Genomic DNA, 114,412 nt, shown 5'->3' with positions numbered 1-114,412 from the left:
CGACATTTGTCGCGCTCGCCCCGCACGATCGAGCATCACGTCTCCTCGCTGCTCGGCAAGCTCAACGCCGCAAACCGCATGGAAATCCTCCTGCGGCTGCGCGGCGAGCCGTGGCTCCTGACCGGCACCCATCCGTTGGAACCGCACCAGACGGGACCATGATTCCAGCCGATTCTGTCGGGATGGAACAGGCTCTGGGTAGTTCCCGCCGCGAAATTTCCGCGAAAACTGGGAAATCGACCGCCTAAAAATGGGTGGCGGTACCGATTTGCATGCCCGCCGCTCCGCGTAGGCTTCTGCTCGCAGCGTGGATGGACCTCCCAACACCACGACGCCTTCACGATCCGGGGGCGAAGGCGGGCAACGGCGGCGGTGCGGGGAACCGCCGCCGGCGTCCGGCGGCTGGGGCGCGACGGGAATTCCTCGCCGCTCTGTGATCGACGCAACGAACGGGAGGCTGCAATGTCAAATTCGCTTCTGCCGTCGACGGCCATGCTGCAATTCCTGGCGGCATATACGGTGATCATGATCACACCAGGCCCGATCGGGCTCGCGACCGGCAGCCTTGCCTCCCTGCACGGCTTTGGCAGGACGATTCCGCTCGTGGCCGGGATCGGCGCCGGAACCGCCGTGCTGGCGGTCCTGGTGGCGTTTGGCGCCGTTCATCTTTCCGGGTCGCTGTCGGTGCCGGCGGTCAAGATCGCCGGTGCGGCGGTCCTTGGCTGGATGGCCCTGCGCATCGCCAGAACGGCGCCGCCGGCCGCCGGCGACGAGCCTCAGAGACGGCAGGCCGGATTGTTTGCCGGCGGGTTTCTCATCAGCATTCTCTCGCCTGAAACCGCCACTTTCTTTGCCGTCGCCTTCATGGGGCTGATGCTGCCGATCCGGAATTCGAACGAGATGCTGATGGTCGCGGCCATCGTCGCCATCATCGACATAGGCTGGTACGGATTTCTGGCCGTCGCCCTTTCGCGTCCGGTCGTGCGCGCTGCCGCGATGCGGCATCATCGGGTCATCTGCCGGGCGGCGGGGGTCGTGCTGGCAATGCTCGCGCTCGTCTCGGCGGCGTCGGCCTTTCCACTCGGCTGAGCGCTGGTTGAAGGAGGCGCGCGGGATAGGTCGTTTGGTGCCGCTTGCGTGACTCGAACACGCGACCCCATCATTACGAATGATGTGCTCTACCAACTGAGCTAAAGCGGCCCGGGAAGCCGAGCTTCCAGGATGGGCTGGGTGATAGACGCAACCAGCGTTTAATTCAAGATGGTAGCGTTGAATTCAAGATGGCAGCCGCGAATTCAAGGACGAGGCTTGGCAAATCGTATCGGTCCCGGGCCGGGCGCAAGGGCAGCAGCCGCGCCGATCCGCCATAGGCCGTGCGACGCCGTTTCGCACGGCCGCCCCGACCGCCACGTTGCCGCCGTGACCGGAAAAGCAGCGAAAAATGTTGATTCCTTTACCGAAAACCGCCGAAATGAGCTTTGCACCCCTCGGCAAGGCAGAATGCGGCCGCTCGCTTGTTGATTGATTGGTCGCCTGCGGCTAACGATCATGACAATGTGAGTGAAATTGCAGAGGGAATTTGCTTGGACGCGATCGAAAAAGCGATCCGCAATGCCTTCGAGAAAGGCAATGCCGACGACCGGGCGTTTCGCGAGCGGGTCTATCGATCGGCTTTCGCGGCACTCGACCGTGCCCTGCAGGCCAATCCAAACGTCACCGTGGAGGTCGCCATCAAGCGCCGCAAGGCGGTCCAGGCCAAGATCACCGAAATCGAATCGGAATTCCTGCCGGCGGTTCCCGACGTCGCCGCGCCGACCGACAGTTTAGAGACAGCACCGGCGGTGGAGCCTCCAGCTGAAACCGAAGCCGAGCCCGTGCCGTCGCCCGATGTCGTCGTTGACGGTCCGGCGCAGCCGCCCGAATCCGATGCGCCTCGGTCGCGCGTCCTGCCGGTCGTCCCCGACATCATGCCCGATGCACCTGTTGCCGAAGTGCCGGTGATCGACATGGGGGCCTCGGCTCCGACCGAAGCCGACGTCGAAACCGACGATGCGGAAGTGACGCCCGACCGCGACGACCGGCGGGCGAGGCGGCGGCGCCTGCCTTTGACCGCGATCTTCCTCGGTGTGACGCTGCTCGCAGCCGCCGGCATCGGCCTTTATTTCGCCAACCAGACCGGCGTCTTCAAATCGGCAACCGAACTCGACACGGCGCCGCCGGAAGTGCCGCCAACGGTCGACGGCGACGATTTCACGCCGGATGACACCGCTTCGCCGCCAAAGCAGGGCGAGGAGGACCAGGCGCGCGACTGGATCAACGTGTTTTCGCCGGGCGACCCAACGCAGGTCAATGCGCCGTCGGACGCCAAGGCCGACGTTGTCCAGGACGAAAGCGGTTCCTTCCTGCGCATCCGCTCGGGCGCATCCGGCTCGGCCATCAGCTTCGACGTCGGGCAAGGCGTGCTGGAGAGGATCGCCGGCAAGCATGCCACATTCGACATCATCGCACGCTCCGAGGAGGGGCAGGAGACGCAGATTTCCGTCGACTGCAATTTCGGCGAACTCGGCGACTGTGGCCGCAAGCGCTATGCGGTCGGTCGCGAGCGCAATGAATATCTGTTCGACGTGCGCCTTCCCGACAAGCGTCCGGGCGCTGCCGGCACCATCGCCATCAATTCCGACTTCGACAAGCAGGGCAAGTCGGTCGACATCTACGAGATCCGCGTTTCAGTCCTTCCTTAAGTTAACTGTCGAGCAGCGCCTGCAGCGTCTCGATGCGGTCGGCTTCGGCCGCCGGCTTGTCCCAGCGCAATCGTGAAATGCGGGGGAAGCGCATGGCGACGCCCGATTTGTGCCGCGTCGAGCGGTTGAGCCCTTCGAATGCCACCTCCAGTACGAGGCCTTGTCTGCGGTCGGCACGCACTGAGCGCACCGGGCCAAAGCGCTCGATCGTGTTGTCGCGGACATATTTGTCGATCTGCCTCAGTTCTTCGTCGGTGAAGCCGAAATAGGCTTTTCCCACCGGCACCAGCTCTTCCGATCCTTCCGGCCCGGACCAGACGCCGAATGTATAATCGGAATAGAAGCTCGAGCGCTTGCCGTGGCCGCGCTGGGCATACATCAGTACGGCGTCGACCGTGTGCGGATCGCGCTTCCATTTGAACCAGGGGCCCTTCGGCCGCCCGGCCACATAAGGCGAATCCCAGCGCTTCAGCATGACGCCTTCGATGACCGGATGCAGCGGCTTGCGGCGCAATTCCTCCAGCGCCTGCCAGTTGGTGAATTCGACCAGCGGCGACAGATCGAAGCGGCTCGGATCGAGTGTCCTCACAAAGGCCTCGAGCCGGCCGCGCCGTTCGCGGAAGGGAAGTCCGCGCACATCCTCGTCGCCGATCTGCAGCGCATCGTAGCAGCGCATGAAGGCCGGGTATTGCTGCTGGATCTTGGGTGACACGCTCTTGCGGTTCAGCCGCTGCTGCAGGTCCGAGAACGTGCCCGTCGCCTGCCTGGGGTCTCCGACCAAAAGCTCGCCGTCGAGGGCGCCGGAAAAATCCATCGCCTCAGCAAGATCGGGAAAGGCGCCGGAGACATCGTCACCGGTGCGCGAATAGAGCCGGCGAATGCCGCCTTCGCAAACCGCCTGGACGCGGATGCCGTCCCATTTCCATTCGGCCGCGTAGTCGGCCGGGTCGAGCTTTTCGAGGTCGCCGTCACCGACGGCATTCGACAGCATCACCGGCCTGAACAGCGCCAGCGCCGTCTTCCTGGGTTTTTCCGCTTTACCCTCCAGCCAGGCGAACAGCGCGATATAGGGCGGCGTCAGGCCGTGCCAGAGTTCCTCGATTTCGGCGATTTCGACCCTGCCGAAATCAGCGAGCGCCTGCTTGGCCAGCCGCGCCGAGACGCCGATGCGCAGGCCGCCGGTGACCAGCTTTATGATGGCAAAGCGCGCCGAAGTGCTGGCGCTGTCGAGCAGCCGGGCCAGCACCTGAGGCCCGTCCGAACGGCTCGCCGCCTGCAGCTTCGCCACCACCTCGGCCAGCGTCGGCTCGTGGTTCGCAATGTCGACCGGCGCTTGCGGCCAGACCAGCGACACGGTCTCGGCCAGGTCGCCGACATAGTCGTAGGAATAGCCGAACAGCACCGGATCCATGCGCTCGACGACCAGCGTGCGCAGCATCGCCGGCTTGACCGCGGCGATGGACAGATCGCCGGTGATGGCCGCCAGCGCCAGCCCGCGGTCAGGATCCTCGACGCTGCGGAAATAATCGGTCAAAAGCGTCAGCTTGCCGTTGCGCGACGGCGTCAGCACCAGCCGGTCGAGAAGCTCGGCGAAGCGGTTCATGGGAGGAGCGCCAAGGGGGGAAGCTTGCGATCCTTCGCGCGCCCCTCTGTCCTGCCGGACATCTCCCCCACGAGGGGGGAGATTGGATGTCGCCACTGGTTTCGCCAATCTCCAGCGTTGAGGGAACGAGCGCGGCGCCAAAGCTGCCGATCTCCCCCCTCGTGGGGGAGATGGCCGGCAGGCCAGAGGGGGGCGCGACAGAACGCCATACCGGCGATTTCCACCATCAATCGCCCTCGTCCTCATAGCCAACCAGATGCAGCGGCCTGGCGGCGATGCCTTCGAGTTCGCACCAGCGCACCAGCGCCTCCTCGCGGCCATGCGTCACCCAGATTTCCTCGGCGCCGGTCTCCTTGATCGTCGCTGTCAGCTCGTCCCAGTCGGAGTGATCGGAGATGATCAGCGGCAGCTCGACGCCGCCCTGTTTGGCGCGCTGGCGGATGCGCATCCAGCCTGAGGCGAAGCACGACATCGGATCGGGAAAACGCCGCGCCCAGCGATCGGCGAACGCGGATGGCGGGCCGACGACGATGGCGCCGGCAAAGTCGCTTTTCGCGCCGCTCTCGACGGTCGCCGGTTCCAGTGTGCCGAGATCGATGTCCTGGCTCTGGAAATACTCGCTGAGCTTGGCCAGCGCGCCATGGATGTAGATCGGCTTTTCGTAGCCGGCATCGCGCAGCAGGCGCATGACGCGCTGCGCCTTGCCAAGCGCATAGGCGCCGACCAGATGCGTGCGTTCGGGAAACTGCTCGGTCGATTTCAGCAACCGGGCGATCTCTTCGCTATCGGGCGGATGGCGGAACACCGGCAGGCCGAACGTCGCCTCGGTGATGAAGACGTCGCATTTGAGTGGCTCGAACGGCTCGCAGGTCGCGTCCTTCTGGCGCTTATAGTCGCCGGACGCGACGATGCATGTGCCCTGATGCGCGACCTTGATCTGCGCCGAGCCCAGCACATGGCCAGCCGGGTGAAAGCTGACGGTGACGCCGTCGAGCGTGATCGTCTCGCCGAGCACGGCGGCTTGCGTCGTTCCGGCAAAATCTTCGCCGTAGCGCAGCCCCATGATGTCGAGCGTCTGCTGCGTCGCCATCACCGAGCGGTGGCCGGAGCGGGCATGGTCGGAATGGCCATGTGTGATCAGCGCCCGGTTGACCGGCCGCACCGGGTCGATGAAGAAATCGCCGGGCGGGCAATACAGCCCTTCCGGCCGGGGATGAAGCAGGTCGCTGGCGCGCATGGCCCCAAGATAGGCGCTAATTCCGGCGCGGGAAGCCTGTTGTAAGTCACTGCTGACTCCAGCATAGAGCGCAGGCCGGCCGCAAAACACCGGCGGAACCTGATCGCCATGAAACCGCTCCAGACTTCGTCCGGCGATCCGACCGCCGACCGCCGCGCCGACTATGCCGAAATGCTCCATGCGTCCGGCGATCATGCGGCAGCGTCGGAATTGCTGCTCGGCGCGCTCGAACTGGCGCCGCAATGGCCGGCCGGCTGGTTCCGCCTCGGTGAGATGCAGGAGGCGGCGGGCGCGCCCGATCTCGCCGCGCAGGCCTGGACGACGGCACTGCGGCTGGACCCGGCGGACAGGCTCGGCGCGGTGCTCAAGCTGCAATTGATCGGTAGGGCAGCGGCCGCCCCGGCGCCGCCCAGCGCCTTTGTCGAGACGCTGTACGACCACTATGCCGGGAGCTTCGAGGGTGAGCTGGTCGACAGGCTCGGCTATCGTCTCCCCGAATGCCTCGACCGCGCCATCCGGGCAGCGCGGCCGGGCCGGTTTTCGCTGGCGCTCGATCTCGGCTGCGGCACCGGCCTCATGGGCCAGAGACTGCGGCCGATCGCCGATCGGCTGGAGGGTTACGACATCTCGGCCGGCATGCTCAGGCAAGCGCGCGCCAAAGGCGTCTACGATCTGCTCGTCAAGACGGACCTGCAGGATTTTTGCTATTCTGGCCCGAAAGCCGATCTGGTGATGGTGGCCGATGTGTTCATCTATCTCGGCGCACTCGACAGGGTGGTGAACAAGATTGCCGGAATGCTTGCCGGCGGCGGTCTGTTTGCGTTCTCCGTCGAGACGCTCTCCGGCGGCGACCTATCTGGCAGCGGCGATTTCGCCTTGCAGCCGTCGCGCCGCTATGCGCATTCGCAAAGCTATGTAGAGCGGGTTCTGGACGCCAACGGCTTTTCGGTCCTGTCGCTGCAGGCAACGATTATCCGGCAGGATCGCCGCGAACCGGTCGAAGGGTTGGCCGTGGTGGCAAGCTTGCTTTCCGGCAGCGTAAAATCTGGCTAAGATTTCTGCCGCTGTGCATGAGAGGCGGCAGCTGCGAAAGACAAGGAGCACGTTCATGCGCTGGAACATGATGGTCTTGGCATCTTGCCTGGCGATGGCCGGCTGCGTCGGCAATTCGATGTCCGAACGGCAGGACGAAAACGTCCAGTCCTCGCTGCTATATGACAAGGTGCCTTGCGACCAATTGCTGGCGCAACGAAACGGCCTGGCGCAGCAATATCATTTGCCGGTGGACGCCAAGCCGTCCTTCTCCAACCCGGCGACGGGCTTCGGCCCGTTCACGCCGGACATGCGCTCAAAAGCCAAACGTGACGCCGACCAGGCAAGCGGCAAGATCGACGCCATGAACCGGTCGATCAGCCGCCGCGAATGCGGCAAGCCGGCCAGGCAGAACAAGCTCGGCCTGACCTGACCGGATCCTAATCCGCCACCTTCCATTGCTCGCGTGAGGCGCTGGCGGGATAGACGCCGAGGATGCGCATTTCGCGCGAGAAAAACCGCAACTCGTCGAGTGCCAGCTTCACCAGCGGATCGTCGGGATGGCCCTCTATGTCGGCGTAGAACAGCGTCGCCGTAAACGCGCCGAGCTGGTAGCTTTCCAGCTTGGTCATGTTGATGCCGTTGGTGGCGAAGCCGCCCATCGCCTTGTAGAGCGCCGCCGGCACGTTGCGGACGCGGAAGATGAAGGTCGTCATCATCTTGGCGTCGGCCGAGGGGCGTTCGGCCCATTGCTTGTTCTTTGTCAGCACGACGAAGCGGGTGACGTTGCTGTCGGTGTCCTCGACATTCTCTTCGATGATGTCGAGCCCGTAGAGGGTCGAGGCCAGCGCCGGCGCCAGCGCGGCCATGGTGCGGTCCTTCATCGCGGCGACCATCTTGGCGGCGCCCGCCGTGTCGCCGGCAACCGTCGCCTTCCAGCCGTTCTTGCGGATGTATTTGCGGCATTGGCCGAGCGCGTGGATGTGGCTGTGCACGGTCCTGATCTCGTCGCGCCTGACGCCGGGCAGCACCATCAGCTGGAAGTGGATCGGCAGGAAATATTCGCCGATGATGTGCAGCTTCGATTCCGGCAAGAGGTGATGGATGTCGGCGACGCGGCCAGCAATGGTGTTCTCGATCGGGATCATCGCCAGATCGGCCTTGCCGGTCTCGACCGCGTTGAAGGCGTCCTCGAAGGTCGGGCACGGCAACGGCTCCATCGACGGGAACATGTTGCGGCAGGCGGTGTCGGAATTGGCGCCCGGCTCGCCCTGGAAGGATATTTTGTTGGTCTTTTCAGGCATGCGCAGAGTCTCGGGAATTGGGGGAAGAATTTCTTAGTTGGAAAGGAGTGCCCTAGCGCGTTCGAGATCGTCCGGCGTATCGACGCCAAGCGGCACCGACTGCACGATCTCCGCATCAATGCGCATGCCGGCCTCGAGCGCCCGCAACTGCTCCAGCCGCTCGCGGCGCTCCAGCGGCGACGGCCTCAACGCAACGAAGCGTTCGAGTGCGGCGCGGCGATAGGCATAGAGGCCGATATGATGGTAGAGCGGGCCTTCGCCCCAGGGGGCGGTGGCGCGGGTGAAATAGAGCGCCCTGAGCCGCGTCGCCGAGAGTGGCGAGCCGACCAGCTTGACGACGTTCGGATTGGTCTTTTCCTCGTCGCGGACGATCTCGACGCAGAGCGTGGCGATATCGACCGCGGCGTTTTCGAAAGGCTTCAGCGCGGCGCCGATAACAAGGGGGTCGATGGTTGGCAGATCTCCCTGCACATTGACGATGGTCTCGACGCTGTTGCCAGGGTCGAGAATGGTCAGCGCTTCGAAGATGCGGTCGGAGCCGGTTTCGTGGTCCGCCCGCGTCATCACCGCCTCGAAACCATGCGCGCGCACCGCCTCCGCGACGCCTTGCGTATCGGTGGCGACGACGACCCGGCCGAGCCCGGCCTCGGCAGCACGGCGGGCGACGTGGACGATCATCGGAGTGCCGGCGATGTTGGCCAGCGGCTTGCCCGGCAGGCGGGTCGAGGCCATGCGGGCCGGGATCAGGATGAGGGTGGACATGAGGCGGGCAGGGGCTCGAAAAAGAGGAGGACAAAAGTGGCAAAAGGTCTCACTGGCAGCGCCCTTATAGGTGTTGCAACGCCGGAGCAAAAGACCTAGTTTCCGCGCGATTTGACCGCCTCGCAGGGTGGTTCACGATACCGACGGACGGAGTGGACGGATCGGTCCGCCGGAAAAGGGAGCCTGGGGCGTATGGATTCCAACGAAGTCAACAAGCTGCTCGCCGCTTTCCTCGGCACGGTGTTCATTGTCTTTTCCGTTGGCATCGTGTCCGACGCGCTGTTTGCCTCGCCGGCGCCGGAAAAGCCCGGCTTTGCCATCGAGGCGACCGAGCCCGCCGAAGGCGGCCCGGCCGCTCCCGCCGCGGAGGCCAAGCCGATTGCCGAACTGCTGGCCACCGCCAACGCCGAAGCGGGCGCCGCCATCTTCAAGAAATGCCAGGCTTGCCACTCCGGTGAAAAGGGCGGCCCCAACAAGGTCGGCCCCGATCTCTGGGACATTATCGACCGTCCGGTCGCCGAGCATGAGGGCTTTGCCTATTCGGCCGGCATGAAGGAGTTTTCCAAGGGCGGCGCCGAGAAGTGGACCTACGACAACCTCAATCACTTCATCACCTCGCCGAAGAAGTTCGTGAAGGGCACCGCGATGGGTTTCGCCGGCCTGCCGAAAGATGAGGACCGCGCCAACGTCATCGCCTATCTGCGTACGCTGTCGGACAATCCGAAGCCGCTGCCGGCGCCCGGCGCCTCGGCCGAAAACGCGCCCGCCAAGCCGGCCGAAGGTGCAGCCCCTGCCAAGCCGGCAGAAGGCGCGGCGCCAGCCGCTCCGGCCGCACCCTCAAAATAACAAAACTGTAATGACATAATCCTTGAAAAAGCCGGGTTCAGCCCGGCTTTTTCGTTAGGAAAAATGCATATGCGACGACAAAGCCGCTCGGTTGCGGTTTTCAGTGGCGCCAAATGATCTAGATTGGGCCCAGACGCTTATGGTGACGGCGCTATATCGCGAAGAGGAGAACGCATGACGGTTGGCCGAGCGCGGACGCTTCTGAAATCGGTGCTGATGCTGGCTGCCTTTGCCGGCGGCCTGCAGGCGGCCTTAGCGGACGAATGGCGCACGACCTCGTCGCTGATCGGCGAATCCAAATATGGCGATAATTTCCAGCACTACGATTACGTCAATCCGGATGCACCCAAGGGCGGCACGCTGAATTCCGTGGTGCTTGGTACGTTCGACAGCTTCAATCCCTACATCGTGCAGGGGTCGCCGGCTGCCGGCTTCGCGCAGTTCGGCGGCGGCCTGCTCTACGACACGCTGATGGAGCAGGCGACCGACGAGGGCAGCACCAGCCATCCGCTGATCGCCGACGCCTACAAATATCCGGCCGACTATTCCTCAGCGACCTACCGGCTCGACCCGCGGGCGAAATGGCATGACGGCCAGCCGATCACCACCGACGACGTGATCTGGTCGTTCCAGGTGCTGAAGGCCAACAGCCCGCAATATAGCCGCTATTTCGAAAACGTCACCGACGCGGTCGCCATCTCCGACCGCGAGGTCGAGTTCCATTTCAACCAGAAGGGCAACCGCGAACTGCCCAAGATTCTCGGCGATCTCGTCGTATTGCCCAAGCACTGGTGGGAAGGTACCGACGCCAATGGCAAGAAGCGCGACGTCACCAAATCGACGTTGGAGCCGCCACTCGGCTCGGCCGCCTACAAGATCGCCAGCTTCAAGCCGGGCTCGGAAATCGTCTGGCAGCGCGTGCCCGACTACTGGGCGGCCAAGCTGCCGGTGAAGATCGGCCGCGAGAATTCCGACAGCCAGCGTTTCACCTATTTTCTCGACGACAATGCCGCCTGGCAGGCCTTCACCAAGGGCGGCTTGGACGACATCAAGCCGGAGAACAGTTCGAGGCGCTGGAACACGGCCTATAATTTCCCGGCAGTCCAGGCCGGCGACGTCATCAAGAAGGAATTCAAGACCGCGTCGCCCGAACCGATGCAGGCCTTCATGCTCAACACCAGGCGCCCGCTGTTCCAAGATCGCCTGGTGCGCGCCGCCTTGATGTACCCGTTCGACTTCGAGACGATGAACCGGACCCTGTTCTTCGGTTCCAATACCCGCACCAGCAGCTATTTCCAGGGCACGGAACTGGCGTCGAGCGGCCTGCCGCAAGGCAAGGAACTCGAAATCCTGGAGCAGTACCGTGACAAGCTGCCGCCCGAACTCTTCACCCAGGAATTCAAGCTGCCGGTCTACGACAGCCCGCAGGCGGAGCGCAAATACCTGAAGACCGCGGTCGATCTGTTCGCCAAGGCAGGCTGGGTGATCAAGGGCGGCAAGATGGTCAACGCCAAGACCGGCGAACCGTTCAAATTCGAAATCCTCGGCTGGAACGACACCGACCAGGTCATCGCCAGCCCGTACATCGCCAATCTGCGCAAAATCGGCGTCGACGCGACGCTGCGCCTGATCGATCAGACCCAGTATATCAACCGCGTCACCCATTTCGACTTTGACGTGGTCACTTCGATACTCGGCCAGTCGGACTCTCCCGGTAATGAACAGCGCGATTTCTGGAGCTCCAAGGCCGCCGATTCGCCGGGATCGCGCAATTACGCCGGCATCAAGAATCCGGTCGTCGATGCGCTGGTCGACCGGATCATCTATGCCACCGACCGCGACGATCTCGTTGCCGCCACCCATGCGCTCGACCGGGTGCTGTTGTGGAACTTCTACGTCGTGCCGCAATATTACCGCGCCGTGGTCTGGCTCGCCTATTGGAACAAGTTCGGTATGCCGGAAAAGCAGCCCGCCTATAGCGGCGTCGACCAGAATTCCTGGTGGATCGATCCGGTCAAGGAAAAGGCGCTGGCGGCCAAATACAAGAGTGGCAATTGATGACGGTGCTGCCCCGTCGCGACTTCCTCGCCCTGGGCGGTGCCGCCGCGGCCGCAGCGCTGCTGCCCGGGCGGGCTTTCGCCGCGATCCCAACCGGCGTGAAACTGCACGGCCTGTCGGCCTTCGGCGATCTCAAATACGGACCGGATTTCGCGCATTTCGACTATGTCAATCCGGACGCGCCCAAGGGCGGCCGGATGAATTTCGCCCCGCCGAACGCTACCCTCAATCAGAGCTTTCTTACTTTCAACACGTTGAACTCGCTGGTGCTGAAGGGGGATTCGCCGCCGCGCACCGAGCTCTGTTTCGATACGCTGATGGCGAGGGCAGTCGATGAGCCGGATGCGGTCTACGGTCTGCTTGCCGAATCCGTTACCTTGTCGCAGGACCGCAACGGCTACCGCTTCAGCATGCGGCCACAAGCGCGCTTCCACGATGGCTCGCCGCTGACCGCCGAAGACATTGCCTTCGCCTTGAATCTCTACAAGGACCGGGGGCATCCGAACCTTTCCCAAGCGCTGCGGCATATGACGGATGCGGTCGCAATCGATCCGCTTACGGTCAATCTCACCTTCAACGGCAAACAGTCCGCGCAGAATATCCTCGCGATCGCCGTTATGCCGATCGTGTCGAAGGCCTTCTACACCGCCAATGATTTCGACGCCTCGACGTTAACCCCACCGCTTAGCTCCGGACCATACAGGGTGGGACGGGTGGTGGCCGGGCAGACTGTCGAATATGAACGCGTCGCCGACTATTGGGGCCGCGATCTGGCCGTGAACCGCGGGCTTAATAATTTCGACCGCATCCGTATCGATTTTTATCTTGACCGCCAGGCAGCGTTTGAAGCGTTCAAGAAAGGGGACACGCATTTTCGCGAGGAAGGTACCGCGCGGGTATGGGCGACCGGTTACGACTTTCCTGCGCTGAAGGACGGCAGGGTCGTCAAACGGGAATTTCCCGGCGAGAAATCGCCATCCATGCAGGCTGTCGCGCTGAACCAGCGCCGGCCGCAATTCCGCGACATACGCGTGAGACGCGCAATCGCCTATTGCTTCGACTTCGAATGGACCAAACGGGTGCTGTTTTTCGGCTCCTACGATCGCTCGCAATCGAACTTCGAACGATCGGATTACAAGGCCGAGGGCCTGCCCTCGCCCCAGGAATTGAAACTGCTGGAGCCGTTTCGAGCCGAGTTGCCGCCGGAGACCTTCGGCGAACCGGTGATACAACCTGTCTCCGACGGTTCTGGCCATGACCGCAAGCTGCTGCGCGAGGCGTCGAGATTGCTTGCCGAAGCCAACTGGAAGCGAGCGGGCAAATTCGTCGTCAACGACAAAGGCGAGCGACTGCAGGTGGAAATGCTGGCCGAGGACGAGGGCCTCGTTCGCATCTTCGCCCCGTGGTCCGAGAATATGAAGGCGATCGGCATCGATGCTTCGATCCGGCAGGTCGATTCGACGCAATTCGAAGCGCGGCAAAGCAACTACGATTTCGATTTCAACCTTCTCCGATGGTCGATCGGGGCGACGCCCACCGCCGACGGCCTCGAGATACTCTACGATTCGCAGATGGCGAAGACGCCGGGGATGCGCAACTATCCGGGTACGGAAAGCAAAGCCATCGACGCGCTGATCGAGGCAGCCGGCAAGGCACAGAGCCGGATCGAGCTCGTCACCGCGCTCAAGGCGCTCGATCGGGCCTTGCGCGCACGGCTAGACTGGATTCCAACATATGACCTGGCGAATCACCGAGCGGCGTTCTGGGACATGTTCGGCATTCCCGCTCAAAAGCCGGATTACGACTTCCCGGTCGAGACGTTGTGGTGGTTCGACAAAGACAAGGCGGCAAAGATTGGCAAAGCCTGAGATTTTCGCACAAGCGAGGCAGAGAGCCTGATGGGCGCCTATATACTGCGCCGCATCCTGCTGATGATCCCGACGCTGTTCGGCATCATGGCGGTGTCCTTCGCCGTCATCCAGTTCGCGCCTGGCGGGCCGGTCGAGCAGGTCATTGCCAGGCTGACGAACCAGGGCGGCAGCGATCGCCTCGGCGGCGGCGGCGGCGATGCCGGCGGCGGCAATGTCGACGTCGCCGGCGACGTCGGCTCGAAATACCGCGGCGCGCAAGGGCTCGATCCGGAATTCATCAAGAAGCTGGAGAAGCAGTTCGGCTTCGACAAGCCGCCGCTCGAGCGCTTCGGCATGATGCTGTGGAACTATCTCCGCTTCGATTTCGGCGACAGCTATTTCCGTGACATATCGGTGCTCGACCTGATCCTGGAAAAGATGCCGGTGTCGATCTCGATCGGGCTGTGGATCACGCTTTTGTCCTACCTGATCTCGATCCCGCTCGGCATCCGCAAGGCGGTCAAGGACGGCTCCACCTTCGACGTCTGGACCAGCGGCGTCGTCATCGTCGGCTACGCCATTCCCGGCTTCCTGTTCGGCATCTTGCTGATGGTGCTGTTTGCCGGCGGCTCGTTCTGGGACTGGTTTCCGCTGCGCGGCATCACCTCCGACAATTGGGACCAGCTGTCGTGGCCGGCGCGGATCGTCGACTATTTCTGGCATATGACCTTGCCGCTGACCGCGCTGGTATTGTCGGCCTTCGCCACGACGACGCTTTTGACCAAGAATTCCTTCCTCGAGGAAATCCGCAAGCAATATGTCGTCACCGCCCGCGCCAAGGGCCTGTCGGAGCGGCAGGTGCTCTACGGCCACGTCTTCCGCAACGCCATGCTGATCGTCATCGCCGGTTTTCCCGGCGCCTTCATCTCGGCCTTCTTCACCGGCTCGCTGCTGATCGAGAACATCTTTTCGCTCGACGGCCTCGGTCTGCTCGGCTTCAACTCGGTGGTGCAGCGCGATTATCCGGTGGTCTTCGCCAATCTCTACATCTTCTCGCTGCTTGGCCTGTTCGTTGGGCTGCTGTCCGATCTGATCTATACCTGGGTCGATCCGCGCATCGACTTCGAGCGGAGAGACGTCTGATGGCGCAGGCCACAGCCGAAACGGCGCCGCCTCGGATCGCGCGGCCCTTTCTGTCGCCGCTCAACCAGCGGCGCCTGCAGAACTTCAAGTCCAACCGGCGCGGCTACTGGTCGTTGTGGATATTCCTGTTCCTGTTCGTGCTGTCGCTGGTTTCCGAACTGATCGCCAACGACAGGCCAATCATCGCCTCCTACAAGGGCGAGATCCTGTTTCCGGTCCTGGTCGCCTATCCCGAGGAGAAATTCGGCGGCTTCTATGCGGTCACCGACTACCGCGACCCGGTCATCCAGGACGAGATCGACGCCAATGGCTGGATGATCTGGCCACCGGTGCGCTACTCCTACCAGACCGTCAACAATGCCATTCCCGAAGCAGCACCGACCAAGCCATCCTGGCTCTACGACAAGAAGACGCGCTGCAACCAGTATCCGAAAGGCGAAGCGGACCCCAACTGCAACGTCGGCAACTGGAACTGGCTGGGCACCGACGACCAGGCCCGCGACGTGCTGGCGCGCGTCATCTACGGATTCAGGGTCTCGGTGCTGTTTGGCCTGGTCCTGACTGCCGGCTCGGCGCTGATCGGCGTGGCGGCCGGCGCCTTGCAGGGCTATTTCGGCGGCTGGACCGACCTTCTGTTCCAGCGCTTCATCGAGATCTGGTCGGCCATCCCGGTGCTGTATCTGCTCTTGATCGTCGCCGCCATCCTGCCGCCCGGCTTCTTCATCCTGCTCGGATTGATGCTGCTGTTTTCCTGGGTGGCACTGGTCGGCGTGGTAAGGGCCGAGTTCCTGCGCGCCCGCAATTTCGAATATGTCAACGCGGCGCGCGCGCTTGGCGTGTCCAACATCACCATCATGTTTCGGCATCTGCTGCCCAATGCCATGGTGGCGACGCTGACCTTCTTGCCCTTCCTGCTTAGCGGCTCGATTTCGACGCTGACCTCGCTCGACTATCTCGGCTTCGGCCTGCCGCCCGGCTCCGCCTCGCTCGGCGAGTTGTTGAAGCAGGCACAGCGCAATCTCAACGCGCCATGGCTCGGCATTTCCGGCTTCGTCGTCATCTCGCTGATGCTGTCGCTGCTGGTCTTCGTCGGCGAGGCCACCCGCGACGCTTTCGATCCGCGCAAGACGTTCAGATGAGAGCGATGCGGGCTGGCATTCGGCATGTTATATTCCGGCCGATATCGAGCGAACCCGGACCCATGACGGTGTTGGCGTCGGTTCAGTCCGTCAAGCCGCACGTCGGGGAAGGAAAGGGTTATGAATAGGGTCATCCTTGAACACTACCCGGCATCGAAGCTCCCGGATGAACTGCGAAGGGGCATAGCTCCGAGCGCCTCGGTCAAAGTGACAGTGGAAGAGGAGGCCAACAGGCCTCTTGGCCGCGAACAATTGCTTGAACTCATGCGGAATGCTCAGGCCAACGCGCCGGGAACAAGCCTCGACGAGGCTGTCGCGCGTGTTCGTGCCCTCCGCGATGAGTGGGAGGATTGATGGCTGCAGTCCGGCTTTATGTCGACACCAACATTTTCATCTATGCCTTTGAAAACAACGATGCGCTTGCAAAAAAACTGCTTCAGCTCATTTCACTGCACGACGGCAGAAAGCAGACCGCGGACACGAGATTGAAAGAGACCTATTCTATCGCACCAAATCGTCTCGTCCCCCCTCAAATGGCAGTCAAAATTTCGATCATGCGACAGGAAATTTCCGCCTTGGACAGGGTTGTCGCGGAAGTTGAGCCATGACCGCCCCTCTCCTTTCCATACAAGACCTCAGCGTCGCCTTCACGCAAGGCGGCAACCAGTCGATCGCCGTCGACCATATTTCCTTCGACCTCGCCAAGGGCGAGACGGTGGCGCTGGTCGGCGAATCCGGCTCCGGCAAGTCGGTCACCGCGCTGTCGGTGCTGAAGCTGCTGCCCTATCCGACCGCCAGCCACCCCTCGGGAAAGATCCTGTTCCTCGGCGCCGACCTGCTGGCCACGGACGAGAGAGACTTGCGCCGTGTGCGCGGCAACAAGATCACCATGATCTTCCAGGAGCCGATGACTTCGCTCAACCCGCTGCACACGATCGAGCAGCAGATCGTCGAGGTGCTGAAATTGCACCAGGGCCTGGGGGATCGCACCGCCAAGGCGCGCACGCTGGAACTTCTGCACGAGGTCGGCATCCGCGAACCGGAGAAACGGCTCGACGCCTATCCGCACCAGCTTTCCGGCGGCCAGCGCCAGCGCGTCATGATCGCCATGGCGCTGGCCAACGAGCCTGAACTGTTGATCGCCGACGAGCCGACGACGGCGCTCGACGTCACCGTCCAGGCGCAGATCCTCGAATTGCTCGCCGGCCTGAAAAGCCGCAAGAACATGTCGATGCTGTTCATCACCCACGATCTCGGCATCGTCAGGAAGATCGCCGACCGGGTCTGCGTGATGACCAAGGGCAAGATCGTCGAGACCGGCCCGACCAAGGAGATATTCGCCAATCCGCAGCACGCCTACACGCGGCATCTGCTTGCCGCCGAGCCGAAAGGCAAGCCGCCGGCGGCCAACCAGGCCGCCAAGCCGGTGATGGTCGGCAACGACGTCAAGGTCTGGTTTCCGATCAAGAAGGGTTTCTTCCGGCGCACCGTCGACAATGTGAAGGCGGTCGACGGCATCGACGTCACCGTGCGGGCCGGTCAGACGCTTGGCGTCGTCGGCGAATCCGGCTCAGGCAAGACGACGCTCGGCCTGGCGCTGGCCAGGATGATCTCGTCGACCGGGAATATCCAGTTCAACGGACGCGGCATCGATCAGCTATCCTTCAACGAAATGCGGCCGCTGCGGCGCGAACTGCAGATCGTCTTCCAGGATCCGTTCGGCTCGCTCAGCCCGCGCATGTCGGTCGCCGAGATCATCGAGGAAGGGTTGAAGATCCACGAGCCGAAACTGTCGCCCGATGCGCGCGACGAGCGTGTCGTCGACGTGCTGCAGGAAGTCGGCCTCGATCCGGCGACGCGCAACCGCTATCCGCACGAATTCTCCGGCGGCCAGCGCCAGCGCGTCGCCATCGCGCGCGCCATGGTGCTCAACCCGCGCTTCGTCATGCTGGACGAGCCGACCTCGGCGCTCGACATGAGCGTGCAGGCGCAGGTCGTCGACCTCTTGCGCAGCCTGCAGGCCAAGCACGACCTCGCCTATCTCTTCATCAGCCACGATCTGAGGGTCATCCGCGCGCTCGCCAATGAAGTCATCGTCATGCGCAATGGCAGGATCGTCGAAGCCGGACCTTCCGAACAGATTTTTGGCAACCCGCGGACCGACTATACAAAGGCGTTGATCTCGGCCGCCTTCAAGATCGAAACGGCGCCGGTCGGCATCGTTAGCGAGTAGATTTTCGCCAGAGATCATGCACAAAATCAAAACGCTGCCGCGCCCTTGCACGTCGGGACGCGAACGCTGTTGGTAAAAAGGAAAAACAATCCGCAATGGAAAAAGGCCGCATCCTGCTTGCCCTCACCGGTATTCATCCGCTGCGCTGGCGCGAACTGCTGTCGGCGGAGCGCGAAGTGGTGCTCGAGCCGAATGGCGCCGCCGATCCGTCGATCACCTATGCGGTGGTGTGGAAACAGCGGCCGAACCTGTTGTCGTCGCTGCCCAATCTGCGCGCCATCTTCTCGATCGGCGCCGGCGTCGACCACATCTTCGCCGATCCCACCTTGCCCGACGTTCCGGTCGTCAAGGTGGTGGCCGACAACCTGACCCAGTACATGACCGAATACGTCGTCTGGCGGGTGCTCGACCACCATCGCCAGGGCATGCTCTACCGCGCCCAGCAGCAGAAGAAGATCTGGCACGAACCGCAGCAGCGGCCGGCCAGCGACATCTCGGTCGGCATTATGGGGCTCGGCACGCTCGGCCGCGCGGCGGCGTCGGTGCTGTTGTCGCTCGGCTTTCCGGTCAATGGCTGGTCGCGCAGCGATCGGCCGATGCAAGGTGTCTCGACTTATGCGGGCGAGGCCGGCCTGATCCCGTTCCTCAACGCTACCGACATCCTGGTGGTGCTTCTGCCGCTGACGCCGCAGACGCACGGCATCGTCAACCACGGCGTGCTGAAGGAGCTACGCAAGCGCAACGGTCTCGGCGGCTCGGTGCTGATCAATGCCGGGCGCGGCAGGCTGCAGAAGGACGCCGACATTTTGCGCGCGCTGGACGACGGCACGCTGAAGGAAGCCAGCCTCGACGTGTTCGAGGTCGAGCCGCTGCCGAAGACCAGCCCACTATGGAACCATCCTAAAGTGTTCGTGACGCCGCATGCGGCGGCAACTTCCGATCCGGTCCACCTGGCGCCGATCATGCTGCGCCAGATGGACGCCTTCGAGCGCGGCGAAGCGCTGGAAAATGTGGTGGACCGCGACGCGGGGTATTGATTTTTTGGAGCGCCGCTTCCCCGTCTCAGCCCCAGCCGAGCGGCACGTAGTCGATCTCCATAAACGCCTCGACCTCGGGGATCCAGCGGTCGCGGACGAAGGCGACGTGGTCGGGATGATCGTTGTAGCCGGAGTAAGCCCGCTGATCGGCGAACTCCATCGAGAAGCCGAAGCGGTACTCGTTCTTGGGGCTGACCTGCCGCAACTGCTCGAAATGCGTGACGCCCTTTATCGCCGTGAGGATCCTCTTGGCATCGGCGAGGAACCTTTTTTCCTCAAGCGAGTGTGGCGGGTGTTTTAGCGTGAACACGACGGTGTGACGGATCATTTTTTGCTCCTGCGATGTCTTCGTGTCACGCGCTGTCGGCCCAGGCGCGGATCAGGTTATAGGCGATCGCCCCTTTCGGCGGCGTCACCAGGCCGCCCGGATGTTCCCTGGCCAGCATCGACAGCACCTCGTCGCGCAAGAACCAGCGGCAGTCTTCCAGCTCGTTGAGGTCGGGGTGGATGTCGTCGTTGAGCGGTTCGCCGAAGCAGCCGATCATCAGCGAATAGGGAAACGGCCAGGGCTGGCTGGCGTGGTAGACGACGCGGCCGAGCCGGATGCCGGCTTCCTCCAGCGTTTCGCGGCGCACCGCCGCCTCGATCGTCTCGCCCGGCTCGATGAAACCGGCGAGCGCCGAATACATGCCGGGCCCGAAATGCCGGCCGCGGCCGAGCAGGCATTTTTCGCGCGTCGCCGTCAGCATGATCGCCACCGGGTCGGTGCGCGGAAAGTGCTCCGTACCGCAGGCCGGGCAATGCCGCTTGTAGCCGCCGGCCCGCATCTCGGCTTCGGTGCCGCATTTGCTGCAGAAGCGATGGCTGGCATGCCAGGCGAGCAGCGCCGCCCCTTGCGCCAGCGCGCCGGCCGCCGCTTCGTCGATCAGCCCCTGCATATAGACCGAGCGATAGTCGATCGCCTTGATCGTCTCGGGAAGCTGCTCGGGCTCGACCGCGGCCGGCACCGCCAGCACCGGGCCACTTTCGGAAAAACCGAGCAGGACGCCGTTTTCGAGCGATGCCTCGAGCGGCCGGCTTTCGGCCACGCCGAACCAGGGATCGAATGCGTCTTGCGCAAGCTTCAGATAGAGCCGGCCGCCATGCATCAGCAAAAGCCGAGTCGTCGGATCGGCGAGCGCCTTTTCGACGGAATCGTCGGCGCGGTTTTCGGATTGCCGGTCGATGATGTTGCCGGCGAAGCCGACGAACTGGCTCGGCTCGCGCAAGGGCGCATCAAACAGGCTAAAGCTCATGCGGACTCGGGAGGTTCAAGATGGACACGGGAGAGGCTTATAGCGCTGCCTTGATCTTTTCCGCAAACTTGCGAAGGTCGGAGCGCTGGTAGGGCTCGCGCAGGCCGTGCCCCCACACCGGGCCGGGCCAGCCGGGATCGCCTTCCGAGCGCGCGATAACATGCACGTGCAACTGCCGCACGATGTTGCCGAGCGCGCCGGTGTTGATCTTGGTGCAGCCGGTCACCCGCTTCAGCGCCAGCGCCACCATGTTGGTCTCGAAGGTCAGCATCGCCTGGTCGAGCGGCGTCATGTCGTGGATTTCCTCGATGCCCGGCCGCTGCGGCACCAGCAGCAGCCACGGCCAGCGGCGGTCGTTCATGACGCGCAATTCGCACAGGCCGAGCCACATCAGCTGTTCGCTGTCGGCTTCCAGCTGAGCATCAAGCGTGAATCCGGCCTTGAGGCCCGGCAGCATCGGCGTTTCCCTCGCATTTTGACGTTTTTTGAACTTTATCGACGCTAGAGCGGCTACCGGGGGGCCGCAAGGGGCAGCAAGCAACATTGGCCGTCGTGGCGCTGATTGTGCGCGAAGAACCGAGGACCAAGGCATTGCATCAGGTTGGCGCTGCCCCGCCGAGGTCGACAATTTTGACCGCAGCCACATTTTGTTCTTGCTTTGTGCCGGCAGCTATGCTACTAATCTCGCTATGGTGACTATTCGCGCCAACGACCCGCCCGCCGAGGCGGGTTTTTGCTTTCAGCTTTCGCCGTCGCTCACGTCCTATCATCCGCACTTGCATTTCATCGCCGGATTGCCGATATGGAGGCTGGGAGGTTGGTGGTGGACGGTCCACTCGCCAACCGGGTCAGGTCCGGAAGGAAGCAGCCCTAACGAGCCCGGAACGGGTCATTGTTCCAGCCTCCCGCCTCTTCGCCTTTTGCCCCGACATTGACGGCGCCAAGCCGTGCGGGCGAAACTATGCGCAGGAATCGGCCGCCTCCAGTGGCAGCCCTTGGAGCTTAACGGGCGAATGAGCGAAGCCGGAAACGACGCCGGGAAATCGGACAAGCCTGCCGCCTATCGCGTGCTGGCGCGCAAATACCGACCGTCGAATTTCTCCGAGCTAATCGGCCAGGAGCCGATGGTCCGCACCTTGACCAATGCCTTTGCCACCGGCCGCATCGCCCAGGCGTGGATGCTGACCGGCGTGCGCGGCGTCGGCAAGACGACGACCGCGCGCATACTCGCGCGGGCCCTGAACTACAAAACATCGACCGTCGACCAGCCGTCCGTCGACCTTGCCGTGCTCGGCGAGCATTGCCAGGCGATCATGGAAGGCCGCCATGTCGACGTCATCGAGATGGACGCCGCCTCGCATACCGGCATCGACGACATCAGGGACATCATCGAACGCGTGCGCTACGCCCCGGTATCGGCGCGCTACAAGGTCTACATCATCGACGAAGTGCACATGCTTTCCAACCAGGCCTTCAACGGCCTGCTGAAGACGCTGGAAGAGCCGCCGCCGCACGTCAAGTTCATCTTCGCCACCACCGAAATCCGCAAGGTGCCGATCACCGTCCTGTCGCGCTGCCAGCGTTTCGACCTCAGGCGCATCGATGCGGCAATGATCAAGGCCGACCTTGCCAGGATAGCGGGTCTGGAGGGCATCGAAGTCGAAGACGATGCACTGGCGATGATCGCCCGCGCGGCCGAAGGCTCGATGCGTGACGCGCAGTCCATCCTCGACCAGGCGATCGCCCATGGCGGCGGCGCGGTCAGCGCCGAAGCGGTCCGCGCCATGCTGGGCCTGGCCGACCGTGCCCGCATCGTCGACCTGTTCGAACATGTCATGAAGGGCGACGTCGCCGCCGCGCTTGCCGAATTCCGTGCCCAGTACGATACCGGCGCCGATCCTGCCGCGGTGCTGACCGACCTTGCCGAGTTCAACCATCTGGTCACCCGTCTGCGCTTCGTGCCGGCTGCTGTCGACGACGCCTCGCTGTCGGAGGACGAGCGCCGGCGCGGCGCTGATTTCGCCAGGACGCTGTCGGTCAAGGTGCTGTCGCGGACATGGCAGATGCTTTTGAAAGGCATTCCCGAGGTGCAGACTTCCAACCGTCCAGTCAGCGCCGCCGAGATGGTGCTGATCCGGTTGGCGCATGCCGCCGACCTGCCGACGCTGGACGAGGCGCTGAGATCGCTGGAGAGCGGCGTTTCGCTGCCCGGCTCCGCGCCGCGCGCGAATGGCGCGCCGGCAAGCCCCGGCCCCGCAAGCCCCGGCCCCGCAAGCCATGGGCCTGCAAGCGGTGGTGCCGGTGCCGTGGCGCAGACGCGGATGCCGACGGCCAATGGCGGCGCGCAGTCGATGCGCCTGGTCGAGCCCGAGCCGGTGCCGACCAATTTCGTTGCTCCGCCGGAGCCGGTGGTCGAGGCGCCGCCGGTGGCGGTGAAATCGCTGGCCGACATTATTGCCCTTGCCGACGCCCAGCGCGACATGGCCTTCAAGGTGCTGGTCAAGCGTTGCGTGCGCCTGGTGCGCATCGAGCCCGGCCGTATCGACGTCAGCCTGACCGACGATGCGCCGAAGATGCTGCTCAACGATTTGACCGCCAAATTGCGCGCCTGGACCGGCCGCAACTGGCTGGTGTCGCTGTCGAAGGAAGAGGGCGGCCAGACCTTGGCCGAGATGGAATCGACAAAGCGCGAAAATGCCTTCCTCGATGCCAAGAGCGATCCGACGGTCGCCGCCATCCTGGCGCGCTTTCCCGGCGCCAAGATCATCGACGTGCGCATTCCCGACGCGCCGGAGGCCGATGCGGCCGAGGGCGAAGTGCCGGTCGAGCCGCCGGCAGACGACGACGAAACCTGAAACAACCGGCACCAACTGCAAAGGACCGTGCGATGAAAGATCTTCTCGGCCTGATGGGCAAGGCAAAGGAAATGCAGGCCAAGTTCCAGGCCATGCAGGATGAGATCGCCACGCTGGAAGCCACCGGACAGGCCGGCGGCGGCCTGGTCAGCGTGACGCTGACCGGCAAATTCGAGATGAAGTCGCTGAAGATCGACCCGTCGCTGTTCAAGGAGGACGAGGTCGAGATTCTCGAGGATCTGCTTCTCGCTGCCCACAACGACGCCAGGACCAAGGTCGAGCAAACCATGCAGGAAAAGACCAAGGCGCTGACCGCGGGACTGCCGATCCCGCCGGGAATGAAACTGCCCTTCTAAGGCTAGTCAATCGGTGCGCCGTTACAATGGCCGAAGAGTGCAGCAGCCAGTGCTTGCTCTTCCGCCAGCTGTGTCTATTAGGCAACTCCCCACACTTAATAACGCTTTAGCCATCTTTTTGCCTGAAAGTGTCTCATTCTTGCCGCAACCAGGGGCGGGCTGGCAGCAGAATGAGGGGACGCCTGTTGATCTCTACCCGATGGAAGACGCCGTTGCGGCTCGGCGTCGTTATCTCGCCGCTGTTTTTGGCCGCTTGCAGTCAGACCGCCTCGCACGGCATGTCCAGCCTGACCGATGCCATTACGCCGGGTTTCCTGAGCTCGCGCTCCTACAATTCCACGCCGAAGGAAAAGGAGTGCCTGGAGCGGGCAATGTTCTTCGAGTCCAACCGGTCGAGCCGTGACGGCATGATTGCGGTCGGCACGGTGGTGATGAACCGGCTGCGGTCCGGCAAGCATGGCAACACCATCTGCCAGGTCGTTGGCGAGCGCGGCCAATTCGCGCCGGGCGTCATGACGCGGCCGATGAATTCGAAGGCGATGCCCGATGTCGAGGAAGCCGCCGCGGCGGTGCTCAAGGGCGAGCGCAAAGCCAAGCTGAAGAACACGATGTTCTTCCACACCGCCGGCCTGCGCTTCCCCTACAAGAACATGCACTACACCATGGTTGCCGGCGGCAACGCCTTTTACGAAAAACGCGGTCGCAACTGGCAGCCGCTGCCGGACGAGCCGGTGGTCGCCGTGGCCCAGGCCAAGTCGCAAGCGCCTGCCGCTCAGGCCATACTTGTCGCCTCGGCCGAGCCGGCGCGCGACGCCAAGCCGACGTTCGCCAAGGCGACCTATGTGACCGCCGCCGCATCGCAGCCGGCAAAGCAGACAAGGGCGACTGCCGGGATGGCGACCCCGGAGGGGGCGGCCCAAGAGAAGTCGACCCAAGAGAAGCCGGTGCTGGTGGCACTGCAAGAACCAATGCAGGAGCCCGATGCGGCCCGTTTCGGTGGGACCGCGAGCGCACGGCCTGTCACCTCCTTCGAGGCAGCGCCGGCAGAGCCGACAATGTCGTTCGAGGCGACGCCCGAGAACACCGACGCCATCGGCGCGATGATCGCCGGCCAGACCCGGCCGCTGGAAGAAAACTGAGACGGTCAACGTCGCCGCCGCTCATCTGGCTGCCGCCATCTTCTCCCGCATAGTGACGGGGAGAAGGACGCTGTTGCCAAGGATTTCGCCAATTTCCGGCGTCGCAAAAAAGGGTGCCGAGGGTCACGGTCGGCCCTTTCTCCCCGTCACTATACGGGGAGAAATGCCCGGCAGGGCAATGAGGGGCGGCACAAACCTAAAGCGATTGCCTCTTTGCGCATCGAACATCCCGCGCCTCAGCAGTGTTCCAAAACCCGTTGAAAAATCCTAGAGCCTGATCCATTCCGATAGATCGGAATGGGGCTCTATCGTCTTGTTTGACCATGATCTTTTCCGAAAACCGGTTTCCACTTTTCGGGATCATGGTCTAAACCGGTGCGATGTCGAAGCGAATCGCCGGTCCCGAGATCGAACGCCTGATCCAGTTGCTGGCCAAGGTGCCGGGGCTTGGCCCGCGTTCGGCACGCCGCGCCGCGCTCCACCTCATCAAGAAGAAGGAACAGCTGCTGGCGCCGCTCGCCGCCGCCATGGGCGAGGCGGTCGACAAGGTGCGCATCTGCTCGACCTGCGGCAACGTCGACACCTCAGACCCATGCATGATCTGCACCGACGCGCGTCGCGACCCCACCACGCTCATCGTCGTCGAGGACGTGGCCGACCTATGGGCGCTGGAGCGGGCGACTGCCATGAACGTGCGCTACCATGTGCTCGGCGGTACGCTGTCGCCGCTCGACGGCATAGGTCCTGATGAGCTCAACATCCGTTCGCTGGTCGATCGCGTCGCCGGCGGCGAAGTCAAGGAAGTGATCCTCGCCGTCAACGCCACGGTCGAGGGCCAGACCACCGCGCACTACCTCACCGACCAGCTTTCCGGCTTCGACATCAAGGTGACGCGGCTGGCGCATGGCGTTCCGGTCGGCGGCGAGCTCGATTATCTCGACGAAGGCACGCTGGCCGCCGCGTTGCGCTCGCGAACCGCGTTTTGAGGCGAGTTGCGGGGAGGGTGCGGATGATGGCTGCTGCGCATTTTTTAAGGCGGGCACTCTGTCACACCCCCCTCTGTCCTGCCGGACATCTCCCCCGCAAGGGGGGAGATCGGCAGCGTCAATCTCGCCGCCAATCTTTCAACGTCGAAAATTGGCGGAAGCAGAGGCGACAGCCAATCTCCCCCCTTGCGGGGGAGATGTCCGGCAGGACAGAGGGGGGTGGGACGGATCGCTGCTTTCACAAAATAGCCGTCGCGTTTCTTCTCGCCGCACTTGCCGCCTTCCTCCTCGCCACCCCCGTCTCCGCGGCAAAAATCGACGATCAGTTCCGCGCCTGGCTTGGCAACGACCTCTGGCCCGAAGCCAAGGCCAAAGGCATCTCCAGGAAAACCTTCGATGCCGCCTTCGACGGCGTCAAGCCGAACCTCAAGCTGCCCGACCTGGTGCTGCCGGGCGAGAAGGCGACGACGCCGCGGAAGCAGCATCAGGCCGAGTTCGGTTCGCCGGGCGCCTATTTCGCCGAAAAGATAGTTCGCGCGGTCACCGCCGGCGGCCGCACCCGCGAGGCGGCCAACGCTAGGACCCTTGCCGCTATCGAGAAGCGCTATGGCGTGCCCGGCGAAGTGCTGCTGGCGATCTGGGGCCGCGAGAGCGGCTTCGGCGCGGCAAAGCTGCCCTACGATGCCTTCGAGGTGCTGGGCACCAAGGCGTTCATGTCGACGAAGAAGGCGTTCTTCCGCACCGAGCTGCTGGCGGCGCTCGGGATCGTCGAGCGCGGGCTTGCCCCGGTCGGCGCGATAAAATCGTCCTGGGCCGGTGCGCTCGGCCAGCCGCAGTTCATGCCGACGTCGTTCCTGAAGCATGCCGTCGATTTCGACGGCGACCGCCGCACGGACATCTGGAATTCGACGCCCGACATACTGGCATCGATCGCCAATTATCTCGTGCATTATGGCTGGGTGAGGGGCCGCGGCTGGGGCTTCGAGGTGACGGTGCCGGACAGCGTCTCGTGCTCGCTCGAAGGTCCGGACCAGGGCAAGAAGATTTCGCAATGGGCTGATATGGGTATCAGGCGTGTGTCGGGTAAACCGTTCCCGGCGAGCGAACTGAAAGCCGAGGGCTTTCTTTTGATGCCGGCCGGCCGCAGCGGCCCGGCCTTCATCGTTACGCCCAATTTCTACGTGCTGAAGCAGTATAACACCAGCGATCTCTATGCCTTGTTTATCGGCCATGGCGCCGATCGCATCGCCCATGGCGACAGCAATTTCTCGGGCAATTGGGGCGCGGTCGGCGGGCTCTACCGCTCCGACATCGCCGCCCTGCAGCGGGCGCTGGAAGCCAAGGGCTATGATGTCGGCAGCGCCGACGGCCTGCCCGGCTTCAAGACGCGCCGCTCGATCGGCAAATGGCAGGCCAGCAACGGCCGTTCCGCTACCTGCTTTCCCGACGCCGACCTGGTTACCGCGCTGAAATAGCCGGGTTTTCGCACCGCCGGTCTGGCCCAATCGACCGTTCTGCAAATGCTCGTTGCCGCGCTCGAAACCGCCGGATATGGTGAGCCGGAACTGCACAAAAAATTGCCGAGACAACGGTCCGGGGATCACCGTTCGACGCGGCAGGAAATGCCACAACCCTGAGCCGGGAACTCAGGTCAACAAAAACAGGGAACAGTTAAAATGATGATGGAAAAGTTTGCTCTACGCTCCCGCTTCTTGCTCGCGGGCGCGGCCATGTCCGCGCTGCTTCTGGCCGCTGCGCCTGCCTTCGCGGTCACGCCCGCCGACACGCTGGTCGAGGGTTTCGCCATCGACGACATCATCTCCATGGATCCGGGCGAGGCATTCGAATTGTCGACCGCCGAAATCACCGGCAACACCTATGATCTCCTGGTACGCCTCGACCTCAGCGACACCTCCAAGGTCAAAGGCGATCTCGCGGAAAGCTGGAGCGTCTCCGACGACGGCCTGACCTACACGTTCAAGCTCAAGCCCGGCCTCAAATTCGCCTCCGGCAATCCGATCACGGCAGCGGACGTCGCCTATTCGTTCGAGCGCGCCATCAAGCTCGACAAGAGCCCGGCCTTCATCATCGGCCAGTTCGGCATCGATGGCGGCAATGTCACCGAGAAGGCGAAGGCCGTTGATGATACGACGTTCCAGTTCACCGTCGACAAGGCCTATGCGCCGAGCTTCGTGCTGAACTGCCTGTCGGCGACGGTCGCCTCGGTGGTCGACGCCAAGCTGGTCAAGGAGCATGTCGCCGCGGTCACGCCGAGCGCCGACTACAAATGGGACAATGATTTCGGCAATGCCTGGCTGAAGACCGGCTATGCCGGCTCCGGCGCCTTCAAGCTGCGCGAATGGCGCGCCAACGAGGCCGTCGTGCTGGAACGCAACGACAATTACAACGGCGAGAAGGCCAAGCTTGCCCGTGTCATCTATCGCAACATGAAGGAAAGCTCGGGCCAGCGCCTGGCGCTGGAAGCCGGCGACATCGACGTCGCCCGCAATCTCGAGCCGAACGATCTCGACGCCATCGCCAAGAATGCCGACCTCACCACCACCAGCGCGCCGAAGGGCACGGTCTATTACATCAGCCTCAACCAGAAGAACGCGAACCTCGCCAAGCCCGAGGTTCGCCAGGCGTTCAAATATCTGGTCGACTACGATGCCTTGAGCACGACCATCCTCAAGGGCATCGGCGAGATCCATCAGACCTTCCTGCCCAAGGGCGTACTCGGCGAGCTGGACGAAAATCCGTTCAAGTTCGACGTCGCCAAGGCCAAGGAACTGCTCGCCAAGGCGGGTCTCGCCGACGGCTTCAGCGTCACCATGGACGTGCGCACCGGCCAGCCGACGACGGGCATGGCGGAATCGATCCAGCAGACGTTGGGACAGGCCGGCATCAAGCTGGAGATCATCCCCGGCGACGGCAAGCAGACGCTGACCAAATACCGCGCCCGCAACCACGACATCTATATCGGCCAGTGGGGCCAGGACTATTTCGACCCGAATTCCAATGCGCAGACCTTTGCCAGCAACCCGGACAATTCGGATGAAGGCAAGACCAAGACGCTGGCCTGGCGCAACGCCTGGGACATTCCGGACCTGACCAAGCAAACGGAGGCCGCCCTGCTCGAGAAGGACGCGGCCAAGCGCGCCGCAATGTACCAGGATCTCGAGAAGAAGATCCTCGACACCAGTCCTTTCGTCATCATCCACCAGCAGCTGGAAGTGGCCGGCCTGCGCAAGAACCTCAAGGGCTTTGCGCTCGGCCCGAGCTTCGACACCAACTTCGTCGGCCCCGTCTCGAAGGAGTGACGCCGGCGGACGCGCCGTATGAGTGTGGCTGAAAGCGAAGTGACGGCAGGGCGCGGCGGCGCCCGCGCCGTTGCCGTGGCCTCATCGATCGCCCGGTTCCTGGTCATCGCGATAACGACCTATCTCGGTCTGCTCGCGGTGACCTTCTTCATCGGCCGCGTGATCCCGATCGACCCGGTGCTGGCGGTGCTCGGCGACCGGGCGCCGGCCAATGTCGTCGAACGAACGCGCCGCGAGATGGGCCTCGACCTGCCGCTGGTCGAGCAGTTCTACATCTATGTCAAACATGCCCTGAACGGTGATTTCGGCACCTCGGTGCTGACCACCAATCCGGTGATGACCGATATCCGCCGCGCCTTTCCCGCGACGCTCGAACTGGCGACGCTGGGAACATTGATCGGTTCGGTGATCGGCGTGCCGCTTGGCGTGCTGGCCGCGGTGCGGCGCGGCAGCGTCATCGACCAGGTCGTGCGGATCATCGGCCTTGTCGGCTATTCCGTGCCGATCTTCTGGCTGGGGCTGCTGGCGCTGGTGCTGTTCTACGCCAAGCTGCAATGGGTCGCCTTTCCCGGCCGCCTCGATGTCGTCTACGAATACACCTTCACGCCGATTACCGGCTTTTACCTGCTGGATGCACTCTGGCAGCGGCAGTGGGACGTATTTGCCGATGCCTTCCGCCACATCATCCTGCCGGCCTCGCTGCTCGGTTATTTCTCGCTCGCCTATATCAGCCGCATGACGCGCTCCTTCATGCTGAACGAACTCACCCAGGAATATATCGTCGCGGCACGAGCCAAGGGCCTGTCCGAAACGCGCATCATCTGGGGTCACGCGCTGCGCAACGCCGCGGTGCCGATGGTTACGGTGATCGCTCTGTCGTATGCCGGGCTGCTCGAAGGCTCGGTGCTGACCGAGACGGTGTTTTCGTGGCCGGGCATCGGCCTCTACATCACCAACTCGCTGCAGAACGCCGACATGAATGCCGTGCTCGGCGGCACCATCATCATTGGCTCGGTCTTCATCGCCATCAATCTATTCTCCGACCTGCTCTACCGGGTGCTCGATCCCAGGACCAAGGCAGGATGAGGACGAAGGCAGGATGAGCACGGAAGCGATTCAAACCCGCCGCGACTGGCTGCTCAGCGAGCGGCCGGCGTCGCGCGTGCAGGCAAGGCTCGGCCGCGCCTACGTGGCCTGGCGGCGCTTCTCCGCCAACCGGCTGGCGTTTGCCGGCCTGCTCATCATCATCGCCCTACTGGTGGTCGCGGCCTTCGCCGATGTGCTGGCGCCCTATTCGCCGACATTCGGCGACCTCAAGGGCTCGCGGCTGCTGGCGCCGAGTGCCGCGCACTGGTTCGGCACCGACGATCTCGGCCGCGACATCTATTCGCGCATCATCTTCGGCTCGCGCTGGACACTGTACGTCGTCATTCTGGTTGCCATCATCGCCGCGCCCATCGGCTTGCTGGTCGGCACCGTCGCCGGCTATGCCGGCGGCTGGACCGATGCGATCCTGATGCGCATCACCGACATCTTTCTCGCCTTTCCGAAGCTGATCCTGGCGCTGGCCTTCGTCGCCGCGCTCGGCCCCGGCATCGAAAACGCCGTGCTCGCCATCGCCATCACCTCGTGGCCGCCCTATGCCCGCATCGCGCGCGCCGAAACGCTCACGGTGCGCAATTCCGATTACATCAAGGCGGTGCAGCTGATGGGCGCCTCGCCGTTCCGCATCGTGCTTCGCCACATAATGCCGCTCTGCATCTCCTCGCTGATCATCAGGGTGACGCTCGACATGGCCGGCATCATCCTGACCGCCGCCGGTCTCGGCTTCCTCGGTCTCGGCGCGCAGCCGCCGCTGCCGGAATGGGGCGCGATGATCGCATCGGGCCGCCGCTTCGTGCTCGACCAGTGGTGGGTGGCGGGCGCGCCGGGCTTTGCCATCCTCATCGTCAGCCTCGGCTTCAACCTGCTCGGCGACGGCCTGCGCGACGCGCTCGATCCCCGAAGCGGTGACCAATGAGCACGCTTCTCGAAGTCGACGACCTGCGCGTTACCTTCCCGACGCGCACCGGCCTGATCGAGGCGGTGCGCGGCGTTTCCTTCTCGCTCGGCCGCGAGCGGCTCGGCATCGTCGGAGAGAGCGGTTCGGGCAAGTCGCAGACCGGCCGCGCCATCATGGGCGTCACCCCGCCGCAGGCCGAGGTGACCGCGAAGACGCTCGCTTTCGACGGCATCGACCTGCTGGCCGCCTCGCCGCGCGAGCGCCGCGCGCTGCGCGGCAAGCGTATCGCCATGATCCTGCAGGATCCGAAATATTCGCTGGACCCGGTGATGAGCATCGGCCGCCAGATCGTCGAGACGCTGCGCACGCATGAGAAGGTCTCCAAGGCCGAAGCCCGCGAGCGCGCGCTTGCCATGCTGGAGGCTGTGCAGATCCGCGATCCGGCCCGTGTCTTCGACCTGCATCCGCATGAGGTTTCCGGCGGCATGGGCCAGCGCGCCATGATCGCCATGATGCTGATCGCCGGGCCGGAGATGATGATCGCCGACGAGCCGACCTCGGCACTCGACGTCACCGTGCAGCTCGACGTGCTCGGCATCCTCGACAGGCTGGTCAGCGAGCGCGGCATGGGGCTGATCTTCATCTCGCACGATCTGCGCCTGGTCTCGTCCTTCTGCGATCGTGTCATCGTCATGTATGCCGGCAAGGTCGTCGAACAGCTCAAGGCCTCGGAGCTCGGCCGCGCCCAGCATCCCTATACGCGCGGCCTGCTCAACTGCATGCCCAAGATCGGCGCCGACCGCCACCCGTTGCCGGTGCTCGACCGCAAGCCGGAGTGGGCGGCATGACGGCAGCCCTTTCCGTCGACAGGCTGGAGGTGATGTTCGACCGCTTCCGCGCGCTGAAAGGCGTCAGCCTCGAGGTGCAATCCGGTGAATCGTTCGGCCTCGTCGGCGAATCCGGCTCCGGCAAGTCGACCCTTCTCAGGGCAATCGCCGGCCTGGCGCCGGCCGCATCAGGCACCATTACCGTCAACGGCAAAACGCTCGGCGCGCGCCGCGACAAGGCGTTTTATCGCGAGGTGCAGATGGTGTTCCAGGACCCGTACGGCTCGCTGCACCCACGCCAGACCGTCGACCGCCTGCTGCAGGAGCCACTCGCCATTCACGGCTTCGCTGACGGTGAAAAGCGCATCCAGCGGGCGCTGGACGAGGTCGGCCTGGGCACTGGATTCCGCTTCCGTTATTCGCATCAATTGTCGGGCGGACAGCGCCAGCGCGTGGCGATCGCGCGCGCCCTGATCCTCGAACCCTCGATCCTGCTGCTCGACGAACCCACCTCGGCGCTCGACGCTTCGGTGCAGGCCGAAGTGCTGAACCTGTTGGAGGAGATCCGGCGGCGCCGCAAGCTGACCTTCCTGATGGTCAGCCACGACTTCGCTATCATCACTCACATGTGCGAGCGGCTGATGGTGATGCAGAACGGCGAAGCGATGGAGAATCTGACGGCGGACGATCTTGTTGAACGCCGTGTCACCAAGGATTATACGCGCAATTTGCTGAGGGCCAGCGAGGGGTTTGTCAGGACGGCATGAGCGACGGGCGTTCGGTTGCTGACGCCGACCGGCAGGCCCAATCGCCCGGCGGCGGTGCCAACTTGAGGAAAAACTGAAATAAGCCCAGAAGAGTCTCAACAGCCATCAAACGAGAGCGGGCGCCGGCCCGGCGAGGGGTACGATGACAAATTCAGCCATTTCCGAACGCAAGGACCAGTCGATTTCCCGCGGCGTCGGCATGACCACTCAGATCTATGCCGATCGCGCCGAAAATTCGGAGATCTGGGACGTCGAAGGCCGCCGCTATATCGATTTCTCGTCCGGCATCGCTGTCGTCAACACCGGCCACCGTCACCCTAGGGTGATCGAAGCGGTCAAGGCGCAGCTCGACCGTTTCACCCATACCTGCTACCAGGTCGTGCCTTATGAGAGCTATATCAGGCTGGCAGAACGGCTGAACGGCATGCTCCCCGGCAAGTTCGACAAGAAGACGATTTTCGTCACCACCGGCGCCGAGGCGGTCGAGAACGCGATCAAGATCGCCCGCAATGCCACCGGCCGGCCGGCGGTCATCGCCTTTTCCGGCGGCTTTCACGGCCGCACCTTCATGGGCATGGCGCTGACCGGCAAGGTCGTGCCTTACAAGGTCGGCTTCGGCGCCATGCCGGCGGATGTCTTCCATGCGCCGTTCCCGGTGGCGCTGCACGGCGTCTCGGTCGCCGATTCGCTGGCCGCGCTCGACCGGCTGTTCAAGGCCGATGTCGACCCGGCCCGCGTCGCCGCGATCATCGTCGAGCCGGTGCAGGGCGAGGGTGGCTTCTACGAGGCGCCGCGCGACTTCATGACCGCATTGCGCAAGATCTGCGACCAGCACGGCATGCTGCTGATCGCCGACGAAGTGCAGACCGGCTTTGCCCGCACCGGCAAGATGTTTGCCATGGACCACCACGAGGTGGCGGCCGACATCACCACCATGGCCAAGAGCCTGGCCGGCGGCTTCCCGCTGGCGGCCGTCACCGGGCGTGCCGAGATCATGGATGCGCCGAGCCCCGGCGGGCTCGGCGGCACCTATGGCGGCAGCCCGATCGGCGTCGCCGCGGCGCATGCGGTGCTCGACGTCATCGATGAGGAGAAGCTCTGCGACCGCGCCAACACGCTAGGCAACCGTCTGAAGCAGCGCCTGCAATCGATCCGCGACGAAGCGCCTGAGATTGTCGATATCCGAGGACCCGGCTTCATGAACGCGGTCGAGTTCAACGATGTGACGAAGGGGCTGCCGTCGTCGGAACTCGCCAATGCGGTGCGGCTGAAGGCGCTCGACAAGGGCCTGATCCTGCTGACCTGCGGCGTCTACGGCAACGTCATCCGCTTCCTCGCGCCGATCACCATCCAGGACGCCGTCATGAACGAAGCGCTCGACATCCTCGAAAGCTCGATCCGCGAAGTTCGCGCCGCCTGAGCTATCCGGCCGCTCTTGCAGGCTCTGCCTGCTGGAAGGCGGCGAGCGCCGCCTTCAGCCCGTCGGGCCCGGTCGCGACAATCTGCGGCGACGGCGAAAAGCCGGCGCCGAGCATCTTGCGGCCAAGCATATGGTCGCCGGGCCGGTTGACCGATTCGATGCCGAGCAGCCGGCTTGCGGCGTAGTGGTAGATCGAGAATTTGTTTTCGGCCACGTCGCCCAGCACGACATGGCTGTCGCCGCCCGCAATCAGGCCGACCATCTGCAGCTTCATGTCGCCGATATCGGACCAGAACCACGGTACTGCCGAGTAATTGTCGGCATGGCCGACGATGGTGCGCGCGGCGAGCCGCGCGTGGTCTGTGGCGTTCTGCACCGATTCCAGCCGCACGTCGCCGCCGGTGAACCAGTGCCGGTAGGAGGCGGCGTCGCCGATGGCGAGGATTTCCGGCACCGACGTGCGCATCTGCTGGTCGACGCGGATGCCGTTGGCGATGGCAATACCGGCGGCTTCGGCCAATTCGACATTCGGCACGACGCCAATGCCGATGACGACCATCTGTGCCGGCAATCTCTCGCCGGACGAGGTGATTGCAGCCGAAACACGGCCGTTCTCGCCCTCCAGCCGTTCGATGGTGGTGCCGGTAAGGATGCGCACACCGGTCGCTTCCAGCCGCTGGCGCACATGGCTGGCGATGACCGGTGCCACGGCGCGGCCGAGCAGCAGGTCGACCGCCTCGACCACCGTAACCTTGCGGCCTGCGGCGGTAAGTGTCGCGGCAATCTCCAGGCCGATGAAGCCGCCGCCCAGGATGACGACCTCCTCGCTTTGCACGCTCAATTCGCGGATCAGGCGGGCATCGCCGAGCGAGCGCAGCGACACAACGCCGGAAAGCTCCGAACCCGGCAGCGGCAGCAGGCGCGGCCGCGCGCCGGTGGCGAGGACCAGCCGCTCGAACGGCAGCACGCCGCCGCCCGATATCTCCAGCCGGCGGCCGCCTACATCGATGCGCTCGATCCGGAGGCCTGGCCGGTAGTCTATGGCGCTGCCGGTATAAAAAGCCTCGCCGCGCAACGGCTGCGGCTTTGCTTGCTGATCCTTGATGAAGGTCTTCGACAGCGGCGGCTTGTGGTAGGGCAATTCGTTTTCGTCGCCGATCAGGATCACCGGCCCGTCATAGCCCTCTTCGCGCAGGCTGGCAGCCGCTTGCACGCCCGCATGACCCGCACCGACAATGACAACCCCGTTCTTCATAACAGCCCGATTCCTCATCCAAATCTAGGACATCCCGCCAGGTGGCGATTGTCCGGCGCCGCCGCAAGAGCGCCGATCCGGGTCGCACCCGGAACGGCCGCCTGTCAATCGCTTCATGCGCCGGCATTCCGGATAGATCGGCGTTAAAGTTGACAGTTCTAGTTTAGAATAATTCTAAACTGTTGTTTCAATTGAATTTTTTCTAGACCACCAGTTGACATCCGGCGTCTTCGCCGTTTTATGGAAGCTCGCGCGTCAGCGCATCCCTTTGATGTCTGGGCCTTGAACCCTTTCGATTGGAGGCATTTCGGTGTCTTTCTTCCGCGAACCGCGCGATGGCGCGACCCTTCTTTGCCCGCTGGCAACTGCCCGCCGCGGCGCCGGCATTTCATTGAGTCCCGAGGAGAGACAGTCATGAGAACGATGATCACGGCGCGGTATGGCGGCAGGCTTGCGGCGATCGGCGCCACCGCGATGCTCACGGCGGCGGTGTTCGTGCTGCCGGCAAAGGCGCAAACCGATGCCAAGGCGGTCATCAAGATCTATTCCGACATTGCGCTCGCTAAATACGAGGATTCGCTGATCACGGCCGAGGCGCTCGACAAGGCTGTCGATGCACTGCTCGCCAAGCCATCGGCCGAAACGCTGAACGCCGCCCGCGAGGCCTGGAAGGCATCGCGCGTTCCCTATCAGCAGACCGAGGTCTATCGCTTCGGCAACGCGATCGTCGATGACTGGGAAGGCAAGGTGAACTCCTGGCCGCTCGACGAGGGCTTGATCGACTATGTCGCCAAGGGCTACGGCACCGAGTCGGACGCCAACGCGCTCTATACCGCCAATGTGATCGCCAACAAGTCGATCGAGATCAACGGCAAGAAGGTCGACGCTACCAATCTGACGCCGGAGTTCCTCTCCGGCACCCTGCAGGAAGCCGGCGGCATCGAGGCCAATGTGGCGACCGGCTATCACGCCATCGAATTCCTGCTATGGGGCCAGGACCTGCACGGCACCGGTCCTGGCGCCGGCGAGCGGCCCTACACCGATTACGATCTTGCCAATTGCACCGGCGGCAATTGCGACCGTCGCGGGCAGTACCTGAAATCGGCGAGCGACCTTCTGGTTTCCGATCTCAAGGACATGGTCAACGACTGGAAGGAAGGCGGCGCCGCCCGCAAGAACCTTGTCGATGGCGAGCCGAACGCCGCCATTTCGACCATCTTCACCGGCATGGGCTCGCTGTCCTATGGCGAGCTCGCCGGCGAGCGGATGAAGCTCGGCCTCTTGCTGCACGATCCAGAAGAGGAGCACGATTGTTTCTCCGACAACACCTACAACTCCCATCTCAATGACGCCGTCGGCATCCGCGCCGCCTATCACGGCAGCTACACGCGGCTTGACGGCACTGTCGTCGAGGGGCCGTCTGTGGCCGACATGGTCAAGGCGGCCGATCCGGCGATCGACAAGGAATTGTCGGACAAGCTGGATGTCACCGTCGCCAAGATGGAGGCCATCAAGGCGCGGGCGCTTGCCGGCGAGGCCTATGACCAGCAGATCGGAGAGGGCAACACGGAAGGTAATGCCACCGTGCAGGCGGCGATCGACGCGCTGGTCGATCAGACCAAGTCGATCGAACGCGCCGTCGGTACCCTGAAGCTCAATGCCATAGCCTTCGAGGGATCGGACAGCCTCGATTCACCGGACAAGGTGTTCCAGTAAACTATCGAAACCACCAGCCACGCGGCGCAATGAGCGCCGTCAGCCAGAGCGCCAAATGCTGATCTGCCATTGCAACATCATCACCGAAAAGGAGATAGAGCAGACGATCGTCGGACTGCTGGATGAGGACCCTTGGCAGCTTATCGTGCCGGCGAAGGTCTATCATGCCATGCACAAGCGCGGTCGCTGTTGCGGCTGCTTCCCAAATGTGGTCGAAACGATCATTCGGGTCACCGAAAATTACCACACCCGCTCGGCGGCGAGCGGCGTGGACATTGTTTCACACCTGGATCGCGTCAGAGGCCTGCGCGTCCAATACGGGAGCAGAACCCATGAAAGGCGAACAGCAGATCATAGAGCGGCTTAACGAGGCTCTGTTTCTGGAACTTGGAGCGGTCAATCAGTACTGGGTGCATTTCCGGCTGCTGGAAGACTGGGGATACGCCAAGCTGGCGAAGAAGGAACGCGCCGAATCGATCGAGGAAATGCACCATGCCGACCGGCTCGTGGCGCGCATCATTTTCCTCGAGGGCCATCCGAACCTGCAGTCCGTGGCGCCGCTGCGCATCGGGCAGAATGTCAAGGAAGTGCTCGAATCCGATCTTGCCGGCGAATATGACGCGCGCACTGCCTACAAGCGGTCGCGCGAGATCTGCAACGAGGCAGGCGACTACGTGACGATGAAGCTGTTCGAGGAATTGCTGACTGACGAGGAAGGTCACATCGACTTCCTCGAGACGCAACTCGATCTGCTGGCCTCGATCGGCGAGGAAAAATACGGCCAGCTCAACGCGGCATCGGCCGACGAGGCGGAATAAGGACATGCAGGAATGCGGCGCCCCCTAGATTTCATGCGCCGCTTGCGGCCGGCCGAGCATTGCGGCCTGCCGCCTCAGAAGAAACCGCGATACGGAATGGTTCGCGGCGCTTTTCTTGCCGTGGTGGCGACGCTCACAGCCTCGGCGCTGGCCGGAGCGCCGCAACCGGCGGGGCTTGCTACCAGCCGCACCGATCTGACGCCGAAGGATCTGGCGCGCGTCATCGCCATTACCAGGCCGACCAGCGATTTCTCCAGGCCCGAGCAATTCGAGCTAATGCAGGGCGGCGCCGGCACCTCGAAGAAGGACGTCAACAAGGACGCCTTCTCGCAATCCTCTGCCAACATCAGCTTCGAGGAAGAGGGCACCTTCAAGCTCGGCAACGCCATCTTCCGCAAGAACTGGGTGTCCTCGCCATCCTCGACACAGGCCTCGGATGGGCTCGGTCCGCTGTTCAATGAGCGCGCCTGCCAGAACTGTCATCTGAAGGACGGCCGCGGCCATCCGCCCGAAGGCGACAGTGGCACCACCTCGATGTTCCTGCGCCTGGCAAGGCAAGCCAGTACCGAGGAGGAGGAAGCCGCGCTCGCCGATCACAAGGTGCTCAACTTCCCCGACCCGGTCTATGGCACGCAATTGCAGGAATTGGCGGTACCCGGCCTGCAGGGCGAGGGCAGGATGCATGTCGACTATCAGGACGAGAAGGTGAAATTGGCGGATGGCAGCACGGTGTCGCTGCGCAAGCCGAGCTATTCGGTCGAGGGCCTCGCCTACGGGCCGCTCGACCCGCACACCACGCTGTCGCCGCGCATGACGCCGCCGATGATCGGCCTCGGCCTGGTCGAGCAGATCGCTCCTGCCGACATCCTTGCGCGTGCCGATGCGGCCGACCGCGATGGTGACGGGATTTCCGGCAGGCCCAACATAATACGTGACGGCAGCAGCGGTGAACTGACGCTCGGCCGTTTCGGCTGGAAGGCGCAGGCGGCATCGATCCGCCAGCAATCGGCGGACGCTTTTGCCGGTGATATCGGCATTTCGACGCCCGAGGTGCCGAAGCACTGGGGCGATTGCACCTCCGGAGAAAAGACCTGCCTTGCCCTGCCTAACGGCGTGCAGGAGCGCCTCGGTCCGGTCGAAGCGCCGCCGCCGATCATGGACCTCGTTACCTTCTATTCGCAAAACCTTGCCGTGCCGGCCCGGCGCGGTCTCGACAGACCGGACGTGCTCGCCGGCAAAAAACTGTTCTACGATATGGGCTGCATCTCCTGCCATACGCCGAAATTCGTCACCCGTCGCGGCACCCCGAATAAGGCGCAGGCCTTCCAGCTGATCTGGCCGTATTCCGATTTCCTGCTGCACGACATGGGACCAGGCCTTGCCGACGGGCAGGCGGTGGGCGAGGCCACGGGAAGCGAATGGCGCACGCCGCCGCTGTGGGGCATCGGGCTCACCCAGACCGTCAGCGGCAACACCTTCTTCCTGCATGACGGGCGCGCGCGCAGCCTGGCCGAGGCGATCCTGTGGCATGGCGGCGAGGGCCAGAAGGCGCGTGACCGCTTTGCCGCCGCTGATGCGGCCGATCGCGATGCGCTGATCAAATTTCTGGAGTCGCTCTGATGCCGAAGCGTCTTGCGCTTGCGCTCGCTCTGCTGGTCCTCAACGGTGCGCTGCCAGCATCCGCGGCGGTGAAGGCTTCGGATGTGATCCAGCGGGCGACCGACGGCTTCGTCCGCCCGGCCTATGCCAGGCTGCATGACCATGCGGACAGCTTGGCGAAGATCATGCACGCGCTTTGCCAGGCGCCCTCGCAAGACAATCTCGATGCGGCACGCGCCGAATTCTCGGGTGTCGTGGATGCCTGGTCGGTGGTGGAAATCATCCGTTTCGGGCCGATCTCCGAAAACAACCGGCTTGAGCGCATGCTGTTTTGGCCGGACCGCAAGAGCATCGGCCTGAAGCAGGTGCAGGCAGCACTTGCCGGCAAGGATCCGACAGCCGCCGATCCGGCCCAGCTGGCGACAAAGAGCGTCGCCATGCAAGGGCTCGGCGCACTGGAATTCGTGCTCCATGGTGACGGCGCCGATCAATTGGCCGGCAGGGACGCCGCCTATCGCTGCGCCTACGGTGCGGCCATTGCCGGCAATATCGAGGCAATCGCCGGCGAGGTCAGCGATGCCTGGACCAAGCCCGACGGTTTTGCCGCGCTCTGGGCCAATCCGGGTCCGCAGAACGCGCTCTATCACGGCGGCACCGAAGCGGTGACCGAACTGGTCGGCGTCTTCATCAACGAGCTGAAAATGGTGCGCGACGTGCGCCTGAAAGGCTTCCTGGGCGCCAAGCCGGAGGCCGACAAACCGAAACAGGCGATCTATTGGCGCTCGCAAAACACCGCCCGCTCGCTGACCGGGAACCTGGCGGGCATGGACGCGCTGTTCCAGGCCTCGCAGCTTGGCGACGCGCTGCCGCCCGATGCGCGCTGGATGGCGGAATCGGTTCACATCCAGCTCACCAACGGGATCGAGGCGGCCAAGGCGATCAGGGGTCCGATCGACAAGGCACTTGCCGATCCGGCGCTGCGCCGCAAGCTCGATTATTTCTCGCTGGTGACATCCAGCCTGACGACCCTGATCGGAACCAGGCTGACCGCCGAATTTGGCCTGACCGCCGGGTTCTCGTCACTGGACGGCGACTGATCATGAGGACGCCGCTGATCGATCGGCGCGATTTCCTGAGGGCCGCAGGCGCTGGTTTCGTAGCGGCGATGGCGCCCTCGGCCTGGGCAAAGACACTCGACGCCGACGCGGTCTTCGCCACCGCTTTCGTCAAGCGCGACGGCAGCTATGGCGCGGCCGTCCTGTCCGAGGCCGGCAAGTTGTTGCACACGATCGATCTGCCCGATCGGGGCCACGACGTTACTTTCGACCCGGTGTCGAAGCGGTCGGTGGTGTTTGCCAGGCAGCCGGGCACCTTTGCTGTCGTCTTCGACCATACCGGCCGCGATGAACCGCAGACCATTGCCAGCGTTGCCGGCCGACATTTCTTCGGCCATGGCGTGTTCTCGGCCGACGGCACGCTGCTCTACGCCACCGAGAACGATTTCGACAATGCCGCCGGCGTGGTCGGCGTCTATGACGCGCATGCGAAATTCAAGCGCATCGGCGAGTTCCCGACCTACGGCATGGGCCCACACGAGCTTTTGCTGCTTTCCAATGGCAGGACGATTGCTGTGGCTAATGGCGGCATCGAGACGCATCCGGATTATGGCCGCGCAGAGCTCAATATCGCAACGATGAAGCCGTCCTATGTTCTGGTCGACCGCCTTACCGGCGATCTCACCGAAAAGCACGAATTGCCGCCGGCGCTGCACCAACTGTCGATCCGCCATATGGATGCCGACCGGTCCGGCACCGTCTGGTTCGGCTGTCAATACAGGGGGCCGGGTACCGATCGTCCCCCGCTGGTCGGCCGCGCGCCGCGCGGCAAGGACTTGCAATTGCTCGACATGTCGCAAGACGTGCTCTCCGGCTTCAGGAACTATATCGGCTCGGTCGCCGCCAACCCTGCCGCCGGCACCATCGCCGTGTCTTCGCCTGAGGGGAATTCGCTTGCCGTGATCGACACCGCCGCCAGCCGCATCGTCGCTACCAAGGCGCTGGTCGAGGTCTGTGGCGTGGCGCCCGATGGGAAAAGCTTCATGGCGACGACGGGCGCCGGCGAAATTGTCGAGGGCGGTGGCACGATCCGTTCCGAGCCGGACTATGTCTGGGACAATCACGTGCTGCGTATCGAGCAGATCGGCTAATCCTGGCAACGGTTTGTGGCAGTTGCGTTCGTCGAAACTTACCTTCTTGGACCCACACTCCAAGCAAGTCGCCTGAAGATTTGTGGATATTCCCCTTGCGGGGATCAGCCCTGGCGGGCAGAGGGAGGCTGCTTTCGAAACTGTCTCAACCGGGCGCTTCATGAAGTTGCTTGCCATCGACTGTGCCGCCAATCTCTGCGCCGCCTGCGTCTACGACGCGGCGGCCGGGAAAGAACTCGGCCGTTCGGTGCTCGATCTCGGCAAGGGTCATGCCGAGCATCTGATGGGTGTCATCGAAGGGGCGTTGAAGGCGGCCGGAACGGACTTTACCGGCCTCGGCGCCATTGCCGTTGCGACCGGTCCGGGCTCCTTCACCGGTCTGCGCGTCGGCGTCTCGGCGGCGCGCGGCCTTGCGCTGGCGCTGAAAATCCCCGCGATCGGCGTGACGACTCTGGAGGCGTTGGCCGCAGAGGCCGCAGCGATATTTCCCCGCCGCGCCGTGCTCGCCGCGCTCGATGCAGGCCGCGAGGAGATCCATGCGGCGCTTTACGATGAGAGGTCGGTTCTGATCTATGGTCCGGCTGTGACCACGCTCTCGCAAGCCGCAGCCATGGCGACCGACATCTCTCCGGTTCTGGCGGGCACGGCGGCAACCCAAATTGCCGCGGCGGCCGGGCGCAGCTTCGATCTCGGCGGGACGGCGGCCACCGCCGACATCGCCGTCTATGCCCATCGGGCCGCAGCCAAGGGCGAGGGCGAAAAGCCGAAACCGCTCTATCTGCGCGGCGCCGACGCCAAGCCGCAGGCCGGCTTTGTTTTATCGAGGCAAAAAAACTGATGCGCATTCCGTTCCTCCAGCCGCGCCGCAGGGACTATGCGCTCGAGCCGCTGACAATTGCCGACAGCGCGGCCATGTCGGTGCTGCATCGCGAGGATTTCGCGCGGCCGTGGACCGACGACGAATTCGCCGCACTGCTCGAGCAGGACACCGTGTTCGGCTATGCCGCGCGCGAGACCGGACAGGGCGCCAAGCCGCCGGTCGGCTTCGTGCTGGCGCGGCTGGCGGCCGGCGAGGGGGAGGTCCTGACGGTCGCGGTGGCACGCTCGCATCGGCGCCGGGGGCTCGGCTGGCAATTGATGGATGCGGTGCTGCGCGAATTGCACGCACAGCGCGCCGAGGCACTTTTCCTCGAGGTCGACGAGACCAACGTCGCTGCGATCGCGCTCTATCGGCGGCTTGGCTTCCGCGAGGTCGGCAAGCGCGCCAACTATTACAAATCGCCGGAACACGGCCCGACCGGCGCGCTTGTCATGCGCCGCGATCTTCGCTAGCCAAACGCCGGGGTGGTGCGGATGATCGGAAAAATCAGGATTTTCCTGGCGCTGGGGCTGGTTGTCGTCGGCTCATTGGTGCTTGTGCCGCTGCAGGTCCTGTCGATGAGGACCGGGCTCTGGCGCGAGACCTTCATCCTGAAGATCTGGCACAGGATGATCGTCAGGGCGCTGGGGCTGCGCATCCATGTCAAGGGGGCGCTGTCCGGCCAGCGCCCATTGCTGATTGCCGCCAACCACATCTCCTGGACCGACATCATGGTACTGGGGTCGATGGTCGACGTGACGTTCATCGCCAGGGCCGACATGGCCGGCTGGCCGTTGATCGGCATGCTGTCGAAGCTGCAGCGCACTGTCTTCATCGAACGTGAGCGCAAACGTTCGTCGGGCGACCAGGCGAGCGAGATCGCCGGCCGCATGGCTAAGGGCGACGCCATGGTGCTGTTTGCCGAAGGCTCGACCGGCGACGGCAACATGATCCTGCCGTTCAAGAGTACGCTGTTCGGCGCCGCTACAATGGCGATTGCGGAAGGGGCGGCCGAACAGGTCTTCATCCAGCCGGTGGCGATCGTCTATACGCGCCTGCATGGCGTGCCGCTCGGCCGCCGGCATCGGCCGGTTGCCGCCTGGATCGGCGATGAAGAGCTGATGCCGCATCTGAAGGTGCTGATGGCCGAGGGCGCCCTCGACGTCGAGGTGCATTTTGGCGAGGCGATTGCTTTCTCCAAGGGCTCCAGCCGCAAGGAAACGGCAAAGCAGATGGAACGCCAGGTGCGCGAGATGGTGCAGGCGGCGCTCGCCGAGCCGCGCCCGAGCCGGTAAGCTGCGCGGGTTCCGGCCAGATTCGTCTGTTTTTTGTCAGGGAAAGGCGCTAGAAGCCGCGAAATGGAATTGAACACGATAGAACGCGACGACACCGGCGCTGCCGCCGAAGACCTGGTCGTTCTGCCTGCCGCGACCAGGAAGGTCTTCGTCAAGACCTATGGCTGCCAGATGAACGTCTACGATTCGCAGCGCATGACCGATGCGCTGGCGGCTGACGGCTATGCCCCGACAGACGCTATCGGCGAGGCCGATCTGGTGCTGCTCAACACCTGCCACATCCGCGAGAAAGCGGCGGAAAAGGTCTATTCCGAACTTGGGCGCATCCGTGAGTTGAAGGCCGAGCGTGCAAGGGCCGGGCGCGAAATGCTGGTCGGCGTCGCCGGCTGCGTGGCGCAGGCCGAGGGTGCCGAGATCATCCGCCGCTCGCCGGCCGTCGACCTGGTCATCGGCCCGCAGACCTACCACCGGCTGCCCGGTGTGCTGGCGAGGGCGCGGAGCGGCGAAAAGATCGTCGAGACCGACTATGCCGTCGAGGACAAGTTCGAGCATCTGCCGCAGCCGAAGCGCGCCGAACTGATCAGGCGCGGCGTGACGGCGTTCTTGACCGTTCAGGAAGGCTGCGACAAGTTCTGCACCTTCTGTGTCGTGCCCTACACGCGCGGCTCGGAAGTCTCGCGGCCGGTGGCACAGATCGTCGCCGAGGCCGAGCGCCTGGCGGATGCCGGCGTGCGCGAGGTGACGCTGCTCGGCCAGAACGTCAATGCCTGGCATGGAAGAGGTGAAAACGGCGCGGAATGGGGCCTTGGCCGGCTGCTGTTCAGGCTGGCCGAGATTCCGGGCCTGGCGCGCCTGCGCTACACAACCAGTCATCCACGCGACATGGACGATGAATTGATCGCCGCCCATCGTGATTTGCCTACGCTGATGCCCTATCTACATTTACCGGTGCAATCCGGCTCCGACCGCATACTCAAGGCGATGAACCGCAGACATATGGCCAAGGACTATCTGACGTTGATCGACCGCATCCGTGCCGCACGGAACGACATTGCGCTGTCGGGCGATTTTATCGTCGGCTTTCCCGGCGAGACGGAAGCCGATTTCGAGGCGACCATGCAGTTGGTCCAAGACGTCAACTATGCCTCGGCCTTTTCGTTCAAATATTCGCCGCGCCCCGGCACGCCGGGCGCCGAGATGAGTGATCATGTGCCGGAGGCGGTCAAGGACGAGCGCCTGCAGCGGCTGCAGGCGCTACTGCTGAAACAGCAGCAGGATTTCGGCGCAAGCCTGATCGGCAGGACCATCGACACGCTGATCGAAAAGCCGGGCCGCCAGGCCGGCCAGAAGGTTGGCCGCTCGCCCTGGCTGCAGCCGGTTATTGTTGATGAAAAGGCCGGTGAAATCGGTGACATTATCCAGGTACGAATCACGAAGACGGGCTACAACAGCCTGTTCGCCGAATTGGCCTGAAGGCCTCGGCAGATGAGGAGAGACGGTTGAGCGCTGCTGAAGTGAAGAACCTGCCCCAGAACCTACCCTCGGGGGCCTCGGATATGGCGCACATCGTACTGACTTTCGACAACAACAAGCTTGCCAGCGCCCTTTACGGCCAATTCGACGAGAATCTGGCCAGACTCGAGCAGAAGCTCGGCGTCGACATCCGCTCGCGCGGCAATCAATTGACCATCAAAGGCTCTTCCTCGGCGGCCGAGCAGGCACGCCGCGCCTTGGACAATCTTTACGGAATTCTGCAGAAAGGCACCGATATCGGCCAGTCCGATGTCGACGGCGCTGTGCGCATGGCGATCGCCGCCGACGACCAACTGACGCTGCCGACACTGGAGCGCAAGGGCAAGGTGTCTGCCGCCCAGATATCGACGCGCAAGAAGACGATCTATGCCCGCTCGCTGAACCAGGACGCCTATATGCGCGCGCTGGAGCGGTCGGAACTCGTCTTCGGCATCGGCCCGGCCGGCACCGGAAAGACCTATCTGGCGGTGGCGCATGCGGCAATGCTGCTCGAACGCGGCATGGTCGAACGCATCGTGCTGTCGCGCCCCGCGGTCGAGGCCGGCGAACGGCTTGGCTTTCTGCCGGGTGACATGAAGGAGAAGGTCGATCCTTATCTGCGGCCGCTCTATGACGCGCTCTACGACATGATGCCGGCCGACAAGGTCGAGCGGGCGATTGCCGCCGAGGTCATCGAGATCGCGCCGCTGGCGTTCATGCGCGGCCGTACGCTGGCGCACGCTGCCGTCATCCTCGACGAGGCACAGAACACCACGCCCATGCAGATGAAGATGTTCCTGACCCGGCTCGGCGAGAACTCGCGCATGATCGTCACCGGCGATCCGACCCAGATCGATCTGCCGCCAAACACCAAGTCCGGCCTGGTCGAGGCGCTGAGAATCCTCGACGGCGTCACCGGCATGGTGACGGTCCGCTTCAACGAAGGCGACGTCGTCAGGCATCCGCTGGTCGCCGAGATCGTCAAGGCCTACGACCGCGACGGCAAGCTGGCCAGGGGCTTGGGTGTCGAAGGCTGATATGATTATGCGGCCGCATGGCTGAGGAGCAAAAGGCGGGGGGGCCGCTTCCCGTCGAGATCGATATCGCGATCGAGGCCGGAGATTGGCCCGCCGAGACGACGCTGACGCGGCTGGTCGACCATGCCGTCTCGGCCGCCTTTGCCGAAACCGGTGCGGACGGGCGTTCCGAGCTCAGCATCCTCTTTTCCGACGATGCCCATATCCGCACGCTCAATGCCGGCTGGCGCGGCAAGGACAAGCCGACCAACGTCCTGTCTTTTCCGGCTTTTCCGTTTGCCCGGGGCGGGCCGCTGCCGCCGATGCTCGGCGACATCGTGCTGGCCGCCGAGACGGTCGCGCGCGAGGCGGCACTGGAAGACAAGCCGGTCGAGGACCATATCTCCCATCTCGTTATCCATGGCCTGCTGCATTTGCTGGGCTACGATCACGAAACCGACGCCGAAGCGGAACTGATGGAAGCGACAGAGCGCGCAGCACTTGCGAGGCTTGCCATTCCCGATCCCTACACGTAATTACAAAAGATCAATTGACCGGACGATGATGAACGACAAACCAGAGACTGCCGCCCGCCCCGATGCCGGCAGTGCGATCAAGCCTTCCGAAACGACGGAAGAGGGCTCGAGTCCGAGTACCACGACCGGCAGCTTCGCCAGCGAGGCATCGCCTGCCGGTCCTTCCCTGTTCGATCGCGTGCTCGGGCTTTTCAGGCACCGCAACGGCACCAGCCTGCGCGAGGAGATTGCCGGTGCGCTTGCCGAAACGGCGAGCGATGCGGAATCCTTCTCGCCCGGCGAACGCGCCATGCTCAACAATATCCTGCGTCTGCGCGAAGTGCGCGTCGAGGACGTCATGGTGCCGCGCGCCGACATCGAGGCGGTCGAGATCACCACGAAGCTGGGTGATCTTCTGGGGCTCTTCGAACAGTCCGGCCATTCCCGCATGCCGGTCTATTCGGAGACGCTCGACGACCCGCGCGGCATGGTCCATATCCGCGACGTGCTGGCGCACATCACCAAGGTCGCCCGCGTCCGAAAGGGCAGGACGACCAGGAAAACCGCGGTCGCAACGGTTCTCGATCTCGCCCAGGTGGATCTGGCGCGCACCATCGGCGATCTCAACCTGATCCGACCGGTGCTGTTCGTGCCGCCGTCGATGCTCGCCTCCGACCTGATGGGGCGGATGCAGACGACACGGACCCAGATGGCGCTGGTCATCGACGAATATGGCGGCACCGACGGTCTCGTCTCGCTCGAGGATATCGTCGAGATGGTGGTCGGCGACATCGAGGACGAGCACGACGACGACGAGCCGATGATCACCCAGGCCGGCGAAGGCGTCTTCATCGTCGACGGCAAGGCCGAGATCGACGATGTCGCCAAGATGATCGGCGAGGATTTCGCCGCCGGCGAGCACGGCGAATATGTCGACACGATCGGCGGCATGATCTTCAACACGCTTGGCCGGGTGCCGGCGCGCGGCGAAGTGGTGCAGGCCATACCCGGCTTCGAGTTCCATGTGCTCGACGCCGACCCACGCCGCGTCAAGCGCGTGCGCATAGTCGAAACCCTGAAGGGCGAGCGCCGCCGCCGCGCCGCCCGCACCGAGCAGGCTTGAAGGACGCGGCTCGCCCGATGCCGATTGAGGACCCGTTCAAGCACTCGACACTGGGCTCCGGCGTCTTCTACCAGGATCCGCGGGCCGCATTGACATGGCTTGAAAAGGCTTTCGGCTTCGAGCCGAGCATGGTGGTCAGCGATACCGATGGCAGGCTCGTCCATTCCGAGATGCGGTTCGGCGACGGCTATATCATCATCGATTCCGAATGGGCCGACCATATAGCCAGCCCGGCTTCAGTTGCAGGCAAGAACACGCAGTCGGTCTATGCGCGCCTCAAGGACGGGATAGATGCCCACTGTGATCGTGCAAGGGCGGCGGGAGCCGAGATCGTCGAGGAGCCTGCCGACCAGTTCTACGGTGAACGGCAGTACAGGGCGCGCGATCCTGAAGGCCATGTCTGGACCTTTTCCCAGACTGTCCGCTCCGTCCCCCGCGAAGAGGCTGAGCGGCTGGGCGGACTGAAGATCGAAGGCTGGCATCGATAGCTATGAGCGGACTTGTTCGCTCTTATCCGGTTTGGAGCCAAGGCCGCGGCCTGATAAATCTTGCTTCCTGATTCGCACGACTCGGAAGCATAGATGGAGCGCCAGGCCGGCCGGATAATTCTGCTTTGGGGCTGGCGGCGCGCGCTGGTGGCGTTTCTTGCCGGCGCGCTGGCGGTTCTTGCTCAGGCGCCTTACGATTTCTTCGCCGTCTGTTTCGTTTCGTTCCCGCTGCTGGTGTGGCTTCTCGATGGCGCGACCGGCGAAGCCTCGGACGGTTTTCTGCGACGCTTGCTGCCGGCTTTCGCCATCGGCTGGTGGTTCGGTTTCGGCTACTTTCTTGCCGGTCTGTGGTGGGTTGGCTCGGCGCTTCTGGTCGAGGCCGACAGCTTCGCCTGGGCCTTGCCGTTCGCGGTGGTTGGCATCCCCCTCGCGCTGGCCTTCTTCTATGGCTTCGCCGCCGTGGTTGCCCGGCTGTTGTGGAGCAATGACATCGGCCGCATCGCCGCGCTCGCCTTCGGCTTTGCGCTGGCGGAATGGTTGCGCGGCTTCCTGTTCACCGGCTTTCCCTGGAATGCCGTCGGCTATGCGGCGATGCCGGTGCCTTTGCTGATGCAGAGCGTGTCGGTGACCGGCATGATCGGCATGAATGCGCTTGCAGTCTTCGTCTTTGCACTGCCGGCCCTGCTTGCGGCGCGCCGGCATCTTCGCCTCGGCGTCGCATTGCTTGTCGTTCTGGTCGTTGCCCATGCCGGCTTCGGCTATATCAGGCTCGCCGCCCCCGAAAAGCCGGCCGCCCGCAGCCTCGACGTCCGTATCGTGCAGCCTGCCGTCGACCTCACGGAAAAATGGGATGCCTCGGTGCGTGACCGCATCTTCGCCACCATGATGGGGCTTTCGGCCAAAGCGCCGGAACCCGGCCATGACAGGCCGCAATTGATCCTGTGGCCGGAGACCTCGGTGCCGTTTCTGTTCACCGAACGTCCGGATGCCTTGCCTGCCATCGGAGAGATGCTCGGCGATGGCCAGATGCTGGTCGCCGGCGTCGTTCGCGAGGAAGGCGGCTCGGCGACCGGAAGCCGTTACTACAACTCGGTCGTGGCGATCGACGAAAGGGGCGAAATCGTCGATGCCGTCGACAAGGTTCATCTGGTACCGTTTGGTGAATACCTGCCTTTCGCCGATCTGCTCGGCCGCTTCGGGCTTGAGCAGCTTGTCGCCGGCCCAATGACCTTCGCGGCCGGCAATGAGCGGCACCCGATCACGCTGCCCGGCGGCATCCGGGCGCTGCCGTTTATTTGCTATGAGGTCATCTTTCCCGATCTGGTCGCGGTTGACGCTACGTCAGCCGAGCTTATTGTGAACGTCACCAATGACGCCTGGTTCGGCGACACGCCAGGGCCGTACCAGCACGTCAGGCAGGCGCAGATCCGGGCGGTGGAGAATGGGGTGCCCCTGTTGCGCGCGGCCAATAACGGCATTTCGGCCGTTGTCGACCCGCGAGGACGCATCGTCGACGCGCTGGCTATCGACGCACGCGGCGCCATCGATGTGCGTGTGCCGATCTCCAACCAAGCCATCGTTTCCTCCGGCCAACGACGCATTAACGGAATGCTGATCATGTTTTTGCTTGCCGTTGCGGCATGCATTTTGAACGTAAGGCAAAGGCTACGGGCGAATTGACAGCCGACACATTAGAAACTCATACTGTAAGCGCCTGAAAATTCTCGAAGTCGATAAGGTCGTTCTGTTGGGGCACGGGCCGCGGCGTCGTTTGGGCAGCAAAATAGAAAAAGCCGGAAAAATTCGGCGAGGAAAAAATGACAGAAGAAAACAAGAAAAAGCCGAATCCGATCGACATCCACGTCGGAAGCCGCATCCGGCTTCGCCGCAATATGCTGGGAATGAGTCAGGAAAAACTGGGCGAAAACCTCGGCATAACGTTCCAGCAGATCCAAAAGTACGAAAAAGGCACCAATCGCGTCGGCGCCAGTCGTTTGCAGGCAATCGCCTCGATACTCGGCGTTCCCGTCGCCTTCTTTTTCGAGGATGCGCCCGGTCAGGAGGCCGTGGGCAACCGTGGATTTGCCGAGGATGCGTCGATGACCTCCGCCGTCGAATTCTGCGGCAGCCCGGAAGGCCTCCAGCTGAACCGCGCCTTCGTCAAGATCGCCGACGTGAAAGTGCGTCGCAAGATCATCGAGCTTGTGAAGTCGCTCTCCGCCGACGAGGTCGATTGACTGGCCGTAGCCGGGCATGCAATTTCTCGTGGCTGAGTGCACCGTGGGATGTGCATTCCGCAGATGCGCCGACGCGCGGATCGATTTTGCTCGACATGCTTCCACGAAACCGTTCTCTTCAGCCTGTGAGTGCAAGAGATGAGGGTAGTGCGCCCTGCCGCCGTCTTCTGGACGCAAAGATAATAACGTCAAAATTCATGCTAGAACGGCTGCACGACTTGACGAGCGGCGCCCGGCACCGTTAACAACTGGCGCGCCAAAATCGGCGGCCTGCCGATATTTTTTCAAGAGGGGACACCCGTGACGCGGCACAATTATTTCTTCACCTCGGAATCCGTTGCCGAGGGCCATCCCGACAAGGTCTGCGATCGTATCTCCGACGAGATTGTCGATCTCGTCTACCGCGAGGCTAGAAAGACCGGCATGGACCCGTGGAAAGTCCGCGTCGCCTGCGAGACGCTCGCGACGACCAATCGCGTTGTCATCGCCGGTGAAGTGCGCGTCCCCGAGACGCTGCTCAAGAAGGACAAGGAGGGCAACATCCTGAAGGATGCGGCCGGTCATCCGATTGTCAACCCGGCCAAGTTCAAGTCGGTCGCCCGCAAGGCAATCCGCGAAATCGGCTACGAGCAGGCCGGCTTCCACTGGAAGACGGCCAAGATCGAGGTCCTGCTGCACGGCCAATCGCCGGATATCGGCCAAGGCGTCGACAACGCTTCCGACCGGCAAGGCGAGGAAGGAGCCGGCGACCAGGGCATCATGTTTGGCTATGCCTGCCGCGAAACGCCGGACCTGATGCCGGCGCCGATCTATTACAGCCACAAGATCCTCGAATTGCTGGCCGCTGCGCGCCATGAGGGCAGCGGTGATGCCGGCAGGCTCGGGCCGGATGCCAAGAGCCAGGTGACAGTCCGCTATGTCGACGGCAAAGCGGCGGAAGTGACGCAGATCGTGCTGTCGACCCAACATCTCGATGAGACGTGGGATTCGAAGAAGGTGCGCAACGTCGTCGAGCCCTATATTCGCGAAGCACTGGGCGACCTGAAGATCGCCGACAACTGCAACTGGTACATCAACCCAACCGGCAAGTTCGTCATCGGCGGGCCCGATGGCGACGCCGGCTTGACCGGCCGCAAGATCATCGTCGACACTTATGGTGGGGCTGCGCCTCATGGCGGCGGTGCTTTTTCTGGCAAGGACACCACCAAGGTCGACCGCTCGGCGGCCTATGCGGCGCGTTATCTCGCCAAGAACGTGGTTGCCGCGAAGCTCGCCGATCGTTGCACTATCCAGCTTTCCTACGCGATCGGTGTCGCCCAGCCGCTGTCGATCTACGTCGACCTCCACGGCACCGGCAAGGTCGACGAGGCAAAGCTCGAGCGTGCACTGCGCACCGTGATGGACCTATCGCCGTCCGGCATCCGCCGCCACCTCGATCTCAACAAGCCGATCTATGCCAAGACGTCGTCCTACGGCCATTTTGGCCGCAAGGCCGGCCGCGACGGATCCTTCTCCTGGGAGAAGACCGATCTCGCCAAGGCGCTCAAGGACGCTCTCGCCGAACCGGTCGCCGAAGCAGTCGCCGCCTAACCGCGGCGCCTATGGACCCGAAGGGCCGGCCAAGCCGTGCGACCGAGGCGTTTTTCGGTCGCCGGCGCGGCAAAACCATTCGACCGCAGCAGGCGGCGGCGCTGGAGAGCGGCTTCGCCGCCTACAGGCTCGATCTGACGGTTGAACCGCCAGCCGATCTGCGCAGCCTTTTCGAAGCCGAAGTTTCCGCTGTCCAGCTCGAAATCGGTTTTGGCGGCGGCGAACATCTTCTGCACCGTGCCACGGCCAGCCAGGCGACCGGCTTTATCGGCGTCGAGCCTTTCGTCAACGGCATGGCCAAGATGATGATGGCGGTCCGGGAGCGGCCGCTTGCTAATCTGCGTGTCTATGACGACGACGCCACACGCCTGCTTGACTGGCTGCCGCAGGCTTCGCTTGACGGCATCGACCTTCTCTACTCGGATCCGTGGCCGAAGAAGAAGCACTGGAAGCGGCGCTTCGTCAGCCCGGTCAATCTCGACCGCTTCGCGCGCGTCTTGAAGCACGGCGGAAAATTCCACTTTGCGTCAGACATCGACAGCTATGTGAACTGGACGCTGCTGCATTGCCGGGCGCATGGCGCCTTCACGTGGCAGGCAAACGAAGCAGCCGACTGGCGTCGGCCCTATGATGGCTGGCCGGGGACGCGCTATGAGGCCAAGGCCATTCGCGAGGGCCGACGGCCCGCCTATCTCACCTTTGTGCGGAAATAGCAGGAAGTCCGAGCTGAGCGGCCGAAGGCTCTCCTGTTCACTTGGCTTAGAAGCGGCGGATTTTATCGAAGGCTGCCGGCTCCATGCCCAGATTGCGCAGATCATTCGCACGCGGCTTGCGACCGTTTTCCACAGCACGCGACGCTGCTACGGCGCTGCCAAACACGCTAAAAAAGTCGCCTATGGCTGAAAAAAATCCACGATTGTTCATGATCGGATCCTTCCGAGCGTAGTGAGCGCTCCAATTGTGCAATGCAACATAGATAGTCGTGCGTTGCCGGTGCTCAAAGGAGGATTACTGCATGGGCGCCATGCATTTGGCGCAGCGCTGCGGACTCGGAGCCTTGCCGTCATGCACGACGGGCTTGAAACGACGGCCACGATCGTCTATATCAGCTTCAAATTCTTGGTCGGTATGACGAAGAGTGGGTCCACCCGGTCCCGCTCTTTTTTATTACCTGCCGGCCAAGCAGGAATCGAACGACAGGGACCGAATGACAGTGACGGCAAGCGAAGGCGACGACCGCATCATCCGCGAAAGCGGCATCGATGCGCGCATCGCGCTGATCGTTCAGCCGGTACTGCGCGCCATCGGTTTCCGCTTGGTACGTGTGCATCTGTCGGGCCAGAACGGGCTGACGCTGCAGATCATGGCCGAGCGCGAGGACGGCACGATGACTGTCGAGGATTGTGAAGAGGTCAGCCGGGCAGTATCGCCGGCGCTCGATGTCGATGATCCGATCGAGAAGGCTTATCATCTCGAAGTGTCGTCGCCGGGCATCGACAGGCCGCTGGTCCGCAAATCGGACTTTGCAGCCTGGACCGGCCATCTGGTGAAGATGGAAACGTCGGTTCTCGTCGCCGACCGCAAGCGCTTCAAGGGCAAGATCGCCGAAAGCGACGCGGACGGTGTGCTGATCGAGCGCGACAAGGCCGCTTACGGCGAGGAGCCGACGGTGCGTGTTCCCTACGATGCGATTGCCGAAGCGCGGCTGGTTCTGACCGATGATCTTATCCGCGATGCGCTGTCGAAGGATAACCGGGCGCGCAAGGAAGCCAGAAAACGCCGCGGCGAACCCGAAGACGCACCAGAGGGTGCGGAAGACGAAACCGAACAGGAAATGTGATTGGGCTGCCGGCCGTAAGGTCGGCAACAAGCTCGGGAGAAAGAAGATGGTTGTAAGCGCCAACAGGCTTGAACTGCTGCAGATCGCCGATGCGGTCGCGCGTGAAAAGTCGATCGACAAGTCGATCGTCATCGCCGCTATGGCCGATGCGATCCAGAAGGCCGCGCGCTCGCGCTACGGCCAGGAAACCAATATCCGGGCCGATATCAATCCGAATACCGGCGAGATGAAGCTGCAGCGGCTGATGGAAGTGGTCGAGAAGGTCGACGACTACGCGACGCAGATTGCCATTTCCTCGGCGCGCGAGCGCAATCCGGACGCCCAGCTCGGCGATTTCATCGCCGAACAGCTGCCGCCGATGGATTTCGGCCGCATCGCCGCCCAGTCGGCCAAGCAGGTCATCGTGCAGAAGGTGCGCGAGGCCGAGCGCGACCGGCAATATGACGAGTACAAGGACCGTATCGGCGAGATCGTCAACGGCACCGTCAAGCGTGTCGAATACGGCAACGTCATCGTTGATCTCGGCCGCGGCGAGGCGATTATCCGCCGGGACGAGCTGATCCCGCGCGAAAACTATAAATATGGCGATCGCGTCCGCGCCTACGTCTATGACGTGCGCCGCGAACAACGCGGCCCGCAGATATTCCTGTCGCGCACCCATCCGCAGTTCATGGCGAAACTGTTCACCATGGAAGTGCCGGAAATCTACGACGGTATCATCGAGATCAAGTCGGTCGCCCGCGATCCGGGTTCGCGCGCCAAGATCGCTGTCATCTCCCGTGACAGCTCCATCGATCCGGTCGGTGCCTGCGTCGGCATGCGCGGCAGCCGCGTCCAGGCGGTCGTCGGCGAATTGCAGGGCGAGAAGATCGACATCATTCCGTGGTCGCCCTCGGCCGCGTCCTTCATCGTCAATGCATTGCAGCCGGCGGAAGTCGCCAAGGTCGTGCTCGACGAGGATGCCGAGCGCATCGAGGTCGTCGTCCCCGACGACCAGCTGTCGCTGGCCATCGGTCGCCGCGGCCAGAACGTCCGTCTTGCCTCGCAGCTCACCGGCTGGGATATCGACATCCTGACCGAGCAGGAAGAGAGCGAACGGCGCCAGAAGGAATTCGTTGAACGGTCGTCGCTGTTCATGGAAGCCCTCGACGTCGACGAGATGGTCGGCCAGGTGCTCGCTTCCGAAGGCTTCACCAGCGTCGAGGAGGTCGCGTATGTCGATTCCGGCGAAATCGCGTCGATCGACGGCTTCGACGAGGACACGGCTTCGGAGATCCAGACCCGCGCCCGCGAATATCTGGAGAAGATCGAAGCCGAGCATGACGACAAGCGCAAGGCGCTCGGCGTTAAGGACGAGCTGCGCGAGATTCCCGGCATCACCACCGCCATGATGGTGACGCTCGGCGAGGACGGCGTGAAGACGATCGAGGATTTCGCCGGCTACGCCGCCGACGACCTGACCGGCTGGAAGGAACGCAAGGACGGCGAGACGAAGGTATTCCCGGGTGTGCTCGCCAACCACGGCGTGTCGCGCGCCGATGCCGAGCAAATGGTCTTGGCCGCTCGCCTGAAGGCTGGCTGGATCACCGAAGACGAGCTTGCCGCCGAGGGCGTGCCGGCTGACGAAACCGTCGGTGCGTGAGGTGAAACCGCATCGCACCGAACCCGCCCTTGGACGAGATGAACGATCGCACCTGCATCGTCACCCGCAGGCAAGCCGAACCGGATGAGCTGATCCGTTTCGTCGTCGGCCCGGATTCGGCCGTCGTTCCGGACATCAAGAGAAACCTGCCCGGCCGCGGTTGCTGGGTGACCGCCGACCGCCTACATATAGACAAGGCAGCGGCGAAAAACCTGTTTGCCCGTGCTTTTAAGGCGCAGGTGACCGTGCCAGCCGATCTTGGCGGCATGGTCGACGCGCTGCTTTCCAGGTCCGCTCTGGGCATGCTTGGCCTGGCCCGCAAGGCGGGCGCCATAGCGCTCGGAGCGACCAAGGTCGAGAGCGCCGTGCGCGGCGGACTTGCACTTTTCGTGCTCCACGCGACCGAGGCTTCCGACGATGGCGTCCGCAAGATAAGCCAGGCGCGACGGGCAACCGTCCACCTCGGCGGGCCTGCGATCCGCGCTTACAAACTTTTCTCCGAGGCCGAGTTGAGCTTGGCATTGGGGGGTACAAATGTGATACATGCTGCCGTTCTCGCGGGAGACGCGGGCAGGGCGGTCCAGAAGCGCATGGTTGCGCTCGACCGATATCGGGGCGGTTCCCCGGACGATCTGGCAATGCTTGCGGCCGTTGCTGACGAAGATGATGCCGCAGAGGATATGGAATGAGCGATACGAAATCGGGCGACGACAAGACGCTGAGTGTTACGCCGAAGAAGACCTTGACGCTGAAGCGCCCCGGTATGGAACAGGGCACGGTGCGCCAGAACTTCTCGCACGGCCGCACCAAATCGGTGGTTGTCGAGACCAAGAAGCGCAAGTTCTCGCTGCCCGGCGACAAGCCGGAGCCGGCGGCAGCGCCTGTGTCCGTCTTCACGCCGAAGCCGGTCGCGGCAGCGCCTGCCGTGCAGGAAGCCCCCAAGGCGCCGCCGCCTCCGCCGCCGGTCGAACGCGGCGGCATGGTGCTGAACGAGTTGTCGCGCCAGGAAATGGAAGCACGCCGCCGGGCTCTCGAGGGCTCGAAGGTCCGTGACGTCGAGGATCGCCAACGCGCCATCGAGGAGGCCAAGCGCCGCAGCGAGGACGAGGAGCGCCGCCGCCGCGAGCGCGAGGAATCGGCTCGCCGTCAGGCCGAGGAAGAGGCACGGCTGCAAGCCGAGGCTGAATCCCGCCGCCGTGCCGAGGAAGAGGCACGCCGCCGTGCGCCGCTGGCCGCCGAACTGGCGACAGTCGATGACGAGGAAGAGGTCAAGCCGAAGCGGACCGGTGCCGGCGCACCAGTGCGCCGTCTGGTCACGCCCGAAGTGGCGCGTCCGGCCAAACCGACCAAGGGCGAGGAAGACCGCCGCCGCGGCAAGCTGACGCTGAATTCGGCGCTTTCCGACGAGGATGCGCGCGCCCGCTCGCTGTCGTCGATGCGCCGCCGTCAGGAGAAATTCAAGCGCGCGTTGCATAATGAGCCACGCGAGAAAGTCATGCGTGAAGTGATCCTGCCCGAAACCATCACCATCCAGGAGCTGGCGCAGCGCATGTCCGAGCGCGCTGTCGACGTGGTCAAGTTCTTCATGAAGCAGGGCCAGATCCTGAAGCCTGGCGACGTCATCGACGCCGACACGGCCGAACTCGTCGCGACCGAATTTGGCCACACGGTCCGCCGCGTCGCCGAGTCCGACATCGAAGAGGGCTTGTTCAACATCGCCGATCGTCCCGAGGACCTGCAGCCGCGTCCGCCGGTGGTAACCATCATGGGCCATGTCGATCACGGCAAGACCTCGTTGCTCGATGCCATCCGAAATGCCAACGTGGTGTCCGGCGAAGCCGGTGGCATTACGCAGCATATCGGCGCCTATCAGGTCGAGAAGAACGGTAACAAGATTACCTTCATCGACACGCCCGGCCACGCCGCCTTCACGGCGATGCGTGCCCGCGGTGCCCAGGCGACCGATATCGCCATCCTGGTGGTGGCGGCCGACGACAGCGTGATGCCGCAGACGATCGAATCGATCAACCACGCCAAGGCGGCCGGCGTTCCGATCATCGTGGCGATCAACAAGATCGACAAGCACGACGCCGACCCGCAGAAGGTGCGCTCGGAACTGCTGCGCCATGAGGTGTTCGTCGAATCCATGGGCGGCGAGGTGCTGGATGTCGAGGTGTCGGCGACCAAGGGCATCAATCTCGACAAGTTGCTCGAAGCGATCCTGCTGCAGGCCGAAATCCTCGACCTGAAGGCCAATCCGGACCGCACCGCCGAAGGCGTTGTCATCGAAGCCCAGCTCGACAAGGGCCGCGGCCCAGTCGCAACCGTGCTGGTGCAGACCGGCACGCTGATGCCGGGCGACATTCTCGTCGCCGGCAACGAGTGGGGCCGGGTGCGCGCGGTGGTCAACGATCGCGGCGATCAGGTCAAGGAAGCGCCGCCGGCAATGCCGGTGGAAGTCCTCGGTCTGCAAGGTACGCCGCTGGCCGGCGACCGCTTCGCCGTTGTCAACAACGAAGCCCGCGCCCGCGAGATCACCGAATATCGCCAACGTCTGGCGCGCGAGAAGGCGGTGGCCAGGCATGCCGGCCAGCGCGGCTCGCTTGAACAGATGATGTCGCAATTGCAGACCAGCGGATTGAAGGAATTCCCGCTGGTCATCAAGGGCGACGTGCAGGGCTCGATCGAGGCGATCAACGCGGCGCTCGACAATCTCGGCACCGACGAGGTGCGCGCCCGCATCGTCCATGCGGGCGCCGGCGGCATCACCGAAAGCGACGTGTCGCTGGCGGAGACCTCGGGGGCTGCGATCATCGGCTTCAACGTTCGTGCCAATGTGCAGGCGCGTGCGGCCGCGGCTGCGGCAGGCATCGAGATCCGCTACTATTCGATCATCTACAATCTCGTCGATGACGTTAAGGCGGCGCTCTCCGGCCTGCTATCACCGGAGCGTCGCGAGACCTTCATCGGCAATGCCGAGATCCTCGAGATCTTCGACATCACCAAGGTCGGCAAGATCGCCGGCTGCCGTGTCACCGAAGGCAAGGTCGAGCGTGGTGCGGGCGTGCGCCTGATCCGCGACAACGTCGTCATCCACGAAGGCACGCTGAAGACCCTGAAGCGCTTCAAGGACGAGGTTTCGGAAGTTCCGGGCGGTCAGGAATGCGGCATGGCCTTCCAGAACTACGAGGACATGCGCGTCGGTGACGTCATCGAGTGCTTCCGCGTCGAGATGGTAACCAGGACGCTCTGAGTTCGAGCGTCTTGAGTTCGAGCATCTATTGAGACCGGGCGGTGGTCGAAAGGCCGCCGCCCAAACCATATGAGACATGCGGCGCGGTTCCATCCCGCGCTTCACGATTTCAGGACCGAGGAAAATGCCCCGTTCGACCCCGTCAGGCCCATCCCAGCGCATGCTGCGCGTCGGCGAGCAGGTGCGCCATGCGCTATCCGAAACCTTGCAGCGCGGCGAGATCCTCGATCCGCTGATCGAGAACACAGTGGTCTCGGTCTCCGAAGTGCGCATGTCGCCCGATCTGAAGATCGCCACCGCCTTCGTCTCGCCGCTCGGCGCCAAGGATGCCGGTGCGGTGGTCGAAGCGCTCAACAAGCATGCGAAGTTCGTCCGCGGCCGCGTCTCCGGCGCCCTTCGGCAGATGAAGTACATGCCGGAATTCCGCTTCCGGCTCGATACCAGCTACGACAATTTCCAGAAGATCAACGAATTGCTGCACTCGCCCGAAGTGGCGCGCGATCTCAGCGCCGACGACAAAGACAAAGACGACCGGAAGGATAGCGAATAGTGGCGCGCCGCGGCAAGAAGAAGGGCCGGCCGATCTCGGGCTGGCTGGTACTGGACAAGCCGGTCGGCATGGGCTCGACCGAAGCCGTCTCCAAGATCAAATGGCTGTTCCAGGCGGAAAAGGCCGGCCATGCCGGCACGCTCGACCCGCTGGCGTCGGGCATGCTGCCGATCGCGCTTGGCGAGGCGACGAAGACTGTGCCTTACGTCCAGGACGGCGCCAAGGTCTACCGCTTCACCGTCGCCTGGGGCGAGGAGCGTTCGACCGACGACCTCGAAGGCGCGGCGACCAAAAGCTCAGACCTCCGTCCGGCGGAATCCGAAGTGCTGGCGCTGCTTTCGAAATATACCGGCGTGATCATGCAGACACCGCCGCAATTCTCAGCGATCAAGATCGCCGGCGAGCGCGCCTACGACCTTGCCCGCGACGGCGAGACGGTCGACATTCCGGCACGCGAGGTCGAGATCGGCCGGCTCGACCTGGTCGAGCACATGGCCGATCGCACCATCTTCGAGGTCGAATGCGGCAAGGGCACCTATGTCCGCTCGCTGGCGCGCGACATGGGGCGCGACCTTGGCTGTTTTGGTCACATCGCCGAGCTGCGGCGGGTCGAGGTCGAGCCGTTCACGCAGGAAGATTTCGTCACCTTGGCCGAGCTGGAGGCCGCCCGCTTCGGCGAACAGAGCGAGGACGCTTCGCAAGCAGCGGACGCGCCGATCGACTTCGGTGCCATCGATGCACTTCTGGTCGACACCGCCGCGGCGCTCGAATGCTTGCCGCAGGTTGCGATCAGCGACGATGCGGCAACCAAAATCCGCCTCGGCAATCCGGTCATCATTCGCGGCCGTGACGCGCCGGTAGAAGCTGAGGAGGCCTGCGCCACCGCGCGCGGCAAGCTGGTCGCCATCGGCGCCATCGAGCAAGGCATGTTCAAGCCAAAGCGGGTCTTTGTCGGGTAACAGCTGTCGCCCGGCGCATGATCTCCAAACCGGATTCTATTTTGGGAAAGGATCATGCGCTAAATCAACAGGGCTACGGCGTCGTTTGTCGTCCGAAAGGATGCGCTGTGCTGTAGTGCCGTTCGACGCTGCACTCGAGGGGGCACATGGCAAAGGCTGACACGGTCAACAAGCGAGCGGCGCTCAAAACACGGCGGCCACCGGTCGGGGCTTCGCCGGGCACGCTGATCGCCGACCCGGCGGCGCGCCGCTCCGAGCTCAGGCTGACATTGATCTCGCCTGAGAAGTTCAAGACGATCGACAATGCCAGCATCGACGACGTCAACACCCATTGCCACAATTGGCCGATCATCTGGCTCGACTGCACAGGCCTCGCCAACATCCAGCTGATCGAGGAGATCGGCGGGATCTTCAACCTGCATCCGCTGGCGCTGGAAGATGTCGTCAACACCGGTCAGCGGCCCAAGGTGGATTTCTTCGAGGACCATGCCTTTGTCGTCGTCAGGATGATCGACGATGTCACCGCCCATCGTTACGAACAGATCGCCGTCTTCTTCGGCAAGAACTTCGTCGTCACCTTCCAGGAGCGCGAAGGCGACCCGTTCGATCCCGTGCGCAAGCGGATCGCGAGCTCGGTGCCCAACCGCTTGCGCTCGCGCGGCGCCGACTATCTCGCCTATGCTTTGATCGACGCCATCGTCGACAGCTATTTCCCGCCGATCGAGGCTGCCGGCGAATTGGTCGACAGCATCGAGGACCAGATGCTGAACCAGGCGCACAAGCACCAGATGCGGCAGCTTCACGAATTGCGGCGCGACGCCAATGTGCTGAAGGGCGTGCTTTGGCCGATGCGCGACGCGCTGGCGACCATGATCCGCAACGACGTCTCTTATGTGAAGGCCGAAACCAAATTATTCCTGAACGACACGCTGGATCATTCGCTGCGATTGATCGAACTGGTCGAAACCCAGCGCGATATGCTGACCGGCCTGATCGAGATGCACCTGTCGCTCAGCCAGGCGCGCACCAACGACGTCATCAGCTATTTGACCATCGTCTCGGTGATCTTCATGCCGCTCACCTTTCTCGTCGGCGTATGGGGCATGAATTTCGACCCCGACACCTCGCCCTGGAACATGCCGGAGCTGAAAGCCTATTACGGCTATCCCCTGTCGCTCGTCTTCATGGCGATTGTTGCGGTCGGGCTCTACGCATACTTCAAATGGAAGAAATGGCTCTGACCATGCGGAAGTGCCCGTTTATGCAGCAAAAAGCCGGCTTGTGAATTGGGCTGGCCTTTTTGTCGGAATTGCACTATATGCGCCGCAGCTTCGCGCTTTGACGCGTTGCTTGCAACCGGCCCCTGCTGGACGACATCCCGGCTGAGGGCGTCCCGTTTCCTCAAACAGACAAGGAAAAACACGATGTCGATTACTGCCGAACGCAAGAAGGAATTGATGGGCGAATTCGCAACCGCCAAGGGCGATACCGGGTCTCCGGAAGTCCAGGTGGCCATCCTTTCCGAGCGCATCAAGAACCTGACCGATCATTTCAAGGACCACAAGAAGGATAACCATTCCCGCCGTGGCCTGCTCGCTCTCGTTTCCCAGCGCCGCAGCCTGCTTGATTATCTCAAGCGCAAGGACGACGCGCGCTATCAGACGCTGATCGAGAAGCTCGGTCTGCGCCGTTGACGAATTGACCGGCGGGTTCTTTCGAGAGCCCGCCGGTCGCGCATTGGAGCATCGGATCATCCAAGGCTCCAATGAAGAAAGCAGAGCGCCGCGCACCGGTTTGGATGCGCAAAGGACGCTCTGAAGTTTTAGATTTGCGCAGGATACTTTCCGAAAACCTGGTTTTCGGGTTCACGCGCAAGGCCAGTCGGATCGATTGGCCAACCCGGTTTCGAAACAGCAGAGGGCCACTCGAAACCGCCCATGGACGGTCATGGGGCAGGATTGCAGGACGCTCGCGCGGCAAATGCGCCGAATAGCCGAGCTTCCCGTTGTCTTGCCCGTGGCTGCCCGAGAAAGGAAGCCAAGGGAAAGGGGCATCCGCGCACGCTGCAACGGCGCGGCCCTTTCCGCATACGAAGGACAAGATATGTTCAATTACCACAAAGTGGAAATCGAATGGGGCGGCCGTCCGCTCATTCTCGAAACCGGCAAGATCGCACGTCAGGCTGACGGCGCGGTGCTGGCCACCTATGGCGAAACCAAGGTTCTCGCCACCGTCGTCTCGATGAAAGAGCCGAAGCCCGGCCTCGATTTCTTTCCCCTGACGGTCAACTACCAGGAAAAGACTTACGCCGCCGGCAAGATCCCGGGTGGCTATTTCAAGCGTGAAGGCCGTCCGAGCGAGAAGGAAACGCTGGTTTCCCGCCTGATTGACCGCCCGATCCGCCCGCTCTTCGCCGAAGGCTACAAGAACGACACCCAGATCGTTGTCACCGTCGTCCAGCACGATCTCGAAAATGATCCGGACATCCTGTCGATCGTCGCCACCTCCGCCGCACTGACCTTGTCCGGCGTGCCGTTCATGGGCCCGGTTGGTGGCGCCCGCGTTGGCTACATTAACGGCGAATACGTGCTCAACCCGCATGTCGACGAGATGCAGGAATCGAAGCTCGACCTGGTCGTCGCCGGCACCGCCGACGCCGTGCTGATGGTCGAGTCCGAAGCCAAGGAACTCGGCGAGGATCTGATGCTCGGCGCCGTCATGTTCGGCCACAGGGGCTTCCAGCCGGTGATCGACGCGATCATCAAGCTGGCCGAAGTCGCCGCCAAGGACCCGCGCGATTTCACCGCGCCGGACTATTCCGCGCTTGAAGCCGAGATGCTCAAGATCGTCGAAGGCGAGCTTCGCGATGCCTACAAGATCACCGACAAGCAGAAGCGCTATGCCGCCGTCGACGCCGTCAAGGCGAAGGTCAAGGCCGCGTTTGCGCCGGCAGAAGGCGAAGAGGCCAAATACACGTCCGAACAGATCGGCACCGTGTTCAAGGAACTCCAGGCCAAGGTCGTGCGCTGGAACATCCTCGACACCGGCTCGCGCATCGACGGCCGCGACCTGAAGACGGTCCGCAAGATCGTCTCGGAAGTCGGCGTCCTGCCGCGCACACACGGCTCGGCGCTGTTCACTCGCGGCGAGACCCAGGCGCTGGTCGTCGCCACGCTCGGCACCGGCGAGGACGAGCAGTATGTCGATTCGCTGACCGGCATGTACAAGGAGAAGTTCCTCCTGCACTACAATTTCCCTCCCTATTCGGTCGGTGAAACGGGCCGTATGGGTTCGCCCGGCCGCCGCGAAATCGGCCACGGCAAGCTCGCCTGGCGCGCCATCCGGCCGATGCTGCCGACCGCCGACCAGTTCCCCTATACGTTGCGCGTCGTTTCGGAGATCACCGAGTCCAACGGCTCGTCCTCGATGGCTACCGTCTGCGGCACCTCGCTGGCGCTGATGGATGCCGGTGTGCCGCTGGCCAAGCCGGTCGCCGGCATTGCGATGGGCCTGATCAAGGAAGGCGAGCGCTTCGCCGTGCTCTCCGATATCCTCGGCGACGAGGACCACCTCGGCGACATGGATTTCAAGGTTGCCGGCACCGCCTACGGCATCACCTCGCTGCAGATGGACATCAAGATCGAGGGCATCACCGAGGAGATCATGAAGATCGCCCTCGACCAGGCCAAGGATGGCCGTCAGCACATTCTCGGCGAAATGGCCCATGCGCTGTCCGGCGCGCGTGCCGAGCTCGGCGAGTTCGCGCCGCGCATCGAGGTCATGCACATCCCGACCGACAAGATCCGCGACGTGATCGGCTCGGGCGGCAAGGTCATCCGCGAGATCGTCGAAAAGACCGGCGCCAAGATCAACATCGAGGATGACGGCACGGTCAAGATCGCTTCGGCCAACGCCAAGGAAATCGAGGCGGCGAAGAAGTGGATCCACACCATCGTCGCCGAGCCGGAAGTCGGTGAAATCTACGAAGGCACGGTCGTCAAGACCGCCGACTTCGGCGCTTTCGTCAACTTCTTCGGTCCGCGTGACGGCCTCGTCCACATCTCGCAGCTCGCCAATGATCGCGTCGCCAAGACCTCCGATGTGGTCAAGGAAGGCGACAAGGTCTGGGTCAAGCTGATGGGCTTCGACGAGCGCGGCAAGGTCCGCCTGTCGATGAAGGTCGTCGACCAGGCCACCGGCAAGGAAATCGCCCGCGATAAGAAGAGCGAAGGCGAAGAAAACGCCGCCTAAGCGGGGTTGCGTTCCGTCGAACGCATAAAGCAATCGAAGCGGGCGCGCCGGAAGGTCGCGCCCGTTTGCATTTCAACAACAGCCTTGCAGTTCAAGAGTGGTGAATGTCCGCCGAGCCGCTGAAGACGCTTTTCCATCCTTTCGAGGCCGGGACCGTTTCCCTGCCGCGAAAGGATGAACGTATTCTTTTTCTCGGTGCCGAGCCCGGCTTTCGCTTGCTCGAAGGCTTCGATGCCAAGCTTCATCTCGTCCAAGGCTTCAGGCCGCATTTTCGCGCCTTGCAGGCGTTCGGCTTCACCGTCACGCCGCAAGTGGAAGGCAAGGCTTTCGACGCGGCGCTAGTGCTCGCTGGCCGCCATCGCGGACAAAACGAGTTGCGCGTCGCAGAAGCGATCGAGCACGTGGCATCAGGCGGGTTGATCGTCGTCGCCGGTGGGAAGGACGATGGTATCGCCAGCCTGCGCAAGCATGTCGGCGCCCTTGTGCCGCCCGAAGGCCACCTGCCGAAGCATCACGGCATTGCCTTCTGGTTTCGCAGGCCGGCCGATACCGTTGCCGCGGCAACGCTTCGCGCCGCCAATCCGGACTTGGTGGTCGAGGACCGCTTCCGCACGGCCCCAGGCATGTTTTCGTTCGACAAGATCGATGCCGGATCGAAGCTGCTGGTCGAAAATCTGCCCAACGATCTGCGTGGCAGCGTTGCGGATTTCTGTGCCGGTTGGGGCTATGTCGCCGCCGAAGTCGCCGCCCGCTCACCCGGCATATCGGCGCTTGACCTTTACGAAGCGGATTTCGAGGCGCTGGAGGCGGCGAAGGTCAATGTCGGCAACACAGGCCTGGAGCCACGTTTCTTCTGGATAGATCTTTTGAGCGAGCCGGTCGAGCACCGCTACGATGTGATCGCCATGAACCCGCCCTTTCACCGCAGCCGGGCGACTGAGCCCGAAATCGGTGCCGGCATGATCCGCGCGGCAGGCAAGGCGCTGAAGCCGGGCGGCCGGCTGTTCATGGTGGCGAACCGTCAGCTTCCCTACGAACCGGTGCTGGCGGCCGCCTTCTCCAGCCATGCGGAGCTCGCCCGCGACGGCATGTTCAAGGTCTTCTCGGCGCGACGCTGAAACGCTGCGGGGCAAGCCGGCGACACGTCGCTCGCGCTATTCCCGCGCGCCGTCGGTCTGCTTCAACTCGTCAAGCGTCGGCATGGACACGATGTGATAGCCGGAATCGACATAGTGGATTTCGCCGGTGACGCCGGAGGACAGATCGGACAGCAGATAGAGCGCTGAGCCGCCGACTTCGTCGATCGTCACCGTGCGGCGTAACGGCGAGTTGCGCTGCTGGTAGGAGAACATGTGGCGTGCGTCGGAAATCCCGGCGCCGGCAAGCGTCCGCACCGGTCCCGCCGATATGCCGTTCACCCTGATGCCGCGCGGGCCGTAGTCGTTGGCTAGATAGCGGACGCTGGCCTCCAGCCCGGCCTTGGCGACGCCCATGACGTTGTAGTTCGGCATGACGCGGACCGAACCGGCATAGGTCAGCGTGATCATCGAACCGCTATCCTTCATCAACGTGGCGGCGTGACGGGCGACCTCGGTGAAGGAGTAGCAGGAGATCACCATGGTGCGGATGAAGTTGTCGCGGCTGGTGTCGGCGTAGAGGCCTTTCAGCTCGTTCTTGTCGGAAAAGCCGATGGCATGGACGACGAAATCCAGCCCGCCCCACGCCTTGCCCAAAGTCTCGAAAGTCGCGGCGACCGATGCGCTGTCCTCGACGTCGCAAGGCACCACCAGCGATGCGCCCAGTTTCTCGGCGAGCGGCTTGACGCGGCGCCCGAAGGCCTCACCCTGATAGGTGAAGGCGAGATCCGCGCCATGTTCGGACAGTTTGCGGGCGATGCCCCAGGCGATCGAATGATCGTTGGCGACGCCCATGACAAGCCCGCGCTTGCCCTTCATCAATCCGTCCATGGTCGGCAAATCCTTATGCGGAATAGCGCTGGAAAATCAGCGTAGCGTTGGTGCCACCGAAACCGAACGAATTGGACAAAACGGTGTCGATCCTGGCTTCGTCGATGCGCTTGCGCACGATCGGCATGCCTTCGAATTCCGGATCGAGGTTGTCAATGTGGGCGCTCTCGCCGATAAAGCCGCCTTGCATCATCAGGATCGAGTAGATCGATTCCTGCACGCCGGCCGCACCCAGCGAATGACCGGTCAGCGATTTGGTCGACGTGATGAAAGGCATCTTCTCGCCGAACACCTCGCGGATGGCGCCCATTTCCTTGGAGTCGCCAACCGGCGTCGAGGTGCCGTGCGTATTGATGTAGTCGACCGGCGAGGACACCGTTGCGAGCGCCTGCTTCATGCAGCGAGCCGCGCCTTCGCCCGACGGCGCCACCATGTCGTAGCCGTCGGAGGTGGCGCCATAGCCGATGATCTCGGCATAGATCTTGGCGCCGCGTGCCTTGGCATGCTCGAGCTCTTCAAGAATCAGCACGCCGGCGCCGCCGGCAATGACGAAACCGTCGCGATCGACGTCGTAGGCGCGCGAGGCGACTGATGCCCTGTCGTTGAACTTGGACGACATGGCGCCCATGGCATCGAACAGATCCGACATCGTCCAGTCGAGATCCTCATGACCGCCGGCGAAGACGATGTCCTGCTTCCCCCACTGGATCAGCTCGTAGCCATTGCCGATGCAATGCGCTGACGTCGAGCAGGCCGATGAGATCGAATAGTTGACGCCGTGGATCTTGAACCAAGTGGCAAGCGTCGCTGAAGCGGTCGACGACATCGCCTTTGGCACCGCGAAGGGACCGATCCGCTTGGGACTGCCGTTCTTGATCGTCGTCTCGGCCGCTTCGACGATTGCACGGGTCGACGGTCCGCCGGAGCCCATCACGATGCCGGTGCGCTCGTTGGTGATGTCGGTCTCGTCGAGGCCGGCGTCTGCGATCGCCTGGTCCATCGCGACATGGTTCCAGGCAGCACCTTGCGACAGGAAGCGCATGGCGCGACGGTCGATCATTCCCGACGGATCCAGCGTCGGCGCTCCCCACACCCGGCAACGGAAGCCATGCTCGGCGAAAGAGTCGGAAAAGCTGATGCCGGACCTGGCATCATGCAAGGAGGCCTGCACCTCGTTGGCATTGTTGCCGATCGACGACACGATGCCGAGACCTGTGACTACGACCCGTCTCATTCGCAACTCCTTCCAGCACGGACCTCCGAAACCTGATTAAGTTTCCGGAACGGAACCATGCGCAAATTAAAGTGCTACAGCGTCCTTTAGATGTCCAAGACGTGGCACTGTTGGTCTTCGCTCAGCCGGCGGCCGATTGCTTGGACAGACCGACCTTCAGATCCGTTGCCGCATATATGGGCTCGCCATCTGCCTTCAGCCAGCCATCGGCGATGCCAAGCACAAGCCGACCGCGCATCACTCGCTTGAAGTCGACGCCATACTCCACCTTCTTGACCGAAGGCGTGACCATGCCTTTGAATCTCACCTCACCTGTCGACAGCGCCATTCCCTTGCCTGGTTCGCCGAGCCATCCAAGGTAGAAACCCGTCAACTGCCACATGGCGTCCAGGCCCAGGCATCCCGGCATGATCGGATTGCCGATGAAATGGCAGGCGAAAAACCACAAATCCGGCTTGATATCGAATTCTGCGCGGATGAAACCCTTGTCGAACGCACCGCCGGTTTCGCTGATCTCGGTGATGCGGTCGAACATCAACATCGGCGGATAGGGCAGTTGCGCATTTCCCGGTCCGAACAGCTCGCCGCGGGCGCAGGCAAGCAATTCCTCGTAACCGTAGCTGGATTTCGAACCCGCCATCAATCTCGTCCCCGTGATCGTCCCGGGCGATAGGCGCCCATGCTGGTGGTTTCCTAACACAATCTGTTTCAGGCCGGAAACCGGCGTTTGCGCTTAACCTGCCCGTCTGCCCGGGTCAATGCGCGCTATTGATCGCATTCGGCCGACAGAATATATGTCAGGACACGTCCAATTTCGGCAGATGCTCTATTTCTGCCATTTTGGACGTGTCTGAGACGGAACTGTGGGCGCGACGGATAGATGGATCTGGGTTGCCGGAAGGATAATGTCGCTGTGGACAAGCGGGTTCGCGAAGCCGGTCTGAGGCCGACACGCCAGCGTATCGCGCTGGCCGATCTGCTTTTCGCCAAGGGCGACCGCCACCTTTCGGCCGAGGAACTGCACGAGGAAGCGCTTGCCGCCGGCGTGCCGGTGTCTCTGGCCACCGTCTACAATGCTCTGCACCAGTTCACCCAGGCTGGCCTTTTGCGCATCCTTGCCGTCGAGGGATCGAAGACCTATTTCGACACCAACACCTCCGATCACCATCATTTCTATATCGAGGGCGAAAACAGGATCTTCGATATCGACAGCGGCCCGGTGACGGTTTCCAACCTGCCGGAACCGCCGGAAGGCATGGAGATCGCCAATGTCGATATCGTGGTGAGACTGCGTCCGAAACGCTGCGACTGACCGGCGCCTTATGAATTTCCTGGATTTGACGCTCCGGCTCGAATGGGTCGCCGTCGCGGTGGCGGCTCTTGTCTTCTATGCAATGGCCGGTGCTTCCTGGTGGCTATTTGCAGTGCTCGTTCTGGCGCCCGACCTGTCGATCCTGGGTTACATGGCCGGGCCGCGCGTCGGGGCCGTCGCCTACAACACCTTGCACATACTGGTCTTGCCCGTTCTGCTGGCGCTTTTCGGCAGCGTCTTTGACAATGCATTGGCGACATCCGTTGCGCTGATCTGGATCGCCCACATCGCCATCGACCGCGCCCTGGGCTATGGCTTGAAGCTGTCGAGCAGTTTCCAGGATACCCATCTCGGCCGCATCGGCGGCTAGATCATCCCCGAATTGAAGAACAGCGAAACAAAATGCCGGATCCGGTGCTTGCAGCGCTGGCCTGACCTCCGGTTCGGAAGCGTCAGTTCTTGACCTTTTCGCCGGGATAGGCGCCCCAGACGAGCGACTGGGCGAGCCAGCCGGTATGGCCGTCGAAGGTCATTTCGCACCATTGGCCATCGCAGGACTTGATCGTGCCCATCACCCCCGGTTCGAGGATCGCGATGACGCTTGCATCTTTTGCCGGGTCGTCGAGGAGGTTGATGCGGGCGTCCTTGCCGCGCTGCCAGGGGGCGACGATCGCCGTGCGGCGGCCCGAAAGCAGCGACTGATTGATCCAGCCTTCCGAGCCGTCGGCATCGCGCACGCGGCGCCATGTATCGAACTCCTGGATGATCTCCATCGGCAGGCCTGGTTTCATGTACATCCAATCGACGGAATAGTTGACGCCCGGCCCGACGCGCGAGTTGACGCGGCCGGATTTCAGGCTGACGAAGCGCGGCAGCGGCAAGCCGCTTGGTCCGAGCGTGACGCTCTGGGCGGGGGCCGCGGCACTTTGCGCCATCACCAGTGGGCTATGGATGAGAGCGCCGAGGAATGCTGCACTGAGGGTCAGGCGGAGCGACGCGAAACCAGACACTTTCGTTCCTTTCGGCGCCGGCCCATCGGCCTTCGCGCCCCTTTTTCTTTGTCTTCGGCGGAACCACTTGTTACATGGATGACCGGTACCGCGATCGGCTCTCAGTTTCGCCGTTCTTGGTTAAAGAGGTCTCAACGAGATCGGGTTCGAGGAAACAATGGCAGGCAAAAAGAAGCCCCTCGTCGTCATCACGCGCAAGTTGCCCGACCCGGTCGAGACCCGCATGCGCGAGTTGTTCGACGCCCGGTTGAATGTCGAGGACAGGCCGATGACGCAGCCGGAACTGGTGGCGGCGGTCAAGGAGGCTGACGTGCTGGTGCCGACCGTGACCGATAATATCGACGCGGCGCTGATTGCCCAAGCCGGCGACAAGCTCAAGCTGATCGCCAATTTCGGCAATGGCGTCGACAAGATCGACGTTGCGGCAGCGGCCAAGAAAGGCATCACCGTCACCAATACGCCGAACGTGCTGACCGAAGATACGGCCGACATGACCATGGCGCTGATGCTGGCCGTGCCGCGACGGCTGGCCGAAGGCGCCAACGTGCTGACCGGGGACAAGAAATGGGCGGGCTGGTCGCCGACCTGGATGCTCGGCCGTCGCATCTGGGGCAAACGGCTCGGCATTGTCGGCATGGGTCGCATCGGCACCGCCGTCGCCAGGCGCGCCAAGGCCTTTGGCCTCTCGATCCACTACCACAACCGCCACCGCGTGCTGCCGGCAATCGAGGACGAGTTGGAAGCCACATATTGGGAAAGCCTCGACCAGATGCTTGCCCGTATGGACATTATCTCGGTCAATTGCCCATCGACACCGGCAACCTTCCACCTGCTTTCGGCACGGCGGCTGGCGCTTCTGCAACCGTCCGCTTACATAGTCAACACCGCGCGCGGCGATATCATCGATGAGGAATCGCTGGTCAAGCTCATCCATGACGGCAAGATCGCCGGCGCCGGCCTCGACGTCTACGAGCACGAGCCGGCGCTGAACAGCAAGCTTCTGAAGCTCGCCCACAAAGGCAAGGTCGTGCTGTTGCCGCATATGGGCTCGGCGACGCTCGAAGGCCGCATCGACATGGGTGAGAAGGTGATCATCAACATCCGCGCCTTCTTCGATGGCCATCGTCCGCCCGACCGCGTGCTGCCGCTGCGGGCGTGACCTGCCATCATGCCGGCATGGCCTTGCCGCGGCAACCACGCGTTCGTCTTTGGATAGTGTTGGCTTACGAAAGCGCCTTGCGCATGGTGATTGAGGTCGGCCGGTCGTAGCCCTTGTGCGCTGTCCGTTCGGTTTCGCGAAAGCCGAGGCGGGCGAAGGCAGTGTGGTTTCCGGTCAGTTCGACCCGGGTCTGGAGCTCGATGGCGGCCCGGTTGTGGCTACGGGCAAGATCTTCGACAGCCTGCATCAGCCGCTTTCCGATGCCTTGGCCCTGAAGAGTCGGCACAACCGCGAGCTTTCCAATATAGAGGTCGTCTGCGCGCTTCACGACGAAGACGCAACCGACGATCTCGTTTTCCTTCAGCGCCAGGAATCCTGTCTCCTCCAGCGCTCTAGCCCTAAGATTTTCGACAGTGAGCCGATGCGCCGAGGACGGCGGATCAATAACGCCTTCCATGAAGGCGAAGGCGCGCATGACCAGTGCCAAGACCTCGTCCCAACGGTCGAAATCGGCCGCAAGCTGCACAATGGAAACGTCGGCAGGCAGGCTCACCGGTGAGTCCGCTTGTAGCGGATCGTGTCGAAGCGTGCCGCCAGTGCATCGTAGAGCAGCAGTCGCCCGACCAGCGGCTCGCCAATCCCGGTGATCAGCTTGATCGCTTCCATGGCTTGCAGCGTGCCGATGACCCCCGTCAGCGCACCGACAATGCCGGCCACCGCGCAGGACGGCACCAGTCCCGGCGGCGGCGCTTCGGGAAAAAGATCGCGGTAGCTTGGGTTCAACGTGCCGTCCGGACCGGTTTCGAACGGCTTCAGCACCGTCACCGAGCCGTCGAAGCGGCCAACGGCGGCATGGACGAGCGGCCGGCTTTCGGCGGCGCAGGCGTCGGCCACGGCGTAGCGCGTCTCGAAATTGTCGGAGCCGTCAACGACGATGTCATAATCGGCGATGAGGGCAGGGGCGTTGTCCGCGGTCAGCCTGAAATTGTGCTCTTCCACGACGACGTTTGGATTGATGCGGATGATCACCGCCTTGGCGCTGTCGGTTTTCGCCATGCCGACATCGCCCGTGGCGTGGATCACTTGTCGTTGCAGGTTGGAAAGCGAAACGATGTCGTCGTCGACGATACCGAGTGTGCCAATCCCTGCGGCGGCGAGATATTCGAGCACCGGCGCTCCCAACCCGCCGGCGCCGATGACCAGCACCCGCGCCCGCTTTAGCCGCTGCTGGCCGGCGCCGCCGATTTCGGGCAGCACGATGTGGCGGGCGTAGCGTTCGAGCTCTTCGTCGGTGAGGGCGGCTGTGATCATCGCCGGACCATATAACGGAGGAAAAAACTTGTCAGGCGTCAATGCATGCGGCTCAGAAATGCGTCATGAACGAAGTTCAGATGGTCGGCCTGACCTTGCCGTGATCGACGGTCAGGAACTGCGCGCGTCCCTTGAGGCTGTCAAACAACGCGGCATCGGTCCCGGTCATGAAAGCCTGGCAGTTCAGTTCCTCCAGGATCGAGAACAAGGCCGCGCGCCGGCCGCCGTCGAGGTGGGCGGCGATCTCGTCGAGCAGCAGGATCGGCGTCATGCCCGACATCTCGCCGGTTAGCCGCGCATGCGACAAGACAATGCCGACCAGCAGCGCCTTCTGTTCACCGGTCGAGCAGAGTTCGGCCGGCATTGCCTTGGGCCGGTGGCGCACCACGAGATCGGAACGGTGCGGGCCGTCGAGCGTGCGTCCGGCGGTGCGGTCACGGTCGCGCCCTTGGGCAAGCGCACGACGGAACCGTTCCTCGACGTCGACGGCCGGCGAAATGCCGACTTCGCCTTCCAGTTCCCCCGAGATGCCGATGTCGGCTTGCGGAAACGGTCCGTCGCCGGGCAGACGGTCGATCATGGCGGCGAGCAGACGCACCAGTTCGGCACGCGCCGCGGCAATTGCCACGCCGGTCTCGGCCATTTGCATCTCGATCGCATCGAACCAGGCACCGTCGCGCGAACCGTCGGCGAGCAGCCTGTTGCGGCCGCGCATTGCCTTTTCGTAGTCAAGCGCGCGCTGGCCGTGGCCAGGATCGATCGCCAGCACCAGTCGGTCGAGGAAGCGCCGACGATCGGCCGCCGGCCCGGGGAACAGGCCGTCCATGGCCGGTGTCAGCCAGACCACACGCAGCCATTCCAGCATGTCTTCGGCTGAGCGCGCTGCCGCGCCGTTGATCCGCACCCGCCTGCCGCCTTCGCTGTCGCTGCCTGCAATCCCGGTACCGATCTCGACCTGGCCGTCCGGCCCGTCAAGCCGGGCATGCAGCGCAAAGCCACCGTCGCCGCCTTCGCGCGCCACCTCGGCATAGGGTGCGCGGCGCAGGCCGCGGCCTGGCGTGAGCAGCGAGATCGCTTCAAGCAGATTGGTCTTGCCGGCGCCATTGTCGCCGGAGAAAACCACAGCGCCGGGATCAACGTCGATTGCCAACGCCGCATAATTGCGGAAATTCGTAAGTGTAAGCTTACTTATGTAAGTCTGCCGCGGGTTTGCAAATCTGGTCACGACAGCAGATGGCCTCGTTCGGGCCCTACACCCGCATCGGCATCAACACGTAGAGCGCGGTCTCGTCGGCCATGTCGTGGATCAGTGTCGGGGATCCGGCATCCGCCAGCATGAACTTCGCCTCCGTGCCGGTCAGTTGCGCGGCAACGTCGAGCAGGTATTTGGCGTTGAAGCCGATTTCGATCGGATCGGACGAATAGTCGGCTGCCAGTTCTTCGGTGGCGCTGCCTGAATCCGGATTGTTGACTGCAAGCGTGACCTGGCCTTCGGCGATCGAAAGCTTTACAGCCCGGCCGCGTTCGGACGAAATGGTCGAAACGCGATCGACGGCAGCGGCGAAACTCTGACGATCGATGATCAGCTTCTTGTCGTTGCCGGTCGGAATGACGCGCTGGTAGTCCGGGAAAGTGCCGTCGATCAGCTTGGAGGTCAAGATGACGCTGCCGATGGTGAAACGGATCTTGGTGTCCGACAGCTCGGTGGTCACCGCAATGTCGGGGTCGTCGACCAGCTTCTGCAACTCGCTGACCGTCTTTCGCGGGATGATGACGCCAGGCATGCCCTCGGAGCCCGCTGGTGCGTCGATCTCGGCGCGCGCCAGCCGATGGCCGTCGGTCGCGACCGAGCGCAGCTTCAGCTTGCCGCCAGCCTCGTGCGTGTGCAGATAGATGCCGTTCAGATAATAGCGCGTCTCCTCGGTCGAGATGGCGAACTGGGTCTTCTCGATGAGGCCCTTTAGCCCGAGGGAATCGAGCCGGAAAATATGCGAGAACGACCCGGCTGAAAGCTCGGGAAAGTCGGACTGCGGCAGGCACTGCAGGCGGAAGCTCGAGCGCCCCGACGTCACCGTCATGGCGTTGCCGTCTTCGTCGGTCTTCAGCGCCACCTCCGCGCCGTCGGCAAGCTTGCGCACGATGTCGTAGAGCAGATGCGCCGGAACCGTCGTCGCCCCGCCACGCTCGACCTTTGCCGGCGTTGCTTCGGTCACCTCCAGGTCGAGGTCGGTCGCCTTCATTTCAAGGCTGGCCCCCTCGGCGCTGAGCAGCACGTTCGACAGGATCGGAATGGTGTTGCGCCGCTCGACCACGCGGTGAACATGGTTAAGCGACTTCAGGAGATTTGACCGTTCCAGGATAACACGCATGACGAAACAGGCTCGCTTGAATGAATGAACGGGTCTCCGGCAAGCGGCGCCCCGCGAAAGGTCTGAACAGGCTCAGAATCTGCGTAAACTGACAGGAAAAACCCGGCAAACGCAAGCCCGCGCCACCGGTTCGGGCCGGCTGCACGGGCTTTCTGGGGATAAAAAGGCCGAAGTCCGCGAGCCGGCGTTTTTCGCGCCGTCAGGCCTGGTCGTTGATCAGCCTTCTCAGCAATTCGAGTTCCTGCGCCAGTGTGTTGTCGACGCCTGAAAGATCCTCGATCTTGCGCACGGCATGCAGCACCGTCGTATGGTCACGGCCGCCGAAACGCCGCCCGATCTCCGGCAGCGAGCGCGGCGTCATCACCTTCGACAGGTACATGGCGACCTGCCGTGGCTTGACGATGGTGCGTGTGCGCCGGTTGGACAGAAGTTCAGTCTTCGACACGTTGTAATGGCGTGCGACGATGCGCTGAATGTCCTCGATACGCACCCGCTTCGGCTCGCCGGAACGATAGATGTGGCCGAGGATCTCGTCGATGCGGTCGATGGTGATCTGCGGTTCGAAGGATTGGCGAAACAAAAGCTGGTTGAAGGCACCTTCGAGCTCGCGCCCGCTGCCGGTCACCGTGCGGGCAACGTGATTGAGGATCTCTTCGGAAATATCGAGCGACACATCGTCGAGCTTGGCGGTGGCAAGCCTGAGCTTGAGCATACCGATGCGCATGGCGAAATCCGGGGCCGACATTTCCAGCGCGACGCCGCCGTTGAGGCGCGAGCGGACGCGCGGCTCCAGCGACTCCAATTCCGACGGCGGCCGGTCGGCAGCGACCACCACTTGCTTGGCGCTGTCGAGCAGCATGTTGATCAAATGGCAGAATTCATGCTGGATCGACTTGCCCTGCAGGAACTGCATGTCGTCGATGATGAGAAGGTCGATGTCGCGAAGCTGTTCTTTCAGCGTCAGTGCGTTGTTGTCGCGAATCGCGGTGGCGAACCGCCACATGAAATATTCAGCCGTCAGATAGACGACCCGCGATTTCGGGTTCTGCTTCAGCGATTCTGCGGCGATCGCCTGCAACAGATGCGTCTTGCCCAGCCCAACCGTCGCGTGAAGAAAGAGCGGATTGAAGCGCACCGCGCTCGACTGTGATTCCGCGACCGCCTTGGCAGCGGCAAAAGCCACTCGGTTCGATGGTCCCTCGATGAAGGAGGTGAAAGTGTAGCGTGGATCGAGCGGCGAACCGAGCACATTGTGCCGGAACTCTGTCTCTGCCGGCATTCCTGGGCGGGGTGCCGGGACCCGCTCGACCCTGCTGGGGCTCGCCGTGCCCGCAGAGAGAGCGGTTTGCGTCTGCCTGGTCATCTTGCGTGCCGGGGCCACTTCCGGCTCGACGCTGTTGCGGCCCTGGCGTGTGGCGGTGCGAACGACGATCTCGATCTTGAGGATCTCCGGATCCTCGTGCTTCCACAACTCGGCGATGAGATCGAGATAGTGGCCGTTGATCCATGAACGCAGGAATGCGGTTGGCACCGAGATGCGGACAATGCCCTTGGAGGATTCAGCGACCTTCATGCGCCCGAACCAGCTCGAATAGACCTCGGTTCCCAGACGCGCCTTCAGCTGGGCCTTGACCCGATCGAACTTCTGTTCAGCTTCATTGGAAGCCGCCATGTCGTTCCTTCCGATTAACGTTCCAGGAAATGGGAGGTCGCCCGTAAGCTCCCTTTCGATGCCGCCGCTCTGCATGATCGAGTTCCTTGTCTCTTGTACCTGTTTTCCGCCGGGGATGCGCCTCCTGCATCCATGTTTCCGGCGACCGTGTCTTCGCTGCGACACCATCGCCACCGCCGGCTGATGAATCGCCTCGTTATCGGTCCGGCGCCGAAGTGCCGATCCGCCTTGGTCATGTCAGGGCAATAAAATGCCGTCCGGCGAAAAACGCCGGCGCACCGTCGACCTGCCATGTACAATTACGCCAGTCCCCTACCGTATCAAAAAGACAAACCAACCCCGTCCGCGGAGTTGAATCCGCGTTGTAAACTCTGCCAATTTGAGCTGGCCGGTTTCAGGCTGGTCAAGGGCCAAGGGCCCGTCCCTTCGATGGACAGACATTACCGAAATCGCTGTGGATAGGGCAAGGCCACCCCTAACGGATTTTTAAGGAATCTGACTAGCAAGGGACGGTTCGGACGCCATGCCGCAACAGTTGATTTTGACAAAGCCATTGTGATTCAAACCCTTTTCCGGCGAATATGAAAAAGGCCACACAACGCGAAATTTTCTGAAATAATTCACTTGACAGCCAATTGTCGCCTATCGACCGCGGCCGATGTGAACAAGCTGTGGATCACCATCTGTAAACTGCTGAAAAGAAACGGTAATCTGTGACGCTCGGAAATTTTCGCATTGGCGGTTTCGAAGGCTGCGAATATCAGCGGGCATGTATATGCCGGCAAAGCATTTCGAACTTTGAAATGCACGCGGAGCGCCGTTTTGCGGGCTTTCTTTTAAGTACTTGCCGGCAAACGAAAAAACCCGGCGCGATCGGCCGGGTTTGAAGAAGCGCAGTTCAGGAAAAGGTATATTAGGCCGACAGCACCTTGACCCGTTGGGCCAGCCGCGACACCTTGCGCGATGCCGTGTTCTTGTGCACGACACCCTTGGTCGCGGCCCGCATCAATTCCGGCTCGGCCACCTTGAAGGCAGCCTGTGCGGCCGCCTTGTCGCCGGCCGCGAGCGCCTCTTCGACCTGGCGGATGTAGGTCCGGACGCGGGAGCGACGGTTCTTGTTGATCGCTGCGCGACGGGCGATCTTGCGCGTTGCCTTTTTGGCCGAGGAGGTATTGGCCATGGTGCCTCTCTTCTGATCTGGTGGGCGCTTGCGGGATACCGCGGGGCGCAAAAAACAAACGGGCAGCCACAGGGCCGCCTCGGTAGGTGCGGCTTATAGTTCAGCTTTTCCGGCGCGTCAACGCTGCGGCGCGTTCTTTTTGGCCGGTGCCTTCGTCATCTCATCGGTTCGTGAAATTCGGCTTCCGCTTGCCGGTGAAGGCCGCCATGCCTTCCTTCTGGTCGTCCAGCGCAAACAGCGAATGAAACAGCCGGCGCTCGAACCGCAGGCCCTCGGTGAGCGTCGTCTCATAGGCGCGGTTGACGGCCTCCTTCGCCATCATCACCGATGGCAGGGAAAAACCGGCGATCTTGGCCGCTGCCTTAAGCGCTTCCTCGATCAACTCGCCGGCTGGCACGACGCGCGAGACCAGGCCGGAACGCTCGGCCTCGGCTGCGTCCATCATTCGCCCCGTCAGGCACATATCCATCGCCTTCGACTTGCCGACGAAGCGGGTCAGGCGCTGCGATCCGCCCATGCCGGGCATGACACCCAGCGTGATCTCGGGTTGGCCAAACTTGGCGGTATCGGCGGCGATGATGAAATCGCACATCATCGCCAGTTCGCAGCCGCCGCCCAGAGCGTAGCCCGCCACCGCCGCGATGATCGGCTTTCGTGCCCGCGTAAATTCTTCCCAGCCGACGAAGAAATCCTGCAGATAGGCATCCACATAGGAGATCGACTGCATTTCCTTGATATCGGCACCTGCGGCGAAAGCCTTTTCCGAACCAGTGATGACCATAGCGCCGATGTCGGCATTTGCGCCCATGCTGTTCACCGACGCAACCAGTTCCGCCAGCACTTGTGAATTCAGCGCATTGAGCGCTTGCGGCCGGTTCAGCGTAATCAGCCCGACCTTGCCGCGGGTCTCGACGATGATGGTTTCATAGCCCATGCTTGCTCCTCCTCGCTTGTGTTTCAAGCCTGACAGGTCCGGCAGTGGAAGGTTGAGCGACCGCTTTGCACGATACGCTCGATGTGCCCGCCACAACCAGGCTTGGAGCAGGCCTCGCCCTCGCGATCATAAACCGCGAAGGAATGCTGGAAGTAGCCCAGCGATCCATCGGTCTGCATATAATCGCGCAACGACGAGCCGCCGGCGGCGATCGCGTCGGCGACGACCGAGCGGATTGCTTCGGCCAGGCGTTCGCTCTGTTCTCTGGCTTTCTTGCCGGCTCTCGCGAGCGTGCCCGCTTTGCGCAGCGGTGACAGGCCGGCCCGCCAAAGCGCTTCCGAGACGTAGATATTGCCTAGCCCGGCGATCAGCCGTTGGTCGAGAAGTGCCGCCTTCAGCGGTGACTTGCGACCTTTCAGCAGCGAAGCGAGCAGAGCGCCGTCCAGTGCATTGCCTATAGGCTCGACACCTAATCCCGCCAGCATCGGATGCATGTCTGGCTCGTCTTCCGAAAACAGCATGAACCCGAAGCGGCGCGGGTCGTTGAAGATCACGCGAGAGCGGACGCCGGCAGGTGATGTGATGTCGAAGACGACGTGATCGTGAGCGGTGTTTTTCGAACGTTCATAGTGGAACGCGCCGGGTGTTGCACTCTCGTCGGCCGTTTCGACGCGAAACGAACCCGACATGCCGAGGTGGCAGATCAGCACCGGGCCGTTGTCCAGGTGTATCGTCAGATATTTGGCGCGGCGGCCGAGCGCTGCAATCGTCTTGCCGGTCAGCCGCTCCGAAAATCTCTCGGGGAATGGAAACCGCAAATCGGGCCGGCGTGCCTCGACACCGACGATGCGGGCACCTTCAAGGACCGGCTGCAGACCGCGCCTGACTGTCTCGACCTCCGGCAGCTCAGGCATGGCCGCTTATCGTGGCATGGAAGGAGGTGCCGTATGGGCCGGGCGCCAGCCCGAGATGTTCGGCCACGGTTTCGCCGATGTCGGCAAATGTCGTCCTCAGTCCAATGTCCGCGCCTTTGAAACCCGGCCGTGTGCCGATAACCGGAATACGCTCGCGTGTGTGGTCGGTGCCGCGCCACGTCGGATCGTTGCCGTGATCGGCGGTCAAAATGAGCAGATCGCCTGGCCTCAGCCGCGCGAATGCCTCCGGCAGGCGCCGGTCGAAAGCTTCGAGTGCGGCGGCATACCCCGCGACGTCGCGCCGATGTCCGAACTCGGTATCAAAGTCGACAAAGTTCGCGAAGACGAAGTCGCCGTCGCGGGCATCTTCCATGGCGCCAAGCGCTTTGTCGAACATCGCCATGTTGCCGGCAGCCTTGCGGACTTCCGAGATCCCCCGATGGGCGAAGATGTCGCCGATCTTGCCGATTGCGATAACCCGGCTGCCGCGCGCCGTCAGCCGGTCGAGCAGCGTCGGTTCCGGCGGCGGTACGGCATAGTCGCGACGATTATGCGTTCGCGCGAACGTGGCGGCGGTTTCACCGATAAACGGTCGTGCGATGACGCGCCCGATATTCAGCGGATCGACCAGCCCGCGCACTATCTTGCAGAAGTCGTAAAGCCGTTCCAGGCCGAAATGAACCTCATGCGCGGCGATCTGCAGGACGGAGTCGACCGAGGTGTAGCAAATCGGCTTGCCGGTGCGGATATGGTCTTCGCCGAACCGTTCGATGATCTCGGTGCCGGGGGCATGACAATTGCCGAGAATGCCGGGCACCTTCCCTTCACGCACCATTGCTTCGGTCAACTCGGCTGGAAAGGCGGGAATCGTGTCGGGGAAGTAACCCCAGTCGAAACGGACCGGCAGGCCGGCTATTTCCCAATGGCCCGATGGCGTGTCCTTGCCGCTCGAAACCTCCTGTGCCGCGCCGTGAAAGGCGGCGGCAAACTCGACGCTGCCGCCATTCTCGAACCTGAAACCCGTCGCCGTTGCCGCGGCATGGCCGAGGCCGAGCGATAGCATGTTTGGTACAAGAAGCGGTCCGCCACGCAGGCCTTCGCGATCGGCGCGGCCTTCCGCGCAGGCCTGCGCGATGTGTGCGAACGTGTTGGAGCCGGTGTCGCCATAGCGTTCGGCGTCGGCCGCGCCGCCGATGCCGAAGGAGTCAAGGACAAAAAGGGAGGCGCGTGCCATCAAAGGTTCATCATTGCCTGGGTGTTGACTCAGACATAGGGTTCCGCGCTGCCGTTGGCAATTCGGAAACCCGAACGGCACGGCTTGGCGTGCTGGTCCGGGAGAAACGAATCGCGGCATGGTCGATCTGCCGATCGAAATGCGCGGCATGGAGCTCGCATGAGGCCTGCCCTGAAAGCATTCGCTGCCGTACTGGCCTTGCTGCTGGATGCATCTTGCGCGAACCTGGCGCGTGCCGATTGGCGCGATGATATCGGAACGTTCCGTATCGGTATCGTCGCCGAGCCTGGCGCCGGCAACACCGTTCCAGGTCTGGCGCTGCTGACCGACGCCTATACCAAAGCGCTCGGCATGAAGGTGGAGTTTGTCGTTGCCGCGACTATACGTCGTTGATCGAGGCGCAGGCCAATGCGCGGATCGAATATGCAATCTATCGGCAACCGCCTACGCCGCCGCCTCCGAACGGTGCGGATGTGTCGAACCTCTCGCGGCGCCGCTCGATTCCGGCGGCGCCATCGGCATCCGCTCCGTACTGCTGACGCGCGACGGGAGGGTTCCCGATCTGATGGCCATGGCAGTCCATCGGGTCGTCATGGCGCCTTTCGACAGCGTCGGTGGTGCTTTGTTGCCGCTTGCCGGGCTGGCTGCAGACGGGGTCAACGTGGCGGAAGATGCGCCGTTTTTGACCCACGCCAATTCGGCTGCCGCAGCTGAAGCAATGCTGGTCGAGGGCGAGGCCGATGCCATATTCGGCTGGATCCCGGCTGTGGCAGAGGGACGGCCAAATCCTCCTGGCGGCACGGTGGCGAGGCTCGAGGCCGCAGGGCTCTCGAAATCGTCGCTTCAGGTCGTATGGACGTCAGGCCTGCTGAGATATGGCCCGCACACCGTCCGCAGCGATCTGGACCCCGAAGCCAAGCGCCGGCTCACCGTATTTCTCACCAATCTCAGATCAGCCGCGCCGGACATTTACGATCTTCTGGAGCCGAGACACTCCGGCGGGTTCGCTGTTGCCGGTCCGAGGGATTATGTGCTGGCTGCGGCCATCGTGCACCTGATCTCGGCCCGCGGTCACAAGCAGTAGCAACAGCCCGGTTAGCGGGCTTCAGGCGTCAGCAATCGCTGCACGGAATGGTCGGGCTCCTGCGCGGCCGTAGATAATAAGTTTCCGCCATCGATATCGAATTGAAGGCCGAGCTCAACCCGAACCGGCTTTGGCCATCCGCCGACCAGGTGATGATTGGCTTGTAGGCGAGATCGCTTTCGACCCGAATGAGGAAAGTGCCTTTGATCTTGAGCGCGCTCGGGACCGTTGTGGCGGAATCCTTGATGGCGTCGACGCTAGAGACACCATCGACTACTTTGCGCGACCACACGACCAAGACTTTCGGCGTCGTCTCGTCCGTGACCTGTATCGCCGTGATGATGATCTTCGGTTTCGAACGATTATAGGGCTGAAGCGTGGAACTGCCGATCGCGATGATGGCATCGAGATCGGCCGCCTTGATGGTCTGCTGCTGGGTGACAAGGTCCGCTACCATGCTGCCGATGCGGCTGACCTTCTTGCTGGTCTCGATGGCTTGCGAGGCCTCCATGGTCATAAAGTACATGATCAACAGGACAGGCACGATGAGGGCAAACTCGACAGCCGCAATACCGCGGCGGTCCGAGCAAAGCCGGACTGCTCTTGTACAAATCTCTGCGATGCCCAGCTGTGCCCCCGCACGAATCATGGCTTTGCCCTTTTCAAGCGACTACGTGGTTCAGTTGTCGAACGGCTCGTTCTGCCAAGTGATCGAAGCAAAATGCAGTGTTTTGCCATCCTTCAGATTGGCCATCGACTTGGCCATGAAGTCGGTCATCACCGGCCATTTGTAAAAAACCCGCAGCATGTTTCTCGACTCCGCCAGGCCCGGTGCGACGGTGAAGGTCTGTGTGTTCGTGCCCTTGGTCAACACGACATCGCCATCCTGGATCTTGAAACCGGCCAGCGCCGCATCGGCGAAGGTCGGATATTCGCGCAAATCCACCAGCAATCCGGGACAGGTCTTGGCGACCATGATGTCCAATTTGGTGCAGATCATATCCCGCAGCTTGGTCCCGGACACATCGGCCGGTCTTAACTGGCCGGTACGCAGTTGGCGCGCGATGTCGTCTGTGGCGTTTGCCATCACTTCTTGTGCGGCAAATGAAATACAGCTCTCCAGGATGGCGAAGACAAGAAGCGCGAATGGAATTGCAAGCATGGCGAATTCGATCGCCGTGCTTCCGCGTCGGTCGCCCAAAAACCGTCCGGGAAAACCTGCTCGTCCTGCCTTACTCATGTCCTCTACCTGCCGATTCCAGTTCTGCATCGGATCCCACCATTAGTCGGAACCGATTGAAGTCCGGTTGGAATGACCGTTAAATTCGGCGGAAAGGCCTTAACCAGGCAATAACCGAAGCGTTCCCGCAAAGGTGGAGAAGTCGGCTAGCTAATGCCCGGCGCTCATCTCGGCCTCAGAGGCCTTCTCGGCATCGCTCTTGTACGAGCTTTCGCAATATGGCGCGCAGGACATGGTCTGTACTTCGGCACGCCGATAGATGCGCACCGACGACGCTGCCTGGCGCACGACCGTTATTTGCTCATCGACGAGCGGGTTGCCCTCCTGATCGAGGACGACAAGATTGGTGACGCCAAATCCCTTGCCGGTCAGTACGATCGTCGATGCGTCCTGCACGGAGGCGTCAGCGATCGCCGGATTGCCGACGACAATCGTATCGGCGGTGCGCGACAATTTGACGATCTTTGCCTGGTTCATCGTGACCTCGATGCCGGCGCCTGCCTTGGCTGGAACGGCGAAAGCCGCTGCGGCAAGAACCACGGCAATTGGAAATGACGATCTCGGCCCGGCCATTGAGGCGCTCCCCGGCAACAAACTGTTCAACAGAACATGAACGAGATTGGTGAACCAACCGTTAAGCGGCTGGAGTTCAGGATTAAGCCGGAACCGGCATTGGGCTAGCAGGCACGGCTCAAACCTCTTTGCCGAATTGCGCCTTTTGCGCCCTTTGTTAGCCCGTGGACCCAGTGGCCGGTATTTTAGTCCTGGGTTAACTACACAATGTCATCGAAGCGGGAAAGGAATCGGTAAGCCTGTTTATTAAGCCGATCGAAACAGCTTCCGCTTACATTCACAGCATCCGATCAGCCATTAAGAGAAGTTGACGGAAGTGCTGTAACAATTGGAGTAGGAGCTCGAATGTCTAACCTCATCGCACGTTTTGTGAAGGACGAATCCGGCGCGACCGCTATCGAATACGGTCTGATCGCCGCCCTCATCGCGCTCGCCATCATGGTTGGCGCCGGCTCGCTCGGCAACGCGCTGAACGCCAAGTTCGACAAGATCGCCAGCAAGGTCAACGGCGTCAATTAAGCTACGCGGCCAGTCACTTTTCAAGAACAGGGGCCGCTCCGTTGCGGCCCTTGTTGCATTATAGTAACAAAACACTTTGAAGTCTCATCAATCGTTAATAGAATGTGCCTAGGTTAGGCTAGGTACAATTTGACCACAGGCGCGCGTCCATGCTTGAAGCCGTGATCTTCGTCGTCTTTCCGTTCTGCATGCTTTTTGCCGCGATCTCCGACATGCTGTCGATGACGATCGCCAATCGCGTGCCTGTGCTGCTTGTGGTTGTCTTCGCCTTGGTAGCGCCTTTGACCGGCATGGATTGGGCCACCTATGGCTGGCATTTCGCCGCCGCCGGCCTGGTTCTCGCGGTGACGTTCGGCCTGTTCGCGCTTGGCGGCATGGGCGGCGGCGACGCGAAGCTGCTGGCCGCCACTGCCGTGTGGATGGGACTGAATGTCCATCTCATCGAATATCTCGTCGCCTCGACATTCATAGGCGGCTTGCTGACGCTTGCCATTCTCGCCTATCGAAAATCGCTGCTTGCCGCCGTCACAAGCCACAATCCGTTCCTGCGCCATTTCGCCGATGACGCGACCGGTGTTCCGTACGGCATTGCGCTTGGCATTGGCGGTCTGCTTACCTATCCGGACTCGCCGTTAATGGCCTGGGCTCTCGCCAGGCTGGCGGGCTGATTTGCGTTACTCCGTTTGCGCCGGGCCTGGCGAGTTGGCGACGTCTTTCCTTCGGGCCGCGCTTGGTCGCTCTAATTTATGTAAACGTTAAATTAATCACGATCGTAAGTATAACATTAACCTTGTTTTGACGATTGCCGCTGCAAAGTCCGGCTTGGCCAGGTGGTTTGCCAAGGGCGAGGTTCGGACAGATGCCAGCATCCCGATTGATTATTCTAGGCGTGGCGATAGCCGCGGCCGGAGGTGCAGGCTATGTCGCGAAGAACATGGTCGCGCCTCCGCCGCCTCCGGTTGTCGATTCCGGCCCCCAAGCGCCGGCGATCGCGCTGCAGGACGTGCTTGTCCTTTCCGGCGATGTTCCGATGGGCAGTCCGCTAGAGAACAACATTTCCTGGGAGTCATGGCCGTCCGCCGGCATCAACGCAAATTTCATCACCCGCGCCGCCGAGCCTGAAGCGCTGGATAAGCTGAAGGGCGGCGTCGCGCGCGTGGCGCTGTATGCCGGCGAGCCGTTGCGGCGCTCGAAGTTGATCGGTGAGGGGCAAAGCTTCATGTCGTCGATCCTGCCCTCCGGCATGCGGGCTGTCGCCACAAGCATCTCGGCCGACACTTCGGCCGGTGGCTTTATTCTTCCCAACGATTTCGTCGACGTCATCATGACCCGCAGAGCCGATACCGCCAATGGCGGTAGTCCGGGCTTCACGACCGAGACTATCCTCAAGAACATTCGCGTCCTGGCGATCGACCAGACCATTCAGGAGGATGAGGAAGGCAAGAAGACCAGGGTCGGCCAGACCGCCACCCTGGAACTGACGCCGCAGCAGTCCGAGATCATCACCGTCGCTCAGCAGATGGCGGATCGCCTGACATTGGCACTGCGCTCAATCAAGGACAGCCAGGACAAGAATGTGGGGGAGGCCGACTACCTGGTTTCCGGCAATGGTCGGCGCGGAACGGTGCGGTTGATCAAGTCGGGCGAAGTTTCCGAAGTGGGGGCGAGGAAATGAAGCTAAAAACCAAACTGCCGGTCACCTTGGCTGCGGCGATCGGCCTGTTTCTCCTTGGAACGAATGCGTATGGCACTCTCGATGCCCATGCGGCGAACAATGCCAGGGTCACAGCCTCGACGGCCACCCAGCGAGTGAAGCTCGGGCTCAACAAATCGGTGGTCATCGACCTGCCGAGCGATGCCTACGATATTCTCGTTGCCAACCCCGCGGTAGCCGATGCGGTGACCCGCACCGCCAGGCGCATCTATCTATTCGGAAAGGCGGTCGGCGAGACCAACATCTTCGTCTTTGGCCCGAATGGCGAACAGATCGTCAGCCTTGATCTGGCGGTCGAACGCGATGTTGCCGGGCTGGAGGACTATATCAAGCGCTTCATCCCGTCATCGGAGATCAAGGTCGAGTTGCTGAACGACAATGTCGTTCTGACCGGAACCGTTGACACTCCGCTGGACGCCAAGCGTGCGCAAGACCTGGCGGAGATCTTCGTCTCAGGCGGCGAAGCGACCACGGGTCAATATTCGCAGACCGCTGCCGGCGGCTCCGCCGATGCCGGCGTCGACATCAACAATCCGGACACCGAGCGCCGCGTCAGCAAGATCGTCAACCTGCTGCAGATTATCGGCGACGACCAGGTGACGCTCAAGGTGACGGTTGCCGAAGTCAGCCGCTCGGTGATGAAGCAGCTCGGCGTCAACATGATCGGCAGCGGCAGCAGCAACGGCATCAGCTGGAGCGCGTTAAGCGACAATTTCACCGGTTTAGGCAAGTCGCTGTCGAACTCGGGCCTCTCTATCAGCAGCTCGACGCTGCAGGCCTATATCAACGCCATGGAACAGTCCGGCGTCATGAAGACTCTCGCCGAGCCAACATTGACGGCCGTATCCGGCGAGAAGGCGACCTTCAAGGTCGGCGGTGAATATAACATGGTGACCGGCGTTTCCGAAGCCGTCTCCAACGATAACCAGACAGGTCTGAAAACCTATTCAGTCGAGAAGATCGAATATGGTATTGGCCTGGAATTTCAGCCGGTGGTGCTGTCTCCCGGCCGCATCAGCCTGAAAGTCAGGACGTCGGTCTCCGAGCCGACAACGGAAGGGTCAGTATCTTATTCCGAAGGCGTAAAAAGCCTTGGCATGAACGCCTTGTCGCTTCGCAAACGCTTGGCCGACACGACGGTGGAACTGCCTTCGGGCGGCTCGATGATGATTGCCGGGCTCGTCCGCGACGATGTCAGGCAAGCCGTCAACGGCTTGCCTGGCCTGACAAAGATTCCAGTGCTCGGCGCGCTCTTCCGCAGCAGGGATTTCGTTCGCAACGAGACCGAGCTCGTCATCATCATCACGCCCTATCTGGTGAAGCCGGTGGCGCGCAACGACCTTGCCAAGCCTGACGACAATTTCAACGCCGCCAGCGACGGGGCCGCCATGTTCCTTGGACGTGTCAACCGCGTCTACGGCACCATGCAGACCGACAAGCCCAACGGCCGTTATCACGGCGTTGTCGGCTTCATCTACAAGTAAGCGGGGAAGCGGACATGTCTCAGTCAGCATCGAAGACAAAGGCGATCACCGCGATGCGGTCGGTCCATTTGCGAATCTGGCGGCCCGCCGTTCCCATCATGGCGGTCGTGATGGCGGCATCACTGGCCGGCTGCGCCAATCGCGACAGCGTCACGGTCGGTGCCATACCGGACGACTATCGCACCACCCATCCGATCGTCATCGCCGAGAAGATCCAGAAGATCGACCTTCCGGTCGGCGCCGGCGACCGTGGCATGACCAGATTCCAGCGCGACACGCTCCTGGGCTTTCTGGACGGATACGACAGGAGCGCGGCTCCGGTGCTGACGATTGAGGTCCCGAGCGGCTCGGCTAACGAAATCGCAGCGGCCGCGGCCGGCCGCGATTTCGCCAGGCTTGCCATAGCCAGCGGCATCAGCCGGAAGCGGATCGCCGTGCGGTCCTATCAATCCGTTTCGGCCGAAGCGTCCGCCCCGGTCCGTGTCGCCTACGTCTCGGTGAAGGCTCAGACGGACAAATGCGGGCGCTGGCCGGAAGACCTTCTGGAGACTTCGGAAAACAAGCATTATGCCGATTTCGGCTGTTCGTACCAAAACAACCTTGCCGCCCAGATGGCCAATCCGGCCGATCTGATCGGGCCGCGCAAACAGACTCCCATCGACGCGGCAAATCGGAGCGCGGTGATCGACGTCTATCGCGACAGAGGAATTTCGGACGAACTCCTCGGCAATTCGGAAGTCGAATATTAACGAGTGTTGAGGCTCAACAGACCTAAGCCGCGCAAGTCACTGAAAGAGATGACAATGAGCAATCTTGCCTATGACACAGAGGTAGCAGGCGGCGAAACCTCGGAGCAGGATATTGCCGCGATGCAGGCGTTGCGGCCGATCCCGCGCATTTCGATCCAGGCGTTCTGCGAGACCGAAGGCGTAGCCAATCCGGTCGAGCGCGCTGGCGAGGATCGCCGTATGGCCAAGGCCCATCTGAAGGTGCATATGGGGGGCATCCCCACCGCTATCGAATTCTACCAGTCTGCGCCGACACCGAACCTGATCCTGCTTGAATCGCGCAGCGAGCCGAAGCTGTTGCTGGAACAACTCGCCCAGCTCTCCGAGCACTGCGATCCGACCTCCAAGGTGGTGGTTGTCGGCCATTACAACGATGTCGGCCTGTATCGCGAACTCATCCGTTCGGGCATTTCCGAATATGTCATCGCCCCGGTATCGATGGCCGACATCGTCAGCGTGGTGTCCTCGATCTTCGTTGATCCGGAAGCTGAGCCGATCGGCCGCTCGATTGCCTTCATCGGCGCCAAGGGCGGCGTCGGCTCCTCGACAATAGCCCATAATGTGGCTTGGGCCATGTCGTCCCTTTTCAAGTCCGAAGTGGTTGTCGCCGATCTCGACCTCGCCTTCGGAACGGCCAACATCAATTTCGACCAGGACCCGGCGCAGGGCATTGCCGAGGCGGTCTTCTCGCCGGAACGCGTCGACGAGGTCTATCTCGACCGGCTGCTCGCCCAATGCGCCGAGCACCTGTCGCTGCTTGCGGCACCTTCGACCCTGGAGCGGGTCTACGATTTCGAGCCCGACGCCTTCACCCAGCTTATCGACATAGCCCAGCGTAGCGCGCCGCTCCTCGTGCTCGATGTCCCCCATGTGTGGGCCGGCTGGACCAAGAACACGCTGGTCAAGGCCGACGAGATCGTTATCACGGCGACGCCCGAACTGGCCAATCTGCGAAACACAAAGAACCTGGTCGACATGCTGAAGCGGCTTCGTCCAAACGATCCTGCGCCAAAGCTTGTGATCAACCAGGCCGGTGTGCCGAAACGTCCCGAGATTACGCCGTCCGATTTCTCCGAATCCCTCGGCCTTTCGCCGATGTCGGTCATCCCGTTCGAGCCGCTTTTGTTCGGAAATGCCGCCAACAACGGACGTATGCTCGGTGAGATGGATGCCAAGAGCCCCGTCGTCGCCACGATCAACGAGATTGCCCATGTGCTGACGGGGCGCAGCGAAATCAAGGTGAAGAAAAAGGCTGGCCTCGGCAACCTGCTCGGCAAGCTTTCGCGCAACAAGAAGTGATGCCGCAGCGGTGGAATTGGTAAGCGATCATGTTTGGTAAAAGAGGCAGCGACGACGGCAACCGGACCATCCCGGAATTCCGTCAGCCAGCACCCGCACCTGCCGCGCCGGCGGCCGCGAACCCTGTGGAAGCGGCGGTAGCTGCCAGGCCCGGGGCGCTGCCGCCATCCGGCGCGCCTGCAGGGCCGGCGGTTCGCCGTGCGGTCGAGCCGCCGCCATTGGCGCCGGAGCCGAAAAGGATTCAGCGTGAGCGCAGCGAGAGCTATTACGACACCAAAAGCCAGGTCTTCTCCGCACTCATCGACACGATCGATCTGTCGCAGCTCGCCAAGCTCGATCCCGAAAGCGCGCGCGAGGAAATCCGCGACATCGTCAACGACATCATCGCGATCAAGAACTTCGCGATGTCCATCGCCGAGCAGGAAGAGCTTCTCGAGGATATCTGCAACGACGTCTTGGGCTACGGGCCGCTGGAGCCACTGCTTGCCCGCGACGATATTGCCGACATCATGGTCAATGGCTCCAAGAACGTCTACATCGAGGTCAACGGCAAGGTCGAGCAGACCGGCATCCGTTTCCGCGACAACCAGCAGCTCCTCAACATCTGCCAGCGTATCGTCAGCCAGGTTGGCCGCCGCGTCGATGAATCAAGCCCAATCTGCGATGCGCGTCTTCCTGATGGCTCCCGTGTCAACGTCATCGCACCGCCCCTGGCCATCGACGGCACCGCCCTTACCATCCGCAAGTTCAAGAAGGACAAGCTGACGCTCGACCAACTGGTCAAGTTCGGCTCGATTTCGCCGCAAGGCGCCGAGATTCTCAAGATCATCGGCCGCGTCCGTTGCAACATTGTCATTTCGGGCGGTACCGGCTCCGGCAAGACGACGCTGCTCAATTGCCTGACCAACTATATCGACCGCGAGGAACGCGTTATTACGTGCGAGGACTCGGCTGAGCTGCAATTGCAGCAGCCACATGTGGTGCGTCTCGAAACACGTCCGCCCAACCTTGAAGGTGAGGGCGAAGTGACCATGCGCGACCTGGTCAAGAACTGTCTGCGCATGCGGCCCGAGCGCATCATCGTCGGCGAGGTGCGTGGACCCGAAGTGTTCGACCTGTTGCAGGCGATGAACACCGGCCATGACGGCTCGATGGGAACGATCCACTCGAATAGCCCGCGCGAATGCCTCAACCGTATAGAGTCAATGATCGCCATGGGCGGCTACACGCTGCCGCAAAAAACCGTACGCGAAATTGTCGTCGGCTCCGTCGACGTGATCATACAGGCTGCACGCCTGCGCGACGGATCGCGGCGCATCACCCACATCACCGAGGTGATCGGCATGGAAGGCGACGTCATCATCACCCAGGACATCGTTCTCTATAACATCAAGGGCGAGGATGCGAACGGCAGGTTGCTGGGCGAGCACGTGTCGACCGGCATCGGCCGTCCGCATTTCTGGGAGCGCGCCCGCTACTATGGCGAGGAGCAGCGCCTAGCCGTTGCACTCGAGGCGATGGAGAAACGCGCTGACTGATCCGTCTGGAAGCGTGGGGGCCAGGGTCGATGTTCGGGATTGACAGCACCGTATTGGCATTCGTCGTGCTCGCCGGCTTCAGCGCCGGCGCAGTGGCCTATGCTTTCCTGTTCAATCGGATCAGCACCGAGAAGCAGGTCGGCAAGCGGCTTGAATCGATCAAGACCGCCGAGACGGATCGTTCCGTCGTCAAGGCTTCGCGCGATCGCGTGGCGGAAGCGGCCAAGCGTCGCAAATCCGTCCAGGATTCGCTGAAGGATCTCGACCAAAAGCAAAAGTCCAACCAGAGCCTGGTCAAGAAACCACCGCTGAAGATCCAAATCCGCCAGGCCGGCATGAAGGTCTCGATTGAGCGCTTCTATGTCTATTCGGCGGTCTGCGGCGTCGTCTTGACGGCTTTGGTCTATTTCATCGGCGCACCGCTGCTGGTCTTGCCGGCTGCGCTGCTGGTCGGTGTCTTGGGTCTGCCGCGCTGGTTCGTCTCGTTTCGCCGCGCACGCCGCGTCAAGGCGTTTCTCAACGAATTTCCGAACGCGCTCGACATCATCGTGCGTGCAGTAAAATCTGGCCTGCCGCTGAACGACGCCGTGCGCCTGATCGCCAATGAATCCCCCGAGCCGGTCAAGACCGAGTTCCGCCGCATCGTCGATTCGCAGCAAATGGGTTTGTCGATCCCCGACGCGGCCATGCGCATGCCCGAAACGATGCCGTGCACCGAGGCGAGCTTCTTCGGCATCGTCATCCAGATCCAGTCTCAGGCTGGCGGCAATCTTTCCGAAGCGCTGGGCAATCTTTCGCGCGTGCTTCGCGACCGCAAGAAAATGAAGGCCAAGGTCCAGGCGTTGTCTATGGAAGCCAAGGCATCCGCCGTGATCATCGGCGCGCTGCCTTTCGTCGTCGCCTTTCTCGTCTATCTGACGAGCCCGAACTACATCATGCCCCTCTTTACCACCAGCACCGGCCATCTGATCCTCGGTTGTTCCGGCGTCTGGATGTCGATGGGTATCCTGGTAATGCGCAAGATGATGAACTTCGAAGTCTAGGATTCGCGCGTATGACCGATCACGTCATCAGAACTCTCACCGACCCGTCCCTGCTGATCGCACTGCTGGTCGGCATCGCGGTGTTTGCGACGGTCTTCACGCTGCTGCCCGCCTTTGGCGGGAACCAGCTCAAGGCGCGCATGAAATCCGTGGCGCTGGAGCGCGATGAGCTGCGCGCCAAACAGCGCGCGCGGCTGGCAGTCGAAGCCGACCGCCGCCGCAAGGGCCTGCGCGAAGAGCAGTCGGTCGGCATGCGCAATATTGTCGATCGCCTGGATCTCAGGCGTGCGCTGGCGGACGAAGGTACCTTGCAGAAATTGAAAGTGGCGGGTTTTCGCGGCCAAAATCCGCTGACGCGCTTCCTTTTTTTCCGCCTCGTCCTGCCCTTCATCGGCTTTGCATTGGCGGCCATATATCTGTTCGTGCTTGGAGGACTGCCCGAGCAGCCGCTTTTCGTGAAGCTGTTCGTCTGCATCGTGGTTGCCTATGCGGGGTTCTACGCGCCGGTGCTCTACGTCAACAACCGTGCGACCAAGCGCAAGCAGTCGATTCAGATGGCGTGGCCGGACGCGCTCGACCTGTTGCTGATATGCGTCGAGTCCGGCATGTCGGTGGAAGCAGCGCTTCGCAAGGTCGCCGATGAGATCGGCGCGCAATCGGTGGCATTGGCGGAAGAATTCATCCTGACCAATGCCGAACTTTCCTATCTGCAGGAGCGCAAGCAGGCGTACGAGAACCTTGCAAGCCGCACTGGCCTCGAATCCGTCAGGTCGGTGTCCCAGGCGTTGGTTCAGGCCGAGCGCTACGGTACGCCCGTGGCGCATGCGCTGCGCGTGCTTGCCGCTGAGAGCCGCGACATGCGCATGAATGCCGCCGAGAAGAAGGCGGCCGCGCTGCCGCCGAAGCTTACCGTGCCGATGATCCTGTTCTTCCTGCCGGTGCTGTTCGCCATCATTCTGGGTCCCGCCGGCATCCAGGTGAGTCAGCGCGGCATCTTTGGCGACCAGCCGAAATCGAGCAGCCAGTAGCCCAAGCGGCGTCGCCACAAACGCTGCTACGATTCAAAGCCGCGCTGCCGGTGTCGCGCGGCTCCTTGCGTTTGACATGTTGCGGAATTCTCGCGCCGGTTCGGCGCTCGAAGCGGTCAGTTGGTGGCAGGCTTTGCCTTGTCCTGCTCCTTGAGCTGGCTCCAGGCATTCTGCTGCGCCAGCATCTGGCGAAGGTAAGCGACGTTGGCCTGCGCCTGTTCCGGCGACAGCTCTTGTGAGGCGATCTTCTCGGCCTCGTCGAAACGTCCTTGCAGACCGACGACCAGCGCTAGGTTCTGGCGGACGCGACTGTCGGCATTCGGCTGCTGGGCGGCCGAGCGCATATAGGTTTCGGCCGTGCGCAAATCGCCTTCCAGCACGTACGACATGCCGAGATTGGAAAGGATCGACGGTTCGTTCGGCTTGAGGTCCAGCGCCTTGCGATAGTCTTGACGCGCCTCGTCCTTTTGGCCGAGCTGGTCGAGAATGGCAGCTTCCGCCGATACAAGTTTCCAGTCAGGATATTCGGGCGTCTGCGCGCGGCGCACGGCATCGAGAGCTGGCTCGAACTGTCCGTTGGCGGCAAGCGCCTTGCCATAGGCGGCGAGCACGTCGCGGTCCTTCGGCAAGGCAATCGCCAGCTTGCGCATCACCGCAAGCGACTGGTCGGCGTCACCGTCCATCTGCAGCGCCGCGGCATAGTTTGTCGCGATCCGCTTGTCGTTGGGGCTTTTCGAGTAGGACTGCCCGAGCGCCATCGTGGCGTTGTGCAGTTCGCCCGCCGACATTGTTTCCAGCGGCTTGCCGCTTGGGCGAGAAATCGAGCCAGTCGTCAATTTGCTGGTTCCGCAGCCAGCGACGCTTGCGGCAAGCACCATCATCAACGCCGTGGTGATCAGCCTATTTGCGCTGGCGTTCATCCTGCGGTCGGTCGGCATCGGCACCAGGGCTCCGTTCATGCGCGTGACCATTTGCGTGGTCATCTTCCCTCCCGCAGAAATATTCTGTTAACCCTAACGGAGAGTTAAGAAATGCCGACTCAGAAGCCGGAGACCAGCGAATGCCTGTTGAACTCGTCGAGAAAAAATTGAGCAATGCGCTGCCGGTCCATTTGGTGGCGAAGGATGCGCAGGCGGCGGCGGGCCTTGAGCCATCCTCAGTCGCCTGGGCCAAGGCCAACGGCTTTTCCGGCGAGGCCGGCAGGACGCTGGTTGTGCCTGGCGACAACGGTGCGATTGCCGGAGCCCTGTTCGGCACCGGCGACGACGAGGGTGCAATGGCCGTCGGGGCACTGGCGAGAGCCTTGCCCGAAGGCGAGTGGCGTCTTGCGTCCGCACCGGCCAAGCCGGAGCTTACGGCACTCGCGCTGGCACTCGGCGGCTATGTCTTCACCCGCTATGGCAAGAAGCCCGGCAGGACGCTTCGCTTCGCGCTGCCGTCCGGCGCCGACGCCGCTCGCGTCAGACGCATCGCCGATGGCGTTTTCCTGGCACGCGACCTGGTCAACACGCCGACCAGCGATATGGGTCCCGGCCAGCTGGAGAATGCCGCCCGGACCTTGGCCGCGACGCACAAGGCTGAAATATCGGTGACCAAGGGCGACGATCTTCTCGCCGCCAACTTTCCGATGATTCATGCCGTCGGTCGCGCTTCGGCCGACGCGCCGCGCCTGATCGACATGATTTGGGGGCCGAAGAATGCCCCCAAGATAACGCTGGTCGGCAAGGGCGTCTGCTTCGACACAGGCGGCCTCGACATCAAGCCGTCCTCGGGCATGCTTTTGATGAAGAAGGACATGGGCGGCGCTGCCAACGTGCTGGGCCTCGCTTCCATGATCATGGCCGCCGGGCTGAAGGTCCGGCTGCGCGTGCTCATCCCCGCTGTCGAGAATTCGATAGCCGGCAACGCCTTCCGTCCAGGCGATGTGCTGGTGAGCCGCAAAGGCATCACCGTCGAAATCGGCAACACCGACGCTGAAGGGCGGCTGGTCCTCGCCGACGCCTTAGCCTTGGCCGACGACGAGGAGCCGCAGATGCTGGTCGATATGGCAACACTGACAGGCGCTGCCCGTGTTGCGCTCGGCCCCGACCTGCCGCCCTTCTACACCGGTGACGAGGCGCTTGCATCCGAGCTGGCGGACGCCTCCGTTGCGGTCGAGGATCCGCTATGGCGCATGCCGTTGTGGAAGCCCTATGACGCCAAGCTGGCGTCGAAAATTGCCGATATCAACAACGTCACGTCGGATGGTCTCGCCGGCTCGATCACCGCGGCGCTATTCCTGAAGCGCTTCGTCCAAAAGACCGCCAGCTGGGCGCATTTCGACATCTTCGCCTGGAACCCGTCGGACCGCCCGCACGGCCTTGCCGGCGGCGAGGCGCAAGGCATCCGGGCGCTGGAGCGTGTCATTTCGAACCGCTTCGGCGGATGATGTCTCGGCATAGCCGACGAAGGTGTTGACTGAAACGGAACCGAAACAATTTTCCGTCATGCTGGACGGATGTCGATTATCATGCGTCCAAGTCAGGCCTTGCGACTGTGGCAGCAGGTGGTGCTGTCGCAGGTGCGCGACGACGCACCCGATCTCACCATGCGCCAGACGGCGATCCTGTTCACCATCTATCTCGATCCGCCGCCGCACACGGTGCGCGGTCTGGCTGCCCGCCTCAATGTCACCAAGCCGGTGATCACCCGTGCGCTCGACACGATGGGGGCGCTGAAGTTGGTGTCGCGCCACCGCGACGAGCTCGACAAGCGCAACGTGCTGGTCAGGCGCACAGTCGAAGGTGCGCTCTTTGTCGAACGCTTCGGCGATGTTATCATTGCCAGAGCCCAAGAGCTGCCGATTTGACCAAATTGTCCATTTGAACGAGTTGCCGATTTGACCGCCAGGGATGCCCGCCTCCATGCCTTCCGCTCCGATCTCGCCGATGCCAGGCTGAGAGGCGAGGTCGCCGCCGACCGGTTCGTCGCCGGCCGGCCGGCTCGCATCACCGCTTCCGTGGCCGACATCCGCAAGGCGCCACGGCCGAATGCCGGTGTCAACACACAGCTTCTGTTCGGCGATGACATTCTCGTCTTCGAGGACGCAGAAGGCTGGGCCTGGATCCAGGGCGAATGCGACGGCTATGTCGGCTATGTCGCCGACACGGCGTTGGGCGCTCGGGACCATGCGCCGACCCATATCGTTTCGGTGCCGCGCACCTTTCTCTATCCAGGACCCGACTTGCGCTTTCCGGTGAGCGGGCAATTGTCGATGGGATCATTGGTGACGGTGACGGGCTCAGCCGAAACACGCGGCACGCATTATGCGCTGTTGCCGTCCGGTCAAGCGGTCATCTCGGGTCATCTCAGGCCTGTCGCCGAGGCGGCCGCCGACTACGTTGCTGTTGCCGAGAGCTTTCTCGGCACGCCTTATTTGTGGGGCGGCGCCTCGGGCTTCGGCATCGACTGTTCCGGTCTCGTGCAATTGGCGATGCGCATGGCCGGCAGGCAGGTGCTGCGCGATTCCGACATGCAGGCGGCAACCATCGGCGAGCCGCTCGTTCCGGGGCCGGACTTTTCCGGGCTTCAGCGCGGCGACCTGGTGTTCTGGAAAGGCCACGTCGCTATCATGACCGACGCCGAGACGATAATCCACGCCAATGGCCACACCATGCTGGTATCGCGTGAAGGACTGAGCGAAGCGATCGCCCGTATCGGCTATCTCTATGGCGGTCCGACGGGGTTTCGCCGGCCGTAACGCGAATCGATCACCTTTTGTTCTGATTCTGCTTGGCGATCGCGCGCCGCCGCGCTACCTCTGACGCGTGACAGAGCAGCCGCGCCTTGCCGAACAGAAAGCCGCCGTCGTCCTGCCCGAGCCATTCGTCAAATGGTTTGCGGAAAAAGGCTGGTCGCCGCGCGCCCATCAGATCGAATTGCTGGCCAAGGCTCAGGGCGGGCAGTCGGTATTGCTGATCGCCCCGACCGGCGCCGGCAAGACGCTGGCCGGGTTCTTGCCATCGCTGACCGAACTGGCCGGCCGGCCAAGGAGAAGGCCAGGGCAGGCGCATCGCGGCATCCACACGCTGTACATCTCGCCGTTGAAGGCGCTGGCCGTCGACATCGAGCGCAATCTCGGCAAACCCGTCGAAGAGATCGGGCTGCCGGTTACTGTCGAGACGCGCACCGGCGATACGCCCGCACACAAGCGCCAGCGGCAGAAGCTGGCGCCGCCCGACATTCTGCTGACCACGCCCGAGCAATTGGCGCTGCTGATTGCCGCGCCCGACGCCAGGCGCTTCTTCGAGGACCTGCGCTATGTCGTACTCGACGAACTGCATTCGCTGGTGACCTCGAAGCGTGGGCACCTCCTGTCGCTTGGCCTGGCCCGGCTGCGCTCGTTTGTGCCCGCCCTGCAGATGATCGGCCTGTCGGCGACGGTCGCCGAGCCCGACGAATTGCGGCGCTGGCTGGTCAGCCAGAATCCACCGGGGCCGATGGCCGAACTGATCGTCGTCATTGGCGGCGCCAAGCCCGAGATCTCCATTCTCGATTCGGAGGAGCGCGTGCCGTGGGCGGGACATTCGGCCCGCTACGCAACGCCGGAGATCTACAACGAGATCAAGCGCCACAAGACAACCCTGCTGTTCGTCAACACGCGCAGCCAGGCGGAGCTGCTGTTCCAAGAGTTGTGGCGGGTCAACGAGGACACCTTGCCGATCGCGCTACACCATGGCTCGCTCGACGTCGCCCAGCGCCGGCGCGTCGAGAAAGCGATGGGCGAGAACGCCTTGCGTGCCATCGTCGCCACCTCGACGCTCGACCTCGGCATCGACTGGGGCGACGTCGACCTGGTCGTCCATGTCGGCGCGCCGAAAGGTGCCAGCCGGCTGGCACAGCGCATCGGTCGGGCCAACCACCGTATGGACGAGCCGTCGAAGGCGATCCTGATCCCGGCCAATCGCTTCGAGGTGCTGGAATGCAGGGCGGCGCTCGACGCCAATTATCTGGGCGCCCAGGATACGCCGCCGCTGGTCAATGGCGGGCTCGACGTGCTGGCGCAGCACGTGCTGGGCTGCGCCTGCGGTGCGCCGTTCCAGGCCGATGCGCTGTTCGAGGAAGTGCGAACGGCAGCACCCTATGCCGATCTCGACCGGCCGACATTCGATCGCGTCATCGATTTCGTCGCCACCGGCGGCTATGCGCTGAAGAACTACGAACGCTACGCCCGTATTCGTCTCAACAAGGACGGGCTGTGGCGGGTGTCCAATCCTCGCGTCGCTCAGCAATACCGGCTGAATGTCGGCACCATCATTGAAGTGCCGGCGCTCAACGTGCGCTACGTCCAGGCCGGCAGCAGAGGCGCGGCTTCGCGTGGCGGTCGGGTTCTTGGCAAGATCGAGGAGGCGTTCCTCGAAACGCTGACGCACGGCGACACCTTCATGTTCGCCGGCAAGGTGCTGCGCTTCGAGGGCATCCGCGAGAGTGAGTGCTTCGTCTCGAACGCGCCGGGCAGCGACGCCAAGGTGCCGTACTATGGCGGCGGCAAATTCCCACTTTCGACGTACCTAGCCGAACAGGTGCGCGCCATGCTGGACGATCCGCAGCGCTGGAAGAAGCTGCCGGAGCAGGTCGCCGACTGGCTACGTTTCCAGGCCGACAAGTCGGTGCTGCCGAAACGCGACGATCTGCTGATCGAGACCTTTCCGCGCGGCAACCGCTACTACCTGGTGGCCTATCCGTTCGAGGGCAGGCTGGCGCACCAGACGCTGGGCATGCTGCTGACCCGCCGCCTCGACAGGGCGGGAGCCAGGCCGCTCGGCTTCGTCGCCACCGATTATGCGCTTGCCATATGGTCGCTGGCCGATATGGGTCACATGTTCAGGGCGAAGAAACCGTCGCTGGCTGCGCTCTTCGATCAAGATATGCTGGGCGACGACCTCGAAGCCTGGCTCGCCGGCAGCTGGCTGTTGAAGCGCACCTTTCGCAATTGCGCGCTGATCTCGGGATTGATCGAGAAACGCCACCCGGGCCAGGAGAAGAGCGGCCGCCAGGTGACCGTGTCGACCGACCTCATCTACGACGTGCTGCGCAGCCATGAGCCCGACCACATCCTTTTGCAGGCGACGCGGGCCGATGCCGCGACCGGTCTGCTGGATGTCAGCAGACTTGCCGAGATGCTCTCGCGCGTCCAGGGTCGAATCATGCATAAGAATCTCGAGCAGATATCGCCGCTCGCCGTGCCGATCATGCTTGAGATCGGCAAGATGCCGGTGCACGGCGAGGCCGATGAGACGCTGCTGATGGATGCAGCCACGCTGGTCGAGGAGGCCATGGGGACGAAATGACTGTGGCGCTGGCAATGGCTGCGACTCTGGCGGATACGGGCGCCGTCCGTATCGCTGGCGAACGCGCGATCTGCGACCGCCGCGGCGTGCTCTATTTTCCCGAATTCCGGCTTCTGGCCGTATCCGACCTGCATCTGGAAAAAGGCTCCTCACTGGCCAGGCGCGGCACGCTGGTTCCGCCTTACGATACCGGCGCCACGCTGCTCCGGCTGCAGACGGTGATTGCCGATTATCAGCCTGCGATCGTCATCAGCCTGGGCGACAGTTTTCACGATGGCGGCGGCGCCGCGCGCATGCACGCAAGCTTTCGCGAAAGGCTGGAAGGGCTGATGGTTGGGCGCGACTGGTTCTGGGTCGCCGGCAATCATGACCCGGAAGCACCGGCCGACCTGCCGGGCGACACCGTGCGCGAGCTGGCCATCGGCTCTCTGCTCTTCCGGCACGAGCCTTCGGCGGTAAGGGTGGAGGGCGAGATATCAGGCCATCTGCATCCTTGCGCCCGCATCGTCCAGCAAGGCCGTTCGGTGCGGCGGCGCTGCTTTGCCGGCGATGGCGGCCGCATGATCATGCCGGCCTTCGGCGCCTACACCGGTTCGCTCAATCTCCTTGACCGCGCCTATGCCGGGCTGTTCCGCCGCGAAACGCTGATGGCCTATATGCTTGGCACTGAGCGCATCTTCGCGATTTCCCACTCGATGCTCAGGCCGGGCTGAGCTGCCCTATCGTCCGTAATAGAGGGTAACAGTGTGCTTGGCCTCGGCGAAGAACAGCCAGCGCTCCACTAGCATGCCGGCGAGTTGGGCGATTGCGGAGAGTATCGACGAAGCCGCCGCAAAGGGCCACGGCAAGGCAAACGCCGCAATCAGCAGCAAAGCGGGCAAGGCAAAGGCCAGAGCGTGGGTGATCAGCCGCAGCTTTGCGCTGTGCTTGCGTGCGATGCGAAAGCCCATTTCCTTGAGCAGATAGTTTTCCTCGGTATGCGGCCATTCCATCGACCGCACCGTGCCGCCGGAAAGCCCGGTTGCGGTGTTGGCATTGGTCGGGATCTCCAGCCTATCATTGTATCGCCAGGTCGCCAGCTTCAAACCCCAGCCGAGCGCGGTCAGCAACAGGGCAGCCGCCAGAAGCATATTCGAGCCTGCCGCAAATCCCTGCAGCAGGGCGTTGAGCAGTACGCTGCCGGTCATCGCCGAAAAGATCAGATAGCCGGGCAGGGTGAAGCGGCTGTGCCATTGGGCGATCGGCTTCAACGACGCGTAGATCATGCCGGTGGTGCAGACGGTTGCGACCGCGCCGATGGCAGCCAGCAGCCCGGCGACAGCCACCCAGCCGCTCGTACGGCCGAGGACCACCCAGCCAATACCGAACAGTCCCGCCGGCACGAAGGTGGCGACCGAGGCAACGCCTTCGCGCGACAGCCATGAGCTACGCCATTGCGAGAAGGCACGCCAGGCGCGTTCGGGCCGGCCGAGATGGCCGGCCGAGGACAGCAGGCCTGCCGAGATCAGGCCGAGCGACAGCCCCATGCCGGTGAGGCCAAGCCAGAAATCGGGCGGGATAAAGCCCTGTCCGGCCAACACGCCAAGCAGCGCGAGCAGGCCGTAACCGGCGCCCGTGGCGGTGGTGAAAAAGACGACGGAGAAGGCTGGATGCATGAAGGCGCGGGTCAGTTCGAAAGCATGCGGTCGACCCAGCCAAGGAAACCGCCTTCGGCTCGCACCGGCTGGAGCGCCTGTGCCGGCACCGATGCGGCGCGGGTGGTGTGGGCGCGTGGCGGCAGATATTTGTTCGTCGGCCTGTAGCCCATCTCCGGCATTAGGTCGACACCGCCGCGCTCGGCCACCAGTTGCGACACCGCCGATGCCGGATCGCCCAGATCGCCGAAATGCCGCGCGCTGGTCGGGCAGGCGGCAACGCAGGCCGGCACGCGATCTTCTTCCGCCAGATTGTCGTTGTAGATGCGGTCGACGCACAGCGTACATTTCTTCATCACGCCGACATCAGTGTCGAATTCGCGCGCGCCGTAGGGGCAGGCCCAGCTGCATAATTTGCAGCCGATGCATTTGTCCTCGTCGACTAGCACGATGCCGTCCGACGCCCGTTTGTAGGAGGCGCCGGTCGGGCAGACGGTGACGCAGGCCGGTGTCTCGCAATGCAGGCAGGAGCGCGGGAAGTTGACCGTGCGCCCACCCATCTCCGTGATGTGCTCATAACTGTGCACGCGGTTGAACCACACGCCGTCGGCATTGCCGCCATAGGGGTCGATGTCGGTTAGCGGCGCCATATGGCCGCCGGTGTTCCATTCTTTGCAGGCGGTAACGCAGGCTTGGCAGCCGACGCAGGTGTCGAGATCGATGACAAGGCCGAGCTTCTTGTCGGTATGGGCGGGAAGGCAAGTCATTTGGCAGCTTCTCTTTCCCGACGGAATTCGGCGCCGAAACTGAGCTTGTCGGGCGAGGGCTCGAAGTGTGGCGGCTGCCGGAACCGCTCGAATTGCGGCTCGGTGAAGCCAGCTTCCTCGGCCGCGCATTTGACGATGCGCACGCGCAGGTCGAACCACGCCGCCTGGCCGGTCACCGGATCGGAATTCGAATAGCGTTTGCCGCTGGTATCGGCGGAGGTCTGGTCGCCGATGATGTGGTTGAGCAGGAAGCCGCGATTGGATTCGGCCGCGTCGTCCTTGAGCCCCCAGCTGCCGCGCCGTTTGCCGATCGCGTTCCAGGTCCACACCGTATCGGCGTTGACGCCGTCGATCAGGCTGATCTGCCCCTTGACCTTGCCGTTGATGCTCTCGATCCACACCCAGTCGTCATCGACAAGCCCGAGGCTGGCGGCGGTCCGATTGTGCACGAACAGCCGGTTCTGGCTGGTGATCTGCCTTAGCCACGCATTCTGCGCGCCCCAGGAATGGTACATGTGCATCGGCCGCTGCGTCAGCGCGTGGAGCGGATAGGCTTGGCTATCGACTGCAGCCTCTTCGAAGGGCGCGTACCAGAACGGCAGCGGATCCATATAGGTCTCGATACGGCTGCGCTCCGCCTCCGGCGGCAGCACCCCGCCATGGCCGCGCGCCGCAAGGCGAAAGCGCTGCATCGGCTCGGAATAGAGTTGGAAGACGATCGGCTCGGCCTTCGGGATGAAGCCCATGCTCTCGGCGAATTCGAGATAGGAGCGGTTGGCCATCTTGTAGTAGCGCTGATCGGCGGCGAAATCCTGGTGCCAGAAGCCGCCATTATCGATGTAGCGCTGCAACTGGTCGGGATTGACGTCGCCCTTGCCGACCGAGGCCCCGTCCTTGCCGCGCCAGCCGGCGAGCGGACCGACACCTGGCGTGCGCTCGTGATTGACGATGTAGTCGGCATAGTCGCGGTATTTGGCGGAACCATCGTCGTCGACGAAGCCGGGCAGGCTGAGCCGCGCGCCGAGTTCGATCAGCACCGTCTGGAACGGCCTGACGTCGCGATCCGGCTCGACGACGGGATGGCGGATGGCGTCGCCCGGCCCGTCGGCGTGGCTGATCGGCCGATCGAGCAAACTGATACAGTCATGACGCTCGAGATAGGTCGTGTCCGGCAGCACCAGATCGGCAAAAGGTACGGTCTCGGAATAATAAGCGTCGGAATAGATGATGAACGGGATCGTGTACTCACCCGACGCATCAATATCGGTCAGCATGGCCATCGTCTCGACGGTATTCATCGACGAGTTCCAAGCCATGTTGGACATGTACATGAACAGAGTGTCGATCGTGTAGGGATCGCCGGCCCAGGCGTTACGGATAACCGTGTGCATGAGCCCGTGTGCGGCCAGCGGCGCATCCCAGGAGTAGGCCTTGTCGATACGGATCGGTTTGCCGCCTTCGTCGATCAGCAGGTCCCCCGGTCCGCAGACGAAACCGAGCGGCATGCCCTCGAGCGGCGTCATCGGCTTCACATTCTTGCCGGCTGGCTTCGGACCCGGCGGTGCAGACCGTGGATAAGGCGGTTTGAAGCGAAAGCCGCCCGGCACGTCCACCGTGCCGAGAAGCACCTGAAGCAGATGAATGGCGCGGCAAGAGTGAAAACCGTTCGAATGGGCCGAGATGCCGCGCATCGCATGCATCGACACCGGCCGGCCCTTGATGGTCTCGTGCCGGCGGCCGGCCCAGTCCGTCCACGCCACCGGCAATTCGATTTGCTGTTCGAAGGCGACATGAGCGAGTTCGGCGGCGATCCTGCGGATGGTATCGGCGGAGATGCCGCACCGGTCAGTGACCGCCTCGGGTGAATAGCTCTCATCCAGATAGCGGTCGGCGACGAGTTGGAAGACCGGCACGCAACGGCGGCCGTCGACGAGAAAGCTGCCGGTCAGTGCGGGCTTCGCGTCGGCGTCACTGGCATTGACTGGCATCTTCGCCACCCTGTCCCAAGCCAGCGGATTGCCGTCGCCGTCGCGCATGAACAGCCCATCATCGGCAGCACCAGGCTCTTGAATGACGAGAAGATGGGCGTTGGTGTAGCGCAAGAGGTAGTCGAGATCGACACGGCCGGCCTTAAGCAATTCGTGGACGAGCGCAAACACGAACAGGCCGTCGGTACCGGGCCGGATGCCGATCCAGTCGTCGGCAATTGCATTATAGCCGGTGCGGCAGGGGTTGATCGAGACCACCTTGGCGCCGCGCGCCTTGAGTCTGCCGAGGCCGATCTTGATCGGATTGGAATCATGGTCCTCGGCAACCCCGAACAGCATGAAATACTTGGTGTTGTCCCAGTCTGGCTCGCCGAACTCCCAGAACGAGCCGCCGATCGTGTAGAGGCCGCCGGCCGCCATATTGACCGAGCAGAAGCCGCCATGGGCGGCAAAGTTCGGCGTGCCGAACTGGCTCGCCCACCAGCCGGTCAGCGATTGCGACTGGTCGCGCCCGGTGAAGAAGGCGAGTTTCTTCGGATCGGTTCGGCGGATATTCGAAAGCCGCTTCGTCGCGATCGACAAAGCTTCCTCCCACTCGATCTCGCGGAACTCACCCGAGCCGCGCGGGCCGGTGCGCAGCAGCGGCTTCTTCAGCCGAGCCGGGCTGTAGTGCTGCATGATGCCGGCGCTGCCCTTGCCGCACAGCACGCCACGGTTGACCGGATGGTCCTTGTTGCCGTTGATGTAGCGGACCTTGCCGTCCTTGATGTGGACGTCGATGCCGCAGCGGCAGGCGCACATATAGCAGGTGGTCTTGGCGATGCTGTCGGAGACATCAGGCGAAGTATCGACGCCGTCGCCTTCGGCGGGCGCGCGCGTATCGGCAAGCGGCCGTTGGGATGGTGCTGAGTTGGCGCCGCGCAGCGGTTTGTTGGTCATGATCCGGCGATGTTGTTGCGTTCCGCGGCCTTGGCTCTCGTCTTCGGGCCTGGGCCGCGCATGTAATGCTGTTCCGGCCGATAGCGTTCACCGACGAGCCGCCACCGCAGGCTGCGGGTCCAGTGCGTAAACACGGATTTGAACAGCCTCACCAATTTCTACCCTCGACTGTTCTGGCGCGACTTTTTTCCAATTTCGGGCTAAAATTTAGAACAAAGCAATCAATCTGTCTAACAACTTGCTCTTGTAATTCCAATCGGATTTGCTTCTTAATGCTGGCATGACTCTGGACCAATTGCGGATCTTCGTCGCCGTCGCCGAACGGGCGCACATGACCAAAGCGGCCGACTTGTTAGGCATTTCACAGTCGGCCGCGTCCGCCGCCATCCGCTCGCTCGAACAGCAGCACGGCGTGCAGTTGTTCAACCGAGTGGGCCGCAATATCGAGCTCGCCGAGACCGGACGCCGGTTCCTGCCGGAGGCCAAGGCGGTTCTCGAGCGGGCGGCGGCCGCCCACAACGTGCTGGAGCATGTCTCGCAGACGATATCAGGCAGTCTCTCGATCGCTGCCAGCCAGACCATCGCCAGCTATTGGCTGCCGCGCCGGCTCGCTTCTTTCCACGAAGCCTATCCTGCCGTCAGGCTGAGCGTGAGCATTGGCAACACCAGGCAGGTCGAGACCAATGTACTTGATGGCGCAGCCGATTTTGGCCTGGTCGAGGGGCGCACCGAATCCGACATTTTGCGGCGTGCCAAGGTCGATATCGATCGCATGATGCTGGTCGTGGCGCGCTCGCACCCTGAGATCGCGGAAGTTTCGCCTGGGCATCCCGACCTTGGCGGGCTTCGCTGGATCATTCGCGAAGGCGGGTCGGGCACGCGCGAGGCGCTGGAGGACCTTGCCCGACACGACGGGATTTCGTTCGCGGACCTACAGATATTCCTGGTATTGCCGAGCAATGAGGCTATTCGCCAGGCGGTCGAGGCCGGCGCCGGCGCCAGCATCATTTCGGAACTCGTCGTCGCGCGCGCGGTCGCCGAAGGCAGTCTGCGTTCCGTGCCGATCGATCTGCCGAAGCGCGAATTTGCCATGATCACACATCGCGACCGGCAGCCAAGCCTGGCCCAGATGGCGCTCAAGGCGCATCTCGGCGGCAAAGCTGAGAGAGCCGCGCCGCTTTAAGCCGATCAGGCGAACTTCCGCTGTGCGTCGAGCGCCAGCCCAAGCCCGACTGAGCCGAACACATCGCCTTCGATAACCGACGCCTGCGGCACCAGAGCCAGGATCTGCTGCCTGGCCAGCGGGATCGCGGTCGATCCGCCGGTCAGGAACACCGCCGTGATGTCGGAGGGCTTCACCTGCGCGTCGCGGACGGTCTGCTCGACGGTACCTGCAACGCGCTCAATATCCCGAGCGATAGTGGCTTCGAGACCTTCGCGCGTGATCTCTGCCGTGAACCTCACCTCCGGTAGCGCGACCTCGATACCGGCCGACGATCGGTCCGTCAGCTCGATCTTGGCCCTTTCGACCAGCGCCGCCAGCGCGTGGCCGTAACGATGCTCGACGATGTGGATGAAGCGGTCGACCAGGTCTGCGCGCTCTGCCTCGTAGCGGATCTGGCGAAGATGCGTCATCGCCCTTGCGGTATAGACCAGGTTGATGCGCTGCCATGTCGCCAGGTCGATGAAGTAGCTCGCCGGCAGATTGCGCTTGCCATCCTTAGTCGACGTCAGATAGCCGAGCTGAGGCATCACATGGGCGATGCTCAGCAGCCGATCGAAGTCGGTGCCGCCGATGTGGATGCCGCGGCTGGCCAGGATGTCGTCCTTGCGGTCGAGCGAGCGGGCGCGCTCGGGCGAGACCCGCACGATCGAGAAATCGGACGTGCCGCCGCCCATGTCGATGATCAGCGCCAGTTCCTCGCGCGTCACCTTCTGTTCGTAGTCGAGTGCCGCCGCGATCGGCTCGAATTGGAAGGCGATGTGCTTGAAGCCCTGAGCGCGAGCGGCATTTTCGAGTTCGTGCTCGGCCTCGGCGTCGGCCCCGGCGTCGTCGTCTACGAACTGTACCGGCCGTCCGATTACGACGCTTTCGACTGTGTCGAGGGCGTTTTCTTCGAGCTTCTTTTTCAGGTGGCCGACAAATAGGCTGACAATTTCCATGAAGCCGATCGAGCGCGCCTTGATGCGCGTCTTTTCGTGAGCGAGCGAGCTGCCGAGAACGCTCTTCAGCGAGCGCATCAGGCGGCCTTCGATACTGTCCGTATAGTTGGCGATGGCGCGTCGCCCGAAATAGGTGCGGTTGTCCTCGAAATTGAAGAACACCGCACTGGGCAGAGTGACTTGGCCGTCTTCCAAGGCCACCAGCCGCGGCTGCCCGTTCCTGACCACGCTCACGGTGGAATTCGAAGTGCCGAAGTCGATACCGGCAAATGCTGGTCGCATCGTGCGTTCCTATATTCTGATTTGGGGAGCAGCAGCTCGTGCCCGGTCGGACCGGGGATCGCGGTCTAGCCCATACCCTCGGAAAGGGAAACCACTTTTACGAGAGTTCAGTCTTTCCTGAAGACCAGTCTTCCGAGCCAGCCTGTCAGTATGGCCAGCGATACGGCAAAGACACCGTAGAGGAAGGAGTAGTCGTGGGCGACGCGGAAGATCGACTGTTCGAAACCGGACTTGCGGATTTCGAGCTGGGCGGAGCTTTCCTTGATGAACAGGCCGCTCTTGAACAGGAAGGCGCGCGCCTTGTGGGTGCCGACCGGAACGTTGGGAGCGAGCCTGACGGTGGCGCGGAACAGGTTCTGCGACAGGAACTGCACACCGCCGACATTCTCGCTGTAGAGGCCTGTTGCCGCCTTGCGCTCGCGCAGCGCGGCGGTGAACTCCTCGATTGTCGCCGGGCTGTCCTCGGCGTCGGCCGGCTGCAAATAGAGGTTGGAGGCGCCAAGCGACAGCTGCTTGTAGCTGTTCGGATCGGTGACGTCCTGCAGCGGCCGCGTCGTCGCCACAGAATAGGAGACAGGTACGTTTTCGAAGGTCTCCGACTCCAGATTGACCCAGACGCCGAGCACCCGGTCCTTGCGGCGCACGACGACCGGTCGGGCCGGGCCTTCCAGCACAACGATCACGTCGTAGCGCCCTTGCCGTGCGACAAGCGGATCGGCATTTTCCAGCGATCCGAAGATGGTCAGGTCGGCGCCGGAAAAGCCGGCGGTAATCGAGACATTGTCGGTGGAAAGGCCGATCTGGATGTTTTCGGTTAGTGGCGTCTGTGCCTTCGCCGCTGACGCCGCGGCCAGCAGCGACAGCAAGGCGGCGGCCGCGAGCGTCCTCAAGCCAGCCATCAGCTCAGGCCCACGCCGGACAGCGAATAGAGATTGGGAGGCGTGACGAAAAGATCGATGGCGAGCCGGATGGCGACCGCCAGCACAAGCAGCGCCAGCAGCGCCCTGAGTTGTTCGCCCCGCAGCCTCTGACCGGCCTTGGCGCCATATTGTGCGCCGGCGACGCCGCCTGCCATCAACAGGAAGGCGAGCATGACGTCGACCGTCTGGTTGGTGGTGGCGTGGACCAGCGTGGTGTAAGCCGAGGTGAAGATGATCTGGAACAGCGAGGTGCCGATGACGACGTTGGTCGGCACTTTCAAAAGGTAGATCAGGGCCGGCACCATGATGAAGCCGCCGCCGACGCCCATGATCGACGATAGGAAGCCAATCGCCGCGCCCAGCCCAAGCACCGGAATGACGCTGACGAAGAGCTTCGAGGCCCTGAACCGCATCTTCAGCGGCAGGCGGTGGATCCAGTTGTGCTGGCCGGATTTCTTCAACACCGGTGCGGCGCCGCTGCGGGTGACGCGCAGCGCATTGATACTCTCGACCAGCATCAGCCCGCCGACAGTGCCGAGCAGCACGACGTAGAGCAGCGAGATGAACAGATCGAGCTGGCCGAGTCGGCGCAGGAACGCAAAGACATAGATGCCGCCGGTCGAGCCGACGATGCCGCCGGCCAAAAGCACGCCGCCGAGCTTGAAGTCGAGCGTGCCGCGCTTCATGTGCGACAGGGCGCCGGAGAAGGAGGAAGCGATGACCTGGTTGGCGCCGGTGGCGACCGCAATCGCGGGCGGTATGTTGTAGAAGATCAGCAGCGGCGTGATGAGAAAGCCGCCGCCCACGCCGAACATGCCCGACAGGAAACCCACCGCTGCGCCCATGGCCAGCAGCACGAAGACGTTAACGGAAATTTCCGCGATCGGGAGATAGATGCCCACCCGTCAGTCTCGATCAGTTTGCCTCCTGGCGAATGCAACCGTTGCGGGCATTTTGCGTCAGAAGGCTATCTCGTTCTTGCGCCGGCCGGGCGGTGAAGTCAAACTTCGTCGCACCGCCGAAACAAAAAACAACTCAATCAGTTAACAGGCAAATCTGTGGCAAGGGCGTCGCGGAAACGACGCATCCGCCATTATTTGCGCGCGAGCAACGCCTTGACCAGCTTTTCGTCGATCGCGCCGGTTGCCTTCATGTCGTTGTCGGTCTGGAAGGCCATGATCGCGTTCTTGGTTTTCCGGCCCATCATGCCGTCGGGATTGCCGGCCTCGTAGCCGTTCTTGTTGAGGATGCGCTGGATGTTCTGGACCGCTTTCTTCATGTCGATGCCGGCCGTCGTCTGCGGTGTGCCGTCCTGCCACGATTCAGAAATGTCGGCCGAATTGGCGGCTGGATCGAGCGGCTTGGCCTTCCACAGCTCGGCCGCGGCACGCGTACGCTCCAGCTGCTCGGGTCTCAGGGCTTTGGCGATCTCGTCGCGCTTGGCCGCCGCATCCTTGTCGCCAGTCTTGGCGACGAGCGCGAACCATTTGTAGCTCTCCTCGAGGTTCTGCTTCATGCCGACGCCCTTCGCCGCAAGGATGCCGAGATTGAACTGGCTGTCCTTGACGCCGAGGTCCGCCGCCGCCTGGAACCAGCGCGCTGCCGATTCATTGTCGGTCACGCCATCCGCCGCCATCGCAAACAGCACGGCCAGATTGTGCATGGCGCTGGCGTTGCCCTGCTCTGCGGCAAGCTGGTACCAGGTCTTCGCTTTTTTGATGTCGCGTGCGACGCCGATGCCCTTCTCGTAGAAATTGCCGATGCGGTATTCTGCCGGTGCGAAACCGAGATCGGCAGCTTTCTCGTACCATTTGGCCGCCGCTGCCATGTCTTCCTTGACGCCGCGCGACTCGGCGTAGCGCGAGCCGATCTCGAACAGTGCCTTGGCGTCGCCGCCGGCCGCTGCATCGCGCAGGGCGGCCGGACCGACACCGGCCGGAACCTCGATCTTGGCAACGCTTGCCGCGGCAGCATCTGCCGGCGGCACCGTGCCCGTCGTGTCCTGCGTCGCAGCTGTGGTGGTAGCAGGCGCGGCAGCCATTGGCTCGGCGTCGCTGGCCGTCGCCGCTGCCGGTGCGGGCACTGCGGCCGTGGCGTCTGGCGCCGCCATGTCAGGGGCTGCCGCGGGGGCTGTCGATGCCTCGGTTGCCGGTGTGGCGGGGCCGGTTTGCGCCGCCGTGTCGTCCTTGGTCGTCGCTGCGGACGGCTCTGCCTGCCTGACGATGGAGGACGGCGCGCTATCCTGCGCTGCCGTCTGCGCGTCCGCCTTCGGTTCGCTGGCAACGCTGGCCAATGCAGTCTCCACCGGCTGTGCGGCCACAGCCGGCGCCGCGTCATTGTTGGCGACTTCGACCGGATCGGAGAAGAAGGCTTTGCCCAGTTGCAGGCCGGCAAGCGCCAGCATGATGGCAATTGCCCCCATCAGGATCGGCTTGCGCCGCGCCTTGAGCAGGTCGCCTATCCTGAGCGCCTTGACCGGGCCTTTCATCGTCGACTGGCGCTTAAGGGCGTCCGCCTCGGCGGCCGCTGCTTGCGCAGCCCGTCTGGCTGCCGCGATGAAGTCCGATTTCGCCGCTTCGGCGCCGCCTTCGCGGGCCGGCTGCCCGCGCTCGTCGCGCACACGTTTCATGATGGCGCTGAGGTCGGGGGCGCCGGAGCCGGGTTCCAATGGCCGATTGGCGACCTTGGGGTCGAGCGGCTCGTCGAGATCGACGCTCGGTATTTCGACGCTCGACGCCGAGCCGGCAAGCGGCGGCATCTCGGCCTCCTTCTTGCCCTTCAAGGCGCGCGCCAGCCCGCCTAACATCGATTTCCTGCCGCCGCCCTGCTCGGTTTTTTCATGCGTCGTGTCTGAACCGAGGGCCGCCAGGGCGGCTGCCGCGGCCGCCTCGGCCGGCGTACGCGGACCTGGCTCGTCGCGCACGAGCGCCGCGGTGCGACCGTCCAGATCGGCCATGTTGCCCGTTAACGGCAGCGGCTGGTCGATGTCCATCGACGGTGCGTCCTGCACCGAGATCTTGGATGCCCGGCCGAAGCGTTTGCTCAACTCTGCGCTTGCCGGTTCGCCGGTCTCCAGTGAACCTAGCCTGTCAACAATCTTGAGCAGCGTGTCGTGGATAGCCTCGAACGTCCTTGAATTGCGCTCGTCCGAACGGCGCGTCAGCGCCTCGAGCGTCTTCAGGTCCTGGGCGAGGCCGGTAACGGCCGCCGTGTTGGCGCTTGATCCGGCCAGCGAGCGGACGGCGCTCTCGGCCGCCTCGCGCGCCGCGCCGAGGATGGAATCGCGGGTTCCGGCCAGCGACTTCTCGATCTCGTTGAGGCGCGGGCTGATGTCGTCGAATTCCGGCAGCGGCGTGCCGGGCTTGGAAAGATGCGCCGTCAGGCCCGCGACCTGCGCTTCGAGGCTGCGGATCAACGCCGGGTCGATGCTGGCGACCTGTGCCGCGGACGAATCCAGCCGGCTTGAAATGTCTTCGAGCCGGCTCTCCAGGCCGCGGATCGCCGCCTCGCTGGCGGGATCTGGAACGCGCGTCTCCATCCGCTTGGCCAGCGCGGTGAAGCGGGCGTCGATGGCATCCATGATGCCGGCGCTGTCGACCTGCGGCATGCGCTGATCCAGCCTGTCGGCGACTTCGTCCAACCGGCGCTCAAGGTCGCGAAACAGCATGTTGCCTTGTTCGATGGCGTCGCCCTGGCGACGTTCCATCATGCTGGACAGCACATCGAAGCGCTGCTCGAGCCCCTGGAAGATGTAGTCGGCGTCGGGCATGGCAGGTGCATGGTCGATCTTGTCGGCGATAAGCGCGACCTGCCTGGCAAGGCGCTCCATAGCTTGTTCCGGCAGATTGGCTCGGCCGGCCAGCTCATCCACGCGGCTCGACAATGTGTTGAGACGGTCGATGACCTCCCGGCCCGGACGATCCTGCGACACTTCTTCGATTTGCTGGGCCAGTGAATCGATCCGCTTCTCGATGCGTTCGAAGGGCTCGGGGTCGAACGAATTGGCTTGCGCGGCAACCGTCGAGGCGACGATCGCGCGGGAAATCTCGTCGAGCCGCTCGTCGATCTGACTGAATGTGTCGCTGCCGCGATTGTCCTGCTGGCGGGCGAAATGGTCGACCGCTCCGGCAAGCATGCGGACCTTTTCCTCCAGCGAGCGCAGCGACAGCGATTCCGGCAGATTGCTGACGGCATTGCTGATCTGTTCGAGCCGCTCGGTCAGCGCCGACAGGCCGGGCGCGTCGGAGCGCTTGCGCTGATCGGCGTCGACGCGGTCCTCGAAGGCGCTCCAGCGGCGGTCGAAATCGTCCCAGCGGCGGCCCACTGCCTGCACGCTCTCCTCGCGCGCCAGCGTATCGAGAGCTGCCTTGACCTGCTCAAGCTCGAGCCGCAACATATTGACGCTTCTGTCGTCGCTTTTTTCGGCCAGCGTCTGGATGGCGCCGGAAAGCCGCTCGAATTCGACGCCGAGTTCGGCGCTGCCCTTGCCGCCGCCATTTGACTGGTAGGCTCGCTCGATATTCTTGCGCAGTGCGTCGAACTCGCGTTGCAGGCCGGAGGTCATCTGCTGGCGAAGCTCTTCGCGCAGGCCGCGCAATTCGCCAGCGATCTTGCCGGCTAGGGCGACGCCGTCCTCCTGGCCGCGCACCCGGTCGATATCGCGGGCGATCGCCTGGTAGTTCTGGTCGACGGCCGCCGCTGGACCTTTCGGCCGCTGCGCGTCGCGTGGGTCCTCGTACCGGCGCTGCTGGCCATAGGGTTGGGCACTAGGATAGCGCGGTTCTGCCGCTGGTCGGCGTGGACCGGGATGGCTTGCAGTCTCCTCGCGCGTCCGCTCCAGTCGCTGCTCCAGCGTTTCCAGGGAACGGTTGAGCTCTTCAAGCGTCGTGTGCGGCCTGCGCTGCCTGCCGGCGTTGAGTGTATCGAGGTAGGACCGCTTGCTGTTCATCAATGCGCCCGTTTCAGAATTGCTGGCTTTCACCAGGTTCCCAAAGTCCTGCCGGGACGAACGCGACTGCTTGGCTTGTTGCAGTGGAAGACGAGCTTCCCGGGTCTTACCCGCGCTCCGAAAAACCGTGAAAAATTCAATACAGGATAAACACGGGTAACCGACATGCGCACATTTCGCCCCAACGTGGTAAACAACGCGTTAACCAAGCTTAAGAAGTTGCAACTTTGTCGACTGGCTGCGGACGGCGCCGGGTGTCTTTTTGGACGCACAAAAGACGCTGTAGAATTTTGATCAGCCGCATGATCGCTCCCGAAATCGGCCACGACTTTTAGGTTATCCACCGGCGCTGCGGCATAAAGTTCCAAGCCCAGAACGCTCTTGCGTCGTAAGGCGGCTATCGATATAGCATTGACGTAAACGTAAACGAGCGGATTACGCTGTTTGCGATTTGTTTGTTGAAACCACGAGTGGAAGCACGCCCCCGCTTTCACTCAGGCGACGCAAGGTCCGCGACCGCGACGCCACCAGACGGGGAAAGCCAGTGACCATGAAACTTATTTCGCCCGGCCAAGCCGCGGCCAATACCAACGATATGTCGAGCGAAGCCGGTGAAGAGCTTGTCCGCATCGGCGAAATGGCCAAGAAATACGGAGTGACGCTGCGCACGCTGCGTTTCTATGAGGACAAGGGTCTACTCAACCCGCAGCGTGACGGCTCAACCCGTCTCTATACACGCCGCGACAGGGCCCGGCTGAAACTGATCTTGCTCGGCCGCAAGGTCGGGTTCTCGCTGCGTGACGTCAAGCAGATGATGGACCTCTACGATCCGAACGGCTCCAACACCAAGCAGTTGCGGTTGGCGCTCGACAAGTCGGAGAAGCAGCTTGCCCGCCTGCAGAAGCAGCGGGCGTTGATCGATGACGCCATCAGCGAACTGAGTGCCTCGATGTCGACCGTCCGGCAAATGCTGATCGAGCGCTCGGCGCCGCAGGCCAGCGTGGCGAGCTAAACTAAACCTGCCGATTTCTGACGAATGAGAACCGGGGGGGGGGGGGGCCCCCGGGGGTGGGGGGTTTGAGGGGTTGATGGGGGTGGGGGTGTTGGGGGGGGGGAAATATTAAGAAAAAACAAAAAAATATTTTTATGAAAAAAAAAAA

Annotated in this window: 105 protein-coding genes, 1 tRNA gene, 1 other RNA gene and 1 pseudogene (1 of these 108 cut by a window edge); 74 read left to right on the top strand and 34 right to left on the bottom strand. The window is 62.8% G+C overall.

Going from position 1 to position 114,412, the window contains the following annotated elements; translation table 11 throughout:
- Window positions 1-162: the final stretch of an ATP-binding protein gene (locus NKG95_RS16095; RefSeq protein ID WP_353041459.1), read on the top strand. 2,523 nt of this gene lie to the left of the window's left edge; the window shows 162 of its 2,685 coding nt (coding positions 2,524-2,685); its start codon lies beyond the left edge, outside the window; it ends in the stop codon at window positions 160-162.
- Window positions 163-462: 300 nt separating this feature from the next.
- A complete protein-coding gene (locus NKG95_RS16090; protein WP_352815788.1) occupies window positions 463-1,089 on the top strand; it encodes a LysE family translocator in 627 nt (208 codons plus the stop codon).
- Between the two features lie 35 nt (window positions 1,090-1,124).
- Here the strand turns inward: NKG95_RS16090 and NKG95_RS16085 are convergent.
- Window positions 1,125-1,200, bottom strand: a tRNA-Thr gene (locus tag NKG95_RS16085).
- A 383-nt stretch (window positions 1,201-1,583) separates the two neighbouring features.
- On the opposite strand from NKG95_RS16085, the gene NKG95_RS16080 reads away from it, so the two are divergent.
- Window positions 1,584-2,741, top strand: a complete 1,158-nt coding sequence (locus tag NKG95_RS16080) for a hypothetical protein (protein ID WP_353041457.1) — start codon at window positions 1,584-1,586, stop codon at window positions 2,739-2,741.
- A 1-nt stretch (window position 2,742) separates the two neighbouring features.
- Here NKG95_RS16080 and NKG95_RS16075 read toward each other — a convergent pair whose 3' ends face one another.
- Window positions 2,743-4,344 (bottom strand): cisplatin damage response ATP-dependent DNA ligase, encoded by a 1,602-nt coding sequence (locus NKG95_RS16075; protein ID WP_352548794.1) that lies wholly within the window; start codon window positions 4,342-4,344, stop codon window positions 2,743-2,745.
- A gap of 226 nt (window positions 4,345-4,570) precedes the next feature.
- The gene (locus NKG95_RS16070; protein WP_352857398.1) at window positions 4,571-5,581 is read right to left on the bottom strand and encodes a ligase-associated DNA damage response exonuclease; all 1,011 of its coding nucleotides are present in this window, start codon (window positions 5,579-5,581) and stop codon (window positions 4,571-4,573) included.
- Window positions 5,582-5,689: 108 nt separating this feature from the next.
- On the opposite strand from NKG95_RS16070, the gene NKG95_RS16065 reads away from it, so the two are divergent.
- Both NKG95_RS16065 and NKG95_RS16060 read left to right on the top strand, forming a co-directional pair.
- Window positions 5,690-6,634, top strand: coding sequence for a class I SAM-dependent methyltransferase (locus NKG95_RS16065; RefSeq protein WP_353041455.1), 945 nt, complete (start codon window positions 5,690-5,692; stop codon window positions 6,632-6,634).
- Between the two features lie 55 nt (window positions 6,635-6,689).
- Window positions 6,690-7,046: a hypothetical protein gene (locus NKG95_RS16060; protein ID WP_352548791.1), complete on the top strand. Its 357-nt coding sequence runs from the start codon at window positions 6,690-6,692 to the stop codon at window positions 7,044-7,046.
- Between the two features lie 7 nt (window positions 7,047-7,053).
- Here the strand turns inward: NKG95_RS16060 and NKG95_RS16055 are convergent, their stop codons facing one another.
- Together NKG95_RS16055 and NKG95_RS16050 are read right to left on the bottom strand one after the other, a co-directional pair.
- Window positions 7,054-7,917, bottom strand: coding sequence for a prephenate dehydratase (locus tag NKG95_RS16055; RefSeq protein WP_352548789.1), 864 nt, complete (start codon window positions 7,915-7,917; stop codon window positions 7,054-7,056).
- Between the two features lie 33 nt (window positions 7,918-7,950).
- Entirely contained in the window at window positions 7,951-8,679 is a 729-nt protein-coding gene (locus NKG95_RS16050) for a 3-deoxy-manno-octulosonate cytidylyltransferase (protein ID WP_353041453.1), read from the bottom strand.
- A 192-nt stretch (window positions 8,680-8,871) separates the two neighbouring features.
- Between NKG95_RS16050 and NKG95_RS16045 the strand changes: the two genes are divergently transcribed.
- The 9 genes from NKG95_RS16045 to NKG95_RS16005 all read left to right on the top strand — a co-directional run bounded on the left by NKG95_RS16045 (window position 8,872) and on the right by NKG95_RS16005 (window position 18,985).
- On the top strand, window positions 8,872-9,525 hold the full coding sequence (locus NKG95_RS16045) for a c-type cytochrome (RefSeq protein WP_353041451.1): 654 nt from the start codon (window positions 8,872-8,874) through the stop codon (window positions 9,523-9,525).
- A gap of 174 nt (window positions 9,526-9,699) precedes the next feature.
- Entirely contained in the window at window positions 9,700-11,583 is a 1,884-nt protein-coding gene (locus tag NKG95_RS16040) for an extracellular solute-binding protein (RefSeq protein ID WP_353041449.1), read from the top strand.
- The gene (locus tag NKG95_RS16035; RefSeq protein ID WP_353041447.1) at window positions 11,583-13,451 is read left to right on the top strand and encodes an extracellular solute-binding protein; all 1,869 of its coding nucleotides are present in this window, start codon (window positions 11,583-11,585) and stop codon (window positions 13,449-13,451) included. The genes NKG95_RS16040 and NKG95_RS16035 overlap by 1 nt, the downstream gene beginning before the upstream one ends.
- Window positions 13,452-13,481: 30 nt before the next feature.
- Window positions 13,482-14,576, top strand: a complete 1,095-nt coding sequence (locus NKG95_RS16030) for a microcin C ABC transporter permease YejB (RefSeq protein WP_352522742.1) — start codon at window positions 13,482-13,484, stop codon at window positions 14,574-14,576.
- Complete coding sequence (locus tag NKG95_RS16025; RefSeq protein ID WP_352590825.1) at window positions 14,576-15,715, top strand: ABC transporter permease; 1,140 nt, start codon at window positions 14,576-14,578, stop codon at window positions 15,713-15,715. The genes NKG95_RS16030 and NKG95_RS16025 overlap by 1 nt, the downstream gene beginning before the upstream one ends.
- A gap of 120 nt (window positions 15,716-15,835) precedes the next feature.
- Window positions 15,836-16,069 carry a hypothetical protein gene (locus NKG95_RS16020; protein ID WP_353020336.1) on the top strand — a complete coding sequence of 78 codons (234 nt, stop codon included), beginning with the start codon at window positions 15,836-15,838 and terminating at the stop codon, window positions 16,067-16,069.
- Window positions 16,069-16,323: a hypothetical protein gene (locus NKG95_RS16015; protein ID WP_353041444.1), complete on the top strand. Its 255-nt coding sequence runs from the start codon at window positions 16,069-16,071 to the stop codon at window positions 16,321-16,323. Before NKG95_RS16020 ends, NKG95_RS16015 begins: the two co-directional genes overlap by 1 nt.
- Window positions 16,320-17,948 carry an ABC transporter ATP-binding protein gene (locus NKG95_RS16010; RefSeq protein ID WP_023717838.1) on the top strand — a complete coding sequence of 543 codons (1,629 nt, stop codon included), beginning with the start codon at window positions 16,320-16,322 and terminating at the stop codon, window positions 17,946-17,948. The genes NKG95_RS16015 and NKG95_RS16010 overlap by 4 nt, the downstream gene beginning before the upstream one ends.
- A 95-nt stretch (window positions 17,949-18,043) precedes the next feature.
- The gene (locus NKG95_RS16005; protein WP_352493750.1) at window positions 18,044-18,985 is read left to right on the top strand and encodes a 2-hydroxyacid dehydrogenase; all 942 of its coding nucleotides are present in this window, start codon (window positions 18,044-18,046) and stop codon (window positions 18,983-18,985) included.
- Between the two features lie 25 nt (window positions 18,986-19,010).
- Here the strand turns inward: NKG95_RS16005 and NKG95_RS16000 are convergent, their stop codons facing one another.
- Genes NKG95_RS16000 through NKG95_RS15990 form a run of 3 tightly spaced genes read right to left on the bottom strand, consistent with a single transcriptional unit; the run spans window position 19,011 to window position 20,737 of the window.
- Complete coding sequence (locus NKG95_RS16000) at window positions 19,011-19,313, bottom strand: Dabb family protein (RefSeq protein WP_352483257.1); 303 nt, start codon at window positions 19,311-19,313, stop codon at window positions 19,011-19,013.
- Window positions 19,314-19,338: 25 nt separating this feature from the next.
- Window positions 19,339-20,280 carry an NAD(+) diphosphatase gene (gene nudC / locus NKG95_RS15995; RefSeq protein WP_353041442.1) on the bottom strand — a complete coding sequence of 314 codons (942 nt, stop codon included), beginning with the start codon at window positions 20,278-20,280 and terminating at the stop codon, window positions 19,339-19,341.
- Window positions 20,281-20,317: 37 nt separating this feature from the next.
- The gene (locus tag NKG95_RS15990) at window positions 20,318-20,737 is read right to left on the bottom strand and encodes an HIT family protein (protein WP_023676868.1); all 420 of its coding nucleotides are present in this window, start codon (window positions 20,735-20,737) and stop codon (window positions 20,318-20,320) included.
- Window positions 20,738-21,092: 355 nt separating this feature from the next.
- Here NKG95_RS15990 and ffs point away from each other — a divergent pair.
- From ffs to NKG95_RS15930, 12 genes are all read left to right on the top strand, one after another.
- Window positions 21,093-21,189: signal recognition particle sRNA small type (ffs, locus tag NKG95_RS15985), an RNA gene on the top strand.
- A gap of 104 nt (window positions 21,190-21,293) precedes the next feature.
- Complete coding sequence (locus NKG95_RS15980; RefSeq protein WP_353041440.1) at window positions 21,294-23,135, top strand: DNA polymerase III subunit gamma/tau; 1,842 nt, start codon at window positions 21,294-21,296, stop codon at window positions 23,133-23,135.
- A 32-nt stretch (window positions 23,136-23,167) separates the two neighbouring features.
- On the top strand, window positions 23,168-23,491 hold the full coding sequence (locus tag NKG95_RS15975; RefSeq protein ID WP_023719593.1) for a YbaB/EbfC family nucleoid-associated protein: 324 nt from the start codon (window positions 23,168-23,170) through the stop codon (window positions 23,489-23,491).
- Window positions 23,492-23,676: 185 nt separating this feature from the next.
- On the top strand, window positions 23,677-24,630 hold the full coding sequence (locus NKG95_RS15970) for a cell wall hydrolase (RefSeq protein ID WP_352918012.1): 954 nt from the start codon (window positions 23,677-23,679) through the stop codon (window positions 24,628-24,630).
- 380 nt (window positions 24,631-25,010) lie between these two features.
- Window positions 25,011-25,616, top strand: a complete 606-nt coding sequence (recR, locus tag NKG95_RS15965; RefSeq protein WP_023719591.1) for a recombination mediator RecR — start codon at window positions 25,011-25,013, stop codon at window positions 25,614-25,616.
- Between the two features lie 197 nt (window positions 25,617-25,813).
- A complete protein-coding gene (locus NKG95_RS15960; RefSeq protein WP_353041437.1) occupies window positions 25,814-27,091 on the top strand; it encodes a lytic murein transglycosylase in 1,278 nt (425 codons plus the stop codon).
- 201 nt (window positions 27,092-27,292) lie between these two features.
- Window positions 27,293-28,936 (top strand): ABC transporter substrate-binding protein, encoded by a 1,644-nt coding sequence (locus NKG95_RS15955; protein WP_353041435.1) that lies wholly within the window; start codon window positions 27,293-27,295, stop codon window positions 28,934-28,936.
- A gap of 18 nt (window positions 28,937-28,954) precedes the next feature.
- Window positions 28,955-30,022 (top strand): ABC transporter permease, encoded by a 1,068-nt coding sequence (locus NKG95_RS15950; RefSeq protein WP_023719588.1) that lies wholly within the window; start codon window positions 28,955-28,957, stop codon window positions 30,020-30,022.
- Window positions 30,023-30,035: 13 nt separating this feature from the next.
- The gene (gene nikC / locus NKG95_RS15945; protein ID WP_292653972.1) at window positions 30,036-30,956 is read left to right on the top strand and encodes a nickel transporter permease; all 921 of its coding nucleotides are present in this window, start codon (window positions 30,036-30,038) and stop codon (window positions 30,954-30,956) included.
- A complete protein-coding gene (locus tag NKG95_RS15940) occupies window positions 30,953-31,786 on the top strand; it encodes an ABC transporter ATP-binding protein (protein ID WP_352483250.1) in 834 nt (277 codons plus the stop codon). The genes nikC and NKG95_RS15940 overlap by 4 nt, the downstream gene beginning before the upstream one ends.
- The gene (locus NKG95_RS15935; RefSeq protein WP_353041432.1) at window positions 31,783-32,532 is read left to right on the top strand and encodes an ABC transporter ATP-binding protein; all 750 of its coding nucleotides are present in this window, start codon (window positions 31,783-31,785) and stop codon (window positions 32,530-32,532) included. The genes NKG95_RS15940 and NKG95_RS15935 overlap by 4 nt, the downstream gene beginning before the upstream one ends.
- 142 nt (window positions 32,533-32,674) lie before the next feature.
- Entirely contained in the window at window positions 32,675-33,952 is a 1,278-nt protein-coding gene (locus NKG95_RS15930) for a 4-aminobutyrate--2-oxoglutarate transaminase (protein ID WP_353041430.1), read from the top strand.
- A 1-nt stretch (window position 33,953) separates the two neighbouring features.
- On the opposite strand, the gene NKG95_RS15925 is transcribed toward NKG95_RS15930, so the two are convergent.
- Entirely contained in the window at window positions 33,954-35,207 is a 1,254-nt protein-coding gene (locus NKG95_RS15925) for an NAD(P)/FAD-dependent oxidoreductase (protein ID WP_353041428.1), read from the bottom strand.
- 423 nt (window positions 35,208-35,630) lie between these two features.
- Here NKG95_RS15925 and NKG95_RS15920 point away from each other — a divergent pair, with 423 nt between their 5' ends.
- The 18 genes from NKG95_RS15920 (at window position 35,631) to trmB (ending at window position 52,894) form a co-directional block, all read left to right on the top strand.
- On the top strand, window positions 35,631-36,923 hold the full coding sequence (locus NKG95_RS15920; protein ID WP_502913959.1) for an imelysin family protein: 1,293 nt from the start codon (window positions 35,631-35,633) through the stop codon (window positions 36,921-36,923).
- Between the two features lie 55 nt (window positions 36,924-36,978).
- Complete coding sequence (locus NKG95_RS15915) at window positions 36,979-37,290, top strand: (2Fe-2S)-binding protein (RefSeq protein ID WP_254816251.1); 312 nt, start codon at window positions 36,979-36,981, stop codon at window positions 37,288-37,290.
- Window positions 37,256-37,741, top strand: a complete 486-nt coding sequence (gene bfr, locus NKG95_RS15910) for a bacterioferritin (protein ID WP_023719581.1) — start codon at window positions 37,256-37,258, stop codon at window positions 37,739-37,741. The genes NKG95_RS15915 and bfr overlap by 35 nt, the downstream gene beginning before the upstream one ends.
- Before the next feature lie 96 nt (window positions 37,742-37,837).
- Window positions 37,838-39,361: a di-heme oxidoreductase family protein gene (locus NKG95_RS15905; RefSeq protein ID WP_502913957.1), complete on the top strand. Its 1,524-nt coding sequence runs from the start codon at window positions 37,838-37,840 to the stop codon at window positions 39,359-39,361.
- On the top strand, window positions 39,361-40,437 hold the full coding sequence (locus NKG95_RS15900; RefSeq protein ID WP_023719579.1) for an imelysin family protein: 1,077 nt from the start codon (window positions 39,361-39,363) through the stop codon (window positions 40,435-40,437). Before NKG95_RS15905 ends, NKG95_RS15900 begins: the two co-directional genes overlap by 1 nt.
- 2 nt (window positions 40,438-40,439) lie before the next feature.
- On the top strand, window positions 40,440-41,546 hold the full coding sequence (locus NKG95_RS15895) for a DUF1513 domain-containing protein (protein ID WP_353041424.1): 1,107 nt from the start codon (window positions 40,440-40,442) through the stop codon (window positions 41,544-41,546).
- A gap of 160 nt (window positions 41,547-41,706) precedes the next feature.
- Window positions 41,707-42,384, top strand: a complete 678-nt coding sequence (tsaB, locus tag NKG95_RS15890; RefSeq protein ID WP_023719577.1) for a tRNA (adenosine(37)-N6)-threonylcarbamoyltransferase complex dimerization subunit type 1 TsaB — start codon at window positions 41,707-41,709, stop codon at window positions 42,382-42,384.
- Window positions 42,384-42,878 (top strand): ribosomal protein S18-alanine N-acetyltransferase, encoded by a 495-nt coding sequence (gene rimI, locus NKG95_RS15885; RefSeq protein ID WP_023719576.1) that lies wholly within the window; start codon window positions 42,384-42,386, stop codon window positions 42,876-42,878. Before tsaB ends, rimI begins: the two co-directional genes overlap by 1 nt.
- A 21-nt stretch (window positions 42,879-42,899) precedes the next feature.
- Entirely contained in the window at window positions 42,900-43,700 is an 801-nt protein-coding gene (olsA, locus tag NKG95_RS15880) for a lyso-ornithine lipid O-acyltransferase (RefSeq protein ID WP_023719575.1), read from the top strand.
- A gap of 63 nt (window positions 43,701-43,763) precedes the next feature.
- The gene (miaB, locus tag NKG95_RS15875; protein WP_353041421.1) at window positions 43,764-45,173 is read left to right on the top strand and encodes a tRNA (N6-isopentenyl adenosine(37)-C2)-methylthiotransferase MiaB; all 1,410 of its coding nucleotides are present in this window, start codon (window positions 43,764-43,766) and stop codon (window positions 45,171-45,173) included.
- Window positions 45,174-45,256: 83 nt separating this feature from the next.
- A complete protein-coding gene (locus NKG95_RS15870; RefSeq protein WP_023719573.1) occupies window positions 45,257-46,249 on the top strand; it encodes a PhoH family protein in 993 nt (330 codons plus the stop codon).
- A gap of 17 nt (window positions 46,250-46,266) precedes the next feature.
- Window positions 46,267-46,764 carry an rRNA maturation RNase YbeY gene (gene ybeY, locus NKG95_RS15865; protein ID WP_352483242.1) on the top strand — a complete coding sequence of 166 codons (498 nt, stop codon included), beginning with the start codon at window positions 46,267-46,269 and terminating at the stop codon, window positions 46,762-46,764.
- A gap of 28 nt (window positions 46,765-46,792) precedes the next feature.
- Complete coding sequence (locus NKG95_RS15860; RefSeq protein ID WP_352483241.1) at window positions 46,793-47,866, top strand: hemolysin family protein; 1,074 nt, start codon at window positions 46,793-46,795, stop codon at window positions 47,864-47,866.
- A 17-nt stretch (window positions 47,867-47,883) separates the two neighbouring features.
- Window positions 47,884-48,354: a VOC family protein gene (locus NKG95_RS15855; protein WP_352846975.1), complete on the top strand. Its 471-nt coding sequence runs from the start codon at window positions 47,884-47,886 to the stop codon at window positions 48,352-48,354.
- Between the two features lie 93 nt (window positions 48,355-48,447).
- Window positions 48,448-50,034, top strand: coding sequence for an apolipoprotein N-acyltransferase (gene lnt / locus NKG95_RS15850; protein WP_353041419.1), 1,587 nt, complete (start codon window positions 48,448-48,450; stop codon window positions 50,032-50,034).
- A 137-nt stretch (window positions 50,035-50,171) separates the two neighbouring features.
- Window positions 50,172-50,591 carry a helix-turn-helix domain-containing protein gene (locus tag NKG95_RS15845; protein ID WP_352493770.1) on the top strand — a complete coding sequence of 140 codons (420 nt, stop codon included), beginning with the start codon at window positions 50,172-50,174 and terminating at the stop codon, window positions 50,589-50,591.
- Window positions 50,592-50,891: 300 nt separating this feature from the next.
- A complete protein-coding gene (gene metK, locus NKG95_RS15840; RefSeq protein WP_352908610.1) occupies window positions 50,892-52,181 on the top strand; it encodes a methionine adenosyltransferase in 1,290 nt (429 codons plus the stop codon).
- Between the two features lie 11 nt (window positions 52,182-52,192).
- Window positions 52,193-52,894, top strand: a complete 702-nt coding sequence (trmB, locus tag NKG95_RS15835; RefSeq protein WP_353041417.1) for a tRNA (guanine(46)-N(7))-methyltransferase TrmB — start codon at window positions 52,193-52,195, stop codon at window positions 52,892-52,894.
- A 46-nt stretch (window positions 52,895-52,940) separates the two neighbouring features.
- On the opposite strand, the gene NKG95_RS15830 is transcribed toward trmB, so the two are convergent.
- Complete coding sequence (locus tag NKG95_RS15830) at window positions 52,941-53,105, bottom strand: hypothetical protein (RefSeq protein ID WP_023719565.1); 165 nt, start codon at window positions 53,103-53,105, stop codon at window positions 52,941-52,943.
- A 283-nt stretch (window positions 53,106-53,388) separates the two neighbouring features.
- Between NKG95_RS15830 and rimP the strand changes: the two genes are divergently transcribed.
- From rimP to NKG95_RS15780, 10 genes are all read left to right on the top strand, one after another.
- Window positions 53,389-54,021, top strand: a complete 633-nt coding sequence (gene rimP, locus NKG95_RS15825; protein ID WP_023719564.1) for a ribosome maturation factor RimP — start codon at window positions 53,389-53,391, stop codon at window positions 54,019-54,021.
- Between the two features lie 46 nt (window positions 54,022-54,067).
- A complete protein-coding gene (nusA, locus tag NKG95_RS15820) occupies window positions 54,068-55,663 on the top strand; it encodes a transcription termination factor NusA (RefSeq protein WP_353041415.1) in 1,596 nt (531 codons plus the stop codon).
- 38 nt (window positions 55,664-55,701) lie between these two features.
- On the top strand, window positions 55,702-56,352 hold the full coding sequence (locus tag NKG95_RS15815) for an RNA-binding protein (protein ID WP_023719562.1): 651 nt from the start codon (window positions 55,702-55,704) through the stop codon (window positions 56,350-56,352).
- On the top strand, window positions 56,349-58,916 hold the full coding sequence (gene infB / locus NKG95_RS15810; protein ID WP_353041413.1) for a translation initiation factor IF-2: 2,568 nt from the start codon (window positions 56,349-56,351) through the stop codon (window positions 58,914-58,916). Before NKG95_RS15815 ends, infB begins: the two co-directional genes overlap by 4 nt.
- A gap of 124 nt (window positions 58,917-59,040) precedes the next feature.
- Window positions 59,041-59,466: a 30S ribosome-binding factor RbfA gene (rbfA, locus tag NKG95_RS15805; protein WP_292653998.1), complete on the top strand. Its 426-nt coding sequence runs from the start codon at window positions 59,041-59,043 to the stop codon at window positions 59,464-59,466.
- On the top strand, window positions 59,466-60,425 hold the full coding sequence (gene truB / locus NKG95_RS15800) for a tRNA pseudouridine(55) synthase TruB (protein WP_352716714.1): 960 nt from the start codon (window positions 59,466-59,468) through the stop codon (window positions 60,423-60,425). The genes rbfA and truB overlap by 1 nt, the downstream gene beginning before the upstream one ends.
- 146 nt (window positions 60,426-60,571) lie before the next feature.
- A complete protein-coding gene (gene corA / locus NKG95_RS15795) occupies window positions 60,572-61,666 on the top strand; it encodes a magnesium/cobalt transporter CorA (RefSeq protein ID WP_023719558.1) in 1,095 nt (364 codons plus the stop codon).
- Between the two features lie 183 nt (window positions 61,667-61,849).
- A complete protein-coding gene (gene rpsO, locus NKG95_RS15790; RefSeq protein ID WP_006337962.1) occupies window positions 61,850-62,119 on the top strand; it encodes a 30S ribosomal protein S15 in 270 nt (89 codons plus the stop codon).
- A 409-nt stretch (window positions 62,120-62,528) separates the two neighbouring features.
- Window positions 62,529-64,676 carry a polyribonucleotide nucleotidyltransferase gene (pnp, locus tag NKG95_RS15785; protein ID WP_023719557.1) on the top strand — a complete coding sequence of 716 codons (2,148 nt, stop codon included), beginning with the start codon at window positions 62,529-62,531 and terminating at the stop codon, window positions 64,674-64,676.
- A 104-nt stretch (window positions 64,677-64,780) separates the two neighbouring features.
- Window positions 64,781-65,794 (top strand): class I SAM-dependent methyltransferase, encoded by a 1,014-nt coding sequence (locus NKG95_RS15780; RefSeq protein WP_353041411.1) that lies wholly within the window; start codon window positions 64,781-64,783, stop codon window positions 65,792-65,794.
- A 36-nt stretch (window positions 65,795-65,830) separates the two neighbouring features.
- On the opposite strand, the gene fabI is transcribed toward NKG95_RS15780, so the two are convergent.
- The 3 genes from fabI to fabA form a co-directional block, all read right to left on the bottom strand.
- Window positions 65,831-66,643, bottom strand: coding sequence for an enoyl-ACP reductase FabI (gene fabI, locus NKG95_RS15775; protein WP_353041409.1), 813 nt, complete (start codon window positions 66,641-66,643; stop codon window positions 65,831-65,833).
- Window positions 66,644-66,656: 13 nt separating this feature from the next.
- Entirely contained in the window at window positions 66,657-67,877 is a 1,221-nt protein-coding gene (gene fabB / locus NKG95_RS15770) for a beta-ketoacyl-ACP synthase I (protein WP_352884991.1), read from the bottom strand.
- 121 nt (window positions 67,878-67,998) lie between these two features.
- Window positions 67,999-68,517 (bottom strand): 3-hydroxyacyl-[acyl-carrier-protein] dehydratase FabA, encoded by a 519-nt coding sequence (gene fabA / locus NKG95_RS15765; protein WP_352483234.1) that lies wholly within the window; start codon window positions 68,515-68,517, stop codon window positions 67,999-68,001.
- Between the two features lie 240 nt (window positions 68,518-68,757).
- Here fabA and irrA point away from each other — a divergent pair, with 240 nt between their 5' ends.
- Together irrA and NKG95_RS15755 are read left to right on the top strand one after the other, a co-directional pair.
- Complete coding sequence (gene irrA, locus NKG95_RS15760; RefSeq protein ID WP_023676913.1) at window positions 68,758-69,189, top strand: iron response transcriptional regulator IrrA; 432 nt, start codon at window positions 68,758-68,760, stop codon at window positions 69,187-69,189.
- A gap of 10 nt (window positions 69,190-69,199) precedes the next feature.
- Window positions 69,200-69,559 carry a DUF4260 domain-containing protein gene (locus tag NKG95_RS15755; protein WP_023719552.1) on the top strand — a complete coding sequence of 120 codons (360 nt, stop codon included), beginning with the start codon at window positions 69,200-69,202 and terminating at the stop codon, window positions 69,557-69,559.
- 82 nt (window positions 69,560-69,641) lie between these two features.
- On the opposite strand, the gene NKG95_RS15750 is transcribed toward NKG95_RS15755, so the two are convergent.
- Window positions 69,642-70,199, bottom strand: coding sequence for an SH3 domain-containing protein (locus NKG95_RS15750; protein WP_023719551.1), 558 nt, complete (start codon window positions 70,197-70,199; stop codon window positions 69,642-69,644).
- A 157-nt stretch (window positions 70,200-70,356) separates the two neighbouring features.
- Here NKG95_RS15750 and NKG95_RS15745 point away from each other — a divergent pair, with 157 nt between their 5' ends.
- Window positions 70,357-71,358: a 2-hydroxyacid dehydrogenase gene (locus NKG95_RS15745; protein ID WP_023719550.1), complete on the top strand. Its 1,002-nt coding sequence runs from the start codon at window positions 70,357-70,359 to the stop codon at window positions 71,356-71,358.
- 64 nt (window positions 71,359-71,422) lie between these two features.
- Here NKG95_RS15745 and NKG95_RS15740 read toward each other — a convergent pair whose 3' ends face one another.
- The 9 genes from NKG95_RS15740 to NKG95_RS15700 form a co-directional block, all read right to left on the bottom strand.
- Window positions 71,423-71,911: a GNAT family N-acetyltransferase gene (locus NKG95_RS15740; protein ID WP_353041406.1), complete on the bottom strand. Its 489-nt coding sequence runs from the start codon at window positions 71,909-71,911 to the stop codon at window positions 71,423-71,425.
- Complete coding sequence (locus NKG95_RS15735; protein WP_353041404.1) at window positions 71,908-72,669, bottom strand: molybdopterin-synthase adenylyltransferase MoeB; 762 nt, start codon at window positions 72,667-72,669, stop codon at window positions 71,908-71,910. Before NKG95_RS15735 ends, NKG95_RS15740 begins: the two co-directional genes overlap by 4 nt.
- 76 nt (window positions 72,670-72,745) lie before the next feature.
- Window positions 72,746-73,894 (bottom strand): DNA replication/repair protein RecF, encoded by a 1,149-nt coding sequence (gene recF / locus NKG95_RS15730; protein ID WP_353041402.1) that lies wholly within the window; start codon window positions 73,892-73,894, stop codon window positions 72,746-72,748.
- 25 nt (window positions 73,895-73,919) lie between these two features.
- Entirely contained in the window at window positions 73,920-75,038 is a 1,119-nt protein-coding gene (gene dnaN / locus NKG95_RS15725) for a DNA polymerase III subunit beta (RefSeq protein WP_023719546.1), read from the bottom strand.
- A gap of 199 nt (window positions 75,039-75,237) precedes the next feature.
- Window positions 75,238-76,785 carry a chromosomal replication initiator protein DnaA gene (gene dnaA, locus NKG95_RS15720; RefSeq protein ID WP_031194174.1) on the bottom strand — a complete coding sequence of 516 codons (1,548 nt, stop codon included), beginning with the start codon at window positions 76,783-76,785 and terminating at the stop codon, window positions 75,238-75,240.
- Window positions 76,786-77,623: 838 nt separating this feature from the next.
- On the bottom strand, window positions 77,624-77,890 hold the full coding sequence (gene rpsT, locus NKG95_RS15715; RefSeq protein WP_023676922.1) for a 30S ribosomal protein S20: 267 nt from the start codon (window positions 77,888-77,890) through the stop codon (window positions 77,624-77,626).
- Between the two features lie 160 nt (window positions 77,891-78,050).
- Window positions 78,051-78,824, bottom strand: a complete 774-nt coding sequence (locus NKG95_RS15710; protein WP_023719544.1) for an enoyl-CoA hydratase — start codon at window positions 78,822-78,824, stop codon at window positions 78,051-78,053.
- A 23-nt stretch (window positions 78,825-78,847) separates the two neighbouring features.
- Window positions 78,848-79,738, bottom strand: a complete 891-nt coding sequence (gene mutM / locus NKG95_RS15705) for a bifunctional DNA-formamidopyrimidine glycosylase/DNA-(apurinic or apyrimidinic site) lyase (RefSeq protein ID WP_353041400.1) — start codon at window positions 79,736-79,738, stop codon at window positions 78,848-78,850.
- The gene (locus tag NKG95_RS15700) at window positions 79,731-80,972 is read right to left on the bottom strand and encodes a phosphopentomutase (protein ID WP_353041399.1); all 1,242 of its coding nucleotides are present in this window, start codon (window positions 80,970-80,972) and stop codon (window positions 79,731-79,733) included. Before NKG95_RS15700 ends, mutM begins: the two co-directional genes overlap by 8 nt.
- Window positions 80,973-81,131: 159 nt before the next feature.
- On the opposite strand from NKG95_RS15700, the pseudogene NKG95_RS15690 reads away from it, so the two are divergent.
- A pseudogene (locus NKG95_RS15690) lies at window positions 81,132-82,056 on the top strand (PhnD/SsuA/transferrin family substrate-binding protein).
- 28 nt (window positions 82,057-82,084) lie between these two features.
- Here the strand turns inward: NKG95_RS15690 and NKG95_RS15685 are convergent.
- The 3 genes from NKG95_RS15685 to NKG95_RS15675 all read right to left on the bottom strand — a co-directional run bounded on the left by NKG95_RS15685 (window position 82,085) and on the right by NKG95_RS15675 (window position 83,869).
- Window positions 82,085-82,705, bottom strand: a complete 621-nt coding sequence (locus tag NKG95_RS15685; RefSeq protein ID WP_023719540.1) for a TadE/TadG family type IV pilus assembly protein — start codon at window positions 82,703-82,705, stop codon at window positions 82,085-82,087.
- A gap of 30 nt (window positions 82,706-82,735) precedes the next feature.
- Window positions 82,736-83,296 (bottom strand): TadE/TadG family type IV pilus assembly protein, encoded by a 561-nt coding sequence (locus NKG95_RS15680; RefSeq protein WP_353041507.1) that lies wholly within the window; start codon window positions 83,294-83,296, stop codon window positions 82,736-82,738.
- A gap of 150 nt (window positions 83,297-83,446) precedes the next feature.
- Window positions 83,447-83,869, bottom strand: coding sequence for a pilus assembly protein N-terminal domain-containing protein (locus tag NKG95_RS15675; protein WP_353041393.1), 423 nt, complete (start codon window positions 83,867-83,869; stop codon window positions 83,447-83,449).
- A 345-nt stretch (window positions 83,870-84,214) separates the two neighbouring features.
- Between NKG95_RS15675 and NKG95_RS15670 the strand changes: the two genes are divergently transcribed.
- The 9 genes from NKG95_RS15670 (at window position 84,215) to NKG95_RS15630 (ending at window position 93,282) form a co-directional block, all read left to right on the top strand.
- Window positions 84,215-84,388, top strand: coding sequence for a Flp family type IVb pilin (locus NKG95_RS15670; RefSeq protein WP_023719537.1), 174 nt, complete (start codon window positions 84,215-84,217; stop codon window positions 84,386-84,388).
- Between the two features lie 149 nt (window positions 84,389-84,537).
- Window positions 84,538-85,056 carry an A24 family peptidase gene (locus NKG95_RS15665; protein ID WP_353041392.1) on the top strand — a complete coding sequence of 173 codons (519 nt, stop codon included), beginning with the start codon at window positions 84,538-84,540 and terminating at the stop codon, window positions 85,054-85,056.
- 191 nt (window positions 85,057-85,247) lie between these two features.
- A complete protein-coding gene (gene cpaB, locus NKG95_RS15660; protein ID WP_023719535.1) occupies window positions 85,248-86,063 on the top strand; it encodes a Flp pilus assembly protein CpaB in 816 nt (271 codons plus the stop codon).
- The gene (locus tag NKG95_RS15655) at window positions 86,060-87,586 is read left to right on the top strand and encodes a type II and III secretion system protein family protein (protein ID WP_023719534.1); all 1,527 of its coding nucleotides are present in this window, start codon (window positions 86,060-86,062) and stop codon (window positions 87,584-87,586) included. Before cpaB ends, NKG95_RS15655 begins: the two co-directional genes overlap by 4 nt.
- A 14-nt stretch (window positions 87,587-87,600) precedes the next feature.
- Window positions 87,601-88,335, top strand: coding sequence for a CpaD family pilus assembly protein (locus NKG95_RS15650; RefSeq protein WP_023719533.1), 735 nt, complete (start codon window positions 87,601-87,603; stop codon window positions 88,333-88,335).
- Between the two features lie 54 nt (window positions 88,336-88,389).
- A complete protein-coding gene (locus tag NKG95_RS15645) occupies window positions 88,390-89,673 on the top strand; it encodes a CpaE/TadZ family protein (protein WP_023719532.1) in 1,284 nt (427 codons plus the stop codon).
- A 29-nt stretch (window positions 89,674-89,702) separates the two neighbouring features.
- Complete coding sequence (locus NKG95_RS15640; protein ID WP_023719531.1) at window positions 89,703-91,211, top strand: TadA family conjugal transfer-associated ATPase; 1,509 nt, start codon at window positions 89,703-89,705, stop codon at window positions 91,209-91,211.
- A 29-nt stretch (window positions 91,212-91,240) separates the two neighbouring features.
- Window positions 91,241-92,254, top strand: a complete 1,014-nt coding sequence (locus NKG95_RS15635) for a type II secretion system F family protein (RefSeq protein ID WP_023719530.1) — start codon at window positions 91,241-91,243, stop codon at window positions 92,252-92,254.
- Between the two features lie 11 nt (window positions 92,255-92,265).
- Complete coding sequence (locus NKG95_RS15630) at window positions 92,266-93,282, top strand: type II secretion system F family protein (RefSeq protein ID WP_352483228.1); 1,017 nt, start codon at window positions 92,266-92,268, stop codon at window positions 93,280-93,282.
- 116 nt (window positions 93,283-93,398) lie between these two features.
- Here the strand turns inward: NKG95_RS15630 and NKG95_RS15625 are convergent, their stop codons facing one another.
- Window positions 93,399-94,220, bottom strand: coding sequence for a tetratricopeptide repeat protein (locus NKG95_RS15625; RefSeq protein ID WP_023719528.1), 822 nt, complete (start codon window positions 94,218-94,220; stop codon window positions 93,399-93,401).
- 122 nt (window positions 94,221-94,342) lie between these two features.
- Here NKG95_RS15625 and NKG95_RS15620 point away from each other — a divergent pair, with 122 nt between their 5' ends.
- The 5 genes from NKG95_RS15620 (at window position 94,343) to pdeM (ending at window position 100,324) form a co-directional block, all read left to right on the top strand.
- Window positions 94,343-95,710, top strand: coding sequence for a leucyl aminopeptidase family protein (locus NKG95_RS15620; protein WP_352963319.1), 1,368 nt, complete (start codon window positions 94,343-94,345; stop codon window positions 95,708-95,710).
- Window positions 95,711-95,779: 69 nt separating this feature from the next.
- A complete protein-coding gene (locus NKG95_RS15615; protein ID WP_023719526.1) occupies window positions 95,780-96,130 on the top strand; it encodes a MarR family winged helix-turn-helix transcriptional regulator in 351 nt (116 codons plus the stop codon).
- A 30-nt stretch (window positions 96,131-96,160) separates the two neighbouring features.
- Window positions 96,161-97,021, top strand: a complete 861-nt coding sequence (locus NKG95_RS15610; RefSeq protein WP_352483226.1) for a C40 family peptidase — start codon at window positions 96,161-96,163, stop codon at window positions 97,019-97,021.
- Window positions 97,022-97,088: 67 nt separating this feature from the next.
- Window positions 97,089-99,611, top strand: coding sequence for a ligase-associated DNA damage response DEXH box helicase (locus NKG95_RS15605; protein ID WP_352483225.1), 2,523 nt, complete (start codon window positions 97,089-97,091; stop codon window positions 99,609-99,611).
- A 14-nt stretch (window positions 99,612-99,625) separates the two neighbouring features.
- A complete protein-coding gene (pdeM, locus tag NKG95_RS15600) occupies window positions 99,626-100,324 on the top strand; it encodes a ligase-associated DNA damage response endonuclease PdeM (protein WP_502895892.1) in 699 nt (232 codons plus the stop codon).
- A gap of 6 nt (window positions 100,325-100,330) precedes the next feature.
- On the opposite strand, the gene NKG95_RS15595 is transcribed toward pdeM, so the two are convergent.
- From NKG95_RS15595 to NKG95_RS15585, 3 genes are read right to left on the bottom strand one after another with little or no spacing between them, the layout of a single operon-like run.
- Window positions 100,331-101,266 (bottom strand): dimethyl sulfoxide reductase anchor subunit family protein, encoded by a 936-nt coding sequence (locus tag NKG95_RS15595; RefSeq protein ID WP_353041390.1) that lies wholly within the window; start codon window positions 101,264-101,266, stop codon window positions 100,331-100,333.
- Between the two features lie 11 nt (window positions 101,267-101,277).
- A complete protein-coding gene (locus NKG95_RS15590; protein WP_353005270.1) occupies window positions 101,278-102,012 on the bottom strand; it encodes a 4Fe-4S dicluster domain-containing protein in 735 nt (244 codons plus the stop codon).
- Window positions 102,009-104,939, bottom strand: coding sequence for a molybdopterin oxidoreductase family protein (locus tag NKG95_RS15585; RefSeq protein ID WP_353041388.1), 2,931 nt, complete (start codon window positions 104,937-104,939; stop codon window positions 102,009-102,011). The genes NKG95_RS15590 and NKG95_RS15585 overlap by 4 nt, the downstream gene beginning before the upstream one ends.
- A gap of 280 nt (window positions 104,940-105,219) precedes the next feature.
- On the opposite strand from NKG95_RS15585, the gene NKG95_RS15580 reads away from it, so the two are divergent.
- A complete protein-coding gene (locus NKG95_RS15580; RefSeq protein ID WP_353020371.1) occupies window positions 105,220-106,122 on the top strand; it encodes a LysR substrate-binding domain-containing protein in 903 nt (300 codons plus the stop codon).
- A gap of 5 nt (window positions 106,123-106,127) precedes the next feature.
- Here NKG95_RS15580 and NKG95_RS15575 read toward each other — a convergent pair whose 3' ends face one another.
- The 4 genes from NKG95_RS15575 to NKG95_RS15560 all read right to left on the bottom strand — a co-directional run bounded on the left by NKG95_RS15575 (window position 106,128) and on the right by NKG95_RS15560 (window position 113,252).
- The gene (locus NKG95_RS15575; RefSeq protein ID WP_352483221.1) at window positions 106,128-107,384 is read right to left on the bottom strand and encodes an Hsp70 family protein; all 1,257 of its coding nucleotides are present in this window, start codon (window positions 107,382-107,384) and stop codon (window positions 106,128-106,130) included.
- A gap of 107 nt (window positions 107,385-107,491) precedes the next feature.
- Window positions 107,492-108,283 (bottom strand): TIGR02186 family protein, encoded by a 792-nt coding sequence (locus tag NKG95_RS15570; protein WP_353041386.1) that lies wholly within the window; start codon window positions 108,281-108,283, stop codon window positions 107,492-107,494.
- A complete protein-coding gene (locus tag NKG95_RS15565) occupies window positions 108,283-109,206 on the bottom strand; it encodes a sulfite exporter TauE/SafE family protein (protein WP_023719515.1) in 924 nt (307 codons plus the stop codon). Before NKG95_RS15565 ends, NKG95_RS15570 begins: the two co-directional genes overlap by 1 nt.
- A gap of 191 nt (window positions 109,207-109,397) precedes the next feature.
- Window positions 109,398-113,252 carry a peptidoglycan-binding protein gene (locus tag NKG95_RS15560; RefSeq protein ID WP_353041384.1) on the bottom strand — a complete coding sequence of 1,285 codons (3,855 nt, stop codon included), beginning with the start codon at window positions 113,250-113,252 and terminating at the stop codon, window positions 109,398-109,400.
- Between the two features lie 550 nt (window positions 113,253-113,802).
- On the opposite strand from NKG95_RS15560, the gene NKG95_RS15555 reads away from it, so the two are divergent.
- The gene (locus tag NKG95_RS15555) at window positions 113,803-114,264 is read left to right on the top strand and encodes a MerR family transcriptional regulator (protein ID WP_023719513.1); all 462 of its coding nucleotides are present in this window, start codon (window positions 113,803-113,805) and stop codon (window positions 114,262-114,264) included.
- The last annotated feature ends 148 nt before the right edge of the window (window positions 114,265-114,412 follow it).

The sequence above is a fragment of the Mesorhizobium sp. M1423 genome, assembly GCF_040317575.1.
Taxonomy (GTDB): Bacteria; Pseudomonadota; Alphaproteobacteria; order Rhizobiales; family Rhizobiaceae; genus Mesorhizobium.
This window is presented reverse-complemented; position numbering and strand designations above follow the sequence as displayed.

Coding starts and splice junctions, on each gene's coding strand:
- NKG95_RS16090 (WP_352815788.1), top strand. CDS start 463: ATGTCAAATTCGCTTCTGCCGTCGACGGCCATGCTGCAATTCCTGGCG.
- NKG95_RS16075 (WP_352548794.1), bottom strand. CDS start 4,344: ATGAACCGCTTCGCCGAGCTTCTCGACCGGCTGGTGCTGACGCCGTCG.
- NKG95_RS16070 (WP_352857398.1), bottom strand. CDS start 5,581: ATGCGCGCCAGCGACCTGCTTCATCCCCGGCCGGAAGGGCTGTATTGC.
- NKG95_RS16065 (WP_353041455.1), top strand. CDS start 5,690: ATGAAACCGCTCCAGACTTCGTCCGGCGATCCGACCGCCGACCGCCGC.
- NKG95_RS16060 (WP_352548791.1), top strand. CDS start 6,690: ATGCGCTGGAACATGATGGTCTTGGCATCTTGCCTGGCGATGGCCGGC.
- NKG95_RS16055 (WP_352548789.1), bottom strand. CDS start 7,917: ATGCCTGAAAAGACCAACAAAATATCCTTCCAGGGCGAGCCGGGCGCC.
- NKG95_RS16050 (WP_353041453.1), bottom strand. CDS start 8,679: ATGTCCACCCTCATCCTGATCCCGGCCCGCATGGCCTCGACCCGCCTG.
- NKG95_RS16045 (WP_353041451.1), top strand. CDS start 8,872: ATGGATTCCAACGAAGTCAACAAGCTGCTCGCCGCTTTCCTCGGCACG.
- NKG95_RS16040 (WP_353041449.1), top strand. CDS start 9,700: ATGACGGTTGGCCGAGCGCGGACGCTTCTGAAATCGGTGCTGATGCTG.
- NKG95_RS16035 (WP_353041447.1), top strand. CDS start 11,583: ATGACGGTGCTGCCCCGTCGCGACTTCCTCGCCCTGGGCGGTGCCGCC.
- NKG95_RS16030 (WP_352522742.1), top strand. CDS start 13,482: ATGGGCGCCTATATACTGCGCCGCATCCTGCTGATGATCCCGACGCTG.
- NKG95_RS16025 (WP_352590825.1), top strand. CDS start 14,576: ATGGCGCAGGCCACAGCCGAAACGGCGCCGCCTCGGATCGCGCGGCCC.
- NKG95_RS16020 (WP_353020336.1), top strand. CDS start 15,836: ATGAATAGGGTCATCCTTGAACACTACCCGGCATCGAAGCTCCCGGAT.
- NKG95_RS16015 (WP_353041444.1), top strand. CDS start 16,069: ATGGCTGCAGTCCGGCTTTATGTCGACACCAACATTTTCATCTATGCC.
- NKG95_RS16010 (WP_023717838.1), top strand. CDS start 16,320: ATGACCGCCCCTCTCCTTTCCATACAAGACCTCAGCGTCGCCTTCACG.
- NKG95_RS16005 (WP_352493750.1), top strand. CDS start 18,044: ATGGAAAAAGGCCGCATCCTGCTTGCCCTCACCGGTATTCATCCGCTG.
- NKG95_RS16000 (WP_352483257.1), bottom strand. CDS start 19,313: ATGATCCGTCACACCGTCGTGTTCACGCTAAAACACCCGCCACACTCG.
- nudC (WP_353041442.1), bottom strand. CDS start 20,280: ATGAGCTTTAGCCTGTTTGATGCGCCCTTGCGCGAGCCGAGCCAGTTC.
- NKG95_RS15990 (WP_023676868.1), bottom strand. CDS start 20,737: ATGCTGCCGGGCCTCAAGGCCGGATTCACGCTTGATGCTCAGCTGGAA.
- NKG95_RS15980 (WP_353041440.1), top strand. CDS start 21,294: ATGAGCGAAGCCGGAAACGACGCCGGGAAATCGGACAAGCCTGCCGCC.
- NKG95_RS15975 (WP_023719593.1), top strand. CDS start 23,168: ATGAAAGATCTTCTCGGCCTGATGGGCAAGGCAAAGGAAATGCAGGCC.
- recR (WP_023719591.1), top strand. CDS start 25,011: ATGTCGAAGCGAATCGCCGGTCCCGAGATCGAACGCCTGATCCAGTTG.
- NKG95_RS15960 (WP_353041437.1), top strand. CDS start 25,814: ATGTCCGGCAGGACAGAGGGGGGTGGGACGGATCGCTGCTTTCACAAA.
- NKG95_RS15955 (WP_353041435.1), top strand. CDS start 27,293: ATGATGATGGAAAAGTTTGCTCTACGCTCCCGCTTCTTGCTCGCGGGC.
- NKG95_RS15950 (WP_023719588.1), top strand. CDS start 28,955: ATGAGTGTGGCTGAAAGCGAAGTGACGGCAGGGCGCGGCGGCGCCCGC.
- nikC (WP_292653972.1), top strand. CDS start 30,036: ATGAGCACGGAAGCGATTCAAACCCGCCGCGACTGGCTGCTCAGCGAG.
- NKG95_RS15940 (WP_352483250.1), top strand. CDS start 30,953: ATGAGCACGCTTCTCGAAGTCGACGACCTGCGCGTTACCTTCCCGACG.
- NKG95_RS15935 (WP_353041432.1), top strand. CDS start 31,783: ATGACGGCAGCCCTTTCCGTCGACAGGCTGGAGGTGATGTTCGACCGC.
- NKG95_RS15930 (WP_353041430.1), top strand. CDS start 32,675: ATGACAAATTCAGCCATTTCCGAACGCAAGGACCAGTCGATTTCCCGC.
- NKG95_RS15925 (WP_353041428.1), bottom strand. CDS start 35,207: ATGAAGAACGGGGTTGTCATTGTCGGTGCGGGTCATGCGGGCGTGCAA.
- NKG95_RS15920 (WP_502913959.1), top strand. CDS start 35,631: ATGATCACGGCGCGGTATGGCGGCAGGCTTGCGGCGATCGGCGCCACC.
- NKG95_RS15915 (WP_254816251.1), top strand. CDS start 36,979: ATGCTGATCTGCCATTGCAACATCATCACCGAAAAGGAGATAGAGCAG.
- bfr (WP_023719581.1), top strand. CDS start 37,256: ATGAAAGGCGAACAGCAGATCATAGAGCGGCTTAACGAGGCTCTGTTT.
- NKG95_RS15905 (WP_502913957.1), top strand. CDS start 37,838: ATGGTTCGCGGCGCTTTTCTTGCCGTGGTGGCGACGCTCACAGCCTCG.
- NKG95_RS15900 (WP_023719579.1), top strand. CDS start 39,361: ATGCCGAAGCGTCTTGCGCTTGCGCTCGCTCTGCTGGTCCTCAACGGT.
- NKG95_RS15895 (WP_353041424.1), top strand. CDS start 40,440: ATGAGGACGCCGCTGATCGATCGGCGCGATTTCCTGAGGGCCGCAGGC.
- tsaB (WP_023719577.1), top strand. CDS start 41,707: ATGAAGTTGCTTGCCATCGACTGTGCCGCCAATCTCTGCGCCGCCTGC.
- rimI (WP_023719576.1), top strand. CDS start 42,384: ATGCGCATTCCGTTCCTCCAGCCGCGCCGCAGGGACTATGCGCTCGAG.
- olsA (WP_023719575.1), top strand. CDS start 42,900: ATGATCGGAAAAATCAGGATTTTCCTGGCGCTGGGGCTGGTTGTCGTC.
- miaB (WP_353041421.1), top strand. CDS start 43,764: ATGGAATTGAACACGATAGAACGCGACGACACCGGCGCTGCCGCCGAA.
- NKG95_RS15870 (WP_023719573.1), top strand. CDS start 45,257: ATGGCGCACATCGTACTGACTTTCGACAACAACAAGCTTGCCAGCGCC.
- ybeY (WP_352483242.1), top strand. CDS start 46,267: ATGGCTGAGGAGCAAAAGGCGGGGGGGCCGCTTCCCGTCGAGATCGAT.
- NKG95_RS15860 (WP_352483241.1), top strand. CDS start 46,793: ATGAACGACAAACCAGAGACTGCCGCCCGCCCCGATGCCGGCAGTGCG.
- NKG95_RS15855 (WP_352846975.1), top strand. CDS start 47,884: ATGCCGATTGAGGACCCGTTCAAGCACTCGACACTGGGCTCCGGCGTC.
- lnt (WP_353041419.1), top strand. CDS start 48,448: ATGGAGCGCCAGGCCGGCCGGATAATTCTGCTTTGGGGCTGGCGGCGC.
- NKG95_RS15845 (WP_352493770.1), top strand. CDS start 50,172: ATGACAGAAGAAAACAAGAAAAAGCCGAATCCGATCGACATCCACGTC.
- trmB (WP_353041417.1), top strand. CDS start 52,193: ATGGACCCGAAGGGCCGGCCAAGCCGTGCGACCGAGGCGTTTTTCGGT.
- NKG95_RS15830 (WP_023719565.1), bottom strand. CDS start 53,105: ATGAACAATCGTGGATTTTTTTCAGCCATAGGCGACTTTTTTAGCGTG.
- rimP (WP_023719564.1), top strand. CDS start 53,389: ATGACAGTGACGGCAAGCGAAGGCGACGACCGCATCATCCGCGAAAGC.
- nusA (WP_353041415.1), top strand. CDS start 54,068: ATGGTTGTAAGCGCCAACAGGCTTGAACTGCTGCAGATCGCCGATGCG.
- NKG95_RS15815 (WP_023719562.1), top strand. CDS start 55,702: ATGAACGATCGCACCTGCATCGTCACCCGCAGGCAAGCCGAACCGGAT.
- infB (WP_353041413.1), top strand. CDS start 56,349: ATGAGCGATACGAAATCGGGCGACGACAAGACGCTGAGTGTTACGCCG.
- rbfA (WP_292653998.1), top strand. CDS start 59,041: ATGCCCCGTTCGACCCCGTCAGGCCCATCCCAGCGCATGCTGCGCGTC.
- corA (WP_023719558.1), top strand. CDS start 60,572: ATGGCAAAGGCTGACACGGTCAACAAGCGAGCGGCGCTCAAAACACGG.
- rpsO (WP_006337962.1), top strand. CDS start 61,850: ATGTCGATTACTGCCGAACGCAAGAAGGAATTGATGGGCGAATTCGCA.
- pnp (WP_023719557.1), top strand. CDS start 62,529: ATGTTCAATTACCACAAAGTGGAAATCGAATGGGGCGGCCGTCCGCTC.
- NKG95_RS15780 (WP_353041411.1), top strand. CDS start 64,781: ATGTCCGCCGAGCCGCTGAAGACGCTTTTCCATCCTTTCGAGGCCGGG.
- fabI (WP_353041409.1), bottom strand. CDS start 66,643: ATGGACGGATTGATGAAGGGCAAGCGCGGGCTTGTCATGGGCGTCGCC.
- fabB (WP_352884991.1), bottom strand. CDS start 67,877: ATGAGACGGGTCGTAGTCACAGGTCTCGGCATCGTGTCGTCGATCGGC.
- fabA (WP_352483234.1), bottom strand. CDS start 68,517: ATGGCGGGTTCGAAATCCAGCTACGGTTACGAGGAATTGCTTGCCTGC.
- irrA (WP_023676913.1), top strand. CDS start 68,758: ATGGATCTGGGTTGCCGGAAGGATAATGTCGCTGTGGACAAGCGGGTT.
- NKG95_RS15755 (WP_023719552.1), top strand. CDS start 69,200: ATGAATTTCCTGGATTTGACGCTCCGGCTCGAATGGGTCGCCGTCGCG.
- NKG95_RS15745 (WP_023719550.1), top strand. CDS start 70,357: ATGGCAGGCAAAAAGAAGCCCCTCGTCGTCATCACGCGCAAGTTGCCC.
- NKG95_RS15735 (WP_353041404.1), bottom strand. CDS start 72,669: ATGATCACAGCCGCCCTCACCGACGAAGAGCTCGAACGCTACGCCCGC.
- dnaN (WP_023719546.1), bottom strand. CDS start 75,038: ATGCGTGTTATCCTGGAACGGTCAAATCTCCTGAAGTCGCTTAACCAT.
- dnaA (WP_031194174.1), bottom strand. CDS start 76,785: ATGCAGAGCGGCGGCATCGAAAGGGAGCTTACGGGCGACCTCCCATTT.
- rpsT (WP_023676922.1), bottom strand. CDS start 77,890: ATGGCCAATACCTCCTCGGCCAAAAAGGCAACGCGCAAGATCGCCCGT.
- NKG95_RS15710 (WP_023719544.1), bottom strand. CDS start 78,824: ATGGGCTATGAAACCATCATCGTCGAGACCCGCGGCAAGGTCGGGCTG.
- mutM (WP_353041400.1), bottom strand. CDS start 79,738: ATGCCTGAGCTGCCGGAGGTCGAGACAGTCAGGCGCGGTCTGCAGCCG.
- NKG95_RS15700 (WP_353041399.1), bottom strand. CDS start 80,972: ATGGCACGCGCCTCCCTTTTTGTCCTTGACTCCTTCGGCATCGGCGGC.
- NKG95_RS15685 (WP_023719540.1), bottom strand. CDS start 82,705: ATGATTCGTGCGGGGGCACAGCTGGGCATCGCAGAGATTTGTACAAGA.
- NKG95_RS15680 (WP_353041507.1), bottom strand. CDS start 83,296: ATGAGTAAGGCAGGACGAGCAGGTTTTCCCGGACGGTTTTTGGGCGAC.
- NKG95_RS15675 (WP_353041393.1), bottom strand. CDS start 83,869: ATGGCCGGGCCGAGATCGTCATTTCCAATTGCCGTGGTTCTTGCCGCA.
- NKG95_RS15670 (WP_023719537.1), top strand. CDS start 84,215: ATGTCTAACCTCATCGCACGTTTTGTGAAGGACGAATCCGGCGCGACC.
- NKG95_RS15665 (WP_353041392.1), top strand. CDS start 84,538: ATGCTTGAAGCCGTGATCTTCGTCGTCTTTCCGTTCTGCATGCTTTTT.
- cpaB (WP_023719535.1), top strand. CDS start 85,248: ATGCCAGCATCCCGATTGATTATTCTAGGCGTGGCGATAGCCGCGGCC.
- NKG95_RS15655 (WP_023719534.1), top strand. CDS start 86,060: ATGAAGCTAAAAACCAAACTGCCGGTCACCTTGGCTGCGGCGATCGGC.
- NKG95_RS15650 (WP_023719533.1), top strand. CDS start 87,601: ATGTCTCAGTCAGCATCGAAGACAAAGGCGATCACCGCGATGCGGTCG.
- NKG95_RS15645 (WP_023719532.1), top strand. CDS start 88,390: ATGAGCAATCTTGCCTATGACACAGAGGTAGCAGGCGGCGAAACCTCG.
- NKG95_RS15640 (WP_023719531.1), top strand. CDS start 89,703: ATGTTTGGTAAAAGAGGCAGCGACGACGGCAACCGGACCATCCCGGAA.
- NKG95_RS15635 (WP_023719530.1), top strand. CDS start 91,241: ATGTTCGGGATTGACAGCACCGTATTGGCATTCGTCGTGCTCGCCGGC.
- NKG95_RS15630 (WP_352483228.1), top strand. CDS start 92,266: ATGACCGATCACGTCATCAGAACTCTCACCGACCCGTCCCTGCTGATC.
- NKG95_RS15625 (WP_023719528.1), bottom strand. CDS start 94,220: ATGCCGACCGACCGCAGGATGAACGCCAGCGCAAATAGGCTGATCACC.
- NKG95_RS15620 (WP_352963319.1), top strand. CDS start 94,343: ATGCCTGTTGAACTCGTCGAGAAAAAATTGAGCAATGCGCTGCCGGTC.
- NKG95_RS15615 (WP_023719526.1), top strand. CDS start 95,780: ATGTCGATTATCATGCGTCCAAGTCAGGCCTTGCGACTGTGGCAGCAG.
- pdeM (WP_502895892.1), top strand. CDS start 99,626: ATGGCTGCGACTCTGGCGGATACGGGCGCCGTCCGTATCGCTGGCGAA.
- NKG95_RS15595 (WP_353041390.1), bottom strand. CDS start 101,266: ATGCATCCAGCCTTCTCCGTCGTCTTTTTCACCACCGCCACGGGCGCC.
- NKG95_RS15590 (WP_353005270.1), bottom strand. CDS start 102,012: ATGACTTGCCTTCCCGCCCATACCGACAAGAAGCTCGGCCTTGTCATC.
- NKG95_RS15585 (WP_353041388.1), bottom strand. CDS start 104,939: ATGACCAACAAACCGCTGCGCGGCGCCAACTCAGCACCATCCCAACGG.
- NKG95_RS15580 (WP_353020371.1), top strand. CDS start 105,220: ATGACTCTGGACCAATTGCGGATCTTCGTCGCCGTCGCCGAACGGGCG.
- NKG95_RS15575 (WP_352483221.1), bottom strand. CDS start 107,384: ATGCGACCAGCATTTGCCGGTATCGACTTCGGCACTTCGAATTCCACC.
- NKG95_RS15570 (WP_353041386.1), bottom strand. CDS start 108,283: ATGGCTGGCTTGAGGACGCTCGCGGCCGCCGCCTTGCTGTCGCTGCTG.
- NKG95_RS15560 (WP_353041384.1), bottom strand. CDS start 113,252: ATGAACAGCAAGCGGTCCTACCTCGATACACTCAACGCCGGCAGGCAG.
- NKG95_RS15555 (WP_023719513.1), top strand. CDS start 113,803: ATGAAACTTATTTCGCCCGGCCAAGCCGCGGCCAATACCAACGATATG.